This is a genomic window from uncultured Roseobacter sp., from assembly GCF_947493125.1.
In the GTDB taxonomy this organism is placed as follows: Bacteria; Pseudomonadota; Alphaproteobacteria; order Rhodobacterales; family Rhodobacteraceae; genus Roseobacter.
Genome location: NZ_CANLQB010000001.1, coordinates 497401 through 612743 on the forward strand (window position 1 = coordinate 497401; position 115343 = coordinate 612743).

Annotated in this window: 100 protein-coding genes, 3 tRNA genes, 1 other RNA gene and 1 pseudogene (2 of these 105 only partly in view); 54 read left to right on the forward strand and 51 right to left on the reverse strand. The window is 61.1% G+C overall.

Annotation, left to right across the window (positions count from 1 at the left end; all coding sequences use genetic code 11):
* The 8 genes from Q1A71_RS02510 to Q1A71_RS02545 all read left to right on the forward strand — a co-directional run.
* Nucleotides 1-336, forward strand: the end of a protein-coding gene (locus tag Q1A71_RS02510) for a sugar ABC transporter permease (RefSeq protein ID WP_299671386.1). 645 nt of this gene lie to the left of the window's left edge; only the last 336 of its 981 coding nucleotides appear in the window; its start codon lies off the left edge, out of view; its stop codon occupies nt 334-336.
* Entirely contained in the window at nt 336-1460 is a 1125-nt protein-coding gene (locus Q1A71_RS02515; RefSeq protein WP_299671389.1) for a carbohydrate ABC transporter permease, read from the forward strand. Before Q1A71_RS02510 ends, Q1A71_RS02515 begins: the two co-directional genes overlap by 1 nt.
* A 14-nt stretch (nt 1461-1474) precedes the next feature.
* Nucleotides 1475-3127, forward strand: coding sequence for an alpha-glucosidase (locus Q1A71_RS02520; protein ID WP_299671391.1), 1653 nt, complete (start codon nt 1475-1477; stop codon nt 3125-3127).
* A gap of 26 nt (nt 3128-3153) precedes the next feature.
* Nucleotides 3154-4260, forward strand: a complete 1107-nt coding sequence (gene ugpC, locus Q1A71_RS02525) for a sn-glycerol-3-phosphate ABC transporter ATP-binding protein UgpC (protein WP_299671394.1) — start codon at nt 3154-3156, stop codon at nt 4258-4260.
* 141 nt (nt 4261-4401) lie between these two features.
* The gene (locus Q1A71_RS02530) at nt 4402-4782 is read left to right on the forward strand and encodes a DUF3307 domain-containing protein (protein ID WP_299671397.1); all 381 of its coding nucleotides are present in this window, start codon (nt 4402-4404) and stop codon (nt 4780-4782) included.
* Between the two features lie 219 nt (nt 4783-5001).
* A complete protein-coding gene (locus tag Q1A71_RS02535) occupies nt 5002-6336 on the forward strand; it encodes a TolC family protein (RefSeq protein ID WP_299671398.1) in 1335 nt (444 codons plus the stop codon).
* Nucleotides 6333-8531: a type I secretion system permease/ATPase gene (locus Q1A71_RS02540; RefSeq protein WP_299671399.1), complete on the forward strand. Its 2199-nt coding sequence runs from the start codon at nt 6333-6335 to the stop codon at nt 8529-8531. Before Q1A71_RS02535 ends, Q1A71_RS02540 begins: the two co-directional genes overlap by 4 nt.
* A gap of 4 nt (nt 8532-8535) precedes the next feature.
* Nucleotides 8536-9858 (forward strand): HlyD family type I secretion periplasmic adaptor subunit, encoded by a 1323-nt coding sequence (locus Q1A71_RS02545; RefSeq protein ID WP_299671400.1) that lies wholly within the window; start codon nt 8536-8538, stop codon nt 9856-9858.
* Here the strand turns inward: Q1A71_RS02545 and Q1A71_RS02550 are convergent, their stop codons facing one another.
* A complete protein-coding gene (locus tag Q1A71_RS02550; RefSeq protein WP_299671401.1) occupies nt 9859-12123 on the reverse strand; it encodes an adenylate/guanylate cyclase domain-containing protein in 2265 nt (754 codons plus the stop codon).
* A 365-nt stretch (nt 12124-12488) separates the two neighbouring features.
* On the opposite strand from Q1A71_RS02550, the gene Q1A71_RS02555 reads away from it, so the two are divergent.
* Nucleotides 12489-16205 carry an Ig-like domain-containing protein gene (locus Q1A71_RS02555; protein ID WP_299671403.1) on the forward strand — a complete coding sequence of 1239 codons (3717 nt, stop codon included), beginning with the start codon at nt 12489-12491 and terminating at the stop codon, nt 16203-16205.
* Nucleotides 16206-16226: 21 nt separating this feature from the next.
* Here Q1A71_RS02555 and ggpS read toward each other — a convergent pair whose 3' ends face one another.
* The 3 genes from ggpS to Q1A71_RS02570 are packed head-to-tail and all read right to left on the reverse strand — an operon-like array spanning nt 16227 to nt 19590.
* The gene (gene ggpS, locus Q1A71_RS02560) at nt 16227-17723 is read right to left on the reverse strand and encodes a glucosylglycerol-phosphate synthase (protein ID WP_299671404.1); all 1497 of its coding nucleotides are present in this window, start codon (nt 17721-17723) and stop codon (nt 16227-16229) included.
* A gap of 2 nt (nt 17724-17725) precedes the next feature.
* Nucleotides 17726-18490, reverse strand: coding sequence for an HAD-IIB family hydrolase (locus tag Q1A71_RS02565; protein WP_299671405.1), 765 nt, complete (start codon nt 18488-18490; stop codon nt 17726-17728).
* Complete coding sequence (locus tag Q1A71_RS02570) at nt 18487-19590, reverse strand: NAD(P)H-dependent glycerol-3-phosphate dehydrogenase (RefSeq protein ID WP_299671407.1); 1104 nt, start codon at nt 19588-19590, stop codon at nt 18487-18489. The genes Q1A71_RS02565 and Q1A71_RS02570 overlap by 4 nt, the downstream gene beginning before the upstream one ends.
* A gap of 612 nt (nt 19591-20202) precedes the next feature.
* On the opposite strand from Q1A71_RS02570, the gene Q1A71_RS02575 reads away from it, so the two are divergent.
* Both Q1A71_RS02575 and Q1A71_RS02580 read left to right on the forward strand, forming a co-directional pair.
* Nucleotides 20203-22005 (forward strand): BamA/TamA family outer membrane protein, encoded by a 1803-nt coding sequence (locus Q1A71_RS02575; RefSeq protein WP_299671410.1) that lies wholly within the window; start codon nt 20203-20205, stop codon nt 22003-22005.
* On the forward strand, nt 22005-25616 hold the full coding sequence (locus Q1A71_RS02580) for a translocation/assembly module TamB domain-containing protein (RefSeq protein WP_299671412.1): 3612 nt from the start codon (nt 22005-22007) through the stop codon (nt 25614-25616). The genes Q1A71_RS02575 and Q1A71_RS02580 overlap by 1 nt, the downstream gene beginning before the upstream one ends.
* Nucleotides 25617-25625: 9 nt before the next feature.
* Here Q1A71_RS02580 and Q1A71_RS02585 read toward each other — a convergent pair whose 3' ends face one another.
* Nucleotides 25626-26138: a flavin reductase family protein gene (locus Q1A71_RS02585; protein ID WP_299671414.1), complete on the reverse strand. Its 513-nt coding sequence runs from the start codon at nt 26136-26138 to the stop codon at nt 25626-25628.
* A gap of 158 nt (nt 26139-26296) precedes the next feature.
* A complete protein-coding gene (acs, locus tag Q1A71_RS02590; RefSeq protein ID WP_299671417.1) occupies nt 26297-28261 on the reverse strand; it encodes an acetate--CoA ligase in 1965 nt (654 codons plus the stop codon).
* A gap of 241 nt (nt 28262-28502) precedes the next feature.
* Here acs and Q1A71_RS02595 point away from each other — a divergent pair, with 241 nt between their 5' ends.
* The 3 genes from Q1A71_RS02595 to Q1A71_RS02605 are packed head-to-tail and all read left to right on the forward strand — an operon-like array spanning nt 28503 to nt 31609.
* Complete coding sequence (locus tag Q1A71_RS02595; RefSeq protein WP_299671419.1) at nt 28503-29519, forward strand: C4-dicarboxylate TRAP transporter substrate-binding protein; 1017 nt, start codon at nt 28503-28505, stop codon at nt 29517-29519.
* A 60-nt stretch (nt 29520-29579) separates the two neighbouring features.
* Nucleotides 29580-30209 carry a TRAP transporter small permease gene (locus Q1A71_RS02600; RefSeq protein WP_299671421.1) on the forward strand — a complete coding sequence of 210 codons (630 nt, stop codon included), beginning with the start codon at nt 29580-29582 and terminating at the stop codon, nt 30207-30209.
* On the forward strand, nt 30209-31609 hold the full coding sequence (locus Q1A71_RS02605) for a TRAP transporter large permease (protein WP_299671423.1): 1401 nt from the start codon (nt 30209-30211) through the stop codon (nt 31607-31609). The genes Q1A71_RS02600 and Q1A71_RS02605 overlap by 1 nt, the downstream gene beginning before the upstream one ends.
* Here Q1A71_RS02605 and pobA read toward each other — a convergent pair.
* The 14 genes from pobA to Q1A71_RS02675 form a co-directional block, all read right to left on the reverse strand.
* On the reverse strand, nt 31606-32775 hold the full coding sequence (gene pobA, locus Q1A71_RS02610) for a 4-hydroxybenzoate 3-monooxygenase (RefSeq protein WP_299671425.1): 1170 nt from the start codon (nt 32773-32775) through the stop codon (nt 31606-31608). The genes Q1A71_RS02605 and pobA overlap by 4 nt on opposite strands.
* Before the next feature lie 77 nt (nt 32776-32852).
* On the reverse strand, nt 32853-34901 hold the full coding sequence (locus Q1A71_RS02615; RefSeq protein ID WP_299671427.1) for an EAL domain-containing protein: 2049 nt from the start codon (nt 34899-34901) through the stop codon (nt 32853-32855).
* 481 nt (nt 34902-35382) lie between these two features.
* Nucleotides 35383-36177, reverse strand: coding sequence for an ABC transporter permease (locus tag Q1A71_RS02620; protein WP_299671429.1), 795 nt, complete (start codon nt 36175-36177; stop codon nt 35383-35385).
* Nucleotides 36170-37108 (reverse strand): ABC transporter permease, encoded by a 939-nt coding sequence (locus tag Q1A71_RS02625; protein WP_299671431.1) that lies wholly within the window; start codon nt 37106-37108, stop codon nt 36170-36172. The genes Q1A71_RS02620 and Q1A71_RS02625 overlap by 8 nt, the downstream gene beginning before the upstream one ends.
* Nucleotides 37105-37830, reverse strand: coding sequence for an ATP-binding cassette domain-containing protein (locus Q1A71_RS02630; protein ID WP_299671433.1), 726 nt, complete (start codon nt 37828-37830; stop codon nt 37105-37107). Before Q1A71_RS02630 ends, Q1A71_RS02625 begins: the two co-directional genes overlap by 4 nt.
* Nucleotides 37824-38507, reverse strand: coding sequence for an ATP-binding cassette domain-containing protein (locus Q1A71_RS02635; RefSeq protein WP_299671435.1), 684 nt, complete (start codon nt 38505-38507; stop codon nt 37824-37826). The genes Q1A71_RS02630 and Q1A71_RS02635 overlap by 7 nt, the downstream gene beginning before the upstream one ends.
* Complete coding sequence (locus Q1A71_RS02640) at nt 38504-40027, reverse strand: ABC transporter substrate-binding protein (RefSeq protein WP_299671437.1); 1524 nt, start codon at nt 40025-40027, stop codon at nt 38504-38506. Before Q1A71_RS02640 ends, Q1A71_RS02635 begins: the two co-directional genes overlap by 4 nt.
* Nucleotides 40028-40037: 10 nt before the next feature.
* Complete coding sequence (locus Q1A71_RS02645) at nt 40038-40313, reverse strand: DUF6525 family protein (protein WP_299671439.1); 276 nt, start codon at nt 40311-40313, stop codon at nt 40038-40040.
* A gap of 1671 nt (nt 40314-41984) precedes the next feature.
* Nucleotides 41985-42995, reverse strand: coding sequence for an ABC transporter ATP-binding protein (locus Q1A71_RS02650; RefSeq protein WP_299671441.1), 1011 nt, complete (start codon nt 42993-42995; stop codon nt 41985-41987).
* Complete coding sequence (locus Q1A71_RS02655; protein WP_299671443.1) at nt 42992-44020, reverse strand: Gfo/Idh/MocA family oxidoreductase; 1029 nt, start codon at nt 44018-44020, stop codon at nt 42992-42994. The genes Q1A71_RS02650 and Q1A71_RS02655 overlap by 4 nt, the downstream gene beginning before the upstream one ends.
* A complete protein-coding gene (locus Q1A71_RS02660) occupies nt 44017-44856 on the reverse strand; it encodes a carbohydrate ABC transporter permease (RefSeq protein WP_299671446.1) in 840 nt (279 codons plus the stop codon). Before Q1A71_RS02660 ends, Q1A71_RS02655 begins: the two co-directional genes overlap by 4 nt.
* 11 nt (nt 44857-44867) lie before the next feature.
* Nucleotides 44868-45791 (reverse strand): sugar ABC transporter permease, encoded by a 924-nt coding sequence (locus Q1A71_RS02665; RefSeq protein WP_299671448.1) that lies wholly within the window; start codon nt 45789-45791, stop codon nt 44868-44870.
* 83 nt (nt 45792-45874) lie between these two features.
* The gene (locus Q1A71_RS02670) at nt 45875-47131 is read right to left on the reverse strand and encodes an ABC transporter substrate-binding protein (protein ID WP_299671451.1); all 1257 of its coding nucleotides are present in this window, start codon (nt 47129-47131) and stop codon (nt 45875-45877) included.
* A 26-nt stretch (nt 47132-47157) separates the two neighbouring features.
* The gene (locus Q1A71_RS02675; RefSeq protein WP_299671453.1) at nt 47158-48051 is read right to left on the reverse strand and encodes an N-acetylmuramic acid 6-phosphate etherase; all 894 of its coding nucleotides are present in this window, start codon (nt 48049-48051) and stop codon (nt 47158-47160) included.
* Nucleotides 48052-48213: 162 nt separating this feature from the next.
* Here Q1A71_RS02675 and Q1A71_RS02680 point away from each other — a divergent pair, with 162 nt between their 5' ends.
* The 4 genes from Q1A71_RS02680 to nagA are packed head-to-tail and all read left to right on the forward strand — an operon-like array spanning nt 48214 to nt 52020.
* On the forward strand, nt 48214-49107 hold the full coding sequence (locus Q1A71_RS02680; protein WP_299671456.1) for a BadF/BadG/BcrA/BcrD ATPase family protein: 894 nt from the start codon (nt 48214-48216) through the stop codon (nt 49105-49107).
* Nucleotides 49104-49862, forward strand: coding sequence for a GntR family transcriptional regulator (locus tag Q1A71_RS02685; RefSeq protein ID WP_299671458.1), 759 nt, complete (start codon nt 49104-49106; stop codon nt 49860-49862). Before Q1A71_RS02680 ends, Q1A71_RS02685 begins: the two co-directional genes overlap by 4 nt.
* A gap of 2 nt (nt 49863-49864) precedes the next feature.
* Nucleotides 49865-50893 (forward strand): SIS domain-containing protein, encoded by a 1029-nt coding sequence (locus Q1A71_RS02690; RefSeq protein ID WP_299671461.1) that lies wholly within the window; start codon nt 49865-49867, stop codon nt 50891-50893.
* A complete protein-coding gene (nagA, locus tag Q1A71_RS02695) occupies nt 50890-52020 on the forward strand; it encodes an N-acetylglucosamine-6-phosphate deacetylase (RefSeq protein ID WP_299671463.1) in 1131 nt (376 codons plus the stop codon). The genes Q1A71_RS02690 and nagA overlap by 4 nt, the downstream gene beginning before the upstream one ends.
* A 396-nt stretch (nt 52021-52416) precedes the next feature.
* Here the strand turns inward: nagA and Q1A71_RS02700 are convergent, their stop codons facing one another.
* The 7 genes from Q1A71_RS02700 to Q1A71_RS02730 are packed head-to-tail and all read right to left on the reverse strand — an operon-like array spanning nt 52417 to nt 59315.
* Nucleotides 52417-53910 (reverse strand): amidohydrolase family protein, encoded by a 1494-nt coding sequence (locus Q1A71_RS02700; protein WP_299671465.1) that lies wholly within the window; start codon nt 53908-53910, stop codon nt 52417-52419.
* Entirely contained in the window at nt 53907-54560 is a 654-nt protein-coding gene (locus Q1A71_RS02705) for an aspartate/glutamate racemase family protein (RefSeq protein WP_299671468.1), read from the reverse strand. The genes Q1A71_RS02700 and Q1A71_RS02705 overlap by 4 nt, the downstream gene beginning before the upstream one ends.
* Nucleotides 54557-55441 (reverse strand): polysaccharide deacetylase family protein, encoded by an 885-nt coding sequence (locus tag Q1A71_RS02710; protein WP_299671470.1) that lies wholly within the window; start codon nt 55439-55441, stop codon nt 54557-54559. Before Q1A71_RS02710 ends, Q1A71_RS02705 begins: the two co-directional genes overlap by 4 nt.
* Nucleotides 55438-56382, reverse strand: a complete 945-nt coding sequence (locus tag Q1A71_RS02715) for a polysaccharide deacetylase family protein (protein ID WP_299671473.1) — start codon at nt 56380-56382, stop codon at nt 55438-55440. Before Q1A71_RS02715 ends, Q1A71_RS02710 begins: the two co-directional genes overlap by 4 nt.
* On the reverse strand, nt 56379-57164 hold the full coding sequence (locus Q1A71_RS02720; protein ID WP_299671475.1) for a BtpA/SgcQ family protein: 786 nt from the start codon (nt 57162-57164) through the stop codon (nt 56379-56381). Before Q1A71_RS02720 ends, Q1A71_RS02715 begins: the two co-directional genes overlap by 4 nt.
* Nucleotides 57155-58177 (reverse strand): carbohydrate kinase family protein, encoded by a 1023-nt coding sequence (locus Q1A71_RS02725; RefSeq protein ID WP_299671477.1) that lies wholly within the window; start codon nt 58175-58177, stop codon nt 57155-57157. Before Q1A71_RS02725 ends, Q1A71_RS02720 begins: the two co-directional genes overlap by 10 nt.
* Nucleotide 58178: 1 nt before the next feature.
* A complete protein-coding gene (locus tag Q1A71_RS02730) occupies nt 58179-59315 on the reverse strand; it encodes an SIS domain-containing protein (protein WP_299671481.1) in 1137 nt (378 codons plus the stop codon).
* Between the two features lie 95 nt (nt 59316-59410).
* On the opposite strand from Q1A71_RS02730, the gene Q1A71_RS02735 reads away from it, so the two are divergent.
* The 9 genes from Q1A71_RS02735 (at nt 59411) to Q1A71_RS02775 (ending at nt 66469) form a co-directional block, all read left to right on the forward strand.
* Nucleotides 59411-60211, forward strand: a complete 801-nt coding sequence (locus Q1A71_RS02735; protein WP_299671483.1) for a DeoR/GlpR family DNA-binding transcription regulator — start codon at nt 59411-59413, stop codon at nt 60209-60211.
* Nucleotides 60212-60379: 168 nt separating this feature from the next.
* Nucleotides 60380-61426, forward strand: coding sequence for an extracellular solute-binding protein (locus Q1A71_RS02740; protein WP_299671486.1), 1047 nt, complete (start codon nt 60380-60382; stop codon nt 61424-61426).
* Complete coding sequence (locus tag Q1A71_RS02745; protein ID WP_299671488.1) at nt 61423-62505, forward strand: ABC transporter ATP-binding protein; 1083 nt, start codon at nt 61423-61425, stop codon at nt 62503-62505. The genes Q1A71_RS02740 and Q1A71_RS02745 overlap by 4 nt, the downstream gene beginning before the upstream one ends.
* A complete protein-coding gene (locus Q1A71_RS02750; RefSeq protein WP_299671490.1) occupies nt 62502-63434 on the forward strand; it encodes an ABC transporter permease in 933 nt (310 codons plus the stop codon). The genes Q1A71_RS02745 and Q1A71_RS02750 overlap by 4 nt, the downstream gene beginning before the upstream one ends.
* On the forward strand, nt 63431-64246 hold the full coding sequence (locus Q1A71_RS02755) for an ABC transporter permease (RefSeq protein WP_299671494.1): 816 nt from the start codon (nt 63431-63433) through the stop codon (nt 64244-64246). The genes Q1A71_RS02750 and Q1A71_RS02755 overlap by 4 nt, the downstream gene beginning before the upstream one ends.
* A 699-nt stretch (nt 64247-64945) precedes the next feature.
* A tRNA-Ser gene (locus tag Q1A71_RS02760) sits at nt 64946-65035 on the forward strand.
* 228 nt (nt 65036-65263) lie between these two features.
* Entirely contained in the window at nt 65264-65449 is a 186-nt protein-coding gene (locus Q1A71_RS02765) for a hypothetical protein (RefSeq protein ID WP_299671497.1), read from the forward strand.
* 12 nt (nt 65450-65461) lie between these two features.
* Nucleotides 65462-65920, forward strand: a complete 459-nt coding sequence (locus Q1A71_RS02770) for a hypothetical protein (protein ID WP_299671500.1) — start codon at nt 65462-65464, stop codon at nt 65918-65920.
* A 372-nt stretch (nt 65921-66292) separates the two neighbouring features.
* Nucleotides 66293-66469 (forward strand): hypothetical protein, encoded by a 177-nt coding sequence (locus tag Q1A71_RS02775; protein WP_299671502.1) that lies wholly within the window; start codon nt 66293-66295, stop codon nt 66467-66469.
* 96 nt (nt 66470-66565) lie between these two features.
* Here the strand turns inward: Q1A71_RS02775 and Q1A71_RS02780 are convergent.
* Nucleotides 66566-66640 (reverse strand) — tRNA-Asn (locus tag Q1A71_RS02780).
* An 81-nt stretch (nt 66641-66721) separates the two neighbouring features.
* Complete coding sequence (locus Q1A71_RS02785) at nt 66722-67633, reverse strand: MBL fold metallo-hydrolase (protein ID WP_299671504.1); 912 nt, start codon at nt 67631-67633, stop codon at nt 66722-66724.
* 48 nt (nt 67634-67681) lie between these two features.
* Between Q1A71_RS02785 and Q1A71_RS02790 the strand changes: the two genes are divergently transcribed.
* Nucleotides 67682-69007, forward strand: a complete 1326-nt coding sequence (locus Q1A71_RS02790) for an ATP-binding protein (RefSeq protein WP_299671507.1) — start codon at nt 67682-67684, stop codon at nt 69005-69007.
* Nucleotides 69008-69015: 8 nt separating this feature from the next.
* Here the strand turns inward: Q1A71_RS02790 and Q1A71_RS02795 are convergent, their stop codons facing one another.
* Nucleotides 69016-69753 carry a hypothetical protein gene (locus tag Q1A71_RS02795; RefSeq protein ID WP_299671510.1) on the reverse strand — a complete coding sequence of 246 codons (738 nt, stop codon included), beginning with the start codon at nt 69751-69753 and terminating at the stop codon, nt 69016-69018.
* A 317-nt stretch (nt 69754-70070) separates the two neighbouring features.
* Nucleotides 70071-70147: transfer RNA gene (locus Q1A71_RS02800), tRNA-Ile, on the reverse strand.
* Between the two features lie 130 nt (nt 70148-70277).
* Here Q1A71_RS02800 and purM point away from each other — a divergent pair.
* From purM to rnd, 3 genes are all read left to right on the forward strand, one after another.
* Nucleotides 70278-71324, forward strand: coding sequence for a phosphoribosylformylglycinamidine cyclo-ligase (gene purM / locus Q1A71_RS02805; RefSeq protein ID WP_299671512.1), 1047 nt, complete (start codon nt 70278-70280; stop codon nt 71322-71324).
* Nucleotides 71321-71914: a phosphoribosylglycinamide formyltransferase gene (gene purN, locus Q1A71_RS02810; RefSeq protein ID WP_299671514.1), complete on the forward strand. Its 594-nt coding sequence runs from the start codon at nt 71321-71323 to the stop codon at nt 71912-71914. The genes purM and purN overlap by 4 nt, the downstream gene beginning before the upstream one ends.
* A gap of 97 nt (nt 71915-72011) precedes the next feature.
* Nucleotides 72012-73172: a ribonuclease D gene (rnd, locus tag Q1A71_RS02815; RefSeq protein ID WP_299671517.1), complete on the forward strand. Its 1161-nt coding sequence runs from the start codon at nt 72012-72014 to the stop codon at nt 73170-73172.
* A 7-nt stretch (nt 73173-73179) separates the two neighbouring features.
* On the opposite strand, the gene Q1A71_RS02820 is transcribed toward rnd, so the two are convergent.
* The gene (locus Q1A71_RS02820) at nt 73180-73695 is read right to left on the reverse strand and encodes a hypothetical protein (RefSeq protein ID WP_299671519.1); all 516 of its coding nucleotides are present in this window, start codon (nt 73693-73695) and stop codon (nt 73180-73182) included.
* Nucleotides 73696-73819: 124 nt separating this feature from the next.
* Between Q1A71_RS02820 and Q1A71_RS02825 the strand changes: the two genes are divergently transcribed.
* Nucleotides 73820-74230 (forward strand): SufE family protein, encoded by a 411-nt coding sequence (locus tag Q1A71_RS02825; protein ID WP_299671522.1) that lies wholly within the window; start codon nt 73820-73822, stop codon nt 74228-74230.
* A gap of 75 nt (nt 74231-74305) precedes the next feature.
* On the opposite strand, the gene Q1A71_RS02830 is transcribed toward Q1A71_RS02825, so the two are convergent.
* From Q1A71_RS02830 to Q1A71_RS02845, 4 genes are all read right to left on the reverse strand, one after another.
* Nucleotides 74306-74944, reverse strand: a complete 639-nt coding sequence (locus Q1A71_RS02830; protein ID WP_299671524.1) for a DUF1638 domain-containing protein — start codon at nt 74942-74944, stop codon at nt 74306-74308.
* Between the two features lie 70 nt (nt 74945-75014).
* A complete protein-coding gene (locus Q1A71_RS02835) occupies nt 75015-75713 on the reverse strand; it encodes a B12-binding domain-containing protein (protein ID WP_299671527.1) in 699 nt (232 codons plus the stop codon).
* A 215-nt stretch (nt 75714-75928) separates the two neighbouring features.
* Nucleotides 75929-79069, reverse strand: coding sequence for an efflux RND transporter permease subunit (locus tag Q1A71_RS02840; RefSeq protein ID WP_299671530.1), 3141 nt, complete (start codon nt 79067-79069; stop codon nt 75929-75931).
* Nucleotides 79069-80175, reverse strand: a complete 1107-nt coding sequence (locus tag Q1A71_RS02845) for an efflux RND transporter periplasmic adaptor subunit (RefSeq protein ID WP_299671533.1) — start codon at nt 80173-80175, stop codon at nt 79069-79071. The genes Q1A71_RS02840 and Q1A71_RS02845 overlap by 1 nt, the downstream gene beginning before the upstream one ends.
* Before the next feature lie 135 nt (nt 80176-80310).
* Here Q1A71_RS02845 and Q1A71_RS02850 point away from each other — a divergent pair, with 135 nt between their 5' ends.
* A complete protein-coding gene (locus tag Q1A71_RS02850; RefSeq protein ID WP_299671536.1) occupies nt 80311-80940 on the forward strand; it encodes a TetR/AcrR family transcriptional regulator in 630 nt (209 codons plus the stop codon).
* 6 nt (nt 80941-80946) lie between these two features.
* Here Q1A71_RS02850 and bmt read toward each other — a convergent pair whose 3' ends face one another.
* On the reverse strand, nt 80947-81969 hold the full coding sequence (gene bmt / locus Q1A71_RS02855; protein ID WP_299671538.1) for a betaine--homocysteine S-methyltransferase: 1023 nt from the start codon (nt 81967-81969) through the stop codon (nt 80947-80949).
* 155 nt (nt 81970-82124) lie between these two features.
* On the reverse strand, nt 82125-82439 hold the full coding sequence (locus tag Q1A71_RS02860) for a DUF1476 domain-containing protein (RefSeq protein WP_299671541.1): 315 nt from the start codon (nt 82437-82439) through the stop codon (nt 82125-82127).
* 154 nt (nt 82440-82593) lie between these two features.
* Here Q1A71_RS02860 and purC point away from each other — a divergent pair, with 154 nt between their 5' ends.
* The 6 genes from purC (at nt 82594) to Q1A71_RS02890 (ending at nt 90496) form a co-directional block, all read left to right on the forward strand.
* Nucleotides 82594-83355 (forward strand): phosphoribosylaminoimidazolesuccinocarboxamide synthase, encoded by a 762-nt coding sequence (purC, locus tag Q1A71_RS02865; protein WP_299671544.1) that lies wholly within the window; start codon nt 82594-82596, stop codon nt 83353-83355.
* Between the two features lie 47 nt (nt 83356-83402).
* Complete coding sequence (gene purS / locus Q1A71_RS02870; RefSeq protein WP_299671547.1) at nt 83403-83633, forward strand: phosphoribosylformylglycinamidine synthase subunit PurS; 231 nt, start codon at nt 83403-83405, stop codon at nt 83631-83633.
* Complete coding sequence (gene purQ, locus Q1A71_RS02875) at nt 83633-84301, forward strand: phosphoribosylformylglycinamidine synthase subunit PurQ (RefSeq protein WP_299671549.1); 669 nt, start codon at nt 83633-83635, stop codon at nt 84299-84301. The genes purS and purQ overlap by 1 nt, the downstream gene beginning before the upstream one ends.
* A gap of 37 nt (nt 84302-84338) precedes the next feature.
* Nucleotides 84339-86099 carry an ATP-binding protein gene (locus tag Q1A71_RS02880; RefSeq protein WP_299671551.1) on the forward strand — a complete coding sequence of 587 codons (1761 nt, stop codon included), beginning with the start codon at nt 84339-84341 and terminating at the stop codon, nt 86097-86099.
* A 3-nt stretch (nt 86100-86102) separates the two neighbouring features.
* Complete coding sequence (locus Q1A71_RS02885) at nt 86103-87437, forward strand: sigma-54 dependent transcriptional regulator (protein WP_299671554.1); 1335 nt, start codon at nt 86103-86105, stop codon at nt 87435-87437.
* Between the two features lie 479 nt (nt 87438-87916).
* On the forward strand, nt 87917-90496 hold the full coding sequence (locus tag Q1A71_RS02890) for a ribonuclease E/G (RefSeq protein ID WP_299671556.1): 2580 nt from the start codon (nt 87917-87919) through the stop codon (nt 90494-90496).
* Nucleotides 90497-90548: 52 nt separating this feature from the next.
* Here Q1A71_RS02890 and Q1A71_RS02895 read toward each other — a convergent pair whose 3' ends face one another.
* Complete coding sequence (locus Q1A71_RS02895) at nt 90549-90779, reverse strand: sulfurtransferase TusA family protein (protein ID WP_299671558.1); 231 nt, start codon at nt 90777-90779, stop codon at nt 90549-90551.
* 92 nt (nt 90780-90871) lie between these two features.
* Here Q1A71_RS02895 and Q1A71_RS02900 point away from each other — a divergent pair, with 92 nt between their 5' ends.
* The 4 genes from Q1A71_RS02900 (at nt 90872) to Q1A71_RS02915 (ending at nt 95228) form a co-directional block, all read left to right on the forward strand.
* The gene (locus Q1A71_RS02900; protein WP_299671560.1) at nt 90872-91624 is read left to right on the forward strand and encodes a cytochrome c biogenesis protein CcdA; all 753 of its coding nucleotides are present in this window, start codon (nt 90872-90874) and stop codon (nt 91622-91624) included.
* A 56-nt stretch (nt 91625-91680) separates the two neighbouring features.
* Entirely contained in the window at nt 91681-92916 is a 1236-nt protein-coding gene (locus tag Q1A71_RS02905; RefSeq protein ID WP_299671562.1) for a hypothetical protein, read from the forward strand.
* Entirely contained in the window at nt 92916-94268 is a 1353-nt protein-coding gene (locus tag Q1A71_RS02910) for a cytochrome P450 (RefSeq protein ID WP_299671564.1), read from the forward strand. Before Q1A71_RS02905 ends, Q1A71_RS02910 begins: the two co-directional genes overlap by 1 nt.
* A 69-nt stretch (nt 94269-94337) precedes the next feature.
* Nucleotides 94338-95228, forward strand: coding sequence for a fructose bisphosphate aldolase (locus Q1A71_RS02915; RefSeq protein WP_299671566.1), 891 nt, complete (start codon nt 94338-94340; stop codon nt 95226-95228).
* Nucleotides 95229-95309: 81 nt separating this feature from the next.
* Here Q1A71_RS02915 and Q1A71_RS02920 read toward each other — a convergent pair whose 3' ends face one another.
* The 3 genes from Q1A71_RS02920 to fumC are packed head-to-tail and all read right to left on the reverse strand — an operon-like array spanning nt 95310 to nt 97127.
* On the reverse strand, nt 95310-95558 hold the full coding sequence (locus Q1A71_RS02920; protein ID WP_299671568.1) for a ribbon-helix-helix domain-containing protein: 249 nt from the start codon (nt 95556-95558) through the stop codon (nt 95310-95312).
* Nucleotides 95555-95731, reverse strand: a complete 177-nt coding sequence (locus Q1A71_RS02925) for a DUF4169 family protein (RefSeq protein WP_299671570.1) — start codon at nt 95729-95731, stop codon at nt 95555-95557. The genes Q1A71_RS02920 and Q1A71_RS02925 overlap by 4 nt, the downstream gene beginning before the upstream one ends.
* A 4-nt stretch (nt 95732-95735) precedes the next feature.
* Complete coding sequence (gene fumC / locus Q1A71_RS02930) at nt 95736-97127, reverse strand: class II fumarate hydratase (RefSeq protein ID WP_299671572.1); 1392 nt, start codon at nt 97125-97127, stop codon at nt 95736-95738.
* 227 nt (nt 97128-97354) lie between these two features.
* On the opposite strand from fumC, the gene Q1A71_RS02935 reads away from it, so the two are divergent.
* Nucleotides 97355-97909 carry a hypothetical protein gene (locus Q1A71_RS02935; protein WP_299671574.1) on the forward strand — a complete coding sequence of 185 codons (555 nt, stop codon included), beginning with the start codon at nt 97355-97357 and terminating at the stop codon, nt 97907-97909.
* Between the two features lie 3 nt (nt 97910-97912).
* Here the strand turns inward: Q1A71_RS02935 and Q1A71_RS02940 are convergent, their stop codons facing one another.
* The 8 genes from Q1A71_RS02940 to Q1A71_RS02975 all read right to left on the reverse strand — a co-directional run bounded on the left by Q1A71_RS02940 (nt 97913) and on the right by Q1A71_RS02975 (nt 103815).
* On the reverse strand, nt 97913-98425 hold the full coding sequence (locus Q1A71_RS02940; RefSeq protein WP_299671577.1) for a ClpXP protease specificity-enhancing factor SspB: 513 nt from the start codon (nt 98423-98425) through the stop codon (nt 97913-97915).
* 84 nt (nt 98426-98509) lie between these two features.
* The gene (chrA, locus tag Q1A71_RS02945) at nt 98510-99757 is read right to left on the reverse strand and encodes a chromate efflux transporter (RefSeq protein WP_299671580.1); all 1248 of its coding nucleotides are present in this window, start codon (nt 99755-99757) and stop codon (nt 98510-98512) included.
* A complete protein-coding gene (locus tag Q1A71_RS02950; RefSeq protein WP_299671582.1) occupies nt 99754-100500 on the reverse strand; it encodes a chromate resistance protein ChrB domain-containing protein in 747 nt (248 codons plus the stop codon). The genes chrA and Q1A71_RS02950 overlap by 4 nt, the downstream gene beginning before the upstream one ends.
* 124 nt (nt 100501-100624) lie before the next feature.
* A complete protein-coding gene (locus tag Q1A71_RS02955; protein WP_299671585.1) occupies nt 100625-101050 on the reverse strand; it encodes an ester cyclase in 426 nt (141 codons plus the stop codon).
* 81 nt (nt 101051-101131) lie between these two features.
* Nucleotides 101132-101481, reverse strand: a transfer-messenger RNA (tmRNA) gene (gene ssrA, locus Q1A71_RS02960).
* Between the two features lie 179 nt (nt 101482-101660).
* Entirely contained in the window at nt 101661-102014 is a 354-nt protein-coding gene (locus Q1A71_RS02965) for a DUF4345 family protein (protein WP_299671587.1), read from the reverse strand.
* 38 nt (nt 102015-102052) lie between these two features.
* A complete protein-coding gene (locus Q1A71_RS02970) occupies nt 102053-102787 on the reverse strand; it encodes a leishmanolysin-related zinc metalloendopeptidase (RefSeq protein ID WP_299671590.1) in 735 nt (244 codons plus the stop codon).
* A gap of 296 nt (nt 102788-103083) precedes the next feature.
* Nucleotides 103084-103815: an FCD domain-containing protein gene (locus Q1A71_RS02975; protein WP_299671592.1), complete on the reverse strand. Its 732-nt coding sequence runs from the start codon at nt 103813-103815 to the stop codon at nt 103084-103086.
* Nucleotides 103816-103886: 71 nt separating this feature from the next.
* Here Q1A71_RS02975 and Q1A71_RS02980 point away from each other — a divergent pair, with 71 nt between their 5' ends.
* From Q1A71_RS02980 to Q1A71_RS03005, 6 genes and pseudogenes are all read left to right on the forward strand, one after another.
* A complete protein-coding gene (locus tag Q1A71_RS02980; protein WP_299671595.1) occupies nt 103887-104660 on the forward strand; it encodes a DUF2182 domain-containing protein in 774 nt (257 codons plus the stop codon).
* A gap of 3 nt (nt 104661-104663) precedes the next feature.
* Entirely contained in the window at nt 104664-105371 is a 708-nt protein-coding gene (locus tag Q1A71_RS02985) for a DUF1326 domain-containing protein (RefSeq protein ID WP_299671597.1), read from the forward strand.
* The gene (locus Q1A71_RS02990; RefSeq protein WP_299671599.1) at nt 105368-105871 is read left to right on the forward strand and encodes a DinB family protein; all 504 of its coding nucleotides are present in this window, start codon (nt 105368-105370) and stop codon (nt 105869-105871) included. Before Q1A71_RS02985 ends, Q1A71_RS02990 begins: the two co-directional genes overlap by 4 nt.
* Before the next feature lies 1 nt (nt 105872).
* Nucleotides 105873-106976, forward strand: a complete 1104-nt coding sequence (locus tag Q1A71_RS02995) for a dimethylsulfoniopropionate demethylase (RefSeq protein ID WP_299671601.1) — start codon at nt 105873-105875, stop codon at nt 106974-106976.
* A 92-nt stretch (nt 106977-107068) separates the two neighbouring features.
* Nucleotides 107069-108061, forward strand: a complete 993-nt coding sequence (gene acuI, locus Q1A71_RS03000; RefSeq protein ID WP_299671603.1) for an acryloyl-CoA reductase — start codon at nt 107069-107071, stop codon at nt 108059-108061.
* Between the two features lie 5 nt (nt 108062-108066).
* A pseudogene (locus Q1A71_RS03005) lies at nt 108067-108840 on the forward strand (metallophosphoesterase family protein).
* 38 nt (nt 108841-108878) lie between these two features.
* Here the strand turns inward: Q1A71_RS03005 and Q1A71_RS03010 are convergent.
* A complete protein-coding gene (locus Q1A71_RS03010) occupies nt 108879-110732 on the reverse strand; it encodes a BCCT family transporter (protein ID WP_299671605.1) in 1854 nt (617 codons plus the stop codon).
* Nucleotides 110733-111011: 279 nt separating this feature from the next.
* Between Q1A71_RS03010 and Q1A71_RS03015 the strand changes: the two genes are divergently transcribed.
* The 4 genes from Q1A71_RS03015 to Q1A71_RS03030 all read left to right on the forward strand — a co-directional run.
* The gene (locus tag Q1A71_RS03015) at nt 111012-112235 is read left to right on the forward strand and encodes an aminotransferase class V-fold PLP-dependent enzyme (protein WP_299671607.1); all 1224 of its coding nucleotides are present in this window, start codon (nt 111012-111014) and stop codon (nt 112233-112235) included.
* Between the two features lie 68 nt (nt 112236-112303).
* Complete coding sequence (locus tag Q1A71_RS03020) at nt 112304-113722, forward strand: deoxyribodipyrimidine photo-lyase (protein ID WP_299671609.1); 1419 nt, start codon at nt 112304-112306, stop codon at nt 113720-113722.
* 75 nt (nt 113723-113797) lie between these two features.
* Nucleotides 113798-115009 (forward strand): cyclopropane-fatty-acyl-phospholipid synthase family protein, encoded by a 1212-nt coding sequence (locus tag Q1A71_RS03025; protein ID WP_299671611.1) that lies wholly within the window; start codon nt 113798-113800, stop codon nt 115007-115009.
* A gap of 27 nt (nt 115010-115036) precedes the next feature.
* A protein-coding gene (locus tag Q1A71_RS03030) for a TrgA family protein (protein ID WP_299671613.1) crosses the window boundary here: on the forward strand, nt 115037-115343 show its 5' portion. It continues 134 nt past the right edge of the window; 307 of the gene's 441 nt are visible here — the first part of the coding sequence; the start codon lies at nt 115037-115039; the stop codon falls past the right edge of the window.

A 115343-nucleotide genomic window follows, 5' to 3' on the forward strand; every position in this document is an offset into this window, starting at 1 on the left:
TCCGCCGCCCTGCGTGGCATCCCGGAAGAGACCATCGAGGCGGCCATCATCGACGGGGCGAACCCGTTCCAGGTCTTCTTCAAGATCAAGGTGCCGCAGATCATGGGCACCATCGTGGTGGTCTGGACGACCATCACCATCCTGGTGCTCAAGGTCTTTGACATCGTCTACACGATGACGGGCGGCAACTTCGGGACGGACATCCTGCCGAGCTACATGATGTCGTACATGTTCCGGGACGACGGGCGCGCCACGGCGGTTGCCTTTGTCATCATGATCGTGGTGCTTCCGGTGATGATCTGGAACATCCGGCAAGCCCGGGCGGAGATGAGATAATGGACAATATCGCAGGTACAAAGTCGTCGCTGAGCTGGGCCGTCAATCTCTCGGTCATCTTCCTCGTTGTGCTCTGGCTGATCCCGACCGTGGGATTGCTGGTGTCCTCCTTCCGGGATCGTGACCAGATCTCGGCCTCGGGCTGGTGGCTCTCGCCCTTCGCGGTGGAGCAGAACTTTCAAGCCAAGATCCCCGCTGGTGAAGTCCGGCAGGATGGTGAGTTCTTCGTGATCGAGGGCAACATTTTCTCGGGTGGCGAGGGCGAGGTGATCCGCTTTGGCGGCGCACGCTCCAACCCGACCGTGGCGGCTGCTGGGGAAACGGCCGAGCTGACCCGCGATCGGTCGCTGACCGTGCAGGCCAATGGCGATTTCGTCTATCGCTCGCCTGCGGAGATCAAGCGCGACCCGAGCGTCTATTATTCGACGGCCACACCGCCGGATTTCTCGCTCGACAATTATCAGACGATCCTCTTTTCAAACAACATGGACATCGCCTTCATCAACACGCTGACGGTGACGATTCCGGCAACAATTATCCCGATCCTGATCGCCGCCTTTGCCGCCTATGCGCTGGCCTGGATGGATTTCGCAGGGCGCGGTCTGTTGATCGCCATGGTCGTTGGGCTATTGGTCGTGCCGCTGCAGCTGGCGTTGGTGCCACTGCTGCAGTTCCACAATTCCATCGGAATCGGGCAAAGCTTTCTGGGCATCTGGATGGCACATACCGGGTTCGGGTTGCCGCTCGCGATCTACTTGTTGCGCAACTACATGGTTGGCCTGCCACGCGATATCATCGAAAGCGCGAAGGTGGATGGTGCCACGGACTTCCAGGTCTTCACCAAGATCGTCCTGCCGCTGAGTTTCCCTGCGCTCGCCAGTTTCGCGATCTTCCAATTCCTGTGGACCTGGAACGACCTTCTGGTCGCAAAAGTCTTCCTGCCTTCGAATGCGGAGAGCTGGGTGATGACAGTCAAGATCGCCGATGACCTGCTTGGCTCGCGCGGCGGCGACTGGGGTATTCTGGCCTCGGCGGCCTTCATCTCCATCGCGGTGCCGCTCATCGTCTTCTTCACAATGCAACGGTATCTGGTGCGCGGTCTGCTGGCCGGCTCGGTGAAATAGAAAGTCCGACAAGAATGACAAAGATGGAACACCATCTGCACCTGCCCGTCATCGACAAGGATTGGTGGCGGGGCGCAGTGATCTACCAGATCTATCCGCGCAGCTTTCAGGACAGCAATGGCGATGGCATAGGCGATCTGATCGGCATCTCGCAGCGTATGAGCTATATCGCCTCGTTGGGGGTCGATGCGATCTGGATCTCGCCGTTTTTCACGTCGCCGATGAAGGACTTTGGCTACGACGTGAGCGACTACTGCAACGTCGATCCGATGTTCGGCACGCTCGCCGATTTCGATGTGGTGGTCGAAGCCGCGCATCAGCACGGGCTCAAGGTGATGATCGACCTGGTGTTGAGCCACACGTCGGATCAGCACCCATGGTTTGTCGAAAGCCAGTCGAACCGCACCAACTCCAAGGCGGATTGGTACGTGTGGTCGGATCCCAAGCCCGATGGCACACCACCCAACAACTGGCTGTCGATCTTCGGCGGGCCTGCTTGGCAGTGGGATCCGGGGCGCGAGCAGTACTACCTGCACAACTTTCTGGTCGAGCAGCCCGACCTGAACTTCCACAATGAAGATGTGCAGAATGCAATCCTCTCGACCACGCGCTTCTGGCTGGACCGGGGCGTGGACGGGTTCCGGCTGGATACGATCAACTTCTACTTCGCGGACAGGGAGCTGCGGGACAATCCACCCCTGCCTCCGGAGAGACGCAATGCCAACATTGCACCATCGGTGAACCCCTATAACCACCAAGAGCATATCTACTCAAAGAACCAGCCAGAGAACCTGGAGTTCCTGAAGCGATTTCGCGCACTGCTTGATGAATACCCGGCAGTAACCTGTGTGGGCGAGGTGGGCGATGCACAGCGCGGCCTGGAGATTCTGGGGGAATATACGAGCGGCGGCGATAAGGTTCACATGTGCTATGCCTTCGAATTCCTGGCCAAGACAAAGCTCGATGCCACCCGCGTCGCGCGGGTTTTTGACGAATTGGGTCGCGTGGCCAAACATGGTTGGCCCTGCTGGGCATTCTCTAACCACGATGTGGAGCGACACAGCTCACGCTGGGATCTGCCGCCAGCGGCACAGCGCATGTTCGCGACGTTGATCATGTGCCTGCGTGGTTCGGTCTGTATCTATCAGGGCGAGGAGCTGGGCTTGCCGGAGGCGGACGTGGCTTTCGAAGATCTACAGGACCCCTACGGCAAGGAGTTCTGGCCCGAGTTCAAGGGTCGTGACGGTTGCCGGACCCCGATGGTATGGGAGGCATCCAACCAGAACGGTGGCTTTTCGGAGGGCTTTCCCTGGCTGCCGGTTAGCCATGACCACCTGAACCGTGCCGTTGGAATACAAGAGGACGACCCCACTGCGATCCTGCACCACTATCGTCGCGCGATTGCCTTTCGGAAGGATCACCCGTCGCTGATCAAGGGCGAGCACGGCGGTGTCTTTGCGTATGGAGACGTGCTGCAGTTCACCCGTGAGCACGAGGATGAAACATTGTTCTGCGCCTTCAACCTGTCGGACACGCCGTCGCTGCACGGCATGCCGCCAGGCGATTGGGTGACAATTGGACATGAGCTCGGCGGGGCGACCCCGTCACCAGACTTCAAACTGCACCTGGGGCCGTGGCAAGTCTGCCTCGCGCTGAAACAGGATTAGACTCACGTCTTGGGAGGGACAAAGATATGGCCAATCTGAAACTGACGGACGTGGGCAAGGCCTATGGCGGCAACGTCGAGGTGCTCAAACACATCAATCTGGATATCACGACCGGTGAACTGATCGTCTTCGTGGGGCCGTCGGGCTGTGGCAAGTCGACCCTGCTGCGGATGATCGCTGGGCTGGAAAAGATCACCTCCGGCGAGTTGCTGATCGACGGCGACCGCATGAACGATGTGCCGCCCGCGCAGCGTGGCATTGCGATGGTGTTTCAGTCTTACGCGCTCTATCCGCATATGACGGTGCGCGACAACATGGCGTTTGCGCTAAAACTGGCGAAGAAATCGCCGCAGGAGATCGACGAGGCGGTGAGCCGTGCCGCCAAGGTGCTGCAGCTCGATCAATACCTTGATCGCCTGCCCAAAGCGCTTTCGGGCGGGCAGCGGCAGCGGGTCGCCATCGGGCGCTCCATCGTGCGGGATCCGAAGGTCTATCTCTTTGACGAACCTCTGTCGAACCTGGATGCGAGCTTGCGCGTCGCAACGCGGATCGAGATCGCTCAGCTGAAGGAGAGCATGCCGAACTCGACGATGATTTATGTGACCCACGACCAGGTCGAGGCAATGACCCTGGCCAGCCGCATCGTGGTGCTGGCCAACAAGGGTATTGCGCAGGTCGGTACGCCGCTGGAGCTCTACGAGAAGCCAGAGAACGAATTTGTTGCGCAGTTCATTGGGTCACCCGCAATGAACTTGCTGGCCGGTGAGATCGTAGAAACGGGCGAGGTTACCACCGTGTCCTGCCCGGAAGGCGGCGGCACCTTCCAATCCAATGTGCCCACGCGTGAGTCTGAGAAGGGTATGAAAATCAACGTTGGTATTCGACCGGAAGACATGATCGCGACCGACGGTGACAACTATGCCTTTGCCGATGAGGTGACGATTGTCGAGGCTTTGGGAGAAGTGACGCAGCTCTATTTCGAAGCGCCGAGTTCTGCCAAAGACACAGATACGGTGATCGCGAAGCTGCCTGGTATCCATACGAACATGCGCGGGCAGACCTTGAAGCTGACGGCGGATCCGTCCAAGGTTCACCTGTTTGCGAATGGTAAATCGCTCTTGTACCGGGCATAACCGCCGGTCCGCATATTGCGGGACGGTACGTCTATTTTGAAAGAAACGCATACTGCCCGACGTTTTGGGCGAATACCTGATTTACACATGATCCCCTGTCGCTCTAGTGTTTGCGCTGGCGGGGGGTGAAAGGAAAGAGTTTTGGTAGCGAGTTACGGCACACTGTTGATCCTGTTGTGCTTATTGCAAGTCAAACACATGCTGGCCGACTATTTTCTCCAGACGCGGTGGATGCTGGATGGTCGGGGGCGCTATCTCCATATGGGGACCTTCGTCCATGCGGGAATCCATGCCGGTGGCTCTGTGCTGGCGTTCAGTCTGGTCGGTGCGTCGCTTGCGTTTGTACTGCCGGTTATACTGCTGGAATGGGCTGTGCATTTCCATATCGATTGGTGGAAAGGGCGACATACGTCGACTCAGGACCTGACACCGGCCGATCCAGGATACTGGCGTGCCTCAGGCATTGATCAAGCGCTGCACCAGCTGACCTATATTGGGATGATCTGGTTGTGGCTGCTTTGACAGGGGGCGTAGGTAGCCTTGAGCGAATGAGCACTCCAGCCGCTCTGCTCCTCTGATCCTGACGGGCCTAGCGTGAGCCGGCTATGTCCGGCGCCCGTCTCGTTGATTGCTTTTTTGGGCAATTGCGGTAACGTGAAGATGTTGTTTTTACGGGTTTTGTAGGCGGTTACGGGGGGCCCGATACTGAAACGCGTGCGCATATTGCTCTGTGCAGGTCTGATGTCCTTGGTGACAGGGGCGCTGCTCGCTGAGACACTCAGCGAGGCCGTTCGGGCTGCTGTCACTACAAACCCTGCAATCAAGGCGTCGCAAGCACAGATGCGCGCGTCCGCCTATGATCTTATCGAATTGCGGAGCGCATTCGAGCCGCGTGTCATTCTGTCAGGCGAAACGGGCTGGCAGCGGGTGGACGACGCCAATGCGCTGTCCGCTTCCGATAACGACAGCACCAAGCCGCGCCACCAACTGGCTGTGCGGGCCGAACTGGTCCTGTTCGATGGATTTCGGCGCTCCAATCTTGTCTATGCCAATGCGGCGCGGGTGGACGGTAGCATTTTCAGTCTGCTCGATGCGTCCGAGACGATGGCGCTGAACGCAACCGAAGCGTATATTGACGTGCACCGCCACCGCCAGCTGCTCGATGTGGCAAAGCGCAACGTCGCGAAACACGAAGAGATTGGTATGCAGGTGCGGGACCTGGTGCAGGGCGGGCGGTTGCCGCTGAGCGATGAGTTGACCATTGATGATCGCATCCGCTCGGCGAGGCTGGCCCAACTCGATGTCGAACGCGCTCTCCGCGATGCAGATGCCAGATACGAGAAGGTGGTGGGGCATTCGCCGAAGGGACCCATGCGCGTGCCTCTGGCGGAGACACCCCCATCACTGAACCAACTTACCCAGACTGCCGTTGCCAACAGCTACCGTGTCCAATTTGCGCGGACGCAAATCGACCAGACCCGCTTTCAGGCCGAGGTCACACTTGCCGATCGCTATCCGGAATTCACGCTGAATGCCGGTGTCGTCCGTGATATCAATCGCAACGGCGTATCGGGGACCCGGACGGATGAGACTGTCGGAGTCGGTCTGAGGTGGACGCTTTATCAAGGTGGGCGCGATGCTGAGCGACGCGCGCTAGCGGAACTCAACAGCCGCGCGTTGGCGGAGCAAGCTGTCGCCGTGCGAGATGTCCGTGAGTTGGCCGCGCGCGCCTGGAATGCTCATCGCACAAATGCGGATCGTGCCGTGCAGCTCAATGACCAACTGCGGATCAACCGTCTGATCGTGGAAGTCTATGGGGACGAATTTGTTGCTGCCAGGCGCACTCTTTTGGATCTTCTTGAAGTCGAACGTGCGCGGTTCAACGTCGAGTTCGAGGCGGTCGGCGCGCAGGCTGGCCTGGCATTCAGCACCTACAGGGCCTTGGCGGTTCAGAGTCGGTTGGCAAGTCATTTTGGTCTCGCCAAGAGTGATCTGGCCTTGGCCCCGGTTTTTCAGGAGCGTGTGCAGGACAACCCGCGGGCCATTTTCGACGTCACGATAGAACCCCTGCGATGACCTTCGACGCCCAATCAGACAGCACCATACTCGATGGAGAACGCCGCGGAGCGTCGGGGGATGCCGGAGCGGATCGAAGCCTCGGTGTTGTCGCCTGGATGGCCGAGGCGTTCGGCATGCCGTTTTCCGCAGAGGCGGTGCTGGCGCGCTTGCCGGAGGGGGCGGTCTTGTCGGACCCTCATCAGATGATGCGCGCGCTCGAGGCGATTGGTCTGTCATCTCGAGTGCTGCTTCGTGACATTGTCCGCGTGGACCCCGTTGCCTTGCCATTTGTTGTATGGCGCACGTCCGGCCTGCCGGTTGTCGTTCAGGGGTTTGCAGAAGATGGCGCGGTGGCGCAGGTGGTTGATCCCTCGCAGAGCAATCTCGTACAGCACATTCCGCTCAAGCATCTGCGCAAGGATATCCGTCCGGAGTTGATGCTGGTCACGCGAAGCGGTGATCGCGCGTCGGCGATGAGCGACCCTGATACTCGGAACGTGGTGTCGAATGACCGCTCTTGGTTCTGGGGGCCTGTGCGTGCCAACTGGGCCAATTGGCTTCAGGTGCTGATCGCAGCGCTTCTGCTGAACGTGATGTCACTGGCACTGCCGTTGTTCGTGATGAATGTCTACGACAAGGTCATCCCCAATCTGGCATATGTGACGCTGTGGACCCTGGCGGTCGGCGTTGGGATCGCGTTGTTGCTCGATTTGGTCATGCGGGTCATCCGAGCCAACGTGCTTGAGAACATTGGTCGGCGCGTCGATATGAAGGTGGCCGCAACACTCTTTCGCCAGGCGATGAATACCCAGCTCATGAACAGGCCCGGGGGGGCCGCAGGCATTGCCAGCACCATTCGTGACTTTGAGGTGGTGCGCGAGTTTTTTGCCTCCGCGACATTTGTTGCCATCATTGACGTGCTTTTCATCGGAATTTTCGTAGCGGCGCTCTTCTGGGTGGTCGGGCCCATCGCGATCATCCCGCTTTTGGCGGTCCCTGTCGTCTTGCTGATCGCCGTTGCGGCGCAGCTGCCGCTGGGGCGCAGTGCCGGACGCGCACAGCAGATGGCGACCAAGCGGCATGTGGTCTTGGTGGAGGCGCTGGGAGGGATCGAAACCATCAAGAGCCTGAACGCTGAACCCGTGATGCAGCGGGAATGGGAAGCGGCTGTGACGGCGTCCTCACAGATCAATGGTCGCACCCGGTTCTGGTCCAACGTGGCGACCAATGGGACCTTGCTGGTCCAACAGTCGGTTTCGGTCCTGATCATTGTCTGGGGCGTGTTCCTCGTCGCGGAGGGCACCATCACGGTGGGCGGTTTGATTGCGGCCAACATCCTTGCAGGTCGCGTTCTGGCGCCGCTCGGAATGGTCGCTCAGACGATTTTTCGCGCGCAATATGCGCTCAAATCACTGGCGGCGCTCAACCGCTTCATGGCTTTGCCGGTGGAGCAAGGTGCGTCGGTCAAGAGCGATGCGCGCGTAACGCAAGGTGCTCTGCGTTTGGAGGACGTGACGCTGAGCTATCCCGACGCTCCGCGGCCAGCGCTGAACGGTCTGAGCTTTGCAGTAGAGGCCGCAGAGCGCGTGGCGCTCCTGGGGCGCGTCGGATCTGGCAAGACGACCACCGGGAAACTTCTTGCAGGTTTGATAGCACCTCAGAGCGGATCGGTCCTCGTCGACGGCATTGCGCTGTCTCAGTATGAGCCCGCAGAACTGCGCTGGGGGATTGGATATCTGCCCCAAACGCCCGAGCTCTTCACCGGAACGCTGCGGGAGAACCTGATGATCGGTCAACGGACGGCAAGCGATGCGGACATTGCCGAGGCGCTCTATTATGCGGCGATGGATGAGTTCATGGCTGAAGCTCCCGAAGGGCTCGACATGTTCATTGGAGAGCAGGGCAAGCATCTTTCCGGTGGGCAGAAACAGGGGGTTGCGCTGGCGCGCCTGTTGCTGCGCCGCCCGAAGATGCTGTTCCTGGACGAGCCAACCAATGCAATGGACCAACGCATGCAGAGCCAGATTGTCGGGCGTCTTGCAGCGCTGAATGCAACCGGTGTGGGGTTGATTGTCTGCACGCACCGTCAGTCCCTCGCAGCCATGGCCGAGCGGCTCATCGTGATGGATCAGGGGCGAGCGGTTCTGGATGGGCCGCGTGCCGAGGTCTTGGCACAACTGCGGGGCATGGGCACCGCAAAGACAGAGAGCTGACGCGATGTTTGGCAATCGGGTTGAAGATGAATTCGCCAACACGATCACGGATGCCGGGGCTGCCGCTCATGGCCATGGACCATGGCGCTTGCTCTTGGCCATATTGGTTGGCCTTGTGGCATTTCTCGCCTGGGCCGCGACCTACGAAATCGAGGAAACCGCGCGTGCGACGGGCCGGGTCATTCCATCACAACAAGTGCAGATTGTGCAGAGCCTCGAGGGCGGGATCGTGCGTGATATTGCCGTGACCGAGGGGGATATCGTTGATGCAGGCGATGTCTTGATGCAGATCGACGACACGCGCTTTGCCGCGGAGCGGGGTGAGTTGCTGGAACGGGAAGCCGCGGTCCAGGCCGAAGCGACGCGGCTGCGCGCCGAGGCGCAGTTCGCCGAGGTTGTCGACTTCGAGGAGTTGCTGGAAGCGCGTGCCCCCCTGGCCGTGGCCGCCGAGCGCGAGGTCTTCCTCTCCCGGCGTGAGCAACTGACGCGCGAATTGCAGGTTCTGCAGGCGCAGCTGTTGCAGCGACGTGGTGAACTCGAAGAGATCAAGGCTCAGCGGGCCCGCACCTCTGGCATAATCGCACCTTTGCAGGCCGAGATCACCCTGACCGAAGACATGTTTGAGCGCGGCTTGGTTCCTCAGATCGAGCTGTTACGGCTGCAGTCCCGGTTGGCTGAGCTGAACGGGGATCTGGCGGTTGCGCGTGCCAGCGAGCCGCGGTTGCTGGCGGCGATTTCCGGGGCGGAAGACCAGATCAACGCTGCGCGGTCCGCCTATGCTCTTTCCGCACGCCAGCGCCTCGCTGCGTTGCAGTTGGAACTTGCCGTTATCCAAGAGACATTGCGCAGCGCCAATGATCGCGTGACACGGGCGCAGCTGCGCGCGCCGGTGCGTGGAACGATCAACCGGATCAACGCAACCACCATTGGAGCAGTGGTTCAGCCCGGCGCTCCGCTGGTAGAGATCGTGCCGATCGATGACAGTCTGCTCATCGAGGCGGATCTCGGTCCCCGGGATATTGCCTTTGTGCGTCCGGGCGAACCGGCCTCTGTCAAGATTTCTGCCTATGACTACCTGGTCTATGGCGCGCTCGAAGGTGAGGTCGTTCGCATAGGCGCAGACACCATTTCGCGTGAGGGCGGTGGGGAGTTCTTCCGTGTCATCGTCCGTACGGACAAATCCTATTTGGGTACCGCAGAGAGGCCGCTTCCGATCACGCCGGGTATGATCGCGTCCGTCGATATCCAGACCGGTGAACGAACGGTTCTGTCATATCTGGCCAAACCCATTCTGCGTGCGCAGGCCGAGGCATTGCGCGAGCGTTGATTACTTCTGCGTTGAAGCAAAGACACCGTCCCAGTTGTCTGGCGGCGGTATCCGGCGCAGTTCGAGGAGGCGCCTGGCGTAGAGGTCGAGGTAATCGTCGAGCGCGAGATCAAGCGCGTCAACGCTCTCTCGGAGCTCGGAAAGCAGGGTTTCCGCCCGATCCCAATTCTGCGCTCGATATGCGGCAAGCATCTCGGAGTTGCATAGCGTGGCCTGCCGAAAGCGCGCGTCGTTGCGCAGGGAGATGTCACCGAGCAGGGCAAAGATCGTCTCGGGCACCTCCTTGCCGACCACACGGACGCGATCAAGTTCGATCAGCGCAAAATGGTCCTTTACCTCCTCGGCCGTGGCATAACCGAGGATGATTGCCGCACCGTAATAGCGGGATTGTCCTTCAAGGCGAGACGCGACGTTCACCGGGTCCCCGAGGGCGGTATAGTCAAAACGGGTCTTGCTGCCCATGTTGCCCACGACACATTGGCCGGTGTTGATCCCGATGCCGACGTTGAGCCGATGCACCTTGACCCAGGGTTTGCGCGTGTCACTGGCCTGTCCGCGCTGCCCGACCCTCTTGCGTTTTTGTGCGCGGAGACGTGCATGGTTGAACTGCTCGACCTCAGCGATCATCTGCAGGGCCGCGCGGCACGCGGCCTGGGCGTGATCATCATGTCGCAGCGGCGCGTTCCAGAAGGCCATCACCGCATCTCCCATGAATTTATCGATTGTTCCCTTATGCTCCATGATCGCATTGGACAGGATGGTGAGGAACTGGTTCATGAGCCGTGTCAGCGCCTCAGGATCCTCTCGAAAGTCTTCGGCGATGGCGGTGAAGCCCCGCACGTCGCTGAAAAGCAGTGTCAACTGGCGCGACTCACCGCCCAAGGTCAGCTGGCTCTGATTTTCGCTGAGCTGATCCACAAGATCTGGCGACACATATTGACCGAAGGCACTGCGGATTTCGCGGCGCTGACGTTCTTCACGAAGGTAGTTCACCGTCGAGATCAGAATGATGGCGAGGGCTGTTGCGAGAATAGGAAACGACGGGTCGAGCAATATACGCTGACCGTGAAAGAGATAGTAGGAGATGGCGCCATAACCGGTCATCAGCACCAGGCTCGAGGCAATCATCGTGCGGGCGGCAAGGGACGGCGCTAAAACAATAACGAGGAGACACAGGATACCGGTTGTCACCAACTCGATCGCGATCGTGTAATTCGGGCGGATCAGGAGGCTCTCGGACATGATATTCTCGAGCACCTGAGCGTGGATTTCCACACCGGCCATCGGGACGCCCAGGGGCGTGGCGCGAAAATCCTCCAGCCCGATCGCTGAGGTCCCTACCAGAAGAAGATGGCCCAGCAGACGATCCTGGGGCAGGCGGTCATTCAGCAGATCGGTGGCCGACACGTATCGGCTTTGTGAAGACGGTGTCAGATAAGGCCAAACCGTCCCGTCTTGCGCTGTGGGGATGAGCTGTCGCGCCAGGACAACGCCCTCCACCCCGGCGTCATTGGTCCGCACGATGAACGGCTCACCGCCGGTGGCGACCCGCAAGAGCTCCGCTGCAAGGCCAAGGCGTATCTCACCTTGCACGCTCATCACAAGCGGGACCCTGCGGTAGATCCCATCGGGATCGGGGCGGGTGCTGAACATACCGCGTCCTGCTGCGCTGGCTTCAAGCTCTGGTAAGTTCTGGACGATATCGGGAAACGTCATCAGGTGGGGCCGCGGATCCGGACCGATCAGCGCATGGGCTGCATCGGCCATCGCCCGCTTCTCAATCCGATTACCTGCATATGTTCGGACAGTGGTTTGGCCGAGGATGACACGGGAGCGGGCAAAGGCTTCGGCGAGGATCTGGTCGTGGTCCTGCAGTGCTGCAAGTTGAGCGGCCAGGTCGTCGGGCATGTCTGGATTGTCGGCTGCAATCTGCGGGGGCGACAGTCGGTCAGGCTCTGCGAAGATGATATCGAAGCCAATTGCGACGGCGCCAAGAGCGGCGGCGTTGTCGACGAGGTCTGCGATCCGATTTCTCGGCCAAGGCCATTGGCCGATCTCTTCGATACTGCGGTCATCGACATCAAGGATTGCGACCGGCAGGGGTGTAAGATCACGAGGTTTGGACTGATGGTAGAGATCAAATGTCGCGTTGCGCAGTGCGGCTATGGGTGGGGGATCCGCGATGCGGATCATCAAGCCGCACAACAGGCCGAAGATGGCGATCACCCGGACCCAGCCGACCCATTTTGAGAACCATTGTCGCATTCGGGTGTTGAGCGGCCTCCAATCCGTGCCTCGTACCGATGCCGTGTAGGGCAGACAGATTCACCCCTCGGTCGGTCCATTCTGACCGAATCAAGCGCCGGATCAACCCAAACTCTCTACCTGCGATTGTTGGCAAGATGGAAATAATCAAGGATTTTTTTTTGACGTTGCCAGGAATATCGTATTTTTCCAGAGAATATTTTGCCAAAGGTGCATTGGATCACATACGAGTCCAGCGTTTTGGGTTAAGAACTTGTTAAGTCAGCACAGTGAGGACGGACTGGGTGTCGCGTAATTATGACGCGCAAAATGAGGACCCGGATGAAGTAGTTACCTTGTGGGGGGGCACTTCTGGGGCCGTCGCCGTGCCTGACAGCGAGTTGCTGTTCAACGGCGAATTTTTCCGGGTCGGCCCAGACCTCTATATCGTCAACAACGGTGCGGCGAACTTCCGCGTACTGGACTATTTTGCCAAGACAGAAGCAGCTGATTTGCGGGATCCGAATGGTGCGATCTTGAGAGGCGATCTGGTCGAGCGACTCGCCGGACCCGTTTCCCCGGCCCAATATGCACAGTCCGGACGTCCAGGCCTTGCAGACCCTTTAGGGCAGGTTGAGAGTGCCCAAGGCAATGCCTCTGTCCAAAGGGTGGATGGGACAGTCGAAACGCTTCAGGTCGGAACCACGATTTACCAGAACGATGTGGTCGCGACGGGTGACGGGGCCTCGGTCGCGCTGACGTTCTTGGATGGGACTATCTTCTCCCTGTCTGCCTCCTCCCGGATGGTGATTGATGAGTTGGTCTACGATCCCCAGTCGAATGAAAACTCCGGTGCATTCAGCCTGATCCAAGGCGGTTTTGTCTTCATCGCGGGACAGGTCGCCAAGACCGGTGGGATGGAGGTGGCGACGCCGTCATCGACAATGGGTATTCGCGGCACCACTGTGGTTGTGCAGGTCGCCACCGTAAATGGCGTCGATACCACCGAGGTTTCGCTGACCACCGACCCGGACGGCGGGCAGGGGCAGGTGGAACTGCGTGACCTCGATGGCAACCTCGTCGCGCTGATCAATCAAACTGACACGAAGTGGATTGTCTCTGCTGCGACCGGCGAGAGCCGCGAAGTAGACCGTAGCCTGCTTGACGACGTAGAGGACAACCTGCTGATTGCGGAAGCCTTTGCCGCCTATCGGTCCGCCGTGGCTCGTGTCGATGCCGGAGAGGCTTTAGTGGCGCCGCCGAACCCAGCGCCCCGTACGCCCGACCAGAGCCCGACTGAGTCGCCTGATCTTGGTCTCGACAGCAATGATGGTCCCGAGGCCGTCCAGCCCCCGGCTCCTGTTGATAGCGAAACGGACGAAGATCCGTCTTCCTTTGACGAAGGGTCGCTCAACCCGATTGTCGAAGAAGGGCCAGTGATTCGCATTAGTGGTCTTGAAGATGCGGGGGGCGCCGACGCGATCACCGGAGATGTCAGCCTCGTTGCAGGCGCCGCCGGAACTCTCTTCGCCGTGACGACGGGACCCACGAACGGGCGGGTGACGCTCACGGCTGATGGGCAATTCGACTACGTACCGGCGCCGGATTTCAATGGCACTGACAGCTTTACCTTCTCCGCCAGCTTGCCCAACGGCGAGAGCGTCGACGGGACCGTTTTTGTCGAGGTCTTGCCGGTCAATGACGCGCCCGTCGCGGATGAGAGCGCTGCAGCCGGTGCGGAGGACACGGTCATCACGGGCAGGATTTCGGCCGCAGATGTCGACGGCGACATATTGACCTTCACGATTGCTGACTTACCACAGAACGGAGAGGTGACGCTCTTTCCCGATGGGACGTTTGAATATCGACCGGACGGGAACTTCGCGGGCGCGGACAGCTTTGCGGTGTTGGTCACTGATCCGGCGGGTGAGACCGCGCGGGCGTCGGTGATGATCGATATCTCGCCGGTCAACGACAGCCCTGTCATCACTACGATCACGGGTGCCAATCTTGGATCGGTGGTCGAAGGGGCCGATCCAACCGAGGCCAGCGGTCAACTGAGCGCGTCCGACCCAGACCCGGACAGCACGATCACGTGGAGCGGGACGTCAACGGCGCTGTTCGGGACCTTCGCGATTACGGCTGCCGGCGCCTGGACTTATGTTCTGGACAACGCGAAGGCCGACCGGATCGCGGAGGGTGAGACCGTGGTCGAAACCTTTACCGCTGTCGCGACAGATGAGTTTGGGGCTTCGGTCACGCAGATCGTAGAGGTCACTCTGACGGGCACCAACGATGACCCGGTGGTCAGCGCGAATACCGTTTTTGAAGCGGATCAGAACGGCTCGGTTCAAGGGCAATTGGTTGCAGTGGATGAGGACAGCGACACACTGAGTTTTGCGCTGGGTGAAACGGTGCCAGCCAACGGCGCCGTTGTACTCGAACCAGATGGCCGCTTCAGCTACACACCGACGCCCGACTTTGTGGGACTTGATCAATTCAGCTATTCGGTGACGGATGGGCAGGGCGGCCTTTCAACCGGGCTCGTTACCGTCGCTGTGGAAAGCGACAGCGGTGGTTCCGGAGGGCAAGCGGTCTCGCTTTCGGTGACCGCGGACGCAACAGACGATGCACCTGCGGGCGCGGTCGCGATCGACATATCAGCACCTGATCCGCAATCTATCAATCTGGTCATCGCGATGGACAGCTCCGGTAGTATCGGCGAACAGAACTGGGCCGCGCAGCGCGAAGCCGTCAAGGACGCGGTGTTGCTGCTGGCAGATCGCTTCGAGGGTGCGGCGAACTCTTTCGATGTTCAGATTGTGAGCTATTCCAAGGCCGCCTCGACAATCGGCCCTTTCGCTCTTCAGGATCCCGAGCTGCCCACCGCGATACTGGACCTGCCGTTCCTTGGAGGCGCAACGCGTTGGGACCTGGCTCTGGATGAGGCCAATAGCTTTTTCTCGGCTCAGCCTGGTGAAGAGACGAACTATCTTTTGTTTATCACAGACGGCGCCCCGTCGAACACGCGCTGGCGCGACTCGCTGGAGGCTCTGACCAACCCGCCTGACAATGCCTTCGACGTCGATATCCAAGCATTCGGCATTGGCGATCGGTATGATCCAACCTTGCTGCAGGAGCTGGATGCCGATCCGACTACATTGACGTCTGCAAATGACCTTGCCGCCGCTCTGAGCGAAACCCCTGCGTTCCCACCAAGATTACTGTCGCTCGATGTGTCATTGGAGGCAGACGGAGAGGATCACGGGACGATTGCGACCCATCAGAGTGATGGGTTGATCGCCGACGGCGCTGACTATCAACTGCCACTTGCGAGCATAGAGAACATTGAAGCGATGTTGGGCGAGAGTAATAGGATCAGCGTCAGCGCGACCTTTGACACCGACGGTAATCGGAGCACGGCTGAGATCGAACTCTTTTCGAGCGATGTCATCGGCAAGGCGGATACTGCACAGACCAAAACCGGTCTCGATGGCTCCGATCTTCTGTTTGGGAGCGATGCTGGAGACGTGATTGACGGTGGGGATGGCCGCGATGTCCTGCTAGGTTTTGATGGTCCTGACACGCTGGATGGCGGCGCAGGTGCAGATGTCGTTCTGGGAGGGGCAGGGGACGATGTCCTGCGGATCGGGCAAGCTGCCGACAACGGAGTAGACGTGGTTGACGGTGGCGCGGGCCGTGATGTTCTAGAGATCGACATGGCCGGCGATCTCTCCGACGAGCTGATTCCAGTGCTGGACATTCGGGATATCGAGGCCATCGACATGGAAAACGGCAAAGCCAATGTTCTGGAGATCTCGCTTGCCGATGTGATTGATATGTCCTCCACAAGCGATGGCGAATTGGAGGCCCTGCTGGATCAAGCGCTGCCGGAAAGCGCGATCATTTATGGCGATGTATCGGACAGCCTCCTTTTGGTCGGCAGCGGTGACGGTGGGTTTCAGAAAGTGTCGGACGCACCCATCGACGATGGCAAGGGCAACACGTTGGATATCTACTCCTACGTCGAGGGCGGCAACGTCTTGGCGACCTTGGGGGTCGACACAGATATCGATGTGACCGGTGCGGTCGTTTCGTCCTGACGCAAATTCAGTGCAGAACGCTCAGGCGGTGTTGGATTTTCTCGAGATAGCCGCGTCGAATTGCCGTTGCTGTTCGTCACCCCATGCCTGAACGGAATATTTTTTGACCACTCGGCGCAATTCCCGCATGCGATCACGCCGCTCCTCCTCCGGCATGTCGAGTGCCTGCAGGATCGCCTGATCCATGGACCGGTGTGAAAAGGGATTGGTGATCACGGCAGAGTTCAATTCCACCGCTGCACCTGCAAACTCGGACAGGACGAGAACGCCATCACCGTCGGTCCGTGCGGCGAGGTACTCCTTACAAACCAGGTTCATTCCGTCGACAAGTGGAGTGATCCACGCGACGTCCGCGGCGAGGTAGTATTTGATCAGATCGTCGAATGGGATCGCCCGTGAGATCAGCGCAATGGGCTGCCACTGCAACGTTCCGAACCGTCCATTGATCCGTCCGGCGGTCTCCTCGATGCCGGTTTGAGTGCGGGCATAGGCCGACATGTTGCGGTCGGCGCTCACCGAAACATGCATCAGCTTGACCTTGCCGCGCAGCTTGGGGTTGTCGGCCAAAACCCTCTCAAAGCTCTCAAGCTGATCCACGCCGCCTTTGGTATAGTCGGTGCGGCCAACGGACAGGATCAAACGACTATCGCCCAAGCTTTCGCGGATTTTCTTGGCGTCGGCTCGGACGGTTTCGTCCGTGGCCCGCTCTTCGATGAAATCTACCGCGACCCCGACACTGGCGGAGCTGACGGCGATGTCCCGGCCTTCGAAGCTGAGCAGGGTGGGTGTCGATCTTTCACTGAGTGCGGTGCCATCCGAGACCAACTCGTCGGCGACGATTTCGCGTTTTTTGACCTCAACATCAAATAGGCTGCGAACGACCGAAACGAAGTTGGACGCATAGCGCGGCACATGAAAGCCGACAATATCGCAGTCCAGGAGGCTCTTTACGATTTCACGGCGCCAAGGCAGGACATTGAACATATCCGCTGCAGGAAACGGTGTGTGGTGAAAAAACGAAATCGTCACATCGGATCGCAATTGCCGCAAATATCCAGGCACCAGCCAAAGGTTGTAGTCGTGTATCCAGACCCGCGCGCCCTGTGCCGCTTCGCGCGCGGCGGCTTCGGCAAAGGCCCAATTCACCTCCCGAAAGGTTGGCCAGTCGACTGGGTCATAGTTAAATTTCTCTTTGAAGCTGTGCAGAATGGGCCAGAAAGCTTCCTTCGAGGAGACGTGATAGAAGCTGCTCACCTGCTCTTGGGTCAGCGGCAGGCGCGAGACTGAGTAGTCTCCATGTGCGTCGCTGATCTCGACCACCTTCTCGAAATCGGGGTTCGCAGGGTCGTCGGCAAGCTTCCAGGCGATCCATGCGGCATGCTCTGCCGTGCCGAAGAAACTCTTAAGTGTAGGTACTATGCCGTTGGGGCTCTTGTTCTCACGCAGAATGATTTTGCCGTCCTGCTCCACCTCCTCATAGGGTTGGCGGTGATAGACGATCACAAGATCGGAGGGCATGGTCAGACCTTTTCCGGCGTTGGATGCAAATCAAAATGTGCCACCGCCTCGAGAATACCAGCAGCACCGATGCCTTGGGCGCGATAGATGTGCGGCTTCTGTGGCAGGGCGTCCAGAAGCGGATCTTCGGAGCCACCCACTGCGACGGACGGCGTGCCCGCGACAAGCATGGAGAGATCATTCAACGTGTCGCCGGCAGACAGAACCCGGCCCTCGGGAACGTCCAGGTGCCCGAGAAGGCGCAGAAGAGACGGCCCTTTGCTCACACCCTTGGGCAGCACATCAAAATACCGATTGTCGGAAATCAGGACGTCGAGGCCCATCGCCTCGACAGTCTTTGAGACCTCCGGATTGAATTGCTCAGGATCATAATCATAGCTGACGCGGTAGCGAAACTCTGTTGGCTGAAGCGTCAGGCCGGGCGCCTTGTTCAAGGCGGATTTCACCGAACTCCCACTGTTGTTCCACCGCGCGGCAATCTCGTTCTCGAGCGCCTCGATGGGTTCGATCTGACGCTCAGGTGTCACATGCGCGATCGTCGTGCCCACATCTCCGATCACATACTCCGGCCAAGGCACCGTGCCGCTGCCGCAGAGTTGGTGAATAAACTCCGGATCGCGTCCACTGACGAAAACGAGCCCAACTGTCGCCCGATGCGCCTCTATCCAGCCGTAAAGAGCGGCGCGGTCCGTTTCTGTACCGCCCAGAAACGTGCCATCCAGGTCCGTGGCCAGAACAAATTTGCATTCCGAAAGATGTCTTTTCACTGCTGGCGACCCTGCAATTGACGCAGCTTGGGCTGCGCCGGGTTCCTCAAAGAGATATCGAGCGCTCTCGGCTCGGCTTCGATGGGGCGCGTCCAGAGATCGCCAAACGCGTGGCTCAGATCGGCGCCGCCATGCAGGATGGCGTGCACCGTCTCGCAGATTGGCATCGATACACCCACTCGGCGGGCGAGGTCTATGATGGATGCGGCATTGGCTTCACCTTCGACCACGACCGGCCGCCCATCAAAGCAGGCCCTCCGGGGTATGCCCTGGCCCAATTGTACACCGAGCGACATGTTGCGGGATGTCTGGCTCGAGCAGGTAAGCGTCAGATCGCCAGCGCCTGCCAAACCCGTGACCGTCTCGCGCCGCCCGCCGAGTGCTTCGGCCAGAGCTTTCATCTCGTCCATGCCCCGCGTAATGAGAGCAGCACGCGTGTTTTCAGCAAACCCCGCGCCGGTCATCATGCCGCACCCGATGGCAATGACGTTCTTGATCGCACCGCCGATTTCCACGCCGACGAGATCGTCGGAGATGTATGTTTTGAAATAGGCGGTGCTCATCGAAACTGCCAGTCGGGCGGCGGGGCTTTCATCTGGTGCAAGCCGGTCGGTGTGGCTGAAGTCAAACGCGACAGTTGCAGCCGTTGGGTGGCCGAGCGCTGTCTCACGCGCAAACGTCGGACCCGAAATAGTACCAACCGGGACATCGCCAAGTTCTTCAGCCGCCACTTGAGACATCAGAAGCCCCGTCGTCGGCTCGATGCCCTTTGTGCAGACCGCGACAGGCGTTGCGGGCGGCAGGAACGCCCTCAGATCCGCAGCCACGGGTCGCACCGCACCGGACGGAACAACCATCAGAACGGCATCCGCACCGGTCAGCGCCTCGGACAATTGATTGGTCGCCGTCAGGCTTTCCGGAAGCGGAACGCCCGAAAGATAGGCGGGGTTCTCATGTTGATTGTTGATGGCGCGCACCACATCACTGTCGCGCCCGAACAGCCGCACTTGCCGCCCGGCAGCGGCTGCGACGCTCGCCAACGCCGTGCCCCAGGCTCCTGCGCCCACCACTGCAATCCGGTCATATGGCTTGCTGTGCACTTCCCGGCTGTCCGAAGGAGAGTTTGAAACCATGGCTGCCTTTCGCCAATAAGCAAGTTCAGAAGGTAAAAGCCTTGCACAACGCTAAGCTTCGCGACGTCTCACATGAGGTAACCTGTCGGTGTGCGAGTTCAAGGCATGCGGTCTGTTTGCGACATTCGAGTTTTTAGTCGTCTGTGAGGGATGCCTGAGAAATAAGCGGTTTGTTAGCATCGTTATGGGTCGATTTTGTAGGTGTGATCGCCGCACCATACTGATGATCCAAGTGAGACATGGGTTTAAGGCACTATATACAAAAAGTTTATTGCCATTTTGTCGGGTATTCCACACTGACTAGTGGGTGCTGGTTTGCGTGGGAAGCCAAAAAGTGGTCGACGGCGATGCTCCTGTAGATGTCGTTTTCGGCCCATCTGTTTGGCTCGCTACACCGAGCCTATGCAGCCAGCCAAAGGCAAACCTCGGGGCAATCTTGCTGCTCCATGTTTGTCTGTTTGCAGCAGCACTACAGTTTCCGTAAGAAGAAGGATCAAGCTCCGGACGGAGCAAAGACCATTGCCAGTTGGTTTTTGCGATGTATGTCGCACAGCGGGGGAAGCAGAGCAGGTTATGATTATGAGCAACGGTTTGCTGATCCGGGGTGGGTTGGTCGCAGCTGTGCTGTCAGTTCTCTACAGCACGCCCAGTGATGCACTGGACGTTACGCTGCAAGGCGCGATGAGCGAGGACTTGCAAGCCGACATTGAAGGCGGGTCACTTCTGATTGAGCAGTCGCGGTCCGAGACGGAGGTGTCTGCTCAGGAGACCGTCGCACTCGCGCAGGCCGACTATCAGCGTTTGCTTGCTGTCCTCTACGACTACGGGTTTTACGGCGCGGTTATCCGGATCTCGCTCGACGGTCGTGAAGCATCGGCCATCAACTCGGTGTCTCCGCCGACGCGGGTCGATCAAGCTCGCATAACGGTCGAGCCCGGCCGCCCCTTTCGCTTTGACCGCGCAGAGGTTGGCCCGCTTGCGCCCAATACCGACCTGCCGGATGGCTTTCGGTCTGGAGAACCCGCGCGGCTGAGCCTGTTGCGGGATACGGTCAGCGCGGCGACCGAAGGCTGGCGTGCGGAAGGCCATGCAAAGGCCAGATTGCAGAGTCAGACAGTCACTGCGCGTCACTCCGACCAGACGCTCAACGTTGGCCTGCGCATGGATCCGGGTCCGCGGCTGCGGTTTGGAGAGCTAAACGTTGCAGGAAACGAGGCCGTACGCGCAGAACGTATTCTTGAGATCGCTGGTCTGCCGATGGGTTCGGTCTACTCACCTGAGGAACTTGAGCGGGCTGCCGCACGACTGAGGCGGACGGGGGCCTTTCGTTCGGTCGCGATGATCGAAGCAGACGAACCGACCGCCGATGGCGCGCTGCCGATCACCGCGCGCGTGAGTGAAGAAAGACCGCGTCGGTTTGGTTTTGGCGCAGAGGTCTCGACGGTCGAGGGTCTGTCCTTCAGCGCATTCTGGCTGCATCGCAATCTCTTCGGTGGTGCGGAACGTTTGCGGCTGGAAGCCGAGATCGAAGGCATCGGCGGCGAAACGGGTGGGACGGACTTCTTGGTTGGCGCGCTGTATCAGCGCCCAGCGACCTTCAATGAAGACACGGGCCTCTATATTCTTGGTGAAATCGAACAGCAGGATGAGGTGAATTTCTTCTCGCGTCAGGCCACGATTGGTGTGGGCATCGAGCGCATCGCGTCTGAAGAACGCAGCTATCGCCTCGGGATCGGCCTCCGGCGTGCGAACACGCGCGATGCTTTTGGCGACAACAATTACACGCTTTTTCTTGTCCCGCTGGGTGCCACCTTTGACTATCGTGACAAGACACTCGATGCGCGCCGCGGATATTTCCTCGACACCGAAGTCCAACCCTTCCTCGCTATCGACGGCGCCGATCACGGCGTCCTCACAAGCGTGGATCTGCGGACGTATCGGACGTTCGGGGATGAACGTCCGACAACCATCGCGCTCCGTGGGCAACTTGGATCTCTGATTGGCCCGGGCCTGTCTGTCGCGCCGGCCGACTTCCTCTTCTATTCGGGTGGCAGTGACACAGTGCGCGGTCATGAATACCAATCCTTGGGAGTAGATCTGGGCGGCGGTCGCATCGTCGGTGGGCGGTCCTTTTTGGGGCTTTCTGCCGAAGTGCGCATGCGCACAACGGGAAATCTCGGCTATGTCGGTTTCTTCGATGTGGGCTACATCGGAGAAGAGGTCTTTCCGGATGGGTCGGGTGAATGGCACAGTGGTGCAGGTGTGGGGTTGCGGTATGATACACCCATCGGTCCAATCCGGTTCGATGTCGGAGTGCCCACCTCCGGCGATGACGAAGGCTCCTCCGTTCAAGTGTATATCGGTATAGGACAGGCATTCTGATGTATTTGATCCGCATATTCTCCGCCGTTTTGGTGATGATGCTGACCGGTCCTGCGATGATCATGGCGCAAGAGGACGATGGCGGCTTTCTGACCCGAACAATCGAAGATCTGCTTTCGGGGGCTGGTCGCGAAGTGAATATCGAAGGGTTCGAAGGGGCTTTGAGTTCCGAGGCGTCTTTTGCACGCATGACCATCGCTGATGATCAGGGTATCTGGCTTACTCTGGAGGACGTTCGGTTGAATTGGAGCCGATTGGCGTTGCTGCGTGGGCGCTTGGAGGTGGACCGATTGAGTGCTGCTGTTCTTGATCTGTCACGCCTCCCCGAGGCGGAGGAGACGACCGAGATCCCTTCAGCAGAAGCGACTGAGTTTGCGTTGCCCGATCTGCCGGTCTCGGTGAACATCGCCCTCATTGAGCTTGAGCGTATCAGACTGGGCGAACCTATTCTTGGTACGGCTGCGGACCTGTCGGTCCAAGCCAGCGCAAGACTCGATGACGACGGGGCTGCTCTGGACTTGACCGCCAACCGCGTGGATCAGACCGAGGGCACCTACATCGTGAAGGGAAACTTCGCGCGGGACAGCTCGGAGATTTCAGTGCAAGTGGAGTTGGATGAAGCGGCCGGTGGTCTTGCCGGACGTCTTATGAACCTGCCTGGACAACCTTCGATGGATCTGACGGTTGCGGGCACTGGCCCGCTGGATGATTTCACCGCTGATATCACCTTGGCCACCGACGCCCAGGAGCGGTTGGCGGGGCGAGTTGTGCTCAGCGCGCTGCCTGTTGAAACAGAAGGTGCGGCACCTGACCGACGTATTCAAGCCAATCTCGGTGGCGATATCACTGCGCTGGTTGCGCCGGGCTCGCGTGATTTTTTTGGAGAAGATGTACGGCTGGACATCGACGCTCTGGTCCTGTCGGATGGTGGCATCAATGTTCAAGGTTTCGATCTCGATGCTCAGTCGGCCCAGCTTTCGGGGGCGGTCAGACTGAACGCAGACAACTGGCCGACGTTTATTGATGTCGGTGGACAAATCGCCCGCGTGGACACACAGCCTGTGGTGTTGCCCGGTGCAGACGTGCAAACGCGCGTGCAGGACGTGAAGTTGAATGTTCAATATGACGCTGCAGACGGCGATGCGTTTCGCGGTGTTTTCGATCTGACAGGCCTGGATCGCGAAGATCTGCGTCTCACCTCGGCCCGGCTGGCTCTCGATGGGACGTTGCAAGGCGATCTCGGGACGGTAGGCCGCTTCCTTGGTGATTTGCAACTTACAGCACAAGGGTTGGAATTGGCAGATCCCAATGCGTCCCAGGCGCTTGGGCAAGATATCACCGGCAGAGCGAATATCGACTATGTCGAGGATGAGCCGATCCGCATCACCGGGCTTGAGCTCAGCGGGGGCGACTATGGGTTGGTTGGCGACATCATTATCGACGGGCTGGAAGGCGGATTTCTGACAGAGCTTGATCTGACAGTCCGTGCCGAAGACTTGGCACGTTTTGCGGGTCTGGCTGGTCAGCCGATTGCCGGTGCGGCACAGCTCGCCGTTGCAGGTGATGTGACGCCGCTCAGCAGCATGTTCGATCTGAGAATTGAGGGGACAACGACCAATCTGGCGGTCGGGATCCCGCAAGCCGATGCTGTGCTCAATGGGCAGACCACCTTGGTTCTGGGTGCCCGACGGGATGCGTCCGGGACGTTTGTGGAGGGGCTCGATCTCAGCAATGACGCGCTGGATTTGACAGGGGATTTCGACCTGCGTACCGAAAACAGTGAAGTCTCTGCACAGGCAGCGCTGAGAGACATCGGATTGGTACTGCCCCAGTACGACGGCCCGGTGACGGTGGTTGCCGATGCCAATCAGGACAGCCTTGGATGGCAGGTCGATGTCAAGGCGGAGGCGCCTTACAACAGCCGTTTGACTGTGAACGGTCGTGCAACCGGACCCGAAACCGATGTCGAATTTACTTTGTCCGTGCCCGAGGTGCAGCCCCTGGCGGAAAGCTTGCGCGGCCCGCTGGACGCTGGTGGGCGCATCTGGCTGGGTGACAGGGGCTACAATGTGGATGTCAGTGCAGAGGGACCGTTCGGTTCCGATGTGAGCGTCGAGGGTTTGGCAACGGGACCAGATGCTGCCGTCTCTTTCACCGCTGCTCTGCCCGACATCAGCGTGTTTGTTCCGCAAATCCGGGGGCCGTTGTCGGTCATTGGCGATGCCGCGCGTGCTGAGAACGGGTGGCAGGTCGATACCGCGGCCCAAGGACCGGCGGGAACAGACGCCACCATCGTCGGACTGGTGCGAGAGGATGGCACCTTGGCTCTGGATGTAAACGGGAGTTTGCCGCTTGGGTTGTCAGAGCCGTTTTTGGCACCGCGCAGCCTGCAGGGTCAGGCGAGGTTCGACCTGACGGTGGACGGCGCGCCCGGGCTGGAGGCGGTATCAGGGCGGATCACGACCAGTGGCGCGACCTTTGCTGCCCCCAACCTGCGCCTGGCTCTCAGCGACCTTGACACGACGTTGGATCTGTCTGCTGGCCGTCTCCGAATAAATGCAGAGAGTGCGGTTGAAACCGGTGGGCGCATTGCGGCCTCTGGCACTCTGAACCTTGCAAGTCTTGCGGCGGATCTGGATGTTGCGTTGCAAAGCGTCGGTTTTGTCGATCCGCGGCTGTTTTCCACCGTGCTTGATGGTGCGATCTCCGTCGATGGGCCGTTGACCGGCGGCGCTCAGATCGCCGGCACAATTGATGTCGGCGAAACGCTCGTAACCGTGCCATCCTCGGGGCTGACAAGCATCGGCGAAATCCCTGACATCACCCATATCAATGCGCCGTCCGCGGTCACGGCGACACGCCGGCGTGCGGATGTCATTCCCGAGCCACAGACTGCTGGCTCGGGCAGCGCCGCGGCGGCATATGGTCTTCGTATCCGCGTGAATGCACCCCGCCGCATCTTTGTACGCGGGCGTGGTGTCGACGCAGAGCTGGGGGGCGCGCTGGACATACGCGGCACGACGGCGCGCGTGATCTCGATTGGGCAGTTCGACCTGGTGCGCGGACGTCTTGATATCCTCGGCAAGCGATTTGATCTTGTGGAAGGATCGATCCAGTTCCAGGGCGATCTGGTGCCCTATATACGCTTCGTCACCTCCACCAGCACCGAGGCAGGAACGGCGGGCGTTGTACTTGATGGACCAGCGACAGCTCCCGATGTCTCTTTCGTTTCGACACCGGATGCCCCGCAGGATCAAGTGCTGTCGCAGCTCCTGTTTGGCCGTGATATCGACGACATCTCAGCCTTTCAGGCCCTTCAGTTGGCCAACGCCGTCGCCGTTCTGGCTGGACGTGAGGGCGCCGGACTGATTGGCAGCTTGCGCGAAGGGTTCGGGCTCGATGACTTCGATGTCACCACCACTGACGATGGAGAAGCCGCGGTCCGTGCGGGCAAATACATCACCGAGAACATTTATACGGATGTGGTCACCGGAGGCGGAGAGACGGAACTGTCCATCAATCTCGACGTCACGGACTCTCTCACCGCACGCGGAACGCTTGAGCAGGACGGCAACACAGGCCTCGGCATTTTCTTTGAGCGGGATTACTAGCAGCCCCTACTACGGATCTGGCGCAAAACGACCAAAGCGTCCATGGTCAAACAGCAGCCCGGATGCGCCGCGTTCGCCTTCAATGACTTTCCGAACTTCGCCGAGGATCAGAGAATGGTCCCCGGCTGGATGGATTGCATAGGTGCTACAGTGAAATTCAGCGAGGCACCCCAGTAGCCGTGGCGCGCCAAGCGCACCGGGTGTCCACTCGAACTGCTCGAAACCGTCGCCGCTAGTTGCGAAATGGCGGGCCATGTCCAATTGCTGATCGCTGAGCACGTGGATGCAGAACTGCGTTGCATTGGCGAAGGCATCGTGACGCAGAGAGGACAACGCGGGGGACCAGAGTACCAGCGGCGGCGTCAACGACACCGACGAAAAGGAATTGGCGGTCATTCCCAGAGGGCCATTTTCGGTTTGCGTGGTGACAACTGTGACGCCAGTTCCAAAGCAGCCAAACGCCCGCCGTAAGTCAGCCGTGCGATCTGCGTTTGGTTCGAAGCCACGCGGTTCAGCCGACACACCGATCTCCCATGTCTAGAGCCTGCAAAACCGGGTGCAGCGATGCTCTTGTCTGCGACGCGATGTAAGCCTCCGTCCTTGCGTGACAAGCAGGGCCTCTCGGATCGTTGCGAAATCGAGTGAGCCTCGCCGCGCCGGCTCTGAGTGCCTTGAGCAATTCAGCCCTTGTTCATGCGGTTCACTATCAAATCATCGACGACCGACGGGTCCGCCAGCGTCGATGTATCCCCAAGCGAGCCGAAATCATCTTCGGCAATCTTACGCAGAATGCGCCGCATGATCTTGCCCGAGCGGGTTTTGGGCAGGCCCGGCGCCCATTGGATGAGGTCTGGGCTCGCGATAGGGCCGATTTCCGTTCGGACCCAAGTGCGCAGTTCCTTGCGTAAGTCTTCGGATGGCTCTTCGCCATTCATCAGCGTGACGTAGCAATAGATGCCCTGGCCCTTGATCTCATGCGGATAGCCCACCACAGCCGCCTCCGCGACCTTCGCATGTGCGACGAGGGCGCTTTCCACTTCTGCCGTGCCCATCCGATGGCCGGACACGTTGATCACATCGTCCACACGGCCGGTAATCCAATAGTCGCCATCTGCATCGCGCTTGCAGCCGTCGCCGGTGAAATAGTAGCCCTTGTAGTCCGCGAAGTAGGTCTTCTCAAAGCGGTCGTGATCGCCCCAAACGGTGCGCATCTGCCCGGGCCAGCTGTCGGCAATACAAAGGACACCTTCCACATCGTTGCCCTTGATCACGTCACCGGATGCTGGCTCCAGCACCACGGGTCTGATACCGAAGAACGGTTTCATGGCCGAGCCCGGTTTCATGGCATGAGCGCCGGGCAGGGGGGTCATCAGGTGCCCACCCGTCTCGGTCTGCCACCAGGTGTCGACGATCGGGCATCTTCCCTTGCCAACGACGTCATTGTACCAATTCCACGCTTCGGGGTTGATCGGTTCGCCTACAGTACCGAGCACCTTGAGCGTGCTGAGATCGCATTTCTCGACGAACTCCTTACCTTGGCCCATCAGCGCGCGGATGGCGGTGGGGGCGGTGTAGAATTGGTTTACTTTGTGCTTCTCACAGACCTGCCAGAACCGCGAGGCGTCGGGGTAGGTCGGCACGCCTTCGAACATCAGTGTCGTCGCGCCGTTGGCGAGAGGGCCGTAGACGATATAGCTGTGGCCCGTGACCCAACCCACATCCGCCGTGCACCAATAGATATCTCCGTCGTGGTAATCGAAAGTGATCTCGTGCGTTATCGCAGCGTAGACAAGATATCCTCCGGTCGTATGGACCACGCCCTTGGGCTGTCCGGTCGAGCCCGAGGTATACAAAATGAAGAGCGGATCCTCGGCACCGATTTCTTCTGGGGGGCACTCCGCCGAGGCCTCGGCTGCCAGTGCGTTGTAATCCTGATCGCGCCCATCGACCCAAGTCGTCTGGCCGCCTGTGCGCTTGACCACCAGCAGTTTCACGTCATCGGCAGTATGCAAAAGCGCTTGATCCGCGTTGGATTTCAACGGCGTGTTTCGTCCGCCACGTGGGGCTTCATCGGCCGTGATCACGACCTTTGCGTTTGATCCGTTGACACGGGCCCCCAGCGCGTCCGGGGAGAAACCCGCGAAGACAATGGAATGGATCGCCCCGATCCGCGCGCAGGCGAGCATGGCATAGGCCGCCTCCGGGATCATGGGCAGGTAGATGATGACCCGGTCGCCTTTGCGGACACCGAGGCCCTTGAGCACGTTTGCCATCTTGCAGACCGAGGTGTGCAAGTCGCGGTAGGTGATGTGCAGCGCGGGGTCTTCGGGGCTGTCCGGCTCCCAGATGATCGCCGTCTGGTCACCGCGCGTTTCCAGATGCCGGTCGATGCAATTGGCCGAGACGTTCAGGGTGCCATCGGCGAACCAGTTGATCGACACATTGCCGAGGGTGTAGTCAACATCCTTCACTTGGGTGAAAGGCTTCATCCAATCGACCCGCTCGGCCTCCGCGCGCCAAAAGCCCTCGGGATCACTAATCGACGCCTGATACATCTGTTCGTATCTGGCGGCGTCCACATGCGCAGCGGCAGTCATTTCCGCCGAAGGTGGATAGGTCTTTGCAGCGGTTGCAGTGTCGGACATGTAGGCTCCTCCCAAGGGTCGTGACAGTGGTGAGGAGCGGCGCGCCGCCGGACTCTGCGGTCCGATTTTGATCTCCTCCGTTGCTGATCATAACGCCTATCGGAAAGAAGGGAATAAGCCCAAAGGACAATACCGCGCCGCAGATCCTGCCAGTGCTTTCTGGGCTTGGCAGGCTCGACCCGCTTGGGTAGCTTTATGTCAAGCGCACCTGCATCAAGGCGCGTCATAAGGGAGAACTCACATGAACAAATACTTGTCCGGCGCCGCTGTCGCCGCCATCAGCTTTGCATTCGTTTCCGAAGCAGCTGCCACCGAGTGGAACGTGTCCGTTTGGGGCAAACGCCGCGCCTTTACCGAGCACGTCGAGAAGCTGGCCGAGCTTGTGTCCGAAAAGACCGGCGGCGAATTCACCATGAATATTAGCTATGGCGGCCTTTCGAAGAACCGCGAAAATCTCGACGGCATCTCGATCGGCGCCTTCGAAATGGCGCAGTTCTGCGCGGGCTATCACCCCGACAAGAATCGCGTGATCACGGTTTTGGAACTGCCGTTCCTCGGTGTCGAAAATCTGGAGCAGGAGGTGGCCGTGTCGTCGGCTGTCTACGCGCATCCGGCAGCCACCGAAGAGATGGCGCAGTGGAATGCCAAGCTGCTGATGACCTCGCCGATGCCGCAGTACAATCTCGTAGGCACCGGTGAACCACGTGATGAGCTCGCCGAGTTTGAAGGCATGCGCGTGCGTGCCACGGGCGGTCTGGGCGAAGCCTTCAAGGCCGTTGGCGGTGTGCCCACCTCGGTGACCGCCACCGAAGCCTATCAGGCTATGGAAGGCGGCGTTGTGGACACGGTGGCCTTCGCACAGCACGCGCACTTGAGCTTTGGCACTATCAACCAGGCAGACTGGTGGACGGCGAATCTCAACCCCGGAACGGTGAACTGTCCCGTGGTGGTGAACATCGACGCCTACGAGTCGCTCTCGGACGAGCATCGCGCAGCGCTCGACAGCTCTGTGCCCGAGGCCATTGATCACTACCTGGCCAACTACGCCGAGCTGCTCAAGCGCTGGGACGCGGTGCTGGAAGAGAAGGGCGTTAAGAAGGTCGAAATAGATCCGGCCGTGATTGACGAATTCCGCTCTGCAGCCGCTGATCCGGCCAAGGACGCATGGATTGCCGAGATGGAGGCGCAAGGTCTGCCGGGGCAAGAGCTCTATGACCTGGTCGTGACGACGCTCGAAGAGGCCAAAGGCGGCAGCTGACACCGACGGGCCGTGCCTGTCCGGGCGCGGCCCCACACATAAAACTGAAGGGGCAGGACGATGGCGGGATCCGCCGCAGTGCTTGAAGATTCCAGTCTGCTGAGCCGATTGGACCGTGCATTGCTGCCGGTCGAGCGGCTCTGTGCGCTATTGAGCGGATTGGCGATCTTTTCGCTGATGTTTCTGGCGGCCTATTCCGTCATCGGGCGAAAATTCTTTGGCTCACCGCTGGCGGGCTACGTCGATTACATCGAGGCGGCCATGCCTATCATCGCGATCATGGGCGTTTCCTACGTTCAGCGCGATGGCACCCATGTGCGCATGGACATGTTGGTCAGCGCGCTGCGCGGGCGGCTCCTGTGGTTCTTCGAGCTGGTCTCGGTGCTGCTGATCCTGCTGCTGATCCTAGCGCTGACCTGGGGCGCCTGGGATCATTTCGACCGCTCCTTCGACTGTGCCCGCCCCCTGTGCAGCCGTGACAGTTCCATCGACATCGGCCTGCCGGTCTGGCCCTCAAAACTCGTTGTGCCCGTTGCCTTTGCCGTGCTGGCGCTGCGACTTATGCTACAGGCCTGGGGCTACGGGCGCGCGCTGGTGCTTGGACTGGAGAGCCCGGTGGCCGTGCCGCTGAACCTCTCGGTGGCCGAGCAGGCCCGCCTGGAAGCCGAAGCGCTGGACGGGGCGGACTGATGGAACCTATTGAAATTGGGTTGTGGGTCAGCGGCGGCCTGCTGGTCTTTGTCGTGCTGGGGATGCGCGTGGCCTTTGCCGCCGGGCTTGCAGGCTTTGTCGGTCTGGTCTGGCTGCGCTGGAACGGGTTCGACTACGACCCCGATCGTTTCTGGAAGGCGGTTGAGATCAGCGTCAAGATCGCCGGTCTGACCCCGCATTCGAAGGTCTCGGCCCAGGTTCTGAGCCTGATCCCCGTCTTCATCCTGATTGGCTATCTGGCCTACTATGCCAAGCTGACCACCGCGCTCTTCGTGGCCGCCAAGCGCTGGATCGCCTGGGTGCCGGGCGGGCTCGCGGTCTCCACCGTGTTTGCGACCGCGGGGTTTGCTGCGGTCTCGGGGGCCTCTGTGGCAACCGCCGCCGTTTTTGCTCGCATTGCCATCCCCGAAATGCTCAAGATCGGCTACAACAAGCAGTTTGCCGCCGGGGTCGTTGCCGCCGGTGGCACGCTGGCCTCACTCATTCCCCCCTCGGCCATTCTGGTGATCTACGCGATCATCGTCGAACAGGACGTGGGCAAGTTGCTCTTGGCCGGCTTCCTGCCGGGGATGTTTTCGGCAGTGGTCTATGCCGGTCTGATCATCGGCATCGCGGTGGTCTTTAAGAGCGTCGGCCCACCCGTCGGCGGATTCTCCTGGCGCGAGCGGTTTGAAGCGCTGCCGCCCGCGCTGCCCATCGTTGCAGTCGTCGTGATTATCATCTTCTTTGTCTACAACCCTTTCGGTGAGGCCTGGGGTACGCCCACCGAGGGCGGGGCCATTGGCGCCTTCATCATCTTTCTGATGGCGCTTTATCGAGGCATGCGCTGGGGGCAGCTCAAGGACGCGTTGCTCGACACCGCCAAGCTGACGGTGATGATTTTCTCGATCATCTGGGGCGTGCTGATATACGTCCGCTTCCTGGGGTTCGCCGAACTGCCCGAAGCCTTCGCGGACTGGATCACTTCGCTCCAGATGTCGCCGATGCTGATCCTGATCTGCATCCTCCTGGCCTATGCCGTCTTGGGCATGTTCATGGATGCCATCGGCATGCTGCTGCTGACGCTGCCGGTGGTCTATCCGGCTGTGATGGCTCTCAACGGCGGCGAGTTCGTCAGCGCCGCTGACAGCGCCTTCGGCATGTCAGGGCCCATGTGCGCGATCTGGTTCGGCATTCTGGTGGTCAAGATGGCCGAGTTCTGTCTGATCACCCCGCCCATCGGATTGAACTGTTTCGTGGTTGCCGGGGTGCGCGAGGATCTCTCGGTGCAGGACGTGTTCAAGGGTGTGACGCCGTTCTTTGTGGCCGACGCCATCACTATCGCGCTGCTGGTGGCTTTTCCCGGTATCGTGCTCTTCCTGCCATCGCTTGCGGGCTAGTAGGGCAGGCCTACGTAATTTTCCGCCAGCGCCTTCTGCGCTGTATCGCTTGTGCGCAGAACGTCCAGCTCGGCGTGCTGCATCTTGAGGTCAAAGTCTGACTGATCTGGGAAGCGGTGCATGATCGAGGAGAACCACCAGCTGAAGCGTTCCGCTTTCCAAACCCTCGCCAGCGCCTTTTCCGAGTAGCGCGCAAGCCCTTTATCGTCCTTGTCGATATAATGACGCGTCAGGCCCTCAAAGAGGTAGTGGACGTCCGACGCTGCGGTGTTCAATCCCTTGGCACCGGTCGGCGGGACGATATGGGCCGCATCGCCACAGAGAAACAGCCGCCCCCACCGCATCGGTTCGGTCACGAAGGAGCGGAGCGGGGCGATGGATTTCTCGATGGACTGGCCGGTGACAAGCTGGTCCGCATGCTGGCAAGGGATGCGGCGCTTAAGCTCACTCCAGAAGGTGTCGTCGCTCCACGCCTCCGGTTTGTCGCGGATGCTGCACTGGATGTAGTAGCGTGAGAGCTGCGGGTTGCGCATCGAACAAAGCGCAAAGCCCCGATCCGAATTCGCATAGATCAGCTCTTCTGCCACCGGTGGCGTTTCACTGAGGACGCCCAACCAGCCGAAGGGGTAGATTTTCTCATACTCACGTCGGACCGTCTTTGGGATGGATGCCCGGCTGACACCATGGAACCCATCGCAACCTGCAATAAAATCGCAGTCTATGCGGCGCGCTTCGCCCCGAACGTGATAGGTGACGAAAGGTGCGTCGCGATCAACGTCATGGATCTCGACGCCATCCACCTCGAATTCGGTCAGACCGCCCCAAACAGTGCGGGCGTCATAAAGATCGCGGGTCACTTCCGTCTGACCATAGACCATGACGGGGGTGCCAGTGTGCTTGGTGAAATCAATGCGAAACAGAGTGTCGTTGTGAGCGAGTAGCGTGCCGTGATGCGGGATACCTTCGGACCTCATCCGAGCGTCAACACCCGCCTCTGCCATGAGGTTCATCATGCCCTGTTCGAGAACACCGGCGCGAATGCGACCGAGCACGTAGTCGCGTGTCTTTCGTTCCAAAACGATGCTGTCGATGCCGCGGGTATACAACAATTGCGACAACAGCAGGCCCGATGGCCCCCCACCTACAATGACGACTTGTGTGCGCATCTATGCCTCTTTTCCGACGAAGCAGGATACCCGGGAGGGCATCAAAGGCAATGCCGAAGCGAGCGTGGCCTCCCGATTTAGGAGGCCTTGTCGGCGCGATCATCGTCCTCGAAAACCCGTTGCAAATCCGCGCGCGACATTGGCCGGCCGAAGTAGAAACCTTGGACCGCATCGCACCGTTCGGTGCGCAGGAAGGCCAGTTCGTCTTCGACCTCCACACCTTCGGCAAGCACGGGGATATTGAGGGCCGCGCCCAACAGGAGCGTCGAGCGTACGATTGCGGCCCGTTGTTGGTCGAGATGCACGTTCTGAACAAAGCTGCGGTCGATTTTTATTTTGTCGAACGGAAAGGTCTGGAGTGTGGCCAGTGACGAATACCCCGTCCCAAAGTCATCCATCGCAATGCGAATCCCCATCTCCTTCAGGCGGTGCATCACACGGAGGGTATGAGCCTGATCGTCAATGATGCTGGCCTCCGTGACCTCAAGTTCCAACCGTTCGGGGGGCAACCGGCTCTCGAAAAGGATGTCGGAGACATGCTCGAGAAAGGAGGGTTGCACCAACTGCTGGGGCGCCACGTTTACGGCAATCTTGTAAGGCTTGGGCCAGGTCATTGCCTCGAAACACGCGGTGCGGAGCACCCAAAGGCCGATATCTCTGATCAAGCCGGACTCCTCGGCCGCTGGGATGAAATCGCTCGGTGGGATCCGACCTTTCGTCGGATGATTCCACCGCAACAGCACCTCGAACCCGACGGGCGCGAGGGATTGGATGTCGTTCTGGAGTTGATAGGCCAACTCAAACTCGTCATTGGCCACGGCCTGCCGCAGATCGCTTATCATGAGGATTTTGTCGCGACTTTGACGATCCATTTCCGCGTTATAGGGGCAAATGTGCCGCTCCGGCTCCATCTTGGCGCGATACATGGCGAGGTCGGACTTATGCAGCAGATCGTGCAGAACACGACCGTCATTGATCGTGGTGGCGGTCCCGATTGAGGCGCCCACAATCATCGAGACCTGGTCGATCTCGATGGGCTCCACGACCAAGGCGTGCAGACGTTCTGCGAAAGCGGTGACCTGGTCCTGCCTCCGGATGCCACGCTTGAGCGCCACGAACTCGTCTCCGCCAGCGCGCGCGACGAACTCGTCAGGCTCAAGCGCCTGCGCGATCCGCTTGCCGATGGTCGACAGAACAGCATCACCTGCCGCGTGCCCGTAAACGTCATTGATCTCCTTGAAGAGGTTGAGGTCGATGGTCAGGACAGCGGCGCGTTCGGTTTCGTCGGCATTCAGTCGCGCAGAAAGCTCCGTGAGCTTTTGGTTGAGATGCATCCTGTTTGGCAGACCCGTCAAGGGATCCTCCAGCGCGGCGCGTTGCAGCTTGGCCCGGGCTTCCTCTTCGATGCTGGTCTGAACGCTCACAGACGCAAAGCCGGCGAGCAGCACGACCCCCATAACGCCGATGATCAAGAGACCCATCGTCGCGTCTGAAACCACCTTTGGCGGCACCTGTTGCAGCGGGCTGAGCGCGATCTCAATGGCTGCCATTCCGGTGAAATGCATCGCACATATGGCAAGCACCATCGCAAGCGTTCCGCCCAGCCAGCAGAAGGGTGTGATGGGGAATGCGATCCGGTGATAGGCGATGGCACCAAAAGTCGCTCCCAGTGCAACGGATGCGATGACATAGCCTTGGTCCCAGACAATCTCACCGGGCAAGAGATAGGCAGACATGCCAATGTAGTGCATCGCCGATACGGTCAGACCGAAAATGGCACCGGCAACCAATGTATAAAAGCCCTTTGGCGCGAAGGACAGGATCACATTGGCGGCGAGAATACCTGCAATCGCAATGATGAGAGAAATACCTGTCGCCACCGGCTCATAGCCATGCTGATAGCCCGGCTCGTACGCCAGCATAGCGACGAAGTGCGTTGACCAGATCGTCGCGCCTGCAATCAGACTGGTGAGCATCAGTTGGACCCAACGACGCCTGCCATAAGACGACAGCAGCCGCATGCTGAGAAGAACCGAGAGACAACTTCCAATGATGCAGATCGCTGCAGCGAGCGCCACCATCCAGTGGTTGTGATCTTGGGTAAAGCACTCGATAACGCGATTCATAAAGATCCGGCAGACATACAAACACAGGTCGGCGCTGGATCACATGAAACGGGTAAACATATTGATATGCGCGCAAGGAATAAGACGCTGCATTTGTGTTAGATTTTGCCTATTTGGGAGCCTTTCGTCGTCTCCAACTGCAGCACTGTGAAAACGCATGAGCAGTTCTAGCCGAGAGCACAAAATGAACCAAAAATTGATTCAACTAAACCTCATTTCGCGTGCCCTTGGCAGCCGATCAGTAGGTTCTGCATCCACCGGCGATAAACGAGACGGAGTCGAAGAAACCTACCGAGATGCTCTGCATCCGCCGGTCTGATCGGTCGATTTCTTGGTCTGGAGAGATCATCCATCACGATACCGCACCTTGGATCAATAGACCTGCGGCCCGAGGCGAGTCGCCGTGGTCGAAACACTTGCGCCCGTCACAGGGACGAGGGTGAGACACCAGCGGATGCGGCCGCCCCGAGTGGTCCGGTGGTCATTGCGCGTGGTGCTGCCCCGCTAGGTCATCGCGCAAGGCGTCGCCTGCCAGATTGATAGCGAGGACGGAGCACACAACAGCTATACCCGGCCAGATCATCTGCAGGGGTGTCGACCGCATATGGATGCGCGCGTCGAGCAGCATGGTCCCCCATTCTGGAACAGGCGGCTGCACGCCAAAGCCGAGAAAGCCGAGTGCGGAGATGCCGAGGATCGCGCGGGCGAACATCCCGGTCCAGATGACAGTGAGGGACGGCAATAACGAGGGCAGGTAGTGCCAACGTGCGGTGGCAAGCGGTGATAGCCCGGCAAGCTGCGCTTGAATCACATAGCCGCGGCTTTTCACCGATAGGCCGATCCCCCTCGCAACACGCGCATAGCGCATCCACCCCGTGACTGTGAGCGCAAAGATAAGACTACCGGTACTCGCACCGAGCAGGCCGGCGACAACCACCGCTGCAACGAGATCAGGGAAGGCCAAAAACGTGTCTGTTGCACGCATGAGACCCCAATCGACGACCTTGCCACCTAACGCTGAGAGTAGTCCGAGAGCGGTTCCGACCAGTAATCCGGCGACCGAGATCAGGAACGCGAGGCCAATCGTCCAGCGCGCGCCGTGCAAAAGTCTCGATAAGATGTCGCGGCCCATTGCATCTGTGCCGAGCCAATGCTCCGGGTTCGGTGGGCCGAGACGGTTCGGGATGTCGATGGCCATCGGATCATTGGGCGCAATCAGCGGGCCGAGCACCGCGAGAGCGAGTAACGCGCCCGACAGCAGCATGATACTACGCATTGCGCTCTCCGATGCGTGGATCAAGCACCCGGTAGAGAAGGTCGATCAGAAGATTGACAGTGACAAATAGCGTGGCTGCCACGATTACCACCGCCTGCACCTTCGGGAAATCGCGTGCCTCGATGGCGCCGACGAGGAATGTGCCCAAACCGGGGCGGGCGAAGATCACCTCCACCATGACGGCACCTTCCAGCAAAAAGGCCAGTTCCAGACCAAAAACGGTGATAACCGGTATCGCCGCGTGAGGCGCGATGTGGTCGCGTTCCACGGCGTGGGCTCCGACCCCGCGACGGTGGAAAGCGGGTAGGAACGCCTGTCCGCGCGCCTCCAGAAGGCCCGAGCGCAAGATGCGTGTCAGCGAGGCCGCGACGCCGAGCCCCAAGGTCAGAGCAGGCAGGATGATATGGGCTGCGGTGCGTGCGCCCATCGCTGGCAGCCAGCCAAGCTGCACCGCAAAAAGCAAGATCAAAAGCAGACCCAACCAATAGCTTGGGATTGCAGCACCGATAGAGGCGAGCGCCACTGAAATCCGGTCCATCCACTGTCCTGGCCTTTTCGTGGCCACAAGTGCCAACGGGATCGAGATGGCGAGACCAATCAGCAGCCCGAGCAACGCAAGTGGCGTCGTATAGGACAGAGCGGTCAACAAATCGGGCCCGACATCCCGCCCGGTAACCGCCGACTGCCCGAAGTCTCCCCGCAGCATTGGGGCAAGCCAATGCACAAAGGCGGTCCAAAACCCGGTATCGAACCCCGCTTCCGCACGGATCTGATCGATCACCGCGTCCGGAACAACCGCCCGATACCGCGCGAGGGCAACGGCCAGAGCCGGGTCCCCGGGGGCGTGCCACAAGAGCGCAAAGGTCGCCAGTGCCGTCCCGGCCAGCACGACAGTGGCGCGTAAGAACAACCCAATGAAAAACCGAATCATGCGACCCGTTCCAACGCGCCAAGGGCAAAAGCGGCGTCCCGCAAGGTTCGCCCATAGGCGGTCTGCGGAGCGGCGACAAAAGCCTTGGCGGCACCTATCTCTTCGATCTTTCCCGCGCGCAGGACGGCGATGTCATCGGCATAAGCCGCCGCATAGCCCAGATCATGCGTCACGACGAGGGCCGCGAAACCCTCCTCTGCTTGCAGGTCGGCGATGAGGCGCGCCGTGTGCTTCTGTCTGACTGCATCGAGGGCAGACAGCGGCTCATCGAACAGAACCAGCGGTGGCGCAGCGATGAGGGCGCGCAGTATTCCAATTCTTTGCACCTGACCGATCGAGACTTCGAACGGGCGCCTGTCAAGCAGATCAGATGTGAGTTCGAGCCCATCGCACAGGCGCTCCAGTCTGCGTGTGTCTGGAGCGAGCCCCTGCGCCACGCACGGTTCCAGGACAGATCGGCGCAAAGAGAGCTGCGGATTGAAGGCGCTGCGCGGCTCTTGCATGACGAGAGACGGACGGGCGCTGCCGAGCGGTGCGCCCGACCAGGTGACGTGGCCGCGCGCGCAGGGAACAAGACCGAGGATTGCGGCGATAAGTGTCGACTTTCCAGCGCCGCTTTCACCGACGACGGCGAGCGTCCGGCGCGGTTCAAGGGAGAGTGAGATATCGCGCAGCACCAAAGCCTTGCCGCGTCGGACCGAGATGCGATCGACATTCAGCATGGCAGCTGCAACCAGTTGCGATGGGCACAGAGCGCCCTTGCAGCCTGGCTCTGAGGGTTCAACAGTATTCGGTGCGTCGCAGCATTCTCTACCAGGCGGCCTGCGTCCATGACCGCAAGGCGGGAGACGCGCCGTGCGGCAAGACCCAGATCATGTGTGATCAACAAAAGCGCTGTTTTGCGGTCCGCGAGATAGGTGTCGAGCAAATCCATGGTTGCCGCGGCAATCACGGGATCCAGTGCCGACGTCGGCTCATCCATCACCAATAATTCCGGCGTGCCAAGCAGTGCCATGGCGATGACAAAGCGCTGCTGCATGCCCCTGCTCCAACCCCAGGGACGTTTGCGCAGATCGCCTCCGTCGATGCCAAGGGCGCCAAATAGTGCATGCTGGCGCGACGTATCCGGCGCGAGGTTGAGTGCCTGTTCCGCTTCACGCCAGTGAAAGCGCAGTGACCTCAGCGGGTCGAGCGCCTCGCTTGGGCTCTGCGGCACATGGGCAACGCTACGACCACGCGCTCGCAAGTCGTCGACCAACGCATGTCCGAAGGTGGATTTGCCAGACCCTGACGCACCGACAAGCCCGACACGTTCGCCGGGCTCAATGATTATGTCGGTTCGATGAAGGATCGTACGGCCTGACCGAGTGGCGCTGAGGCCGCGCACCGTCAGCGTCATTCCCGTAGGGCCGTCTCGTGGGTGATCCAATATGTCTCCGTCGGGTGGACGGCGTAGCCGGTCAGACCCGCCCGCGCCACATTGACCTGTGACACGTGGAAAACAGGGATCAAGGCGGCATCCTCGACAATGATCTCCTGCGCGCGATCATAGATTGCCGCGCGCTTCTCCTGGTCGAAGGTCGTGCGTCCATCCGCCAGGAGTTGATCGAGTTCGGTGTTGCTGTAGCCACCCGTGTTGGAACCTCCTCCTGTCTGTAGAAGTGACTCCAGAACCGCACCGGGGTCGCCCTGGGGGGTCGTGACCCAGGCTTGCAGGAATAGATCGGCGTCTCCCGCGGCTATGGCCTCGTCGCTCGCTCCGTATTCGCCAATCCGTACGGTCGCTTTGATTCCGATGGCCTGCAGGAAGGCCTGGGTCAGTTCTGCAGTCAGCGGCAAAGCGGCGCGCGACGAGTACGTGACGATGTCCAATGCGAGCGGTTCACCATCGAGCGTCCACACACCGCCCTCCTTGATCGCACCAGCCTCGTATAACAGCTCCTCGGCGCGGGTGGGGTCGTGGAGCGGATTGATATCGGCGGCCCATCCCGTGCCAGCGGGATAAATGGTTCCCGCCGGCTCGCCCCCAACGCCGGAAAGTGCGGCGTCGACGATGCCTTGGCGGTCGATCACCGCGGACACGGCCCGTCGGATGAGTGGGTTGGACATCGGGCCGCTCCGCGCGTTGACGGTGTAGAAATAGAGCCGCGCGGTGGGTGCGGAGAAGCCTTGCGCCCCGGTTTCCTGAATGCGGGCAAAGTCGGTCTCGGGGTAGTTCATGACCATATCGACTTCGCCCGCTTCAAACGCGAGCGCCGCAGCCGCCGGATCCGGGATCACGACAACGCGGATTTCCTCCAGTCCGGGGGTGCCGAGGCGATAATCGGCATTCACCTCGACACGGTAGAGCTGCTCGGGGACGGCCTCGCGGAAGATGTAGGGGCCAGTCGCGTTGATCGGAAAAGCCTCCGATGGCGGACCAAGAACAGCGATACCGGGCTCGGACAAGGTCCAGGGGAAGGCCGCATTGGGGCTGCGTGTTTTGAAGATGATGACGCGGTCACCCTCTGCTTCAAGACCCGCGAGATCGAGCAGGTTGGAGATGCGTGCATTGTAGGCGGGGTTGCCCTCCTCGGAAATTGGGGCGATGGCGTCGACAACCGACTGCGCGGTCACAGATGTGCCATCGTGAAACATCAGGTCATCGCGCAGGGCAACGCGCCAGGTCGTCGGAGACGTCTGTTCGATGTTTTCAGCCAGGCGTGGGTAGAGGTTCAGCTCGTAGTCGATCCCCATGAGTGTCTCCGTGACACCCGTCTGGTTCGACATCCACCCATTGTAGTTAATGCGGGGATCGGGCACCTCCGCCGTTGGGCCGAAGCCGACCGAAATCGTGAGGCTGCCATCTTGCGCAACCGCGGGCAGCGCTATCGAGCAGGCGAGTGCCACAGCAATTGCGAGACGTTTCAAAAGTGACATGACGGGTCCTTCAGAATTGAGGGTTGGAATCGCGGGTAGGGGTGCGCCGGTCGCGTGCCAGAGTCTTTACTTCCGCTTGGCGCAGGAGATGCAGGGCGTCCTCCGTGCAAAGACCCTGGGCACAGGCTCGATCCCAGAGACGGCGTGCTGACGTTGGAGACCATGGAAGTGCTGCTTGTGACAGCCACCGCCGCAGTGGGGCGGGCAAGTTGTCGTACTGCCCCATGGGATCAACGGATCGGCGTTTTTTTCGGCGGAGCGTTGTGGCTCCGAGGTTGCGCCTCATTCCACGTCCTCCCAACCACGAATTGTATCGATTACAAGTATAGGCGAAACTTCAGATGTGAGCTTGACAGTCGGGAGCCGGTGCACCTGACCTGACGCGGGCTGTTCTGCCCGAAGCGCACTGTGCAAAGAGATCGGCACCGCCGCTGAAACGCAAAAAGCCGAAGCATGGGTGTGTCCGTCAGTTGAGAGACCTTGCTGTGTCACCCGTCTGCGACAGGCGTGCAAGAGACGTGTGGCGATCGCGTCGATATCCGCTGCAGACCTATTCATTATGGGAACGCGGACATCTATCATACGACTGCCTTGACGGCTTGTATCAAGTCGGCATTGACCAGTGGTTGGTAACAAAAAAGCTGCCCCTTTGCTTCATGGCCGAAAGCAGAGAGTGGCTCACGGGTGGGTCCGGAGAGCATGAAGGCGCCAAATCTGCCCGACGCGAGTGTTGTACGCATGGGGCCAACATGCGTTTGAGGGACGACTTCTATTCCGTCTGTTGCGTGGCTAAGGTTTCCGGCGGGCGGGGCGCGCAGGCTGATGTGGGTGGAAACTGACATCTCAGCAATAGCAGGGCCGTCGCTATCATCCGGAGCACCAGAAGCGGTCCTCTCCCCAGGTATTGGTTGCGCGATTTTGCACGGGGTCGTCGCGCGTTCCTCTCTACAGCCGCTATGTGATCGAAACATGCCCTCAAGACTGGTCAGCAAGATGATTCCCTTCCATCGCCAATTGCGCAGGATTGCGAGGTAGCGCTCGACTTGTGCGCAGGGGTAGGGACCGCGCGACTTTGCTCTGTGAGAGGGTGACTGAGGCAGCATTTCTTGGGTCAAGTCTGAAGACCGGCGACGTTGCTCCGTCCCTCGCCGATACGCAATCTGCCTTGGTCGGGTTTTGGTTGCGCGGATCGTATAAGTCGACTGCCGTCAAACCTATCGTCAAGCGGCGAACTGTCATGTCCGCCGTTCGCTGGGTAGAAATGCCATTGCCTGCTAAGTTGCTATGCATAAAAACGCCCTTCGAGTCGGACTGGTCACGACAAGTAACTATTGAAGTTACTAGATATTCGCAACTCCAATTGTTACCTGAAGATGCCAAGAAGCAGCTTGGACGATAGGCACAAAACCGTTTTTCACTTGGGCTTTACGCGCTGGCTCAGGTGGCATGCAAAACAGAAAACCTGCGCGCCTCAGCTGAGCATGCAGTGACGAAGTCCTTTGTATTAGAGTATGTTCTTGGGCGATTGCACGAGACTGACGTTTTGGACGATTGGCGGCATGACCAGGCCAGTGTCTGTCATTTTGAGCAGACACACCGATTGTCCCTCTTCGCTCAAACAGATGCGATTGGGAAAGGGGTACTCGCGCGGCAAGGTATCGCAGGTCGCGTTTGCCTGTCGCCAACTCGGAGATGGACTCCGCTGCTACAAATGTGCGGAGCGCATGCGCCCTTGTTCCTGCAACCGCATAGTGCGTTTGATCGGTGTTCTCTGGAACCTTGCCTATGCCTTGGTATTCGAGGAAATCAATGGCCGGCTGCGTTCATCACCCATGACTGGCGGGAATGAGAGCCTCTAAGTCCGGTTTTCAACACAAGAAGCGTCGCACTGCCCTTGGCACTTGTCCCTCGGGAAGGAGCGTGTCCTTTCTGCGGCCGCATGCGCCCGTCATAGAAGCTAGGCCGCGTTTTGGTAGACACGCTCTTCTGCGTCATTGAAGTAGAATGCATGAGCTGGGTCAAATGCCAGTCTGATCGCCGCACCGACGTTGGTTTGATCCTGACCGAAAAGACGGACCGTGAGCGTTTCATCGGCGTCTGTGACGACCAGCAGGTTCGTGTCACCTCCCAGCCGTTCCACATGGGTCACTTTGCCGTTGATTTGTCCGCCTTCCGAGAGGGTGAGATGTTCGGGGCGGATCCCAATTGTCTGCCCCGGCGCAAGACCTGGGACTGAGCTTTGAAGAAAGTTCATCGACGGCGACCCGAGAAAGCCGGCAACGAAGCGATTTGCTGGATTGTTGTAAAGCTCCATGGGCGAGCCGACCTGTTCGATGCGGCCATCCCGGAGCACCACAATCTTGTCGGCCAGCGTCATGGCTTCGATTTGGTCATGGGTGACGTAAATCATCGAGGCGGACAGCGTTCGGTGCAGTGCCGCAATCTCAACGCGCGTGTTCATGCGCAGCGCTGCATCGAGGTTCGACAGCGGTTCGTCGAACAGGAAAAGCTTTGGGTCGCGCACAATGGCCCGCCCAATCGCGACCCGCTGGCGCTGGCCTCCAGAGAGCTCCGCAGGGCGGCGGCTCAGGTAGCGGTCGAGGTCCAGCATTTTGCTGGCCTTAGCAACGCGGTCTTCAACGATGGATTTGGCCCGACCTTCCTGCTTCAATCCCAGCCCCATATTGTCCTTGACCGTGAGGTGGGGATAGAGCGCGTAGGACTGGAACACCATCGCAATGCCGCGCTTCGCGGGGGGCACGGTGTTCACGACGTCTCCGCCAATTTCGATAGTGCCGGAGCTCGCATCCACAAGACCCGCGATCACCCTCAGAAGTGTGGACTTCCCGCAGCCGGACGGCCCGACAAACACGACGAACTCGCCCTCTTCTACAGTTAGATTGATGTCCTTCAGGACGTGGACCGGTCCGAAGGATTTATTGACGTTTGTCAGCTTGAGCGCGGTCATGGCGTCCCTCCTAGCAAAATGGGGTTTCCGGTGCGGATGCTTTCATCCGCGGCGAGGCAGATGCGCAGCGACTGCTCTGCGTCTTGCATATGCCGGTCGAGATTGATGTCATTTTTAATAGCGTGGATCATCCAGGCCTGTTCTGCGTCACAGAGCGCCTGATGGCCGGGCTCATCTGGCAGGGCGATCAGCCGGTCACCGTCCGGACGGTGCACAAGGAGGCCGCCGACCCTGGTGTGCCCGTCGATATCGTCGGAGGCGCCCGTGTTGCCGTCGGTGATCGACACCGCGCCTTTTGGGCTGACGACGTCTTTGACGAAGAACGCTGTTTCCGACATCATCGGACCCCAACCAGCCTCGTACCAGCCGACCGAGCCATCCTCGAACACGACCTGGAACTGGCCGTAGTTGTACATCTCCGGCGGGATCTCATCGCTGAGACGAAGGCCGATCCCGTGCACGCGGAGAGGCCTCGCGTCTGTGATCTGGCACATGACGTCGACATAGTGCACCCCGCAATCGACGATGGGCGAGGTCGTCTCCATCAGCGCCTTGTGTGTCTCCCATGTGGGCCCGTCCGACTGCTGGTTGAGGTTGAGCCGAAAGACGTAGGGGCCGCCCAAGTCTCGCGCCTCGGCAATCAGCCTTTGCCAGCTGGGATGGTGCCGAAGAATGTAGCCAACCCCAAGCTTACGCTTTTTCTGGCGCGCGGTTCGCGTGACGCGAGCCGCATCTTCAGCCGTCATCGCAAGCGGTTTTTCAACGAAAACATGTGCGCCTGCCTCCATCGCCGCGATGGCATAATCCGCGTGCGTGTCGGTGTAGGTGGCGACCACCACGAGCTCGGGTTGCGTCTCTCGCAGCGCGTCATGGAAATCGCGGTGCATTGGGTAGGCGTCCAGCGACTCGGGCACCGCGACCTCGGAGCGGTTCACCAGCCCCACGATCTCGGCATCCGGATGGACATGGTATGCAAGCGCATGGCTGCGGCCCATGTTGCCCAAACCCGCAATCAGCACTCTCATTTGACTGCACCCGAGGTGATGCCGCGGATGAGTTGTCGTGAGAAGATCACGTAGAGGATCATCACCGGCAGGATTGCCATCGATAGTGCAGAGAGAACGGCGTTCCAGTCGGTCACAAACTGCCCGATAAAGACCTGGGAGCCGAGTGTCAGCGTCTTGACCTCCTCCGCCGGCGCCAGGATCAGCGGGAACCAAAGATCGTTCCAGATCGGGATCATGTTGAAGACCGCAACCGTTGCCATCGCAGGTCGCACCAGAGGCAGGACCAGGCGGAAGAAAATTTTATATTCCGACAACCCATCTATCCGACCGGCATTCTTGAGATCATCGGAGACGCCTTTCATGAATTCGCTGAGGATGAACACCGCCAGTGGCAGGCCCTGCGCGGTATAGACAAGGATCAACGCTGTCAGCGTGTTCACAAGGCCGGTGGAGACCATCATTTCCAGGATTGCTACGGTGCCGATCCGGATCGGGATCATGATGCCGAGCGCCAGATAGAGCCCCATGAGGGTGTTGCCCCTGAAACCGTACTCGGCCAGCGCGAAGGCGGCCATGGCTCCGAAGAGCAGGATCAAAAAAAGCGAGACCACGGTGACGATCATCGAGTTTTGGAAATAGAGGAAGAAATCACCTTGCTTCAGTACGGTCTCGTATCCGATGAGCGAAAAGGTCTCCGCGTTGGGCAGCCCCAGGGGGTCTCGAAAAATCGCGCGGCGATCCTTGAAACTGTTGATCAGGATGACGAAGACAGGAAACAGCGCGATGATCGTGTAGAGGATCAGAACAGCATGGGCTGCGACAGTGGTTCCGGAGGTGCGGCGTGCAGTGTTCATGGGCCTTCTCCTCAGAATTGGTAGTTGCGCAGGCGACGCTGGATGCCGAAGAGGTAGAGGCAGACCCCGATCAGGATGATCACGAACATGGCGGAGGCGATGGTCGAACCCATATGCGGGTCGCCGAGTTGAAGCTGGAAGCCGAAGAACGTGCGATACATGAAGGTTCCGAGAATATCAGTGGAAAAGTCGGGCCCGGCGAGCGCGCCTTGGGCGGCATAGATCAGGTCGAAGGCATTGAAATTCGCGACGAAGGTCAAAATCGAGATGATGCCGATGGACGGCAGGATAAGCGGCAGTTTGATCTTCCAGAAGGCGGCCATACCGGTGATCCCGTCACATTCCCCCGCTTCCAGGATATCGTCCGGGATCGACAGGAGTGCTGCGTAGATCAACATCATTGGAATGCCGACATATTGCCAGACGGACACCAGGCTGAGTGTGGTCAGCGCATATTCCTCTTTCCCAAGCCAGGGCTGGTAGAGGAACTTGAGGCCGATAGCGTCCAGCAGACCCGGTGCGATCCCCCAGATGGGCGAGAGGATCAGCTTCCAGGCGAAGCCGACAATGACGAAGCTGAGGATCGTTGGAATGAAGATGGCCGAGCGGTAGAAGGCCGAAAAGCGCAGCCGCGGACTGGAGAGGATCGCCGCCAGGGCAATCCCTATCGGATTCTGCACCAGCATATGGATGAGGAAGAACCAGGCGTTGTTTGCAAGTGCGTTCCAGAATTGCTCGGACCAGATGGCATCGCCGAACAGCGTGCGGAAATTCTGCAAACCGACCCATAGGCGGTTCTGATCGACTTCCGAATAGAACGACAGACGCAGTGTGGCGAAAAGCGGGTAGATCATCACCGCGGTATAGACAAGGACCGCGGGCGCGAGGAAAACAACGATATGCCAGCGGATCCCGGCTTTGGTAGGCGAGGTCATCTCGGCTCTCCTGCGTTTTCAGATGAATTCAAAGGGTTGTGCCCCGGGCAAGTGGGATCGCCCGAGGCTGAGCGCGCGGCCGCCTATTGCTGAGGTGCGTACCAGCTGGAGAGGCCGTCCTGCAGGCGCTGACCGGCTTCTTCAGGTGTCTCGTCGCCCTTGATGACCGCCACGGAGGCGTTCCAGGTCTCGTTTTCGAGATTCGGAGTGCCGCGCGACAGGATCTGATATGTGGACCGGATCGTGCTCTGGCACGTGTCACGCCAGGAGATGAATTCCTGAGCGAGCGGGTCCTGAAGCTCGACATCTGCATTTGAGAACGGGAAGAACCCGGGGAGCGCGTTGGCGAAAATGGTCGAGAACTCCGATGACGCAACCCAATTGAGGAATGTCTTGGCGGCCTCAGGGTTGTCGGTGGCGGTGTTCATGCCAATGCCGATGTCGGTATGGTCAGAGATATAGCAGGTGTCGCCTGCATTCTGCACCGGTGGCTTGAACGCCCCCATGTCGAAGAGCGCCTGGCTGTTGAAGCCCGAGATCTCCCATGAACCCGCCGGATAGATAGCTGCCCGACCAAGCGTGAAGATGTTCTGGCTGTCGGGGTAGGTTTGGGCCTCGAAGCCATCGCCCAGGTAGTCACCCCATTTGGCCAGCTGCCGGAAGGGTGCGATCCAGGCCTCGTCAGTTAGCTTTTGATCGCCGGACAGCAAAGCGGAGCGCCCATCTTCGCCTTTCCAGTAATTCGGTCCGATGTTGTTGTAACCCATCGTTGCGGCTTCCCACTGGTCGTTGGTGCCCATCGCCATCGGGATGTAGCTGCCATCTTCCTTGAACGCCTCCAGGACGGCGAAGAAGTCTTCTTCGGTTTCAGGGATGTCCAAGCCGAGCTCGTCAAAGGCTTCCTTGTTGTAGATAAATCCGTGAATGACCGAGGCCATCGGCACGCAATAGGTGGCCGAGCTGTCATCGGTGGACCAACCGGCCTTGGCCACATCCGAGAAGTTTTTCATGCCATCAAGACCGCTCAGATCTGCCAGATGGCCCGCCTCGTACAGTGCCAGCGACGCATCGAAGGGGCGGCACGTGATAATGTCGCCAGCGCTTCCCGCGTCGAGCTTGGAATTCAAGACAGCGTTGTATTCGGCGGGGGCCGACGGCGTGAATTTCACCTTGATATCGGGGTGCTGCGCCTCGAAGGCGGGGATGATCTTGTCTTGCCAGATGGCCAGGTCGTCGTTGCGCCAGCTCTCGATTATGAGCTCGGCATCCTGCGCCGTCGCTCCTGAGGCGATAAGTAGCGTCGTGGCCAGCAATGATCCTTGGACTGTTATGCGTTTCATGTGGGGTCTCCCTTTGGTTTCTTTGGTCAGGATTGGTTCTCGGTTTCCGCGTCGCAGACCGCGAGGCATGCGCTCAGAAATCCTTTGTGTTGGTCGAGCAACGCCAAGGCGCGGTCGACGGTCAGCCCGCGTGCCACCAGCGTTGCCGCCTTGGTATCGTAGCCGGTCGCCTCAAGCGCGCGTTCCGCGACCAGACGGCTTGCGCCGGAAATGCGCTGGACGATATCCCCGGCGCGTCTGCGCAGCTTGATGTTGTCCGGTTTGAGATTAACCATCAAGCCGTTGTGCACATGGCCTAGCAGGATACCCATCTGTGTCGACATCATGTTCAGCGCCACTTTTTGCGCTGTACCCGCACTCAGCCTCGTGGACCCTTCGACATACTCCGGGCCCGTTGGCAGGGTGATTGGGATATGGGCCAGTTTGGACAGGGCCGTGCCCGCGACGTTCGCGAGCGCGATCACCCGCCCGTATCGCGCCCTAGCCGTTTCGGCGAAAGCCAGGGCATACGGCGTTGTGCCACTGGCGCTCAGGACAATGACGACATCTCCCGCCTCAACGGTAATGGCAGCCAGGCGTGCCGCCTCTGCATTGTCTTCTGTGTGTCCGGGCATGACGCCATTCAAAGGTGCGCCACCGGCCATGTGAACGATGATCTGGTTTTGAGCGATCCCGAAGGTTCCGGGCAGCTCCGACGCGTCCGCAAGTGCCATCAAACCGGAACTTCCTGCGGCGGCGTAATGCAACCGTGCGCCACGCCGAATGCCTTCCGCCATCTCGGTGGCCCCTTCAGCAATGGCCGCAAGCGCGTCGCCGGCAATGCGGACAGCCTCTAGCTGAGCCGCCAGCATCTCAGACAATGTGCCCTCCACGGCTTGCCCGTCGGGCGAGTCGGCTGATGTGGGGGGTGATGCAGGCATGTGGAGGCTCCAAAGGATTCTCAATAACAATACCTAAACAATACCTTTTGTCTACCAATTTCTTAATAGTCAACAAGTTCGGTTGGCTATACTTTGATTTCAACGACTTATGGCATTAAATTGGTCATTGTAATCTTCAATAGGTATGATATAGGTAGCTTCATGAGCGATGTATCCTCATATCTTTTTGTAGGCGTCGATGGTGGCGGTACGGGCTGTCGTGTCGCCATTGAGGGGGCGACCGGCACACGTCTGGCGGAGGCTGCTGGCGGGCCAGCGAATTATACAACCGATCCTTGTCGGGCCACTCAGTCAGTCCGCGAGGCTCTGCGGGCAGCGGCAGCGGATGCTGGGCTTTCTTCTGGCTGGAGTGAGAGGTGTATTGCCCATGTTGGACTTGCAGGGGTTATGTCGCCCGAAGAGGGGGACGCTCTGGCCCGGGAGCTATACTTTGCGCGGGTGACTGTCACCGATGATCGCGTCACCTCTGTGGCAGGTGCCCTTGGCGATCGCGATGGTATGCTTGCGGCGATTGGGACGGGGACAATTGTTGCTGGCCGTACGGACGAGACAACGCGGTTTGTCGGCGGTTGGGGGCACGATTTGGCGGATCAGGCCTCGGGAGGTTGGCTGGGTCGCAAAGCGCTGCGGCGCATGATGTTGGCGCATGACGGGGTAGCCGCCCACACGGACCTCACCCGGGCGTTGTTGGCGGGTTTCGGCGGCGATCCGAAGGCGATCATGGCTTTCACAAACGATGCGGGACCGGGCGATTTCGCCAGGTTGGCACGCCAGATCATCGACGCTGCCAGAGCGGGAGATCCTATGGGCACCGCTCTCATGCAGGAGGGCGCGGGGTTTTTGCACGACTGCGCGGATAGTATCGGCCTCGAGGGCGATGCCGTTCTCTGCCTCGCCGGGGGCGTGGGCCCGTCCTATGCGGATTATCTCAATTCCGCCTGCCGTGCGCGCCTCAGACCGTCGCATGGCACGGCGCTCGATGGCGCACTCCGCCTCGCACGAGAAGCTTTCGAAAAACGAAAGGCGCCTTCATGAGAGTGGCCGAGTTTCTTGAGCCCAAGGACTGGTTTCGTGCTGGTGCGGGACCGCGTTACGTGCAGTTGCGGCAACGTCTGACCGACGGCGTCGCGCAAGGGGTATTGCCGCCCGGCAGTCCTTTGCCGCCCGAACGGGAGATCGCTTCCATCACCGATTTCTCGAGGGTGACTGTGCGCAAGGCCATGCAGGCGTTGGCCGAGGAGGGCACCATCGTGCAGCGGCAGGGCTCGGGTTCTTTCATCGCGTCGAAGACGGAGCAGATCGAGCAGCGCCTCACCCGGCTGACATCCTTTTCCGAAGATATGGAACGGCGTGGCAAAAGCTCCACCACGCGCTGGTTGGAGCGTGGACTTTACATGCCGTCGCCGGAAGAAATGAAGGCGCTTGGGCTGTCGTCGGAAGATTCGGTCGCCCGCATCGTACGCCTGCGCCTGGCCGATGAAGCGCCCATCGCGATTGAGCGGGCCTCATTGCCGGTTGATATCCTGCCCAATCCGCTGATCGTGGAACGATCACTCTATGAGGTTTTGGAGGAGACCGGTGTGCGTCCTGTCCGCGCGTTGCAGAAGATCTCGGCGGTTAATCTTTCCGAGGCCAATGCAGCACTCCTGGCGGTCGCACCGGGAGATGCAGGGCTCAGCATCGAGCGCACCTCCTATACAGATTGCGACCGTATCGTGGAGTTCACCCAATCAATCTATCGCGGTGACGCCTACAATTTTGTCGCCGAACTCAGGCTTGCAAAGGAATGACCATGTCTACGCAAACCCAGATGCGGAGCGAAATCCTTGAGATCCCCGCCGCTATTGACGCGCTTCTGTCGAATGGCGCCGGGGATATGCAAAAAGCGGCAGATGCCCTGCGCGAGACAAACCCCGCCTTCTTCATTTCGGTTGCGCGCGGATCTTCGGATCACGCAGCCACCTACTTCAAATACGCCAGTGAACTGATCGCGGGGGTCCCCGTCGCCTCGGTTGGTCCATCTATCGCTTCCATCTATGACCGAAGGCTGAAGCTTTCTCTCGCGGCGAGTCTTGCGATCTCCCAGTCAGGCAAAAGCCCCGATATCGTGCGGATGGCGGAGATGGCGCGCGCCGCAGGTGCACTAAGTCTCGCGTTGACCAATCACCGGGACAGCGACCTCGCCCAGGTCAGCCAACACACGCTGGAGCTTCACGCCGGTGTTGAGCAAAGTGTGGCGGCCACGAAGACGTTCGTGACCTCGGTGGTCTCGGCCGTGTGGCTGTTGGCGGAATGGCAGCAAGACGCCGACCTGCTGAAAGCGCTGCGGGCTCTTCCGGCGGTGCTCGAGACGGCAACACAGCAGAATTGGGGTGCTCTTGTGGAGGACCTCACCGATGCGCAGTCGCTCTTCTGCCTCGGTCGCGGACCGGCATTTGCGCTGTCGAATGAAGCGGCTCTGAAGTTCAAGGAAACCTGTCGGCTTCACGCGGAGTCCTACTCCTCGGCTGAAGTGTTGCATGGGCCGGTGTCCATCGTGGGACGGGGCTTTCCGGTCCTCATCCTCTCGGCGAGGGATGCGGCCGAGGCCTCGGTCGCAGAGGTCGCAGACCGGATTGCGGGGAAGGGGGCCAACGTGTTTGTTACCTCCGATCACGCGGTGACAGCAAACCGCTTGCCGGCGGTGCGGACCGATCACCCGCTGACTGATCCCATCGCGCTGATCGTCTCGTTCTACGCGATGGTCGAGCAGGTCGCCCGCGCGCGCGGCATCAACCCGGACGCGCCGCGGCATCTCAAAAAAGTCACGGAAACAGTATGACCCGACGCGCGCATGTCGGCGCCGAGATCTTCGATGGAGACGTGCTCCATGACGGCAAGGCGCTGCTGATCGACGACGGAACTGTGCGCGGTATATGCTCTGTCTCGGACCTGCCCGAAGGGTACAAGGTCAACGAGCACGATGGTGGCACCTTGATGCCGGGTTTCGTCGATCTCCAGGTCAATGGCGGTGGTGGGGTGATGTTCAATGACGAAACGTCTCTGGACGGGCTTTCGGCAATAGCCGAGGCCCACGCCAGCACCGGGACGCGGGCGCTCTTGCCAACGCTGATCACGGATAAGGCGGATCGCACGCGGCTCGCCGTAGATGCGGTCGAGCAGGCAATCGCGGCTAGTGTTCCAGGCATCATCGGTCTTCATCTGGAAGGCCCACATCTGTCGCTAGAGCGCAAAGGTGCCCATGATCCGGCCCTGATCCGCAAGATGGAGACGGAGGACGAAGACTTCCTCATCTCGGCGGCGGCTCGCCTGCCAAATCTGATGGTGACGGTTGCCCCAGAAAGTGTCACCATAGACCAGATCGCACGCATGGCGCACGCCGGTGTGATTGTTTCACTTGGTCATACAGACTGTCGCATGGATACGGCGGTCGCCGCTTTTGATGCCGGGGCACGCTGCGTCACGCATCTCTTCAACGCTATGAGTCAGATCGGTAATCGCGAACCGGGGCTTGTCGGGGCGACGTTGAGCGCAGGCGGGGTCTTCGCTGGCCTGGTTGCCGACGATATTCATGTTCATGCGGAGACAATGAGAGTGGCGCTGTCTGCCAAGAAGGGTCCGGGTGAGATTTTCCTTGTCACTGACGCCATGTCCACGGTGGGCTCCCGCATTGCGGAGTTTGAGCTCAATGGCCGTCGTGTTTTGCGACGGGACGGACGGCTCACGCTTGAAGACGGGACACTTGCGGGGGCCGATCTGGAGATGATCCGCGCCCTGCGGGTTGTTGTCGGACGGGTTGGGGTGTCGAAAGCGCAGGCGTTGCGCATGGCCACTGGCGCTGCCGCTAAATGCCTTAGAAATCCGCTTTGCGCAGGGCATCTCCTTGGCGGTCCGGTGTCAAATGTCGTCCATCTTCATAGTGACATGGCGCGCGCCGAAGCGTTATGACCACGTTCCTGCCACCGATAGGGACAATAAGATACCGTTCAGAGAGCACAGGGGCATTGTTGGTCGCTCACCACAAGCTAATGTTCAAGACCGCTTGGGGACGTCAAAGGCGAAACAGATATTCGATTGCCATTCGGGCAATGAAGCGCGTGCCTTGATGCTTGTGTGCACCTCCTCCGATATTCCGCTCACGGTGTTCCAAGTCGGGGCACTGGTGCGAATAGATCTGACAGGGGCGTGGCAGATCGTTGAGCGCACCTTGCATCGGAGAGCGCAAAGCAGGTTTTGCGTCTTTTCGACCCCCAAATACGCGCCTTATCCCAATGGGATGCCAGCGTGATCAAAGCCTGACGACCGATCTGACTGCAACCATGTAGCGAAGAGCCGCGAGACCGATCAGAGCCAATCGTTGTAGAAATCGCGCACTGGATCCAGAAGAGCGTATCCAAGGTTCCGCTGTTCCACTTCCGCTGGCGCCTTTTGCCTCCGAAGATGTTGAGACAATTGATCAAGCACGGCTGCTTTATCAACGGCGGGAAAGGTGCCCTGATGATACACGATCGCTCCGCCGACGAGGACGGTTTCGACCGAAGCAGGCTTGGCGCGCCGTAAAATCACATCGACCAAGGGAATCGCGGGATCTTGATAGGGGTATGTGAGTGCGTTCCAATTCAGGAGGACGACATCAGCAAAGCGGCCGCGCGCGATTTTTCCAATGCTCTGCCCAAACGGAGTTGTGGCGGCGCCGTGTTCCGTTGCCATTCGGAAGATGTCCGACGCGCTGGGGAAAGGAGCGTCGTGCCCCGCTGGCCGATGGAGTGTCATTGCCAACCGCATTTCCTGAAGCATGTCCCGGTCATCATTGAGACCTGCCTCATCGATCCCCAGTGCAACGGGCACGCCGCTGGACAAAAACCCGTTCAGATCAGCGCGTCCGCTTTTCAATCGCAAATTCGAGGAACAGTTGTGGCAAAGACAGACACCGCGATCAGCGACCAGTTCCAGGTCATCATCGGTCATCCAGACCCCGTGCCCGACAGTAAGATCCGGACCTAACAGTCCAAAGCTGTCCACATGGGCGAGAGCGGAGCCTCCGGTGCGGCGCCGTGCATATTCCGCTTGGTAAGGTGTTTCGAGCAGGTGCATGTGCATCGGCGCACCGCTCTCGTCGGCCAGGCGCGCGGCGCTTTCGAGCGCTTTGTCGGAGAGCCAATGCAGGTTTGACGGGGCCAACTGGATACCGATAAGATCTTGGTCCGCCCAGCGATCTTGCAGGCTGTGGAACACCGCGATTTGTTCCTCAAGCGGTAGGCCAAAGCTGGACAAATAGGTCCAGACTGGCCCCCGCAGTTCGGCGGGCAATGTCGCAATAAAGTCCTCGTCGGCGGCATACACCATGCGGCATTGATCGCGAAACGCAAAGGAATAGGACGCGCGCATACCCAGGTCTGTATAGGCGCCGATGATCGCGTCTGCGCGAGACAGCACGGCCTCTGTGTCGCCCGGCGCTCGACTGTGCAGATGCTGAACGGTGGTCACACCGGAGGCGAGCATCTCGAAGGCAGAATAGAGCGTGTCGAGACGGGGGTCGACATCGCGCATGGCCAGTCGCTCCGGGAACCAGAGCTCCAGCGGCTGATCTCTTGCCCCCAGCTGAAAAGGCGTCAGCCCGACGTGATGGTGCGCGTTGATCAAACCGGGCATTGCGACCCGCCCACGTCCCCCTATTTCCTCCGCGCCCGAGTACGCGCGCCGCATGTCGGCGGTAGGGCCGATCTCTGAAATCCGGCTGCCTTCCACGAGAATGGCCGTGTCGTCCATGATCGCGGGTGATCCGTCGGCATTGATCCCGGTGATGATGTGGTCAGCAATGATCAGCTTCTGGGTCACTGATCCGCTCCTTCGCGTATCCGAGAAAGCGACAAGCGTACCGCAGCGGGCACAGGCTCAATCAAAGGGACAGGAGACGTGTTCACCAAGGCTCGTGCTGCAACGGCGAGAGGCCCTCCGCCGATCACCACCGCGTCCACCTGTGCGTCGCGGACGGCGGCAAGGATGGCTTCCATCAGAGCGGATGTCGCGGCGTCCGGATCGGTCGTTACCGCGACGGGATCGCCTGTCGTCGTCCATGTTCCAGCAAAACCGTGATGCCCAAATTTGCGCGCTGTCTCAGATATCCTTGACACCAAATCCGGCGTTGTTGTTGCGACGGCAAAGCGTCGACCGACTGCGGCAGCTTCAGCCATGGCCGCTTCTGCAATGCCGGTGACAGGTACGTCCATAACAGAACGCAGTTGCGATAGTCCCGGATCGCCGAACGCCGCGACGATGACTGCGTCTGCTCGGCTCAGTTCGGGCGCGAGAGCCACAACCGCCTCCGCCGCATGGTCAAGCGCGTCTGGTCCAGTGATGAGTGGAGCGCCAAACGGGGCCGTGAATCCCTCGATATGCACATCGGCACCGGCTTCTTGTGCCGCGATGTCGACCATCACTGCCGTCGTCGTGGTCGACGTATTCGGATTGACGAGCGCCAGCGTCATGTCACGGCCTCGGCAAAGGCACGTGCGATATCTGCCCGCCGCGCAATCCAAAGATGATCACGCCTCTGGGAAAGCTCCGCCAAAACACCATCGAACGCCTTGAACCGCCCCGGGCGCCCGACAATGCGCAAATGGAAGCCGATGTTCAGAAGCCGTGGCGGACCTTTCTCCGTCTCGGCTCCGAGAACGTCCAGCGCATCAGTAACATAGTCCACCATGTCGGTCGCGCGGACGAACCCGTTGGGGTGAAAGAACTTCATATCATTCGTATCGAGCGCGTAGGGCACGACAATCAGCCCGGACCTATCACGATACGGCAGATCATCGTCAAAGCCGTTCGACGTGTAAAGGTATCCCCGGGCCGCCAGTAGAGAGCGGGTCCAGGGGCTCTCGGCGCCGCGACAGAAAAACCCCACGGGCCGTGCGCCGGTCGCAGCGGCAATTGCCTCGCCGGCGCGGTCGAGGTCGGCAGCTTCCGCTTTTGCATGGTCGTAGTCGGCATGAGGGCGCCAGAGCCACCCGTGATTGGCCACTTCATGGCCGTCTGCCGCCAAGTGATTGAGTGCCGGCGCGGCTCTCTCTGCGGCCCGACCGCAGGCAAAAATCGTGGCATGTATGCGACGGTGTCGCAGCGCGTCGGCCATGCGCCATACACCCGCGCGCATACCATAGGCGAAGATCTGGGCTTGTCCGGCATCTGGTTTTCCGTCCGGCACCACAGAGAGCACTTCACCAATCCGTTCGCTGGTCGGATCGCCGTCCAGCACTTGTTGCTCCGCACCTTCTTCGAAGTTGACTACGACCGACACTGCAAGCCGCGCCCCATTGGGCCAAGTGAAGTCCGGCGCCTGACCGCCATATCCGATCAAGTCACGGGTCAAGAAGGCGGTCCTTCGGCAAAATCCGGTGGGCATGGGCGCGGTTTCCAGTCAGGCAGCCCTAGGCCCAGGCGCCATGCGGTCGCTATGTCGGCGCGGGTCGCAAACCAAACATCGTCATGCGCGAGCGCGTGGTCCAGGAAGGCCTCCAACCCTTCGATCCGGGCGGGCCGTCCGATGATCCGGGTATGCAGACCGACCGACAGCATGCGCGGTGCGGTTGCACCTTCGGCGTAAAGCCTGTCGAACGCATCGATGCAGTAGCGGGCGAAATCGTCGCCAAAAACGAAGCCTCCTCCATTGTAGAACCGCATGTCATTGGTATCGAAGGCATATGGTAACACCACATGCGGCCCCATGTCCGTCTCTACGGTGTAGGGAAGGTCGTCGTTGTAGGCATTGCTGTCATAAAGAAAGCCTCCATGCTCGACGAGCAAGTTGCGGGTCTCTGGTGAGGTCGCCGACCTCGTGTGCCATCCTCGCGGTGGTGTCCCGGTTGCCCCCGTGAGAACGTCCACGGTACGCGCGATGGCTTGGCGCTCTTCAATATTCTCCATGTAGGCGTGCCGTTCCCAACGCCAGCCGTGCGCCGCCACCTCATGGCCGTCGGCAACCGCTTCCGCGGCGATCCATGGCGTCATCTCAATTGCCCGCCCGCAGGCGTTGAGGGTGGCTTGCAGGGCGCGGCTGCGCAGAACATCGCGAATGCGAGGCCAGCCGGCGCGAGGGCCATATTCGAAATGGCTCTCCATGCAGAGGTCGCGCGTGCCTACAACCTCCTCGACCGCTTCATAGATATGCTCGTTGCGTTCATCGCCGGCACCAAGCGTCAATTCGGCACCTTCCTCAATATTGACAACCAAAGAGACCGCAAGCCGTGCATCCCCGGGCCAGCGGACTTGAGGCGGTGTGTTCGCGTAGCCTTTGAAGTCGCGACCGGTCATCGCTTCCTCGCGGCGTCCATGAACTTCTGGCAAAGATCGGCGTCCCATTTCACCAGATCGTCTTCGTCGGTTGATTGGCGCATCAAGGCGCTCGAGACAATCACACCCTCCGCTGCACTCAAGGCCTGTCCGACGTTGTCGGCCGTTACGCCGCCTCCGATCAGGACCGGACGGTTGGATACGACTGGTCGTATGGCTGCAATCCGGTCCAGAGTGTCCTGAAAGCTCACTCCGGCAATCACCAATCCATCGGCGCCAACCTTTGCCGCCCAATTTGCCGCGAAGGGCTGCGGCTCATCAGACAGAGGGCGCACAGTTCTGTCGTGAACATCGGCGAGTATTGCTACGTCGTCAGCCCCGAGCGATGCGCGGTACGCAACGGCTTCGGCGCCGAGCGCGTGTCGTGGTCCCTCGGATGTCATGGCACCGCCAACGAATATCTTGAGGCGTACAAAATCAGCGCCGCTTGCCTGCGCAATCGACAGGGAGGCCAAGGGGTCATGCGCTTCGACGATGATGCCCAACCCGAGTTTCGGAAATTCCGCGCGTAGCAGCCGGGAGAGGGCCGCCATACGTGTCAACGTCTCCGGTGTTGCAGCCATACTCGTCCGGGTCTGATCCTGCAGCTTGATGAAGGGGATGCCCGCATCCGCAAAGACTTTTGCATTCGCCATGGCGTAGTCCTCGAACCATGCTGTCGACAGATGCCGCGATAGATCGAAGCTGGGAAGGTGGAGCGCCGCAATCACCAGCGGTCGATTTGTGAACAGTTTCAGCGACATTCCATAGCCGCTTTCTGCGAAAGAGCGCTCGCGCCGTCCGGATGGGCCAGCAGGGCGCCATCGGCGCCGAAATGGGCCACAATGCGAGAGGCCGACATAGAACCGAAGCGCGCTGCCTGCACGGCGTCACCGGTCTCCAAAAGTCCAACAAGAAATCCGCCGCAAAAGCTGTCGCCAGCTCCGGTTGGATCTACCGTCTCGGTTGCCTCTGCGGGGACGCTGGCTGGTGTATCTGTCACGCGGTTCCAGACAAGTGAGCCCTTGGCACCGAGCTTTACCGCAAGCGCACCGGGGCAATAGTCGGAGAGAACCCGCAAGGCGTGCTCGAGATCCGCACCCGGGACAAGCGCTCTCAGTTCGACCTCGCTGGGCAAGAAAGCGTCAAGTTTCGAGAGCAACGGCGCGAGTTGGTCCAACTTGTGCTCGGCCAGCTGCCAGCCAGGATCTGCGATCACGACGGCGCCGCCCGGTTTGAAGAAATCCAGCATCTCGTGCATCACATCTGGTTGGCTGGGCGCGAGCAGGACCGCCCGCGTATCTTTCCATGCAGGCGGAATCTGGCGTTGCGACAGTGGGTGACGATTTCTGAATTCTGAATAGCTGATCTCGTTTGTCGTGGAGCGGGCACGCAATATCTCCCGCCATTGAGACGTTTGGCTTGGCGACAACCGGTCGGTCGGAAAACCCGCCTCGGCCAAGGCTCCGGGGGGACTGCTCAATCCTTCTTCTCTCCGCCCCTCCGCATCATAGATGAACCAGTTGGACGAGGTGAGTTCCTCATCGCGCCACACAACGCCACCCAGATCAAGACCGCCAGATTCCAATCGCCGGATCGTCTCTCGGGGGTAGCTGGCCACCGCCGCGCTGACCAACCCGACGGCGGGCCGCCACATCAATGCCCCGACCGCGGAGTAGGCACCGTTGCCGCCCGCTTTTGCGAGCCCAACCGTGCCGTCCGCGGCCACCACATTGTCGACGGTCAGCCCCCCGACCGTGACAAGATCGGGGATCATATCAAGCGCCAAGCTTTGGAGCGCCGAGGCCCAAGGCGTCGCGTTCCACCGCAGCATGGTAGCCGAACAGGTGCAAGGGCACGGAGTATAGGATGGGTGCGGTCTCCCAAGCGACCGGCGGTAAGTGCCATACGACATCAGCAATTTGTGCGATCTCGGCTTCGCCTTCGGGCAGCAGGGCGATACAGAAGCCTTCGCAACCGCGGCTCATAATCGCGGTTTCGGCTGCTCTGGCATGGCTCGCATCATCGGCTGCTACGAGGAATATCGGATCACCCGACTTTTGCGTCCTGTAGTGATGATATTCTTCTAGCGGGAACGCATAAGAATGAATCGGTGCCAGTTCCTTCAACTTTGCGGATCCGAAGGCTGCGGCCGCATAGAATGGACCCGCGCCGGTCAGCAGAACGAGGTCGGCTCTTGCCAAGCTGCGCGCCACGTCCCGGGCGGGCTCGTAGAATGATTGCGAGACGGCGTCCACCTGTTCGGGCAAAGCTGCGAGTGCTGCGCGTAGCGATGCCGCGTCTCCACCTTTCGCTTCGAGTATGGATGCGGTGAGAGCGAGCTTGAGCGCCATGGCCGCCGTACTCGATTGCGTCGGCCATCCGCCCCGTGTCGCTCGAATGTGCAAAGCGCCAGGAAACTCCACCATGAGCGGCGAGCCCATAGTGTTTGACAGGCCAATCGTATAGGCACCAAGTTTCGCAGAACCTTTCAGGCCGTCGATCACCGGCTCAGTTTTCCCACTCGAACTCAATCCGATTACGATAGTTTCGTTGTCGATGACATCGATGCCGTAGGTGGCGAAGTCGAACGCCTCGTAGGGTTCAGCCACGGCGCCGAGCATCTTCTCCATTACCTGACGAACGCCGTGGCCGGAAATCCAGCTGTCACCACATCCGACCATCACGATGCGTCGAATATTTCGATCCGCCAGATCCGCCGCAATGGATGCAAGGGGCGCTTCATTTGCTTCAAGTGTTGCGCGAATGGCCTCGCCCTGAGACATCATCTCTGTCTCTGTCAGCGCGACACGGCGAAAACGTTCGGGGTCGCCGGCTGCATCGGATGAAGATTCTCGTCTAATTTCTTGCAAACGTTGCTCAAAGCTCACGCCGGTGTCCTCCATACGGGTCATTGCAAAAACTGGCGACAGAATAACTGGATTTGCCACATGTCTTTCGATATGTGTCATTTATACAAGAAACGCAAGTCGTCACCGAAAGTTTGGAAATGAAAGACACAGCTTCCCAAGGGTACATCAGCCCGCGCCACGAAAAAATACTCGAGATGTTGTCGCGGGAACGGATTGTTGAGGTCGCACAGCTTGCGTCTGAGTTCGGGGTATCGGCGGTCACAATCCGGTCGGATCTTGAGGCGCTTGACCAGCGCCAGTTGCTACGACGGATTCGCGGTGGCGCCATGTCAATCCAGCCAGCGCGGTTCGAGCGGCCCCTTGAGCTTCCAAGTCAAAGTTTCGGCGCACAGAAGGAGCGCATCGGCGCGCTTGCTGCGCGCATGGTTCGCAATGGCGAGACGATTATACTGGACGCTGGGACGACGGCGCTCGCGATGGCGACCGCCATGCCTGAGGACTTGCGCAATGTCGTGGTTATTACGAGTGCGCTTGATATCGCAATTTCCCTTGAGAATCATCAAGGTGTGACCGTGATGGTGACTGGTGGAACGGTTAAGAAAACCGGACGCAACCGGCACGCGCGGTCGTTGATTTCACCGTTCGCCAGCCTTCTGCTCGCCCAGGTCAACGTGGATTGCGCTTATTTGTGCTGTGCCGGAATTGATGTGGAGCGGGGGTTTACCAATGCGCATTTCGAAGAGGTTGAGGTCAAGCGCGCCATGCTTTCAGCGACCCGCCGCGCCGTCATGCTGGGGGATCATGGCAAGCTGGGACATGTCGCGGGTGCGCGAATCGCGGGTCTTGAAGAGATTTCGAGATTGGTGACGGACAAAGGTGCGGAGCCTGCACACGTCCATGCGCTGCAGGCCGCTGGCCTCGATGTTGTGCTGGCGTGATATGTCCCGCGCCTAATTTTTGGAGATTTTTGCCTTTGTTTTAGTCAGTTTGGCGGGGCTCTGTTCTGCGAGGCGAAGGATTTGCGAAAACTTTCGAAATTTATTGATACGAAATTTTGTGCGGCTAAGATGTCTAGATAACTCGAACAACACCGAAGGGAGTACGCAATGAATTTGAGTAGACGCTCTGTGCTTGGCGGGCTGGCGGCCGCAACGGCGCTTTCCTCTCCAGCAGTCCTGCGGGCCGCGACGCGCGAACTGGTCATGGTCGGATATGGCAATGCCTCCGATGCCCCACTGATCGCGGCGGGCGAAGAACTCGGACGCCGCAACGCCGGCGTCTCCTTGCGCATCATTGGCGGTCTCTCGGCGGAGGCCCTGGCACAGATCAAGGCCGCCAGAGGCAATTCCCCTTATGATTTGGCGGTCATGGGCTCTCCGGCGATTGTCAATGCGCTGGCCGAGGACGTTCTTGTTCCTCTCGATTTCTCGAAGATCCCCAATGCGCAGAATGTCAATGCAAAGTTCCAACCTTACGGATATGATGTGGGCCAGCCGATCTGGTTCGAGGGTATCGGCATTGCATATGACACCACGAAGGTCCCCGAGCCGCCCAAGACCTGGAAGGAGCTTTGGAGTGGCGACTATACAGGACGGATAGGCATGTGTCGGCCGCAGTCCAACCTCGGTCTCGGTGTGCTTGCTGCAACATCTGAGGCCTTTGGCATGCCGCAGGATGATATGTCTTTTGCTCTCAAGAAATGGCAGGAATTGGATCCGCTCGTCGGTCGTAGCCCGCCGTTGCTGCAGCAAATGATTGAGCGGGGCGAGGTGGATCTTGCGCCACTCTGGCATGTGAACACGTCGCTGGCCGCTTCATCCGGCCTGCCGATTGCCTATGCTAAGATCACCGGCCCAGGCCCGCTCATGCTGCCGACCAACATCGTGCACTTCGTAAACACCGCCGACGGCACGGCGGACTTGGTGCATGAGTTCGCGGACATCCTGCTTCAGCCAGATATCCAGACTATGGCTGGAAGCGCGCCGATCACCTTTGGCACTGTGGTCAATGGCATTCCGGTGCCTTCAGAAGCTGCTCCCTATGTTCCGTCGACGGAGGAAGAACTGGCCAGTACGACATCGCTCGATTGGCAATCCTTCGCGCCGCTTCGAGGCGAGACGGTTGAAAACTTCGATCGGATGTTTGCCGCATGATGCACCAGCATCCGCGCACAGCGTCCAAGGTTGCCTCATCGGTCCCAGTGCTTCGCATTGGGGCCGTTGGCAAGCAATTTGGCGCGACCAAGGTTTTGGAGAAGTGCTCGCTTGACGTCGATGAGGGCGAGATTGTGACATTGCTCGGACCTTCGGGATGCGGCAAGACCACGCTTTTGCGCTGCATCGCGGGCTTTCTCGATGCGGATCAGGGAGATGTCCGGATCGACGGCCAGGATATGGGGCCGATCCCGGTCAATCGTCGGCCCGTCGGTGTGGTATTTCAGAGCTATGCCTTGTTTCCGCACATGACTGTTGCGCGCAACGTAGCTTACGCGTTGAAAATGCAAGGTATACGCGGCGCCGAGGCTGACAGGCGCGTGGCCGGAGCGCTGGCTACAGTGTCTCTTCAGGACTTTGGTGATCGATATCCGTCGCAGCTCTCAGGTGGGCAGCAACAGCGCGTTGCGATCGCACGTGTCTTGGTCATGGAGCCCCGGGTGCTTCTGCTTGACGAGCCGTTCAACGCGCTGGATGCAAAACTCAGAAGCTCTATGCAAGTAGAGTTGCGCCAACTGATCAAACGCCTTGGGCTTACGGCCATCTTTGTGACCCATGATCAGGAAGAAGCTCTGACAATGAGTGACCGGATCGCCATTATGCGTGCAGGTCGCATTGAACAGGCTGCACCACCTGATGAGATTTTTGATTATCCGGCGACGGCATATGTGGCCGATTTCATCGGTACGTCCAATTTCTGGAAGGCAAGCGCTGCAGGAGGCACAGTGCCTCTTCCTGATGGTCAGCGGCGACAGACTGAGCACAGCGGAGATGTTCAGATCATGGCACGCCCACACAACCTCAAGCTCGCCGAACCTGAAGCAGGTGAATGGCGCGGTCACGTCCAGTTCCACCGCACAATAGGTGCATTGATTGAATATCATGTCGAAACGTCGGACGGTGTGCTCTTGCAGGTCGCAACGATGCGTCAGGAGCGCGCGGCACCATTTGATGATGGCGCCGCAGTGAGTCTGCACATCATCGATCCAACATATTGCGCCGTGTATCCTGCATCATGACCGACGCAGCAGTCCCACAACAAATCTCCGGGCGTGGGCTTGGCGAGCGGCTCATAGATGCCCTGCTGTCAGGCCGGGGCATCTGGCCCGCTGTGCCGGCGATCATTGTTCTGATGGTCGTGGCTGTCGTGCCCTTCGTCATCCTTTTGTCACTGGGGTTTTCGAATATCGTCGTCTCTCGTGGTGAGATCGTTTCTCAAACATTTTCGTTGGCGCATCTGACGAACGCGCTGACCGATCCTCTCTATTGGACGACGTTCCAGCGCTCTCTGAATTTGGCGTTGACGACGACGCTGTTGTGTCTCGTCTTTGGCTACCCTGTTGCGTACCTATTCCTTGTCGGTGGCAAGTGGACGAAGCGCGCAATCCTCATTCTGACGATTGCTCCCTTGCTGACCAGTGGCATTGTGCGGACATATGCTTGGTTGGTCATTCTTGGTGGCCGTGGTGTGGTCAACTCAACCTTGATGAACCTTGGCCTGATCGATCAGCCGCTCAGAATCATGAATACGCATTGGGCAGTTCTGATTGGAATGGTACAAATCCATCTGCCGGTGATGATCCTGCCCTTGATCGCGGTCATGAGCCGGCACGACAGCCGCTTGGTAGAAGCATCGGCCAATCTTGGCGCATCTCGGTTGGCAACCTTGCGGACAATAGTCCTGCCGCTCAGCGTGCCCGGAATCGGCACCGGAGCCGCTCTTGTCTTTACGTTGAGCTATACGACTTTCGTGGTGCCGCAACTTTTGGGGGGCGGCAACTACCTGAACGCCGCGACGATGATCTACGAACAGGTCGTATTTTCTCTGGAATGGAGCAAGGGGTCTGTCAGTTCGCTGATCCTGATGGTCACATGTTTGATCGTACTCGTGGCAATAGCGCTTGTAACCAATCATTTCACGCGCTGGACAAAGGGGAGGGACGCATGACCGCACTCAGGAAATACTCGCTCGGCGACATTTTCGGTGTTGGGCTCATTTTTGCTGTAGGCTTGTTTACCCTTCTGCTGTTGGTTGCGCCATCTATCATTGTTGTCATCATTTCGTTCGACACCCGGGCCTTTGTCAGTTTCCCGCCGGAAGGTTTTACGCTGCGCTGGTATGCCGAGGTCTTCCAGCAAGGCGAGTTGGTGGAGGCAATGGCGAACTCGCTTCAGGTCGGCCTGACTGTGACGGTGCTGTGTATATTGCTGGGTGTTCCCACGGCGCTGGCCTGTGCACGCGGTCGGTTCAAGGGGACGACTGCTCTGTCAGTGTTCGTCCTCGTGCCACACATGGTGCCCGGGATCGTTCTTGGTGTCGCTGTTCTTTTTGCTGGAGCATTGGTGGGTGTTTCACCATCAATTTGGCTGCAGTCGATCTCCATTACGGTGTTCATTCTCGCGGTTATGGTCCGGACCGTGCAGAGCCGTCTCGTACGACTTGATCCGGCGCTTGAGGAGGCCGCCGCCAATCTCAGGGCAACGCCATTCCAAAGTCTGCGCACCGTAACCTTTCCACTGTTGATGCCTGCCATCCTCGCCGGGGCCGTTTTCACCTTTGTGGAAGGGTTTGACAACTTGTCAGTTGCGATATTCACGCACGGGTTCCGCGACCGGCCTTTGCCAGTGGAGCTTCTCGCTTTGGTCCAATATACGAGCTCCCCGCTTGTGGCGGCGGTCTCAGGAGTCCAGATCGTTCTCGCAATAGCAGCGCTGATCGCAGTGTCTTTGAGTATTGGTCTCGACAACGTGAATGAATAGGTTCCTGCCGCGCGCGGTGTCCATGTATCTTGGAGGTGATCTCGCCACCCGACTGGTGTGGCGTTTCGTGTTTTCGAACGCTGGGATAGATCAGACTTTAAGCGGTTTCAGCGCCACCCATGCAAGTACGAAACCCTCGGGCGATCTCAGGAACAGTTTTTTGCTTTGGTCACACTCTGGGGGTCGAAAGTGGCTGTGGCCCTATGCTCTTCGAACAGCGCCGGAACGCTGCATTCCACCCATAACACCGAACTCCGACCATCTGCAGCTCATGCATTCCCGCCCATTGGTCATGACGCAGACTTGTGTCGGATTGAGGACGCAAGAGCAAAAATGGCGGACTGGCGCAGAGACCACAACAAAGCCCGACCCATAGCGCAATCGGGGCCAAACAACCTATCTCGCTCGTCAACGATTCAGGAGCCAACGAACCGCCCTGAACTCAGCTATCCGGAAAATCTTCAACCCGTTGGTCCGACAAGGGGGAGCAGTGCAATGGGTGATGGACCTTCCCAAAGGCCGGAGGGAAGTCATGTTCCGGTCACTCGTTCGCGCCTCTGTCAGCACTTGCCTTTGTTCTCGGACGGATGGTGAACGACGACTGGTCGTTTGTGTCCGATCTTGGCGATTGATGTGGAATTTCGAATACAGCCAATTTCGCCTTGTAACTCCGACGAGTGCGAGGCTATACCCCTCGGCGGAGACGTGGCCGAGTGGTCGAAGGCGCTCCCCTGCTAAGGGAGTAGGCGGGAAACCGTCTCGAGGGTTCGAATCCCTTCGTCTCCGCCATTTTCCCATTTTGGCTAAAACTCTGAAAAAACCTAAATGGTTCAGATGCTTGAGGGGTTCGAACGCCCTCTTTTCGGGAATGGGCCAAACCTTCCAAGAAAGACGAGACGCAAGACTACCAGCACCCGCCAGCCGATGGCTTCGAGCTCTTGCCGGGTTTCGCTGTCCCGCTCGACGCTTCGGGCGAGCTTGGGCTTCCAGTAATGGGCGCTTCAACCCATCGCTTCCATGATCGCGCAGGAGGCAAGCGAGAAGCTGGGACAGACCGTCTCTCTGGACTGCATGCGCCCCCTGCAGGCCTTCGCAGGCGGACGGGCCCGGGCGCTGACAGCCATTGTCGCGGCGCTGGCAGCTGCGAAGGAGGCTGGGGTGGATTCTGCTCAGGCGTTCAAACTGGTGGATTGGGACGAGTGAGGGGGATCTGCGATGACCGTTTCCTCGACGTTCACCAGGCGGCGGCGGATGAATATGGCCGGCGAGGTCGCCAAGGTGATACGGTTGGCGTTCGCCGCCGGCCGGATCACTACGCTGTTCGGCCTTGAGGGTGCTCTGCAAGCTGCTCTGCGCGCAGACCTCTGCCTGCGCGGCTGGCATTGGGTCGATGCTCATCAGGCGGCAACTGACATTGTTGAGGGTGCTCATAGCCTGCTTGGTGCCGACCGTCCTGACTGGTACGAGGGCCAGCCAGAGTACGTGATAGCTGGGGGCGTGCTTATCGCGCGGACGCGCTGCAAACGGTGTCACAAGAAACTCCCTGAAGGGCGCCTGAAATTCTGTAGCGGGCTATGCAGTTCGAGTGAAAAACAAGCTCTGGCCAAACTGCGGCTGGCATCCAGTGATAGAGCCGCAGACTTGGCCGTTCATATGGTCAGGAGGGTGCAATGATCGATATGCGACATACCTGCATCGGTTGTGGAGCAGAACTGCCAGATGACAGATACGCCGTACAGCGCGACTGGTGCGGCAAGAAATGCTACCTTCGAGACTACCACCGGCTTCGGAGCGAAGGCCACGCGGAGCGCCGACGCAACAGACCACCATGCCCCGAGTGCGGGGCGGAAATAACCGTAGAGCGCAGAGCGGGTACGATTTACTGCGGAAGTGCTTGCAGGAAACGCGCGTTCAGAAAGCGCATAAAGAAATCGACGGCTAGCTGCGCCAATATCTAAATGGCGGAAAATTGCCAATCGCTATTTGCGACTAGGGCGGCATGCCGGGCCGGCATACTTTCGAGGCGTCAAACGAAAGGAACCTGACATGACAAATCTGACGATCGATGCCCTGGACGAAATGAACCGCGCCCGCTCGCTGATCGAATTGGCCAAGATGGCCTGCCGATCAGACGATGAAGAACTGGAAGCGATTGCGAGCGGGCTCGCGGTTGCGGGTGATCATCTGGAGCGGGCAACGGCAAAGTTGCAATCCGCGACCTAAGGGGGACTTGTTCCCCTGGTGTTCCCCTGAGGGCCGCATGCCAAACACCTTCAAGACAGCGCGGCGCTGTAAGTTATTGCATTATCTTGAGGTTTTTGGCTCCGGCGGTAGGGATCGAACCTACGACCAATTGATTAACAGTCAACTGCTCTACCGCTGAGCTACGCCGGACCAATTCCGGCGATATAGCAGTGGCACTTTCTGTCGTCCAGTGGGTATTGTAGGAATTCGTGGATTTTGGAGATCGGGTCGCTATACCAAGTGGAAGAGTGTTTCCGCGCGCAGGGGGTCTTTCGGGGCTATCTTGTTTTTTCCTACCAAATCAATCAGATGCGCCAAGACGTTTCGCGTCGCAGCGGAGATCAGACCGGCGGGTGTATCACCATAGATCATCTGTGTGAGGCCGTGAGCATCGCGCGGACCCGCTGCGAGAGCATCCAGGATCGCGGCTTCGCGGGCGAGCCGATGCGAGATGAGCCAGTCCAACCGCCCCTGCGGATCCGGTACCACGTCACCGTGTCCGGGGTAAAAACATTGCCAATGGTGCCTTCTCAAGCGCCGACAGGAGCGCATGAAATCAGTCAAGTCACCGTCCGGTGGTGACACGAGGGAGCTGGCCCAGCCCATGACGTGATCTGCGGTAAAGCAAAGATTATCCCATGCCAGGCAGATGTGATTGCCGATATGGCCTGGTGTGTGCAACACCCGCAACCGCCATCCCGCGCCTTCTATCAAATCGCCGTCCGCGACTGTACAATCGGGATCGAACGCGTGGTCGACCCCTTCGCCACCACCCATGAGCCCGCTCTCGGCCAGCCGTTGCATGACCGCGGAGCGGCCTTTTTCGGCGGGGCCGAAACCGTAGATCGGTGCGCCGCAGGCCTCCTGCAGCGCCGCCGATAGGGGCGCATGATCGAGATGCGCGTGGCTGACGATGATATGGCTGATCCGTTGCGCAGGCCCCAAGGCGTCGAGGATGGCATCGAGATGCGCGGTGTCCAAGGGGCCCGGATCAATCACCGCAATATCACTGTCACCGACGAGGTAGGTGTTGGTGCCGCGATAGGTCATCGGCGACGGATTCGGGGCGAGAATGCGCCGCAGACCCGGCGCGAGAACTTCAGGGCGGCCCACGGGTGGATCGAAGTTGTCCAATGACAGCATGGCCATTCGCTCTTTCTAAAGGGCAGGGGCGCAGATAGGGTCTAGCGCATGTCTTTCCTCTGGCTCAAACACTATATGCCGCGCAGCCTGTATGCGCGCGCGGTCCTGATCCTTCTGTTGCCTGTTGTCGTCCTCCAATTGGTGGTCACAGTCTTGTTCCTAACGCGTCACTTCGAAGATGTGACACAGCAAATGACCACCACCGTGGCGCGGGAGTTGCGGCTGGTCCTCGATGTCGTCGATGCTGCGCCCGATCGAGCAACGGTTGGCCCATTTGTAGCCGAAGCGTTGTCTGAGCTTGCCATGACGGTGGAGCCGGTGTCTCCCACCGACGTTCCGTCGGCCAATCTGCGGGGTTTCATGGATTTTTCCGGTCGCGTCATCCTTGCGGTTCTGCCGGCGCAGGTACAGCAGCTTTCGCGGATCGACCTGACCGAGAACCGCCGTGTACATGTCTATGCCGAGAGCGAGAACGGACCTGTCCGGGTCAGCTTCGACCGGCGCCGCATCTCGGCGTCCAATCCGCACCAGCTCTTCGTGAACATGATCTTCTTCGGCGGCCTCGTGACCGTGATTGCGATCCTCTACCTACGCAACCAACTGCGCCCGATCAAGCGGCTCGCCAGCGCGGCGGAAGCATTCGGGCGGGGGCGGCACGAGCCGTATAGCCCGGCGGGTGCCCTCGAGGTGCGAGCTGCCGGCAATGCGTTTCTCGACATGCGCAACCGGATAGAGCGGCAGATCGAGCAGCGCACGTTGATGCTGTCAGGGGTCAGCCATGATTTGCGCACGCCGCTGACACGGATGCGGCTCAGCCTGTCGATGCTGGATGAGGAAGAGCGCGCCGCACTCGAGCAGGACGTGGATGACATGCAGGGGATGCTCGACGCCTTCCTCAATTTCGTGAAAGGAGCAGGGGAAGGGGATCCGGAGCCGATCGAACCCCATTCCTTTGTCGCCGGCATAGTCGAGGATGCGCGCCGGGCGGGCCGCGACGTGACCCTGATGCCGCCGGAGGGAGACGGCGAGGGCACGGTGCAGCTCAATGGACTGGCGATGCGACGTGCGTTGGACAACCTGATTTCCAATGCGGTGCGCTATGGGGCGATGGCTGAAGTGTCGGTCATGTTGACCGAGAAAACCCTGCGAGTGCGGGTGGAGGACGATGGTCCGGGCATTCCCGAACACCGGCGCGCGGAGGCGACGCGGCCCTTCACGCGGCTGGATGCTTCACGCAATCAGGACCGGGGCGGTGGGGTCGGTTTGGGGCTGGCAATCGCCACCGACATAGCGCGCGCGCATGGTGGTGTTTTGCGGTTGAGCACGTCGGATCGGCTGGGCGGGTTGCGCGCGGATATCGTGATTGCGCGCTGAGCTTCGCGTCAGCGGTCTCGCTTGCGGACGAGGGCAAGTCCGCCGAGCGCGCTGAGCAGCATCCACGCCGTGAGCGGTAGGGGCACCGGGCTAAGGGCAGGAGTATCCGGATCGGGCTCTGTGCCTCTGGACCCGGTGTCGGGGCCCAACCCCGTGCCAGCGGGATCGCCATCGCCTGGAGGGCCGAAGGTGGTCGGCACAAGTCGATCACCGCCTTCGCTGGAACCGCCGCTGCTGTCACCGCTAGATCCGCCTGAGCCGGAACCACCGGAGCCGGAGAAGAACGGACCTTGCGGTGCAGTTGTGCGCAACGCCCAGTCGAGCGGACCGGCCAGGCCGGCCGGCTGTGCAGGCGAGCGCCCGCCGGAGACCTGACTACCCAGGATCGGGGCCCAGAACTCCGTCCGTGATGTCGGACCAGGGTCAGAGATCTCATCTTCGAAACTGACGATCTCTTTCCGGCAAACGTCGGCGTAGCGCGAGAAGTATTGCTCCCACTCCTCGGGGCTGGCAGGGCGGCCAATCAATTCGGCTAGGCGGAAGGGCGTAAGCGCCTCATCGCAGGGCTCGGGCAAGCAGGTGCGGGGGAGCCGCAGTCCCTTGCCGGCCGCAAAGAAGGCAAGATCGATATCGTCCTCGGCAATGCAGTCGCCACCCAAGGGGTCCTCACGCAACAATTCTGCGAGGGAGAACCCCCCCAGCCGATCACTTTCGATATCAGGAAGATCGCTTATAGTGCGCGCCACAGAATGGGCCGGGGCCAAGGCCGTACAAGCCAGCGCCATTGCAGTTAACAGTTTTACTCGCACACCAAACACGGGCATTGCCCCACAGAAACCAGAGAAATTGTTACTCAACAGATGCTTCGGCCATAACACGTGTCGAAGCGGCCTCATTTCTAACACAAATTGTTCCGAATGTGTCCGAATTATGAAGAATTGGTAAAGATATGTTTTGTTTATAATCAGAGTGTTGCCTGGGTTCCCGCCCAGGTTGGGTCATAATCTGGGCCTGCCATGCCACAGAAAAACCCGATTCGTCCGGAGGTCTTGTGAAGGGGGGATGGTAGGCCCGGCAGGACTTGAACCCGCAACCAAAGCGTTATGAGCGCTCTGCTCTAACCAATTGAGCTACAGGCCCGCCACAGATGCTGGGTACGGTGCGCTGCTGTCCGCGTCAAGAGGTGCCGGGTGCGTGTGCTAGTCATTGCAAGCGGTCGGTGAATGCTCTAACCCGCGGGCATCCGACCAGCGGCGCGAAGGACCCTGCCATGACATTGCCCAAGAACGGGATCACCTATGCGGATGCGGGTGTCGATATTGATGCGGGCAATGCGCTGGTTGACCGGATCAAGCCAGCGGCGCAGCGGACCAAAAGGCCGGGTGTTATGGCGGGCCTGGGTGGTTTCGGCGCGCTCTTCGACCTCAAGGGTGCGGGGTATTCCGATCCGATCCTCGTCGCGGCCACGGATGGCGTGGGCACCAAGCTGCGCATAGCAATCGACACCGGCCATGTGGATGGCGTCGGCATCGACCTGGTGGCGATGTGCGTGAATGATCTGGTGTGCCAGGGGGCGGAGCCGCTATTCTTTCTGGATTATTTCGCCACCGGAGCGCTTGACACCGACAAAGCGGCGCGGATCATCGAAGGGATTGCCGCGGGCTGTGAAGGTGCAGGATGTGCGTTGATCGGCGGGGAGACCGCCGAGATGCCGGGCATGTATCCTGAGGGAGATTTCGACCTCGCGGGTTTTGCCGTGGGGGCCATGGAGCGCGGGGCGGATCTGCCTGCGGGTGTGGCCGAAGGTGATGTGTTGCTGGGGCTCGCATCGAATGGTGTGCATTCCAACGGCTACAGCCTGGTGCGAAAGCTGGTCGACATCTCCCGTCTGGAATGGGAAGACCCGTGCCCCTGGTCCGACCAGTCGCTGGGTGCCGACCTTCTGACACCGACGCGGCTTTATGTGCAGCCCGCGCTGGCGGCGATCCGGGCGGGGGGGGTGCATGCGCTCGCCCACATCACGGGCGGAGGTCTGACCGAGAACCTGCCGCGGGTTCTGCCCGACCATCTGGGCGCCGAGATTGATCTCGACCGCTGGGCACTGCCGGAGGTGTTTCGCTGGATGGCGCAAGCTGGCGGTATCGCGCAGCCGGAGTTGCTGAAGACCTTCAACTGCGGCATCGGCATGATCTTGGTGGTGGCTGCGGAGGCGGCGAAGGCTCTGACCGACCAGATGATCGAGGCGGGCGAGACCGTCTACCGCATCGGTGCGGTCACGAAGGAGCCGGGCGTGCGCTACCAGGGCCACCTGCTTTGACCAAACGCGTGGCGATTTTCATTTCCGGCGGTGGGTCGAACATGGTCAAGCTGCTCGAGAGTATGACCGCGGATCACCCCGCACGCCCCTGCGTCGTTCTTTCGAACAATCCGCGGGCGGCAGGGCTGGAACGGGCCGAGGCACGCGGCGTACCGACCGAGGTGGTTCGGCACCAGCCGTTCGGCAAAGACCGGGACGCCTTCGAACATGCGATCACCGGCGCGATTTCGGAGCATGCGCCCGATATCATCTGCCTCGCCGGGTTCATGCGCAAGCTGACGGCGGGTTTCGTCGACCCCTGGCGCGGGCGCATGCTGAACATCCATCCCTCCTTGCTGCCGAAGTACAAGGGATTGCACACGCATCGCCGGGTGCTCGATGCGGGCGATGCCTTGCACGGCTGTACCGTGCATGAAGTGACGCCTGCGCTCGATGATGGGCCGATCCTTGGACAGGCGCAGGTGCTGGTGCTGCCCGATGACACCGAGGATAGCCTGGCGGCCCGCGTTTTGGTGCAGGAGCACCGTCTTTACCCCACGGTTCTAGAGCGCTTCGTGCGCGGGGACCGGCGCCAGGTTCTGCTCACATGACCCGTGCGGATGGGGTTCTGGCCAAAGCAACAGACCTCGTGTAACAGTCCGTGCACGGGATATGACTGATATACGCGAAGAAAAAAGAAACGCCCGCATGAAAACACTCACAACGACCGCGGAGTTGGCCGCCTTCTGTACAGAGGCAGCCACGCATGACTACGTGACGGTCGATACAGAGTTCCTGCGGGAGCGCACGTATTATTCCAAGCTCTGCCTGATTCAGCTGGCGATGCCGGGGGACGACGACAGCACCGCGGTGCTGGTCGACCCGCTGGTCGACGGCATCTCCCTGGAACCGCTCTACGATCTCTTCCGCGATACCTCGGTCGTGAAGGTGTTTCATGCCGCCCGGCAGGATCTGGAGATCTTCTATGTCGATGCCAAGGTCTTTCCCGAACCGCTCTTTGACACGCAGGTGGCGGCCATGGTCTGCGGCTTTGGCGAGCAGGTGGGTTATGAGACGCTGGTGCGGCGGATCGCAAAGAAGTCGCTCGACAAGACATCGCGGTTCACCGATTGGTCCAGGCGTCCGCTGACAGCCGCGCAGAAGAGTTATGCGTTGGCCGATGTCACCCATCTGCGCGAGATCTATGAGTTTCTTGCGCGCAAACTGGAAGAAACCGGGCGCAGCCGCTGGGTGCGCGAAGAGCTGACGGTTCTGACGAGGCCGGACACTTATGTGGTGCGTCCCGAAGAGGCTTGGCGGAGGGTCAAGACCCGCACGAACTCGCCCAAGTTTCTGGCGATCGTGCGTGAGCTGGCCGCCTTCCGCGAAACCTTCGCCCAAGAGCGGAACATTCCGCGCAATCGGGTCTTCAAGGACGATGCACTGGTCGAGCTGGCCTCCAACAAACCAAAGACGGCGGAAGAACTGGGCCGCTCGCGGCTGCTGCTGCGCGAAGCGCGGCGCGGTGACATCTCCGAGGGTATTCTCTCCGCGGTCGCGCGCGGCGTGAACTGCCCGCAGGAGGAGATGCCGAAGCCGGACCGTTCGCGTGACAAGCTGCAGGTCAACCCCGCGCTGGCCGATCTGCTGCGCGTGCTGCTGAAGGCCAAAACCGAGAGCGCCGGGGTTGCCGCGAAACTCATCGCGCCAGCGTCGGATCTGGATGCAATCGCCGCGGGTCTGCGAGACGTCTCGGCGCTACAGGGGTGGCGCAAGGAGGTCTTCGGTGCGGATGCGCTGCGGCTGTGCGATGGCAAGATCGCGCTGGCCGCCGACGGATCGGACGTGCGGATCGTCGCGCTGGATTGAACTCTGTTTAGCGCCGCGTCTGCAGGGCGTTACGCTCCGCTTCGACGCGGATGGTACGGGCGCCGGCGAGGGTCTGGTCGGTGACCTTGCGCGCCACGATCACCTCTCGGGTTGCAGGTGCTCCCTGCGGTGTCCCGACGCGCGGGACGCCTTCCAGCCGGTAGGACAGAACCCCATCCACCGCAGTCTCCTGATCCGAGACCGGCGTGAGCCGGACGTCATAAATGCCCTGGACGGAGGCCACGCCGGTGGCGCGGATGATGGCCCCTCCCGGGACGCGTTCAATCACGAGATCGCTGACCGTATCAATCGGCTGACCGAAATAGGCGTCTCGGTTCCGGTTGGAACTGAACAGGCCTGTGCGGGTCGGGATCAGCGGATTGGTCTCTTCATTGGCGAGTGTAACCGGCGCGGGCTCGGCGCGGCCAAACCAGTTGAAGGGGTTGACGCGGCTGTCGCGGAACCCCCCGCAGGCCGACAGCACCAGGGTCGAAACCAGAAGAGCGGAAACTGTCTTGCGCATGGAGCCTGCCATCAAGTCTTGTTTCTGTTGGAGTATCCCATCTGAGCCGCCTTGAAAAGCGCCAAGGTGGGCTGGACCTTTCACACCCCGCAGCTTACCTCAGCTTCAAAGAATGAGGGATGCAATGGCGCAGGCAGAGTTTGAGGAACTGGTCGAGGATTTCGAATTCCTGGAGGATTGGGAAGATCGCTACAGGCTGGTGATCGAAGAAGGCAAGGCCATGGCGCCGCTAGATGCAGCGCTGAAGGTGCCCGCGACCAAGGTGGAGGGGTGCGCCAGCCAGGTGTGGCTGCACGCCGTCACGGAAGGTGGCACCCTGCACTTCGATGGTGAGAGCGATGCAATGATCGTGAACGGGCTGATCGCGGTGTTGCGCAAGCTCTACAACGGTCTTCCGATGTCGGAGGTCCTGGCCGTGGATGCACGCGCCGAGATGGCACGGCTGGGCCTGAACGATCATCTGTCGGCACAGCGGTCGAACGGATTGCGTGCGATGATCGAGCGGATCCGGTCGATCGCTGCTGCCGAAGCGTGATCCGGCGGAGGCGCCTGCGGCGCCACGCTACTCTGGGCAAAGTCCGGTGGGACTTTGCGGATCCGTCCGACCCTCTCAGAGTTTGGCGAGCGTGGTGGCGAGATCGCCGTATCCCGTGAACCGGCGCTCGAAGGCGAGGCCCAGGAGATCCGCGCAGGCTTGGGCTTTGGCCGTCAGGTCGGGGTCGTCGGTCTGCGCCTGATAGACCAGCTTTTCATAATTGCCGAAGTACATGTCGCGCAGTTCCGGATGGCGATCGAGTCCCATGGGTTTGATCACGAAAGCCTCGAATTGGCGCACGAGGAAGTCGGTGAGGTAGAAGGTGGTGAATTCGGTTTCGCTTTGCGCGGCGAAGCGGTCATTGCCTTCGAAGAAGGAATAGCAGTGCGGGCCCGCGACCATTTCGACGCCCAACTCCTTGCAGGCTGCCTCCAGCAACCCGCCGGTGCCGCAATCGGCATAGACCACGAAGATCTGATCGTAGGCATCGCGATGCTTGGAGACCGCTTCGCGGACGCTTTCGGTGATTTTTTCTGGGTAGAGATGGTACTTGGCGGGCAGGCAGGTCAGATCGAGGTGGCTCCAACCATTCGCAGTTTTGAGGTCGAGGATTTCCCGCGCCAAAGCACCACAGGCAATCAGCAACACCTGCCCGCGCGGGGTGTCGATTGGCAGCCCGGTTTCGGTCAAGGCGGTGTCACTTACTTCCCGCATAACGCCCTCTCAGAAGCAGAAGCCTCAACCCAGGCGCCGGAGCAGGCTTTCAACGCCGTGCGCGCTGGGGTCAGGCGCTTTTCTGGTTATGCTTGCGACCGACCCATTCCTTGGCGGTTTCCACCGCAACGGCCGCATCCCGGCAATAGGCATCGGCACCGATGGCCCTGCCGAATTCCTCGTTCAAAGGTGCCCCACCGACGAGTACGATGTAGTCATCCCGGACACCCTGCTCGACCATCGTGTCGATCACAACTTTCATATAGGGCATCGTGGTCGTCAGCAGGGCGGACATACCGAGGATATCAGGCGCTTCAGTTTCTAGCGCCTCCATGTATTTCTCAACCGCGTTGTTGATGCCCAGATCCACGACCTCGAAACCTGCGCCTTCCATCATCATACCGACGAGGTTCTTGCCGATGTCGTGGATGTCTCCCTTCACGGTGCCGATCACCATCTTGCCCACACGCGGCGCACCGGTTTCGACCAGCAGTGGTTTCAGGATGGCCATGCCGCCCTTCATCGCATTGGCCGCCAGCAGCACCTCGGGCACAAAGAGGATCCCGTCACGGAAGTCATGGCCCACAATGGTCATTCCGCCCACAAGCGCCTTGGTCAGGATGTCATAGGGTTGCCACCCGCGTTCGAGCAGGATATTGACGCCTTCCTCGATCTCTTCCTTGAGACCGTCGTAGAGGTCGTCAAACATCTGCTGGACAAGTTCATCGTCGTCCAACTCCGACAGGATGATTTCGTCTTCGTCCGACATAGGGGCAATCCTTTATCGCTGCCCCGGCGCGCGGGGTGTGGCCTTTCGTCCGTTTTGACAGATCGCGTGTAATGCACTGTCCAAATAGCGACACGACGCTAACGCCGTGCGACCATCTGACGCGAATTTTATCGCGCTGGAAGAGCACTCTACAAGGGGTTGCGCGCCAGAGCCGTCCGAAATCTTTTCATAAAGATATAGAGGTTAAGCGCAGGTTACTCCGCCGCCTGGACGAGATTGAGGAGCGGCTGCGGCTTGTGTCGGCGCGTCTTCGCGGGCGTCCGCTTGTTGGCATAGAGCAGCGCAAACATCGGTGGCGTGAAGTAAAACGAGACCACCGTCGAGAGCAGCACGCCACCCGCGACCGACATCGCAAATGGGGGCCAGAAGCCACCGCCCGCGAGGATGAGGGGCAGGAACCCCCCGAAGGTCGTGATCGTCGTGCTGATGATGTGACGACTGGATCCCATCAGCACGGCCACCATCGCATTCGCGTCGCCTGCGCGCGCCTCGGGATCGTCCCGCAGGCCCGTCATGATGATGATAGCGGCGTTGATCGAGACCCCGATAGAGCCGATCACGCCGATGATGGCATTGATGCCGAAGGGATACTGGAAGACCGCCAGCGCGAGGAGACTGAGCCCGGCGGAGAGCACGCTGACCACCAGGGCGATCGCCGAGAGCCGGAAGGAATTGAAGGTCATCACGATAGCGGCAATGGACAGCGTGACAATCAGGCCAAGCGAGGCCAGCAGATTGCCCATGGTTTCGGCGCGCGCGTCACTGTCGCCGCCGATCTCGAGCCGGTAGCCCGCGGGCAGGACGAACCCTTCCGCCGCGAGGGCGGCCTGCACATCGACCAGCGCCTCTTCGGGCAGCACGTCACGCAGGATGAACGCCTGGATCGTGTTCACACGCTCGGCGTTGCGGCGGGTGATGATGGGCTCGCTCGGCATGAGGGTGAGATCCGCGATGGCCGAGAGAGGCACGCCAGGAAAGCTGCCCTCGGCAGAGAGTGCGGCGGCGCCCGGAGGCAGCAGGATCATATCGGCGATGGCCGTTAGATCGCTGCGGGTCGCATCGCCGTAGCGCACCCGCACGGGCAGCTCTTCGGGACCTTCGAGCAGCGAGCCGCCCGCCACCCCTTCGAGACCTGCCTCGAGCTGTCGGGAGATGTTGGCGAGGTCCAGCCCCAGCTGGCGGGCCTTCGCTTCGTCGATGTCGATGCTGACCTCCGGCGCACCGGTCGTGACGGTGCCGCGGGCGAGAGTCACCATGTCCACATCCGTCACGATGCGGCGCACCTCGGCCCCGATGTCGCGCAGGGTGGCGAGGTCGGGCCCGACGATGCGCAGTTCGACCGGTGCGTCCACCGGGGGCCCCTGAACCAGCCCACGCACCAGCACCTGCGCTTCCGGAGCGACGCCGTCGATCTCGCGCTCGAGCTGGGCGATAAGTGTCTCGGTCGCCTCCGGCGAGACCGTCGTGATGAGGCCTTCGGCAAAGCGGGCGGCGTTGTCGCGGCCGCCGGCCATGTTGTAGTAGAAGGCGGGTGCCGATTTGCCGATGACCCAGGAACTCTGTTGCGTCTCGGGTGCATCACGCAGCAGCGTATCAAGCCGGGCAACCACATCAGCGGTCTGGCCAATGGCCGCGCCGGGGCGCAGGTCGACCTCGATGTGGAACTGGTCCCGGTCAACGCCGGGGAAGAACTGCGCCGTCAGCAGTGGCATGGACATGAAACCCAGCACCGGCAGCACCAGCGCAAAGGCCACCGAGCGGACCGGGTTTTGCACCGCCCACCGCAGGCTGGCCGCAAAAGCGCGCGACAGCGCAGGTAGTCTTAGGCCCGAGGTCAGAATGCCGCTCTTGCCCGACGCCGGCATCAGCCAGCCCGCGATGGCCGGCGTGAGTGTGACGGCGACCACGAACGACCACATCAGCATGGTGACGACGGCAATCGCGATGGAGCCGACGAAGTCACCAGCTGGACCAGGCAGCAGGATCATCGGCGTGAATGAAAGCGCTGTTGTGACGGTGGAGGCGAAGAGCGGTGCAAGCAGCCTGCGCACCGCACCGCGGACGGCGGAGAGACGGGCCTCTCCGCGCGCGATCCGTTGCCCCACTTCGTCGGTCATCACAATGCCCGCATCGACAAGCAGGCCAAGCGCCACGATGAGACCGGTGACCGACATCTGGTGAATCGCAAGGCCAATGATGTTCATCGTGGCCAGCGTCGCCAGCGATACGATCGGCAGGATCAGGGCGACGATCAGCGCGGCGCGGACACCCATGGTGATGAGCAGCACGCCCACCACGAGCGCCACACCAATGGCCATATTGCCGCCGACCTCGGCCAACCGTTCGGCGGTGTAGCGACTTTGATCGAAGATGAGGGCGGCCGTCATGCTGTCCGGAACGACCGTCTGGAACGCGTCAAGTTCGGCCACGATCCGCTCCATCCAGACATCGACCTGCAGCCCGTCTTCCAGCTTGGCGGCCACCAGAACCGCGGGCGCGCCGTTGTGCAGCGCCTGTTCTGCGAGGGGCAGGCGTGGCCCGCGGCTGATCTCGGCGATGTCGGAGACCCGGGTGACCTGACCGTCGGGGCCTTCGCGCAGGATCATGTCGCGCACACGGCCAAGCGCGGTGATGTCGCCCGAAATGTCGAGGATCAGCTCGGTGTCGCTACTGCGGAGCCGCCCGGCCTGGCCCTTGCTGTCGGCACGGGCGATGGCCGCGGAGACGTCGTCCGCCGTCAGCCCCAGAGCGGTGGACTTGATCGGATCGAGCGTGACCAGCACCTCTTCCTCCGGGGCGCCGAAGATATCCACTTGTTTGGTACCGGACGTGCTGCGCAGGGCATCGGCAAGGGTTTCGGCATACCGCCCCATGATCGAGAGCGGCACATCGGCATGATCGGCAGACAGAGCGATGATCGCGCCAAAGGTGCCTGCGCCGTCCGAGGAAAACTCAGGTGTCAGCGCGCCTGGCGGAAAATTGGCCTCGGCATCGCCAAGGGCGTCGCGGATTTCCGACCAGACCTGTTCGATCCGGTCATCCGGCAGCGTGTCCAGCAGGTCGACCTGCACAATGGAAACACCGGTGGCCGAGGTGGAGTTGATCTCGTCGACCTCCGGGATCTCGCGCAGCTCATCTTCGATCTCGGCCGTGACCAGTGTTTCAACCCGCGCCGGATCGGCACCGAGGTAGGGGGTGGTGATGGTGGCAAACAGATTGGTGATCGTGGGGTCTTCCTGCCGCCCAATGGCCAGCAGGGCCGAGAGGCCCGCCGCGATGACAACCAGCAGCGCAAGAGCGACGATGCGGGGCTCGCGGAAGGTGAGCGTTTCCATCAGCTCGCTCCGCTTGCCAGAGCGACCGTCTGACCAGAGACAACGCGATGGGGCCCGTCGGGGATGAAACGCATGCCGTCGCTAAAGGTGCCCCGGACATAGGCGCGCGCGCCATCAGAGAAGAGCACCTCGACCGCCTCTGTCCCAACCGTCAGATCCTCGGCCTTCTCCGGAAGGGTCAGGAGCTGCCAGAGGCCGCGTGGGGCATCCTGCAGCGCTGAGACCGGCACCCAGGCCCCGCGCTCAGCCACATATTGATCCAGCACCAATGTGCCGATGTCGCGCAGCGGCGGCAGATCACCGTCTTCGAAGTCCAGAAGCACCGTGCGGGTGCGGGTCGCGCCGTCAAGTTCGGGCAGGACGGAATGAAGCGTCAGCGGATAGCTCTGTCCGGCAAAGCGCGCCTCGAATGCGGCTGTACCGGACAGGGTCTGCACGACATCCGGCGTTAATCCGACACGGAACTGCTGTCCGCCCGATTCGACCAGCGAGAGGACCGCTTGGCCGGCCCCCACAGCGCTGCCTGTATCGACCTCGCGGCTGGCGATCATCGCATCGAAGGGCGCGCGCAGCTCGGATTTTTCCAGCTGCAGCGCGACGGAGACAAGGCTGGCGTCTATTTCAGAAATCCGGGCCTCCAGCTCTGCTAGGCGCAGGGCCACGTCATCCACGGCCTGATTGGAGGCAAAGCCGCGCTCGCGCAGCTCCGCCTGACGATCTGTGGTCCGGCGGGCGAGCTCAGCCTGTGCTTCCAGCGCGCGCCGGGAGGCAAGGAGGCGGGTTTGATCCGCTTCGATCAGCCGGGTGTCGAGCCGCGCGACCAATGCGCCTTGTGTGACCGTGTCGCCTTCATCCACGGCGAGGGTTGCAACGGTGCCGCCTTGCTCAAAGGCCATGGTGGTGCGCTGTGCCGCCTGGATCTGGCCGGGGAAGTGGCGTGTGATGCGGTAGCCGTCTTCTACCGTCAGCCGCGCGGTGGACACGGTCATGGGCGCCGTGGCGGCTGGCGTGTCGACGTCTGCCGCGCGGTCAGCCAGGACCATTTGCCCAAGGATCATCAGGCCAATGGCCAAAGCGATCGCCAAAAGGGTGAAGACTAAGGTCATTCCCTGTCGTAGGATGCGATGCCAGAACGGTTTTTGCGGGGTTGCCGGAGCGGTCATGCGGAGCCTCACTTGCGAAGTAAGTATCACTTACATATGTTATAGGCTCTAACTTTATCAAGCGAAAAGGAGTGCTTTTTGTCTGAATCCGAAGCGACACTGCCAGACCGACGCTCAACCTATCACCATGGAGACCTGCGCGAGCGCCTTCTGGAGGTGGTGCGTGATCTGGTGGAAACCCATGGTCCGGAGGGCTTTTCCGTGGCGGAGGCCGCACGTCGGGCCGGGGTCAGCACGGCCGCGCCCTACAAGCATTTCAAGGATCGGACGGATCTGCTGAACGCGCTGGTCTCGGATGCCATGGATCGTCTGGCCGGGCAAATGGCGGCTGAGCGTGATCGGTATCCCATCGGGACCTATGAGGCGGTCGCGGGAATCGGTCAGGCTTACATTGATTTCGCGAAGACGGAGCCAGGGATCTTCCGGTTGATGTTCGGCCTCACGGAAGGGCATGAAGATGAAGATGCGCTGCAGCAGAAGGGTAACCTTTGTCGGGAGATCGTCGAAACGGCCTGTGGTGCTTGCATCGGCGCCGAAGCGACGGACCAGGCGGCGGTTTTGTCAGCCTATATTCTGTGGACCAGCGTGCATGGCCACGCGTTTCTCAGCATCGACAAGAAAAACAAGGCCGAGGCCGACGGGCTCAAAGACTGGCACTTCCTGATGACGGTCACCCGTGCGGTGCTGGACGCTTCGGCGCGACGTTGAGCCCGCTCAGCTGGCGATGCGCCGGCGGCGCGAGCTGCGCCGTGTCGGTATTGCGTCCTCCCCGGTGCCATCACTTTGCGACGAGAATGCGCCCAGGCGGTCGACGATTTCCTCCAGCGTTGGCGGATGCTCGAGCGTGCGGGTGTCGAGTGCCTCGCGCATGTGGCGCAGGTGTTCGGGCATGGTGCCGCAACAGCCGCCGATGATGCTGGCCCCGCAGGCCCGCGCCATGACCGCGTAGTCCGCCATGAGCTCAGGCGTACCGTCATAGTGAATATGACCGTCCACATACTTGGGGATACCCGCGTTGCCCTTAGCGATGACCGGGCGGTCCGGGCCCTGCGCGGCGAAGCCGAGGATGGTCCGCAACAGGTCCGATGCGCCGGTGCCGCAGTTGGCTCCGAAAGCCAACGGAGCGGTGTCGCCCAGATCACCGACAAGCTTGACCATGTCGGCGCTTGTCAGGCCCATCATTGTCCGGCCCGCGGTGTCGAAGCTCATGGTTCCGGCCCAGTCGAGGCCGGCCAGCGCAAAACCTTCGGCGGCGGCGCGATACTCTTCCGGTGCGCTGATCGTCTCGAGCCAGCCGATGTCGGCGCCGCCGGATTTCAGCCCGTCGGCAGCCTCATGAAACATCTCGACCGCGAGGCTGTGGCTGAGCGTGCCCACAGGTTCCATAATCTCACCTGTTGGGCCAACCGAGCCTGCGACGATCACAGGGCGCCCGGCGGTATCGGCGATGTCGCGCCCGATCTCGGCTGAGACGCGGGCGAGCTCATGCACACGTTTCTCGGCGCCGTGCAGCGTGAGCCGTGCGGCATTGGCGCCAAAGGAATTGGTCAGGAAGAGATCGCTGCCCGCATCGACCGCGCCGGCATAAAGTGTCTTGATCTTCGCGGGTTCGTCAGTGTTCCAAAGCTCCGGCGCGTCGCCGGACATCAGCCCCATGTTGAAGAGGTTCGTGCCGGTTGCCCCATCGGCGAGCAGGGTGCCCTTTTCGGCCAGCAGGGAGATCATCGGGTTTCTCATGGCGCGCCTTCAACATCAAGGAGACCCTGCGCATGTCACAAACCCCGTTTCAAATCAAATTCATAAAACTCATCTTGGTTATGAATTTGACAACATCGGTGGTCGTGCGCTGGCCCGCGTGTCCGTGCGGGCTGACGCCAAGTTCTTGAGCAGGATCAGTTTTCCTGCATCAACTGAGCTTTGGCTTCGGCCATAAGCTCGATCATTTTTGTACGAATTGTCGTCTCATCCGCGCGCGCGCCCAAGTCGCCCGAGACCTTGCGATACACATCCTCGTCGCCCGCTTCTTCGAAATCGGACTTCACCACTTCCTTTGCGTAGTCGGCAGCGTCATCACCGGATTTGCCCAGAAGCTCCGCCGCCCAGAGGCCCAGCAGCTTGTTGCGCCGCGCTTCGGCCCTGAACTGCATTTCGGCATCATGCGCGTATTTGTTTTCAAAGGCGTTTTCGCGGTCGTCGAATGTGGTCATGGGCTGGTCTCCTGATGAAGGGGTTCGTGTTACACCAGATATGCGAGCTTGGTTCGATTTGCGCAAGTGGCGCTGGCTTGCAGCAACGCAGACCTTCCACTAAGAGGGGCGCTACGTGGCCGCGCTTTTTGCGGTCCGAGGGGAAAGGACGCCTATGGCGCGGCGCAAGAAAATCTACGAAGGCAAAGCGAAAATTCTCTACGAAGGGCCGGAGCCGGGCACGATTGTCCAATACTTCAAAGATGATGCCACCGCCTTCAACGCCGAGAAGAAAGCCGTGATCGAGGGCAAGGGCGTGTTGAACAACCGCCTCAGCGAGTTCTTCATGACCGGGCTCGGCCAGATCGGTGTACCCAACCATTTCATCAAGCGCCTGAACATGCGCGAGCAGCTGGTGCGCAGCGTCGAGATCATTCCGCTGGAGATCATCGTGCGCAACTATGCGGCCGGCACCATGTCCAAACGGCTTGGGATTGAGGAGGGCACACAGCTGCCGCGCCCGATCGTGGAGTATTGCTATAAGGACGACTCCCTGGGCGACCCGTTGGTCACGGAAGAGCACATCGCGGCCTTTGGCTGGGCCAGCCAGCAGGACATGGATGACATCTTGAGCCTTGCGTTGCGGGTCAACGATTTCCTATCTGGCGTGATGATGGCGGTTGGTATTCGGTTGGTGGACTTCAAGATCGAGGTCGGGCGCGTCTTCGACGGTGATTTCCAGCGGCTGATCGTGGCGGATGAGATCAGTCCCGACAGCTGCCGGCTGTGGGACATCGAGACCGGCCAGAAGCTGGACAAGGACGTGTTTCGGCGCGATCTCGGCGATCTGAAGGACGCTTATACCGAAGTTGCCAAGCGGCTTGGGGTGATGCCCAAGACGGCGGCGCCGATCACCAAGCCCACGCTTATCAACTGAGGGCCGCGGCGGGAATTGAGTATTTTTGGAAGGATGAAGGACAGGGCATGAAAGCGCGAGTGCATGTGATGCTTAAAAACGGCGTGCTGGATCCGCAGGGCGAGGCGGTGCGTCATGCGCTGGGGGCGCTGGGGTTCGACGGCGTGAAAGGTGTGCGGCAGGGCAAGGTGATCGAGCTCGATCTCGACGCAGGCGCCACGGAAGCCGATGTCAACGCGATGTGCGAGAAGCTGCTCGCCAATACGGTGATCGAATCCTATTCGGTGGAGATGAGCTGATGCACGCGGCGGTTGTGGTTTTCCCTGGGTCGAACTGTGACCGCGATCTTGCCGTCGCATTCGAGGCTGCGGGCGCCAAGGTCTCGATGGTGTGGCACAAAGACAGCAGCCTGCCGCGCGACGTCGATGTTGTCGGCGTGCCGGGCGGGTTTTCATTCGGCGACTACCTGCGGTGCGGCGCGATTGCGGCCAATTCTCCAATCTGCCGCTCGGTGGCGGATCACGCGCGGCGCGGCGGCTATGTGCTGGGGATTTGCAACGGGTTCCAGGTGTTGACGGAAACAGGCTTGTTGCCGGGGGCTTTGCTGCGCAATGCCGGGTTGAAGTACATCTGCCAGACTGTTGGTTTGAAAGTGGAAACTTCGCAGTCCGCATATACGGAAGGCTATAATGCCGGCGATGTGATCGACATCCCGATCGCGCATCATGACGGCAATTACTTTGTTGATGACGACACCCTCACGCGTTTGAAGGGGGAGGATCGGATTGCGTTCACCTATACCGACAATCCGAATGGCGCACGGGCTGATATCGCGGGCATCCTGTCGGAGAACCGCCGCGTGTTGGGGATGATGCCGCACCCTGAGCGCGCAGCAGACCGCGTCCATGGGGGAACGGACGGACAGGCGCTCTTCCGCGCATTGACGGGCGCGCTGGTCAAAGCGTGACTTGAGCGCTGCGCGCGCTTTCGCGTACTGTCGCCGCATGACGAACGCTGCCGATCCTGATCCTCAGACCCGTGCCATCAACTGGCGTGTGCGGGTGGCGCTGGCGGTGTTGCTTCTGCTCGCTGTGGTTGTGGTCGCTGTCACCAACAAACTGTTGACGGATCGCTTTACCGAAAGCACGCGCAACCGGGCCGAGCTGCGCTTGGCGCTTTACAGCGGGAATTTACTGTCAGAGTTGCGCCAGAACGCCATCGTGCCGCAGCTTCTTGCACGGGACGCGGAGCTGATCGGGGCGCTGAACTCCGCCGACTATACCGCCTCGACCCGGCGGCTGATCTCCTTCGTCGAGGAAATCGGCGCGGCCTCGCTGATGCTGCTGGACATTGACGGGCGCACGGTTGCTGCGACAGACCGCAACCGTCTGGGCTCGAGCCACCGCGCGGATCCCTATTTCGTGGACGCGATCCGCGCCAATGCCACCATCTTTACCGTCGCCGAACGCGAGGCGGGAGGCTACGGCTTCTTTTACTCCCGACGGGTGCAGTCCGGGTCCGATGTGCTCGGGGTGATCGCCGTCGAGGTCGATTTGCAAAAATTCGGTCGCGCCTGGGCGGGCATCTCCGATGCGGTGATTGTGACCGACAGCACCGGCACGATTATTCTGACCACAGAGCCGCGCTGGCTGGGGCGGACGGAGCAGGAGGCCCTGGCGCGGCAGACGCCGCAGAACGCGATCCAGCGGGCCATCCAGGCGACCGCCGATTGGACGGCGCAGCCAACGGACTCCTATCTCGAAGGAGAGGCGGTGATGCGGTTGGAAAACCGTATTCCGTTCCGTGGATGGCGCATGGCGAGCTTCACCACCTATGCCTCCGTGCGAGAGCGGGTGAACGGCGTTTTGGCTCTGGAAATCATGGGCTTCGCGATTCTGCTGGCGCTGAGCTTCTATGCGCTCAGCCGCCGCACAGCGCTGCGCATGGCCTTGTTTCAGCGGGAATCTGCCGAGTTGCGGACGCTGAACGCGGCGCTGCAGCGGGAAATCGCCGAGCGGAAACGGGTGCAGGAAACGTTGGCGGTGGCCGAGCAGACGTTGGAGCAATCGAGCAAGCTGGCGGCCTTGGGCGAGATGTCGGCGGCGGTCAGCCACGAGCTCAATCAACCGCTTGCAGCGATGAAGACCTACCTCGCCGGCGCGCGGTTGCTGCTGCGTCGGAACCGCCAGGATGAGGCGCTCTCCTCCTTTGGCCGGATTGACGATCTGATCGAGCGGATGGGGGGGATCACGCGGCAGTTGAAGTCCTATGCACGCAAAGGCCAGGAGGCGTTTTCTCCAGTGGATATGGGCGATGCGCTGGCTTCGGCCCTTTCGATGATGGAGCCGCAGCTGCGCCAGCAACACGTACAGATCAGCCGGATCGTGCCGGACAAACCGGTCGAGGTGATGGGAGACCGGTTGCGTATCGAGCAGGTCATGGTGAACCTGCTGCGCAACGCCATCGACGCCACCAAATCGGAAGCTGATCCGAAGGTCGAGATCCTGCTGACGGCGGGCGAGACGGCGACCTTGACGGTACGGGACAACGGACCGGGCATCGAGGATCTCGATCAGCTCTTCGAGCCGTTTTACACGACGAAGCAGCCGGGAGATGGCGTGGGGCTGGGCCTCGCCATCTCATCTGGTATCGTGAATGACCTAGGGGGGCGCCTGACGGCGCGCAACGGACAGACCGGGGGCGCGGTCTTCGAGATGCAATTGCCAATTATGGGCAATGAGCACAGTACACAAGCGGCGGAGTAAGCCATGACACAAGCAATGAAAATCGCGATTGTAGATGACGAGCAGGACATGCGGCAATCGATCAGCCAATGGCTTGCCCTGTCTGGCTACGATACGGAAACCTTTGGCAGCGCGGAGGATGCGCTCAAGGTGCTCGGCCCGGACTATCCCGGGATCGTCATTTCCGACATCAAGATGCCCGGCATGGACGGTATGCAGTTTCTCAAGAAATTGATGGGCAATGACAGCGCTCTGCCGGTCATCATGATCACCGGTCACGGCGATGTGCCCATGGCTGTGGAAGCCATGCGCGTGGGCGCCTTCGATTTTCTGGAAAAGCCGTTCAACCCGGACCGGATGAACGAGCTGGCCAAGAAAGCGACCGGTGCCCGGCGTCTGGTGATGGACAACCGTGCGCTGCGCCGCGAGCTCAGCGATGGTGGCCAACTGATGAAGAAGCTGATCGGTCAGAGCCCGGTCATGGAGCGGCTGCGCGAAGATATTCTCGACCTCGGTCAGGCCGATGGCCATGTGCTGATCGACGGTGAGACCGGCACCGGCAAGACGTTGGTGGCGCACGCGTTGCACGCTGTTGGCTCGCGTGCCGGCAAAAAGTTCGTGCTGGTCAGCTGCGGCGCCTATGAGGAAGAGGCGCTGAGCAAACGCCTTTTTGGCCCGATGAACCCCGAGGATGCGCAACTGCCAGCCATCGAAGAGGCACGCGGCGGGACGCTGGTGCTGGAAGACATCGAGGCGCTGACCGAGACGTTGCAGGCGCGGCTGCTCAGTGTGATCAACGAGCAGGGCGCACCGGCGGAGACGCGGATCGTCGCGATTTCCAACCTCCAGGAGGCAGGCAGGACCTGCGAGGACGCGCTGCGCGCGGATCTCTTCTATCGCCTGGCCGCCTTGCGGATTACCGTGCCTCCGCTGCGTCAGCGCGGTGAAGACATTCTGACGCTCTTCACCCGTCTCAGCGAGCAGTTCTCCGATGAGTATGGTTGTGATGCGCCGCAGGTCTCCGCGCAGGAGGCCGCGCAACTGCTGCAGGCCCCTTGGCCCGGCAATGTGCGCCAGCTGATCAATGTGGCGGAACGGGCTGTGCTGCAGTCGCGGCGCGGCTCGGGCACCATCGCGTCGCTGCTGATGAACGATCACGAAGACATGCAGCCGGTGATGACCACCGAAGGCAAACCGCTGAAAGAATATGTGGAAGCCTTTGAACGCATGCTGATCGACAATACCATGCGGCGGCACCGCGGCTCCATCGCGAGCGTGATGGAAGAGCTTTGCTTGCCACGACGCACGCTAAACGAGAAAATGGCGAAATACGGCCTGCAGCGCTCCGATTACCTCTGAGCGCCGCGGGTTTTCGCCTACCTTGCGAAAAACCGCGTAAAATCTGAGGGCTAGGTGCGTTTTGCTGCCCGGCCCTCACATTCCCCATTGTGTTTTATTCCACAACAGCATTATTTAGAGAGATGATGGTGCGCATCACGCAATGCACAACCGTCGGATGAGATTCGCTGCGATGGATGTTTGTGTGACCATTCACACCTCCGCCGCAGACCGATTGGGCCGGAGACGGCCGACGAACCGCTGACGTGACGAGGACCCCAAGGCCCGAACACACGCAGTATAGAATGGACGCGAGGCTTCAGGCCCCTGAACTCGTGTCGGAGAAGAACCGCGATGACGCGCGCCAATGCAGTGAGCAGTTCCGCCATGATCCCTTCGGGTCAGGCGCTGTGCGCGTCTCTGATCGCCCTGACAAGACACATCCCATACCTCGCCGATCCACCAGGGTTCGCGCGGTCATGGCTGTGCAAACTGGTAATATGGCTAAGAAAATGCTTATCGACGCCACCCACGCGGAGGAAACCCGCGTCGTGGTGGTGGACGGCAACAAGGTCGAGGAGTTCGACTTTGAATCCGAAAACCGCCGGCAGCTCGCCGGAAACATCTATCTTGCAAAGGTAACACGGGTCGAGCCGTCGCTGCAGGCGGCCTTTGTCGACTACGGCGGCAATCGCCACGGCTTCCTCGCGTTCTCGGAGATCCATCCGGATTACTATCAGATCCCGGTCGCGGACCGTCAGGCGCTGATGGAAGAAGAACGCGCCTATGCCGAAGCGCAGAAGGCCAAGGAAGACGAGGACGAAAAGCCCAAGCGCCGCTCGCGCAGTCGCAGCCGGTCCAAGGCCAAGGCGGAGACGGCGAGCCCGGATGACGCGGTGGCCACCAAGGAGATGGATGCGGACCAAATCGACGGGATGCAGACCATCGACCTCGATGACGAGGAAGGCTCGTCGCCGATGGAACGGGTGGCGGAGACGCCAGTCGAAGAGCCCGACGATACCCCCGATGAGACCGCGGCAGAGGCTGTCGCTGATGGTGACGCGGAGGGTGCTGAGCACAGCGATGGCGAGGAGGATGATGCGCCCAAGCGCAAATCCGACGCGTCGGCGAAGGACGACAGCATCGAATCCGTCGCCGATGATGATGATCAGGAAGATATCCGCCCGGCGCGCAAGCCGCGCCCGCGGCGCTACAAGATCCAGGAGGTCATCAAGGTCCGTCAGATCCTTCTGGTGCAGGTCGTCAAGGAAGAGCGCGGCAACAAGGGCGCCGCGCTGACCACTTACCTCAGCCTCGCGGGCCGCTATTGCGTGCTGATGCCGAACACCGCCCGGGGCGGTGGCATTTCGCGCAAGATCACCAATGCCGCAGACCGCAAGAAGCTGAAGGAAATCGCCAATGAGATCGAGGTGCCGGATGGTGCCGGGCTCATCGTGCGCACGGCCGGCGCCAAGCGGACCAAGGCCGAGATCAAGCGCGACTATGAGTATCTGCAGCGGCTCTGGGAGCAGATCCGTGAGCTCACGCTGAAATCCATTGCGCCTGCGAAAATCTATGAGGAAGGCGATCTGATCAAACGCTCGATCCGCGATCTCTATAATCGCGATATCGACGAGGTGTTTGTCGAGGGCGAGCGAGGGTACCGCATCGCCAAGGACTTTATGAAGATGATCATGCCGTCCCACGCCAAGAACGTGAAGCTCTATACCGAGAGCCTGCCGCTCTTTGCGCGCTATCAGGTGGAAAGCTATCTGGCGGGCATGTTCAATCCGACGGTTCAGCTGCCCTCGGGCGGCTATATCGTGATCGGGGTGACCGAGGCGCTGGTGGCCATCGACGTGAACTCCGGCCGCGCGACGAAGGAAGGCTCCATCGAGCAGACCGCGACCAAGACCAATCTGGAGGCTGCTGATGAGGTGGCGCGCCAGCTGCGTCTGCGCGACCTTGCCGGGTTGATCGTCATTGACTTCATCGACATGGACGAGCGCAAGAACAACGCGGCGGTCGAGAAGCGCGTGAAGGAGAAGCTCAAGACCGACCGCGCGCGCATTCAGGTGGGGCGCATCTCGGGCTTTGGCCTGATGGAGATGTCGCGCCAGCGTCTGCGTCCCGGCATGATCGAGGCGACGACGCAGCCGTGCCAGGCCTGCCACGGCACCGGGCTCATTCGCTCGGACGACAACCTGGCGCTGTCGATCCTGCGGCAGATCGAGGAGGAAGGCACGCGCAAGCGCTCGCGTGAGGTGCTGGTGCGTGCGCCGGTGGGCATCGCCAACTTCCTGATGAACCAAAAGCGCGAGCACATTGCGCAGATCGAAGGCCGCTATGGTCTCTCCGTCCGGATCGAAGGCGACCCGACGCTGGTCAGCCCGGATTTCGATCTGCAGAAGTTCAAGACGGCGACCCGTGTTGTGACCGCGGCGACGGATCAGGTGGTCTCGGTCGATACGTCGATCATGGATCAGGTCGATGCCGATGACGACAGCGAGACAGAGGCCGATGAGGCGCCGCAGGCCGATCAGGGGCGGCCAGATGAGGGGGATGGCGACGGCAAGCCCAAACGCCGCCGCCGTCGTCGGCGCCGCAGCCGCAACAAATCCAACGGAGCGGACACCCAGGGCAATGAAACGCAAGAGGCTCAGGAGGATGCGCCGGTGAAAAACGGCGCCGATACTTCCGAGACCCCTGCAGAGGCTGAGGCCGAGGCGCCAGCAGACACAGAGGACGCCAAGCCGAAGCGACGGTCTCGCAAGTCCAAGGCCAAGGAAGAAGCCGAAGCGGTTGCGACGGAGGACGCCAAGACCAGCGAACCGGTGCCCGACGAGGTGGCCGAGAAACCGAAGCGCAAGCGCGCGAGCCGCGCCAAGAAACCGAAGGCTGAGGAGGCCTCTCCGGCGGTTGCAGAGCCAGCTGCGACAGAACCCGCCGCGGCGGAGCCAGAGGCGGCACCGCCGGAACCTGTTGCAGCGGACCCGGCGCCGGAGCCTGCTGCAGAGGCAGCACCCGAACCGGCACCATCCAAGCCGAAGCGCAAGGGATGGTGGTCGCTCGGCGGATAAATCGAAATCAGTTCCGCGGAAGGGCGTGCCGGGTGGCGCGCCCTTTCAGCTTTCAGGTTTTGCGAATGACATAGACCTGTACAGGCCCCTCTATGTCTGATGACACAAGCTCGTGGCCTGCTTCTGCACAAAAATGAGGCACATCGACCACGGCAGCAGGATCGTCGGCGCGCATTGTCAGCGTCTCGCCGGCCTTGAGGGACAGCAGCCGCTTGCGGGCCTTCAGGACGGGCAGGGGGCAAAGCAGCCCGGTCGCATCGAGGTCTGTGGTCGTTTGGCTCATGCTCCCCACATAGGGGCGATGTTTCAACCTGTCCACAAGGTTGTGACTGTGCCCTGCGTGACCTCTTAACGCTTATCCGATAGGGGTGAGGCATGTTTGGAATCGAAATCATCGACGCCAGCCTGCTGCCGGCCATGATGGTCGCGCTGCTGGCGGGGATCATCAGCTTTCTCAGCCCTTGCGTGCTGCCCATCGTACCGCCCTATCTCGCCTATATGAGCGGGGTCTCTATCGGGGAGATGAGTGGCGAGGCGGTGGCGCGTCGCCGTGCGATCATCTCGGCCCTGTTCTTTGTGCTGGGGCTGAGTACGGTCTTCATCATCCTGGGCTTCACGGCCTCGGCCTTTGGGGCGTTTTTCCTGCAAAATCAGGTACTTTTCGCGCAGGTCTCAGGTGTCGTGGTGATCGTCTTCGGGCTGCATTTCCTCGGCCTCTTTCGCATTCCGTTCCTCGATCAGGAGGCGCGGCTGGATGCGGGTGATCAGGGCGGATCGAGCTTCGGCGCCTACATCCTCGGCCTCGCCTTCGCGTTCGGCTGGACGCCCTGCATCGGCCCGCAGCTGGGTGCGATCCTGTCGCTTGCGGCCTCGGAGGCCTCGGTCAGCCGGGGCACGCTGCTGCTGGGGATCTATGCCGCCGGGCTCGGCATTCCATTCCTGTTGGCGGCCATGTTCATGACCCGCGCCGTGGGTCTGATGAACCGCCTCAAACGGCACATGAAGATGATCGAGCGCGTCATGGGCGGCTTGCTGATCTTCGTGGGTCTTGCCATGGTCACTGGCGCCTTCACCACCTTCTCCTACTGGCTGCTGGAGCAATTCCCGGCCTTGGCTTTGCTGGGCTGATCCCCTTAAGGTAGAGCGGACCCCTGCGATGCTGCCGGGATGAGTAAGGTCTGGCCATGGGCAGCACGTCTGCGACACAGGTGAAGCGCCGCAGGGTGTTCTATATTCCGGGGTATGATCCGTTCCCGGCACGTCGCTATCGGGAGCTTTATCGCAAGGAAGGTGCCGCGCAGGCGGCGATTTCAGGCTATCAGCTGGACATGCTGGGCAGCGCCGCGGGAGAGCGGTTTGGCTGGCGTGTGCGCGGTGATATAGATGAGCAGAGCACCGAGGCGGAGATCGAGGTGCTGGTCTGGTCCGATATCGTGCAGCAGAGTTTTCATGCCTCCATCACGCGGACCTATCTGGCCATGCTGCGCACCGCATGGATTTACATATCGACCGGTGCGCTGTGGCGGTTGATGCAGCTGCGCAAAGGGCCGGTGATTGCCGCGCTTTATCCGGTGGTGATGCTGACCTGGCAGTTTGTGTTTGCCGTGGCGCTGGGATGGGGTGTGGGACGGATCGTTCAGGTCGTCCTGGCGATGACGCCCATGGGCCCCGGGTTTCAGATCGTCCTGGCGGCGGTGGTCGCAGCCCTCGCCTTTGGCGGGTGCCTGCGCGTGTTCCAGATGATCGACGGGAAGGTCTATGCCTACTACCTGATGCATGATTTCGCGCACAGCGCCTCACGGCGCGGAGCCTATCCGGCGGAGATTCACGCGCGATTGCAGCACTTTGGCACCGCAATCGAGGCCGCATTGGCCGAGGAGGTGGATGAGGTGCTGGTCGTCGGGCACTCGTCGGGCGCGCATCTGGCGGTGACGGTGCTCGCCGATCTGCTGCGGCGGGGGGCCGTGTCCGGGGACGGGCCGGCGCTTGGCTTTTTGTCACTGGGCCATGTGGTGCCGATGATCTCCTTCCTGCCTGACGCCGGGGACATGCGCCGTGATCTGCGATTTCTCTCGACACAAGTGACCATCCCTTGGGTTGACGTGACCGCCCCCGGCGATGGCTGCTCTTTCGCGCTCTGTGATCCGGTTGCGGTCTCTGGACAAGAGACGCCTGAGAAGCGTTGGCCGCTGGTGTTCTCGGCGGCTTTTACCCAAAGCCTCAGTCCGGCGCGGTGGCAGGCGTTGCGTTGGCGCTTTTTTCGGCTTCATTTCCAATACTTATGTGCCTTTGATCGACCCAAGGACTATGACTATTTCCAGATCACCGCGGGGCCCTTGACGCTCGGTGCGCGCTACGCTGGGCGCGCGGCCTCGGCCTCGCGGATCACCCGGGCGGTCAGCAAGTATACGTCGATCTGATGATCCAGCCGCCGAAACCGAAGGCCCGCGCCGACAAGGTAAGCCTCTGGCAGTACATGCGGCTCTTTCGGCGCGATATTCTCTCGGCCCAGCCCGAGCGCCTCTATCGCGCGTGGATGGCCGAGTTTCGCACGCCGTTTTTTCGCAGCTATATGGTCAACGACGCGGAGGTGATCCGTGCCGTGCTGAAGGAGCGGCCACAGGCCTTTCCCAAGTCGGGCCGCGTGGGGTCGGGCCTGCGCCCGCTCTTGGGCAATTCGGTCTTCCTGACCAATGGCGCGACATGGGAGCGGCAGCGGCGCATCATCGACCCGGCCTTTGAGGGCGGGCGGCTGCGCGAGACCTTCCCGTCGATCTGCCGGGCGGCGCAGGATGCGGCGGCGCGCTTTGCCGGACATGCGGGGCGGGAGATCGACATCGAGCCCGAGACGAGCCATGCGGCGGCGGATGTGATCTTTCGCACGCTGTTTTCCATTCCCATTGATCACGCGGTGGCCCGCGATGTGTTCGAGGCCTTCCAGACCTACCAGCGCAGCCAGCCGATCCTGAACCTTGCCGCCTTCGTGCCCGTGCCATCCTGGGTGCCGCGTGGCTACCGGCGCGAGACGCGGGCGAGTGCGCGCCGGATCCGGCGGCTGATCCACCAGTTGACGGTGAACCGGCAGGCCGAGATTGATGCGGGCAGCGCCCCGCAGGATCTCGCCACAAAGATCATGACCACGCCGGACCCGAAGACGGGCGAGCGCTTCGATGTGGAGGAGATGGTCGACCAGGTGGCGATTTTCTTCCTCGCCGGGCATGAGACGAGCGCCTCGGCGCTGGCCTGGGCGCTTTATCTGCTGGCGCTGTTTCCCGACTGGCAGGATAGGGTGGCGGAAGAGGCGCACGGCGCTGATCTTGCTGACTTTTCGCAGATGTCAAAGCTGAAGATCACGCGCGATGTCTTTCGCGAGACGCTGCGGCTCTACCCGCCGGTGCCGATGATGGTGCGCGAGACGACGCAAGCAGAGACCTTCCGCAAACGCGCGATCAGACCGGGCGCGCAGGTGGTGATCAGCCAGTGGCATCTGCACCGGCAGAACCGCATGTGGGAGCGCCCGGATGACTTCGACCCGACCCGCTGGGAGACGGAGAATGGGCAGGCTTGCGCGCGCGACGCCTATCTGCCCTTCAGCGCGGGCCCGAGGGTCTGCCCCGGGGCCGGCTTCGCGATGATCGAAGGGGTGATGATGCTCGCCTCTATCCTGCGCGATCTGAGGGTGGTGCTGGGCAGCGCGCCGCCACCGGTCCCGGTGGCGCATCTGACCGTGCGGTCGCAGAGCGGCATCGCCCTGCGCATTGTCCGGCGCTAACATGTACCATCCCGCGCGCGTCTGTTTTATGGAGAGGCCAAGGGGCGAAATCAGAAGGAATTTTCGATCATGTCAGACCAAAACGTGATGCGCGAGCAGATGAAATCCGGCGCAGGGTTTATCGCCGCCCTTGATCAATCGGGTGGCTCGACGCCCAAGGCGCTGAGCCTCTATGGCGTTGAGCCTTCGGATTATTCGGGCGACGAAGAGATGTTCCGCGCGATGCATGACATGCGCGCGCGGATCATTCTCGCGGATGATTTCACCAAGGACAAAGTGATCGGCGCGATTCTTTTCGAACGGACGATGCATGATACCATCAATGACACCCCCGTTGCCGAATTGCTCTGGTCAGAGCGCGGTGTGGTGCCGTTTCTGAAGATCGACAAGGGGCTGGAAGAGCAGGCAGACGGCGTGCAGCTGCTCAAGCCGATGCCGGGGCTTGAGGAGACGCTGCAGGTGGCGAAGTCCAAGGGGGTCTTTGGCACCAAGGAGCGCTCGGTCATCCATGAGGCCAATGAGACGGGTATCGCGGACAACGTGGCGCAGCAGTTTGAGGTGGCGCGTACGGTGATTGCCGCCGGTCTGGTGCCGATCCTGGAGCCGGAGGTGAACATCCATTCGGAGACCAAGGGTGAGGCCGAGGTTCTGCTGGAGGCCGAGATCGCCAAGCATCTGGACACGCTGGACGAGGGCGTGGATGTGATGCTGAAGCTGACGCTGCCGGATGAACCTTGGCGCTATGACAAGCTGGCGGCCCATCCGCGGGTGCTGCGCGTGGTGGCGCTGTCGGGCGGGTATTCAACCGATGAGGCCTGCTACAGGCTCACGCAGGCGACCAGCATGATCGCGAGCTTCAGCCGGGCGCTGACCGAGGGGCTGAACGTGAAGATGTCGGACGCGGAGTTCAACGCAGCCCTTGGCAGCAACATCGACAAGATTTACCGCGCGTCGATCTAGGACCCTGGTGGGGGGACGCGTCCTCACCCCCATTGAGGGGGGTCGGACGCGGCCCGGCGTTCCGCCGGGCGGGGCCCCAGGTCAGGTGGTCTTTTTAGGGGCGTTCGTGGTGATTTGTGCCTGCAGGTCTCGCAGCACGTAGACCCGGATCGCAGAGGCCAGGCCCATACCGGTGCCGCGCGCGACGTCAATTTCGGCCACGAGCGCGTTGATCGGCTTGTCCTGTCGCGCGGCGATGGCGCGCAGGGCCTGCCAGAAGTCCTCTTCCAGTGAGATCGACGTGCGGTGCCCTTTCAGCGTCACCGAATGCTTCGCCGGGCGCCCGTTCATGTCTCGCGCTTGTGACCGTCGAGATCGCGGGTCGCCTTCGCGGCCTGCGCCTTGTTTGCCTCTTTCTCGGCCTTGGTCCGGCCGAAGCGCACCGTGTTCTCATCAGCCTGCGCCTTTTTGGCGGCCTTGGCCCGCGCCTTGCGGTGCTTGTTGAGATTGATCGGGGCGCTCATTGGATCATTTCGGGCCGACCATGTTTTCGGGTCGCACCACCTCGTTGAAGCGCTCCTCGGTCACGAAGCCAAGGTTCACGGCTTCTTCGATCAGCGTGGTGCCGTTCTTGTGGGCGGTCTTGGCAACTTTCGTGGCGTTGTCATAGCCGATCTCGGGGGCCAGTGCGGTGACCAGCATCAGGCTTTCGCGCATCAGCTTTTCGATCCGGTCTGCATCGGCCTCGAGACCCACCACCAGATTGTCGGTGAAGGCCGAGGCTGCGTCACCCAGCAGCTGCATCGACTGGAGCACATTGTACGCCATCATCGGCTTGTAGACGTTGAGCTCGAAGTGGCCTTGCGAGCCCGCAAACCCCACGGCGGCATCGTTGCCGAAGACGTGGGCACAGACCTGGGTCAGCGCTTCGCATTGCGTGGGGTTCACCTTGCCCGGCATGATCGAGGAGCCGGGCTCGTTCTCGGGCAACACCAGCTCACCCAACCCGCAGCGGGGACCGGAGCCGAGAAGGCGGATGTCATTGGCGATCTTGAAGAGGCTGGCGGCGACGGTTTTCAAAGCGCCGGACATCTCGACCATGGCGTCATGGGCGGCGAGCGCTTCGAACTTGTTGGGCGCGGTGACGAAGGGCAGGCCGGTGATCTCGGCCATGTTCTTCGCGACCATCACATCCCAGCCTTTCGGCGTGTTGAGCCCGGTGCCGACGGCGGTGCCCCCCTGCGCCAGCTCATAGATCCGCCCCAACGCGTCCTTGACGCGCTGAATGCCCATGGCGACCTGATGGGTGTAGCCCGAGAACTCCTGGCTCAGCGTCAAGGGTGTGGCGTCCTGGGTATGGGTGCGCCCGATCTTGATGATACCCTCGAATTCCTCGACCTTGGCCTGGAGCGCGCCGCGCAGCTTCTCCAGCCCCGGCAGCAGCACATCGCGCGCCATCATGGCGGTCGCGATATGCATGGCCGTGGGGAAGGTGTCGTTCGACGATTGCCCCATGTTGCAGTGATCGTTCGGATGCACCGGGTCCTTGGAACCGATCTCGCCCCCCAGGATTTCGATGGCGCGGTTGGCGATGACCTCATTGGCGTTCATGTTCGACTGCGTGCCTGAGCCGGTCTGCCAGACCACCAGCGGGAAGTTATCGTCAAACTTGCCCGCAACAACCTCGGAGGCCGCCTGCACGATGGCATTGCCGCGCTCCGCATCGAGCTTGCCCAACTCCAGGTTGGCCTGCGCACAGGCCTGTTTGATGACGCCAAGCGCCCGCACGACCGCGACAGGCTGTTTCTCCCAGCCGATGGGGAAGTTCATGATCGAGCGTTGCGTCTGCGCGCCCCAGTACTTGTCGGACGGCACCTCGAGAGGGCCAAAGCTGTCGGTTTCCGTGCGGGTCTGCGCCATGATCTCTTCCCTGAAATTGCGGTATCTGCGGTGTAGCCTTGCCAGCCCAGCGGTGCAACGGGCAGATCGTCGGAGCCTCTTTGCGGGCACAATAATTCGTGATCGCTGCCCTCTGCCGCGTCAGGTGCGGGCCGTTGAATGGGCGCGCGGAAATGCTATCTTTGAGTGTAGGGAGGAGCGCGGTCGGCCGCGTGCTCCGTCAGTGCGATGACAGAAGGACCGTCTGGATGAGAGTGAGCCGCCAACTGACGTCGGGGTGCGCCGTGGCACTTACGGCGGCGTTTCTCGTGGTGTGGGCGGCGCAGGCCATGGCCGGAGATATCGCCCGCTTTGTCGGCAGCTACGCGGGCTCCGCCGAGGTCAGCTCTGCCGATGGCAGCAGCCAGAAGCGCGATATGAGCGTGAAGATTTCCAAGACGAAACAAGGCTTTGAGGTCTATTGGAAGACCAGCACCTACCGTCCTGACGGCTCTACCAAGGAGAAGGCCTATACCGTGGAGTTCGTGCCCTCCGACCGCGGCGATGTCTTTTCATCAGCGATGAAGCGCAATGTCTTTGGCCATGACGTGCAACTGGATCCGATGAAGGGCGAGCCCTATGTCTGGAGCCGGATTGATGGGGATACGCTGAGCGTCTATTCGCTGTTCGTCACCGAGGATGGTGGCTACGAGATCCAGCAGTTCAACCGGACGCTGACCGAGGGCGGGCTTGATCTCGATTACAAGAGCGTGCGCAACGGCGAGGTGCAGCGGACCGTGTCGACATTTCTGAAGGCGCAGTAAGCTCTATTTGCGGAAACTGTCGAGCGAGACGATCTCCGCATCCTGCGGTTTTTTCTCACCCTCGTCCTGGTCTGCGCTGGCCGGCAGCTTTTCCTCAGGCTTGATCGCGGGCAGGGTGGTGCCTGAGGTGGGTGTCTGATCTGCGCTGCCTGTCTCGTCGTCGTCCTGCGTCTCGAACCGGAGACCGAACTCGACAGAAGGGTCGACGAAGGTCTTGATCGCATCATAGGGGATGTAGAGCGGTTCGGGCGCGTCACCGAAATTGAGCGTGACCGAGAAGCCGTCCTCGCCGACGTCGAGATTGTCGTACCAGTGCTGCATCACCACTGTCATCTCACCCGGGTAGCGGTCTGACAGCCAATCGGCGAGCTCGGCGTCCGGGTGACTGGTGTCGAAGGTGATGAAGAAATGGTGTGCGCCGGGCAAGCCCCTCTCGGCGACATCGTCCAGCACCTTGCGAATGAGGCCGCGCATGGCCTCATGCATCAGGTTGCCGTAATCAATGCTGCGCCCCATGACGGTCCTCAAATGGAATGTCTGTGGAAAGCATAGCCGATTCCCGCGCGGAGGAAAGAGGGCGTGTCTTGGATTTGTGGCGGATCAGACCGCGCTGAGCAGGAGGCCGGCGGCGGCCATCACGCCCAGCGTTTCGACCATGCCGCGTTTGAGGCCCAGCAAGAGCATAGCGGCGAGCACGGTCAGGCCCACCGCCGAGACGTCGACCGAGGCCAGATCGGGCACGGGCGCTGCATGCCACGGGGCGCCGTGGATCTCGGTGAAGAGCACATGCACCGCGAACCAGACCGCAAGGTTCAGGATCACACCGACCACCGCCGCCGTGATCGCACGCAGCGCCGCCGCGATGCGCGGTTTTGCAGAGATGCGCTCGAGGTAGGGGCCGGCCAGGAAAATCCATAAAAAACAGGGGATGAAGGTGACCCAGAGGGCCAGCGCACCGGCTGCGAAGGCGAGACCCGGGCCGCCCTGTGCAAACCCCGCGAGCAGAGCCACGAACTGCGTCACCAGGATGAGCGGCCCCGGGGTGGTTTCCGCCAGTCCGAGCGCGTCGATCATCTGGGCCGTGGTGATCCAGCCGTAGTCCTGCACCACCGTCTGGGTCATATAGGCCAGCACCGCATAGGCCCCGCCGAAGGTGACGATGGCGAGCTTGGAAAAGAAGAGGGCCACCTGCAGGAGAAACGTGTGATCGACGAGCCAGACGGTTGCCACGGGCACGATCCAAAGGATGCCCCAAAGCGCGATGGTTTGAGCGGGGTGGGGCGCCGCGGCGGGCGAGGCCGGGGCCTCGCCCGCCGCGGCGCCCGCGCCCAGCCCCCCATAGAGGGCGGCGGCTGCGATGATGAGGGGGAAGGGGAGGCCAACGGCAAAGAGAGCCACGAAGGCCGCGCCTGCAAGAAGATACGCCTCTGTCGTCGTCAAGGCTTTGCGGGCGACCTTGAGCAGGGCCTGCAGCACGATGATGATCACCGCGGCCTTGATGCCGGCAAAAGCAGCCTGGACCAGAGGCACCTGGCCGTAAAGCGCGTAGCCGAGGGCCAGCAGCAGGATCACCAGGGCGCCCGGCAGCACGAAGAGCAGCCCCGCGATCAGCCCGCCCAGGGTGCCGCGCAGCCGCCAACCAGCGTAGGTGGCAAGCTGCATCGCTTCCGGACCGGGCAGGAGCATGCAGAGCGACAGCGCGCGCAGGAAGACCTCCTCGCTCAACCAGGAGCGCTCTTCGACCAGTTCGCGGTGCATCAGGGCGATCTGGGCCGCTGGACCGCCGAAGGACAAAAGCCCGATGCGGCCAAAGACACGGACCAACTCGGCCTGGCTTGGCGCCGTCATGCGGCCACCTGGTCCGTCTCGTCCGCGCAGGCCCAGAGATAGAGCGCATCGCAGAGTGTCAGGGCGGCGTCGCTTCGGGCGTGGTCATCCTGTTCGCCGCACTGAAGCCCGGCGAAGACCGCGTTCAGCCCTGCTGTTTCTGGCGCATCCGGGCCGAGTGCCCGCGCCATGCGTTGCAGGGCGGGCGTTTCCAGCCCGTAGCGGCGCAGCATGGCGGAAAAGCGCGGGCTGTCCCCATCGGCGAAAGGGAGTGCGGTGAACCGCGTTGCCACCTCGGCAATGTCGGACCGGGGGACAAAGAGGCAGGTGGCCCTGCGGCTGATGAATCGCCGGATCAGCCAGGCACAGGCGAGCGCATCTCGGCTGGGACCCTGTGCAGTGACCCAGAGGTCGGGGGCGCCGGGTCCGGGCAGCAGATCGAGCGGGACGCGCGGCAGGCCCGCGGCCCGCCAGGCCATTACGCCGCCGTCCAGCACCTGCGCGCGGACCCCTTCGGCGCGCAGCAGGGCGGCGGCGCCCTGGCTGAGCTTGCGGCCTTTCTGGCAGGCGATCACCAGATTTTCCTTTTTGATATCAGAAGGAAGAGCGCTTATGTTGAAGTGATCCCATCGCTGCGCCGTCGGGATCAGAAATGGATCGGCCTGCACGTCTTCATCAATGCAAACGTCAATGATAACAGGCGCTTGCGCGGTTCCAAGCTGGCGCATCAGCGCGATGGGAGAGAGGGTGTCGGCTTGGGTCATGGTCAGCATCCTTGTGGCACGTCAACAGGATGCGATACTTGGGCCAAGGCCTCACGGGGCGATCGCGAACTCCCCTTGCGAAAAGGGGTGCCACAGATCGGCGCGTCAGGTCAATGCCGACGTCTCAGCGCAACACGGTGCCGCCCAACAGCAGCGCATGAGTGTGTTCGGGCAGCTGGCCCAACTGTTCGAAGAAGCGGATGAAGTCGAAGGCCGGATAGCTTTCCGCCTTCTTGTCGCCGTCAAAGCGCAGCATGATCTGCTGGTGGACCTTCATCGGCGCGCCGGTGGCCGCGTTGCGGCAGGTGATTTCCAGCATGGCGCTGATCCAGTCGCCCTCCTCGATCGAATGCAGGATGGTCACGTGGATGTCGGTCACGAAGCTGCGCAGGACGGACACCCATTCGCGGATCTCGGAGGGCTCTATCCCGAAGCCCTGTGCGATGTGTTGAGTGTGCGTGGTGTCGAGAAAGTAGTCCTCGATCACCTCCAGCCGACCCTCTTCCCAGACGGCGGTGTACCACTCTCTCAGAATGTCGGTTTTGGTCACAGCGCAGGCCTGCTCTATCTCTGCCTAAAGATTAACACAGGCGGATTGAGGAAGGTTTAACGGTGCGGGTGGGGGAGGCGAAGTGCAGGCTTCTGTTGCCAGGTGCCTGCGAACCCCGCCTAGTGCTGCAAGGCGCTAGGGCTTAAGATTTCGGAAGCTCCGACTGCTTACGCAGCCATTGCCGCCGGTGCACGATTGTCATTTGCAATTGTACGTTTTGAACCGATAACGGTGGTATCTCACCGAAACAAAGCTAACCCCTTTAGACGTTCGTCGATCCTGTTTCGGCCCCATGATCCCCAAATGAAGGATGTGTGGTGGAGCCGCCGGGTACCGCCCCCGGGTCCGATCCGCTTATTACGAGCGCGTTTATGTCCATAGTTCCGAAGAACACTCGACATATAAGGCGATGGGCGGGAAATCTCAAGGGGAATGCGGCGTACGGTGGTTTTGAGCACAGCGCAACAGGGAAATTCGAATCGCCATATAGATCAAGGGTTAACGAGGCTTTTTTGACGTAAATCCAACGTCGGTATAACGTCGGTATTCTGTCGGTATCGCGTCGGTGGACTGTCGGTGTGCGCCCGGGGTTAACAGCGCGCGCGCTGTCTCAGGTGAGGTTCGCGCCGAGGAAGGCCGCGGCGAGGGCCGCCTCGATGCCGCCGAAGATCAGCACCTTTCGGCGGGGCGGATCGTCGAAGAGCAACGACAGGGCGCGCCCCAGCGCCGCGCCGACAAAGGCAAAACCGATCATCGCATAGGCCAGCGGTTCGTCGAGCCAGAGCGCCGCCGCTCCCGCCACCACGAACAAGCCCCCCACCGACGCACGCATTTCGCTGAGACCCATCGTGCTCTCGGTCGGTGCGAGATCCAGCGCCGCCGCGGTGTACCGCGGGGCGAGAAAGCCGAAGAGCCCAAAGCCGATGGTCAGAAGGCTTGCGGAGAGGTTAAGAACGTCCACCATGTCGGCGGACCTAGGTTGTGCCGGGCGGCTGGCAAGCCTTAGTTCAGCACCACCGGTTCAGGCCGGCCCATGCGGCAGAGATCGCAGATGCGCACCGCTTCGGTGATCCCCATTTCCGCCAGCGCCCGGAAGTCGGGCAGGGCGTAGGCATCGGCGGCGCTCAGATCCACCTCATAGCCGAGGTCCTGAAAGGAGGCGATGGAGAGGCGGCTGATCGGACGTGCGGCCCCCGACAGAAAGCCGGTGAGGAGTTCGTCGCCGAAGATGAGTTCGCGCCAGTGCCCCTCGCGCGTGCCCGCGCCGCCGGTGTTGGCGATGGGGACGGCCGCACCGGTGCCACCCAGAGCGCGGTATTCGCGGGTCGACCCCGGCCCGGTGAAGCGGGGATCATTGGTCCCACTAGCCTGGATCAGCCCCGCGCGCGCCCAGAGCGTGCCGAAGCCCAGCACATGGGCCATCTCGTGCAGCACCACATCTTCGAAACTGGCGTTGGCCTCGAGCCGTTCGACGTCAGCGGTGTCGAACTGCATGATGCCCGCAACCGGCAGTTCGGAGCCGGGCCGCAGGGCGGTGGGGCCGGCCTGGCCCAGCACGCCCTCCGGACCGTCGATCGGGGCGATGGAGACCTCGATGAGTACACCGTCGAGGCGGCGCCCTTCGAAGGTCACCGGCGCGAAGGCGGTCTCGATGATCGCATCCCAGCGATCCGCTGCGCGGGCGAAGGCGCCCCGGCGGGCGTCGGAAATCGGGGTGGTGAAGTCGAGTGTGATCATGGTGGGCCTCATGCCTGGGTTTGACCGGGAACCGCCCGATTGACGTCTTGCGCAAGCGGCGCAGCAGGTGCCCCCGACGGGAACCGTCGGGCAGCGACCGCCCCCCTTCGACAGGGGGAAGGTCGCTTCGCGCCCATCCTCGGACAGGGGGCTGACACCGGAGCGCAACCATACCATCGGCGGTTTGCGGTCATCTTGCCTATAGACATGGGCGTCCGGGTGTCCGGGGAAAACACACGGGCGCGCCAGCGGCACATTTCTGCGAGAAGACAGACCTGAGAACGGCAGGTTCCGGCCTAGCGGCGGGCGGCGCGCGCGGCGAAAACGCTCTGGGCCAGCGTCTGGGTTTCCTGCTCCAGCGCCGTCAGCGCCTCCGCCGTGGCTATAGCATCCTGTGCTTCGATGGCGTCGGCGATGCCTTCGTGCAGCGCGATGATGCGGGCGCGGTCGCGGGCGGTGAAGGTGATCATGTTCATCAGCGGCTGCATGGCCTCGACGGCGCCCGCCAATTGATAGGACAGCACCGGGTTTCCGGCCCCGTCGACCAGCGCGCGGTGAAAGGCCACATCGGAGGCGCAGAAGGCCTCATCGGTCAGCCCCGGCTGGCCCTGGCGGTGGATCTCGGCGCGCATGGTGGCCAGGTGATCGGGGGAGCGGCGCGCCGCCGAGAGCGGGGCACAGGCGCGTTCCAGCGCGTAGCGCGCCTCGCAGGCGGTCTCGAAGCTCACCGCGTTCATGCTGAGCAGCAGCGTCGAGGTGGTGATCTGCTGCGGCTGCGCGGCCTCGAAGCTGAGCCGGTTCACGAAGGCCCCGCCGGTGGCCCCGCGCTGGGTGCGGATCAATGACTGCGCGGCGAGCCGTTTCAGCGCCTCGCGCACCGTGGGACGGGAGACGTCGAAATGATCGGCCAGCTCGGCCTCGGAGGGCAGGCGTTCATCGACGATGAGGCTGCCGGAGATGATCGCATCGCGGATGGCCCCCGCAATCTGAGCAGAGAGGTCGGCGGGTTTCGAGGGGTCGATTTTCATATGTCTTACATTTAGTGTTTGCCCGTTTTCTAAATGTCTGGCATTTGGATCGCAAGGACAAGGGAGGATTCATGCACGGCACCCTGCGCACCACGCTCTGGCTGGGCTTTTTCGCCGCCATTCTGGCGTCGTGGTGGGTGATGTATGTGATGAGCGTCGATATGGACCTCGATCTGCTGGGCCGTCCGGGGCCACAGGGGCAGATGATGGCGGCGATGGACCCGCGCATGCCCATGTATATGCCGATGGCCAATTTCGGGCCGCTCTTCTGGATGTGGGCGATCATGATGGCGGCGATGATGGGGCCGACGCTGGTGCCGACCCTGCGGGCCTACGAAGACCTGATGGTCAGTGCGAACGGCACGCGCGCGGGATGGCTGGGCGTGCTGTTGGGGTATTTTATTGTCTGGGTGGGGTTCGCCGCGGTGATCACCGGCGCGCAGCTGGCGCTGCTCTTTGGTGGTGTGGTGGACATGCTGGGCATTGCGCACAGCCCGTGGGTCGCCGGCGGATTGCTGCTGGCTGTGGGGGCGTTCCAGTTCACGCGGGCCAAGGAAATCTGCCATGGTGTCTGCCATGCGCCCGCGATGTACTTTCTGGGGCATTGGCGCACCGGCTTTGCGGGCGGGCTGCGCATGGGGCTGGGCCTGGGTGCCTTCTGTGTCGGCTGCTGCTGGGGGTTCATGTCTCTGGGGTTTGTGGGCGGCGTGATGAACCTCGCGTGGATGGGTCTTGCGACGCTCTTCATGGTGATCGAGAAGCTGCCTCAGGTGGGGCATTACGTGACAAAACCCATGGGCGTGCTGCTCTGCGCGGCGGGGCTCTATGTGATGATCGGAGGATAGGATATGGCCAAGAACAGACGCAGCGACGCGGATCGCTTGCCGATTTCGCAGCGCATCGACCAGCGGATGCCGAACCCCAAGCGGCGCGACATGAGCCCGACGGAATGGGCGATCAAAGGCGAGCTGTTTCTGAATTGCTCCTGCACCGTATTCTGCCCCTGCGTGGTCAGTCTCGGGGCGCATCCTCCGACGGAGGGGCATTGCCACGCCTGGATGGCGATTGCCATTGACGAGGGGCACTACGAGGGGGAAGACCTGGGTGGTCTGAACATCGGGCTGCTCGTCGACATACCGGGGCGTATGGGCGAGGGGAACTGGAAGGTCGCCGCCTACGTGGATGAGCGCGCGACGGGCAAGGCCTACAACGGGATTCTGCAGATTTTTAGCGGTGCTGCGGGCGGGACCACGGGGCTGTTCACCATGTTGGTCTCCGAGATCATCGGGGCGGAGCGCGCGCCGGTCGAGATCGTGCGCGAGGGCAACCGGCGGTCGATCATGATCGGGCGCAAGATTCAGGGCGAGATCGAGATGCTGGCGGGCAGCGATCCTGCGCATCCGGTCATGGTGAGCAATTCGAAGTATTGGATGGGCCCGGACATCATCGCGGCCACAGGGCTAAAGAGCCGGGTGCGCGACTACGGCCGCGTCTGGGATTTTGGTGGGAAATCGGCCGAGATCTGCCCGATTGACTGGAAAGGCCCCAAGCCGTGATCGATCCGGCCTATGCGCAGATGATGGCGCGCTACAATGCCTGGCAGAACGATTGGCTTTTTGCAGCGGTCGATGGGCTGGACGAGGCGGCGCGCGAGGCCGACCGGGGCCTGTTCTGGGGCTCGATCCGCGCCACGCTGAGCCATCTGATGTGGGGGGATCTGATGTGGATGTCCCGCTTTGACGGCGGTGAGCGGCCCGCACGGCCACTGAATGAGACCGGCGATGCCTATGGCTGGCCCGAGCTGCGGGCGGAGCGCCCTGTTGCGGACGCGCGCATCACGCGCTGGGCTGCGGGTCTCGCAGAGGGTGCCTTTGGCGCCGATCTGAGCTGGTGGTCCGGCGCGGCAGGGCGGGAGATGTCCGAGCCTTACGCGCTGTGCGTGGTGCATTTTTTCAACCACCAGACCCATCATCGCGGGCAGGTGCACGCAGCCCTGACGGCGCTTGGGGTCAAAACCCAGGACACCGATATTCCCTTCCTGCCAGAGGATGCCTGAGATGGCGCTGATTTCTCCGTCGCGGCGGTTGCGCCGCACGCCGTTCTCCGCAGGCGTCGAGGCGGCGGGCGTGAAAGCCTACACGATCTACAATCACATGCTGTTGCCCACGGTGTTCGAGAGCATTGAGGCGGACTATCATCACCTGAAAAAGCATGTGCAGGTCTGGGATGTCGCCGCCGAGCGACAGGTGGAGTTGCGGGGTCCGGATGCGGCGCGGCTGATGCAGATGCTGACCCCGCGCGATCTGCGCGGCATGCTGCCGGGGCGGTGCTTCTATGTGCCTATCGTCGATGAGACGGGCGGGATGCTGAACGATCCGGTGGCTGTGAAGCTGGCCGAGGACCGCTGGTGGATTTCCATTGCAGATTCGGACCTGCTGCTCTGGGTGAAGGGCATCGCCAATGGCTGGCGGCTGGACGTTTTGATCGACGAGCCGGATGTCTCGCCGCTGGCCGTGCAGGGACCCAAGGCGGAGGACCTGATGGCGCGGGTCTTCGGCGACGGTATTCGCGATGTGCGCTTTTTCCGCTTCGGGTTGTTCGAGTTCGAGGGGCGGGATCTGGCGGTGGCGCGCTCGGGTTATTCCAAGCAGGGCGGGTTCGAGATTTATGTCGAAGGCAGTGATCTGGGCATGCCGCTGTGGAATGCGCTTTTCAAAGCCGGTGAGGATCTGAACGTGCGCGCGGGCTGCCCGAACGCCATCGAGCGGATCGAGGGCGGGCTCCTGAGCTATGGCAACGACATGACCGATGACAACACGCCGCATGAATGCGGGCTGGGGCGGTTCTGCGACACGCAGACGGCCATCGGCTGTATCGGGCGCGATGCGCTCTTGCGCGTGGCCAAGGAGGGGCCTGTGCAGCAGGTGCAGGCGATTGCGATTGATGGGGATCCGGTGCCGGGCTGCGACCGGGTCTGGCCGCTCTATGGTGGGGGCCGCCGGGTGGGCCAGGTGACCTCGGCCGCCTGGAGCCCGGATTTCGAGACCAATGTGGCCATCGGCATGGTGCGCATGACACATTGGGACAGCGGCACCGAGCTGGAGGTGGAGACGCCCCTGGGCATGCGCCGGGCGGTGGTGCAGCCTGGGTTCTGGGCGTGAGCCAGGCAGCGACGGCTGCGCTATTGAGTATTTTTGGAAGGGTGAAGCGGGGGCGGACTGCGCCTCGCGGCCCGAAAAACAGGAGATGAGCGATGTTCAAGGCACTTGTGGTGAGCAAGGATGAAGAGAGCGGCAAGACCTCTGCGGCTGTCGAGGAGATCGACGTGGACCGCCTGCCCGCGGGGGATGTGACTGTTGCGGTGGAGTATTCCACGGTGAACTACAAGGATGGCTTGTGCATCGGGCCGGGTGGCGGGTTGGTCCGGCAGTATCCGCATGTGCCGGGCATTGATTTTGCGGGCACGGTGGAGGCGTCGGACGATGATCGTTATGCGCCTGGCGACAAGGTGGTGCTGACCGGCTGGCGCGTGGGTGAGGTGCATTGGGGCGGCTATGCGCAGAAGGCGCGGGTCAGGGCCGACTGGTTGGTGCCGCTGCCCGAGGGCTTGGACACGCGTCAGGCGATGGCGGTGGGGACCGCCGGGTTCACCGCGATGCTGGCGGTGATGGCGTTGGAAGATCACGGGCTGAAGGCCGGTGACGGGCCGGTGCTGGTGACCGGGGCTGCGGGCGGCGTGGGCTCGGTGGCGACGGCGATACTTGCGCATCTGGGCCATGAGGTGGCGGGTGTCACCGGGCGGCCCGACACGGCGGAGTATTTGAAGAGCCTTGGCGCCAGCCAGGTCGTGGCGCGGGAGCAGATCAACGAGACGGTGAAGCGCCCGCTGGAGGCGGAGACCTGGGCTGCTTGCGTCGATGCCGTGGGCGGCGCGATGCTGGCGCGGGTGCTGGGGCAGATGAAGTATGGCGGTTCAGTTGCGGCGGTGGGTCTTGCCGGGGGCGCGGGGCTGCCTGCGACGGTCATTCCCTTCCTGCTGCGCGGCGTGAACCTGCTGGGCATCGACAGCGTGATGCAGCCCTATGACAACCGGGTGCGGGCGTGGAGCCGGATCGCCAGCGATCTGCCGATGGACAAGCTGGAGGCGATGGTTCAGCCCGCGACGCTCTCCGATCTGCCGCAGCTGGGTGCGGACATTCTGAAAGGTCAGGTCAAGGGGCGTGTGGTTGTCGATGTGAATGGCTGAACCCGGTGCGCGGGATCGGGTCGGACGAAGCGCCCATCGCTGTCATTGCGGATGTACATGGTAACAGCGATGCGTTGCGTGCTGTGCTGGCTGATATTGACGCGCAGGGCATCGGCCCGATCCTGAACCTTGGCGATCATTTCAGTGGGCCGCTGGCGGCGGCGGAGACGGCGGCTCTGATGGCCGCACGCGAGATGATCTGTATTCGTGGCAATCATGATCGCTGGCTCGTCGAATAGGCACCGGAGGACATGGGGCCTTCGGATCGGGTTGCTTACGCGCAGCTGCAGCCGTCGCATCTGGACTGGCTGCGCGGATTGCCTGCGACCCGGCGAGTGGGGGAGGCCATCTTTATGTGCCATGGGACGCCCACCAGTGACACCACCTATTGGCTGGACCGCGTCGCGCCAACGGGTGAAGTGCAGTTTCGCCCACGCGACGAGATCGAGCAGGCCGCGGAGGGGACGGACGCACCGGTCCTGCTCTGTGGGCATACCCATCGCCCGCGGCTGGTGCGGCTGCGCGATGGTCGCATCATCCTGAACCCCGGCAGCGTGGGCCTGCCTGCCTATGATGACGATCATCCCGTCTTTCACGTGATGGAAACCGGGACACCTGCGGCGTCCTACGCTGTGCTGTGCAAACGGGGCGGCGGCTGGGACGTGAGCTTTCGCGCCGTGCCTTACGACACCGCCCGTATGGCGGAGATGGCAGATGCGGCGGGGCGGGCCGACTGGGCGCGGGCTGTCGCCACGGGGTGGTTTTCGCCCGACAGATAACCGTGAGCGCCGGGGTCGGCGCTCACGGTCTTTGGCGCTTATTCTGCCGGCTGCGCGTCGGGGTCGCCCACGGTCATGCCCGCTTTCTCGCGGCGGCTGTCATTGAAGAGCGCCTTGATCAGCGCGAAGACCATCAGCACCATGACCATGGTGAAGGGCAGGGCACCGACGATCATCGCGTCCTGCAGGGGCGCCAGCGCGTCGGCGTTATTGGGATCGATCGCTCCTGCCACGATCAGGCTGCCGATCACGAAGGTGAGGATCAGGCCCCAGATGATACGGTGCTTGATACCCGTTTCTTGATCGCCGCCCGACATGATGGTGTTCATCACCAGGATGCCTGAGTCCGCCGAGGTGACCAGGAAGGTCATGATCAGCACCACGCACATGATGATCACCGCACCTTGCAGCCATTCCGGCACGATCATCTGCAGCGAGACGAAGAGCTTGTTGGTGTTGGAGGCGGCGATGATCGCGCCGTCGGCCACGCCCTGCAGTTCGTTGTTGATGGCGGTGCCGCCCAGGATGGTGAGCCAGGCAAAGCAGACCAGCGCCGGGGCAATGACGCAGCCGAAGATGAACTCGCGTACCGTGCGGCCCTTGGAGATGCGGGCGAGGAACAGGCCCACGAAGGGTGAAAACGCGATCCACCAGGCCCAGTAGAAGGTGGTCCAGCCCGATTGCCAGCCAAAGAGGCGGCCTTGGGTGCCCGCCTCGTAAGCGGCGGCCTGGGCGGCGGGTGCGAGGGCTGCAGCGTCGCCTTCGAGGCCGGAGACAAAGCCGTCGAAGCTGCCCCAGGCGTTGGTGGCACCGCTGTAGAGGCTGCCTGCGACGGGCTGCGCCTCGGCGGGCAGGGCGGCGGTGTAGGTGGCCTCGGAGAGCGGGCTGTAGGCCTCGAAGCTCAGCGGGATGAAGTTCCAGATGTAATCCGCCAGCGCTGTGCCATAGGTCGTCAGCGAGAAGAGGAACGAGCCGAAGACGATGAAGGTGAGCAGCAGCAAAAGCGACAGCACCAGGTTGAGGTTCGACAGGTATTTGATGCCGCGCCCGACGCCGGAGACGGCGGAGAGGATCGACATGCCCATGATGATCGCCAGCGCCGTGATCAGGCCCACGGTGGACGGTTTTGCGGCCTCGCCTTCGGCGGCAGCGCCCATCAGCCACTCCATGCCGGTGGCATTGTAGACACCATCGACAAACTGGCTGACCCCGTAGCCGATGGTGACGGCAACGCCGAGGATCGTGGCGACCACGCCGAGCACGTCCACGATATGGCCCAGGACCCCGTTGGCCAGGCGCCCCAGAAGCGGGGTCAGGGCCGAGCGGATGGTGAGCGGCATGTCACGGGTATAGGCGTAATAGGCGAGGCTGAGCCCTGTGACCACATAGATGGCCCAGGCGTGAAAGCCGAAGTGCAGCAGGGAATAGCGGAAGGCCGATTGCACGGCCTCGGCGGAGTTGGGCTCAGCCCCCTGTGCCACGATCACCGGGTTGGAGCCCCAGAGGCCCACTGGCTCTGCGGTGGCGAACACCATGAGCCCCACGCCAAGACCGGCGCCGAACATCATGGCGAACCACGAAAAGGTGGTGAATTCGGTCTGGGTATCGGGCCCGCCGAGCTTGCGCTTGCCGACCGGCAGGATCGCCACGATGAACAGAAAGAAGGCAAAGAAGCCCACGGAGATGATGTAGAAGGCGTTGAAGTCCTGCAGGGTGGCCCAGTTCCACGCATCGAGCGTTTGCGTGGCTCCGATGGGGAACAGGATGGCCCAGAGCACCAGCGCCACCATCACCGATTTTGAAATCAGCGCGATGGGCAGGCTGTAGCCTTCGTAAAAGCCGGAGTCCTGGGTGTTGATGTCCAGCTCCGTAAACGGCGGTTTGACTGACATGTGTTTTCTCTCTGTTGCGATCCGACCGTCTTGTTGGGTCGGTATCGGGGGCGGACCGGTGGAGTGAAACGCGCAAGCGATCTGACGGCGCGCGCTTCCTGGCCATTCTGACACGCGATCTGTCACGTGATGACCGAGTCTGGCAAATGATTCGCGTTTGGGTTGTCGATTCCGCGACACGTTCGGCACCAAAACGACGAAAAATGAGACTCGCTGGAGAGCGGGCCAGCGGGCAATTCGCATCTTGACCTGCGCCCGGGCGCGAAGGACGGTGCGGCCATGACACTTGATACAGATTTCGTCCGCCGCCAGTTTCCCGCTTTTGACGTGCCCCAGCTTCAGGGGCAGGCGTTCTTCGAGAATGCCGGCGGCTCCTATACCTGCCGTCCGGTGATCGACCGGCTGACGCGGTTCTATACCGAGCGGAAGGTGCAGCCCTATGTGCCCTATGAGGCGAGCCGACTTGCGGGAGAGGAGATGGACGAGGCGCGCCGCCGCCTCTCGGCGATCCTTGGGGTGGAGGGCGATGAGCTGAGCTTTGGGCCGTCGACCACGCAGAACACGTACGTGCTCGCACAGGCCTTTGCCGAGATGATGCAGCCGGGTGAGGCCATCGTGGTCACCAATCAGGATCACGAGGCGAATTCGGGGCCGTGGCGGCGGCTCGCGGCGCGCGGCATCGAGATCCGGGAATGGCAGCTGGACCCGGAGACGGGGCATCTGGACCCGGCGGATCTGGAAGAGCTGCTCGATGACAGCGTGCGGCTGGTGTGTTTTCCGCATTGCTCGAACGTGGTGGGCGAGATCAACCCGGTGACGGAGATCACCGCGCTGGCCCATGCGGCGGGGGCCTTCACCTGTGTGGACGGGGTGTCCTATGCGCCGCACGGGCTGCCCGATGTGGGCAGCCTGGGGCCGGATATTTATCTCTTCTCGGCTTATAAGACCTATGGGCCGCATCAGGGGCTGATGGTGATCCGCCGCACTCTGGGGCAGCTGTTGCCCAACCAGGGGCACCATTTCAACGGGGATGTGCTGTACAAGCGGTTCACGCCGGCAGGGCCGGATCATGCCCAGGTGGCCGCCTGTGCGGGCATGGCGGACTATGTCGATGCGCTCTTTGAGCATCATGTGGGTGGGGCAGCGGAGCCGGTCGAGAAGGGCCGTGCGGTGCATGATCTGATGCGCGCGCATGAAATCGCATTGCTTGCGCCGCTTTTGGAGGCGGTGAAGGCGCGCAATTCTGTGCGCCTGATTGGGCCTTCCGAGGCGGAGGGGCGTGCGCCGACCGTGGCGCTGGCGCTGGAGCGCCCGGGTGAAGAGGTGGCGGCAGCGCTGGCCGCGCAGGGCGTCATGGCGGGTGGCGGGGACTTCTACGCCGGCCGCCCGCTCGATGCGATGGGGGTGGATGCGGAAAAAGGCGTGCTGCGTCTGAGCTTTACCCATTACACGACGCAGAGAGACATCGACCAGCTGCTCACAGCGCTTGACGATGTTTTGTAGGCCGGCGGGTTGATCCAAAGCAATTTGGCTTACGTAGCATTTGAAACGAATTGCAAAGGCTGTGCTGTGTGAGCGTGTCTCCTGTTCTTGTGTGGTTTCGCCGTGATCTGCGGCTGAGCGACCATCCGGCCATGTCCGCGGCCTGCGACAGCGGGCGCCCCGTGATCCCGGTCTTCATACATGACGGTGGCGTTGCGGCGCTGGGCGCGGCGCCGAAATGGCGGTTGGGGCTGGGGCTGGAGTGCTTCGATGCGGCGCTGCGCGAGAAGGGCAGCCGGCTGATCCTGCGCCGGGGCGATGCGCTGGAGATGCTGCAGGCGCTGATCGCAGAGACGGGTGCGGAGGCGGTCTACTGGTCGCGGCTCTATGATCCCGAGGCGGTGAAACGCGATACGGGTGTGAAATCGGCTCTGAAAGAGGCGGGAGTGGAGGCCAAGTCCTTCGGCGGGCATCTGATGTTTGAGCCCTGGACGGTCGAGACCAAGACCGGCGGGTTTTACAAGGTCTACACGCCCTTCTGGAACATGGTGAAGACGCGCGAGGTGGAGGCACCGCTGTCTGCGCCCTCGGATATTCCCGCGCCGGAGTCCTGGCCCGAGAGCGACGCCCTGGCCGATTGGCGCCTGGAGGCTTCGATGGATCGCGGAGCGGCGGTGGTGCGCCCCCATGTGCGGCTGGGTGAACAGGCGGCGCAGTCCCGGCTCGGGGCCTTTATCGCGCAGATTGTCGCGCGCTACGACACGACGCGCGACCTGCCCAGCGTCGATGGCACCTCCGGGCTGTCGGAAAACCTGAGCCTGGGTGAGATCAGCCCGCATCAATGCTGGCATGCCGGGATGCGGGCGCGCGAAGACGGCAAACCGGGGGCGGAGACCTTCCTGAAAGAGCTGGTCTGGCGTGAGTTTGCCTATCATCTGATGCACCACACGCCGCAGCTGCTGACGGGCAACTGGAAGGAAGACTGGGATGCCTTCCCCTGGAATCAGGACGAGCGCCGCGCCGAGGTGCAGCGCTGGAAACAGGGGCGCACCGGCATCCAGTTTGTCGATGCGGCGCTGCGCGAGATGTATGTGACCGGGCGGATGCACAATCGGGGGCGCATGATCGTGGCGAGCTATCTGACCAAGCACCTGCTGTGTCACTGGAAGATCGGGCTGAAGTGGTTCGAGGACTGCCTGATCGACTGGGACCCGGCCAGCAACGCCATGGGCTGGCAGTGGTCCGCAGGCTCGGGCCCGGATGCCACGCCGTATTTCCGGGTGTTCAATCCTGTGACCCAGCTCGACAAGTTCGACAAGGACCGCACCTATGTGCGCCGCTGGATCGCAGAGGGGCGCAAGACCCCGTCCGAGGAGGCGTTGGCCTACTTCGATGCGGTGCCGCGCAGCTGGGGGCTCGACCCCGGGAATGCCTATCCGGAACCGGTCGTTGCGGCGGATGAGGGCAGGCAACGGGCACTCGCGGCCTATGAGAACCGTGGATTTTAGAAAGTGAAGCAATATCAACTTGCTATGAGGGGTGTGTCAGCCTAGCCTGACAGCGATGCGAAACGGGGAGCGCAGATGATTTTGACGACCACACAGGGGCAGGCGGGGCTGCCGCGGTACTTTGCCCATGTCTTTGCCATGGCACAGCAGATGCAGAACGGACGGGCGGAGTTTGTCCTGCCGGACGGGCGCAGGTTTCGGGCCGAGGGCAAGAACCCCGGTCCGGTGGCCGAGCTGCACATTCACAACGACGACCTCTTTGCCCGGCTGATCCGCGAAGGCGATCTGGGGTTCTGTGACGCCTATCTCGATGCCTGGTGGTCGACGCCGGACCTGCAGGCCTTCATGGACCTCGTGCATGAGCAGGACAACGAGCACCTTTATGACGGGTTTCCGGGCATGATCGTGCTGCGGAACTTCGAGAAGTTCCGCTATTGGATGCAGCGCAATCACAAGAAACAGGCGCGGCGCAACATCAGCTTTCACTATGACTTGGGCAACGAGTTTTACGGGCTCTGGCTCGATGACACGATGACCTACTCCTCCGCTCTCTTTGACAGCGGGCAGGAGAGCACGGAGAAGGCGCAGATTGCCAAGTACAAATCCATGGTCGATGAGATGGGCGCGCAGCCGGGGGACCACATTCTAGAGATCGGCTGTGGCTGGGGCGGCTTTGCGGAATATGCCGCAAAGGAGCGCGGGCTGAAGGTCACCGGGCTGACGATCTCGGAAGAGCAGTTCAAGTATGCTCAGCAACGCATTGAAAGAGCAGGACTATCAGATCTTGTTGATTTCAAGTTGCAGGATTATCGCGATGAAAAGGGCATCTATGACGGGATCGCCAGCATCGAGATGTTCGAGGCTGTGGGCGAGCGCTATTGGCCGGCCTACTTCAGCGTCGTGCGTGACCGGTTGAAACCCGGCAAGGCCGCCACATTGCAGATCATCACCGTCGCCGACCGGCGCTGGACGGTCTACAAGCGCGGGGTGGACTTCATCCAGAAGTACATCTTCCCGGGAGGCATGCTGCCGAGCCCGTCCGTCCTGCGCGAGCAGATCGGCAAAGCGGGGCTGGCGGTGGAGCGCTCCATCGAGTTCGGGCAGAGTTATTCCGTGACGCTGCGGCGGTGGCACGAGAGCTTCAACGAGAAATGGGATCAGGTCAGCGGGCTGGGGTTCGATGACCGCTTCCGGCGGTTGTGGAATTTTTACCTGACCTCTTGTGCTGCGACCTTCGAAAGTGCCAATTGTGACGTGACGCAGATCACCGTGAAGCGGCCGGGATAGGGTCGCACCACCCTGAAGGACGCCCAAATGCCCGACGCCGCCCGCCTCGTTGCTGCCATTTGCATCGGCATTGTGGGCTACATCGTGTCGCTGCAGATCATCCCGCTGATGCCGGAGAGCACAGATTTTGGGTACTTTGTCTATGTGAATGCGGTGCTGGGCATCTTTGTGGGCTGGACGGTCATGGGCAAGAGGGCCGGGCGCGGCCTGGCCGCTGGTATCACCAATGGCTTTGGCGGCGTGCTGATGCTGGTGCTCTGGGGGCTCTTCATCCACTCCTGTGCGCAGATGTTCGACCGGGCCATGGCGAATTGGTACAACGACGCGTTCCAGG

Excerpts from the sequence above, each read along its gene's own strand:
- Q1A71_RS02580 (WP_299671412.1), top strand. The coding sequence starts at position 22,005 with ATGTATTTGATCCGCATATTCTCCGCCGTTTTGGTGATGATGCTGACC.
- Q1A71_RS02835 (WP_299671527.1), bottom strand. The coding sequence starts at position 75,713 with ATGTCGGACGAAGACGAAATCATCCTGTCGGAGTTGGACGACGATGAA.
- Q1A71_RS02655 (WP_299671443.1), bottom strand. The coding sequence starts at position 44,020 with ATGAGAGTGCTGATTGCGGGTTTGGGCAACATGGGCCGCAGCCATGCG.
- Q1A71_RS02670 (WP_299671451.1), bottom strand. The coding sequence starts at position 47,131 with ATGAAACGCATAACAGTCCAAGGATCATTGCTGGCCACGACGCTACTT.
- Q1A71_RS02925 (WP_299671570.1), bottom strand. The coding sequence starts at position 95,731 with ATGAGCGCCCCGATCAATCTCAACAAGCACCGCAAGGCGCGGGCCAAG.
- Q1A71_RS03015 (WP_299671607.1), top strand. The coding sequence starts at position 111,012 with ATGACACTTGATACAGATTTCGTCCGCCGCCAGTTTCCCGCTTTTGAC.
- rnd (WP_299671517.1), top strand. The coding sequence starts at position 72,012 with ATGAAAACACTCACAACGACCGCGGAGTTGGCCGCCTTCTGTACAGAG.
- Q1A71_RS02595 (WP_299671419.1), top strand. The coding sequence starts at position 28,503 with ATGAACAAATACTTGTCCGGCGCCGCTGTCGCCGCCATCAGCTTTGCA.
- Q1A71_RS02910 (WP_299671564.1), top strand. The coding sequence starts at position 92,916 with ATGATCCAGCCGCCGAAACCGAAGGCCCGCGCCGACAAGGTAAGCCTC.
- Q1A71_RS02745 (WP_299671488.1), top strand. The coding sequence starts at position 61,423 with ATGATGCACCAGCATCCGCGCACAGCGTCCAAGGTTGCCTCATCGGTC.
- Q1A71_RS02920 (WP_299671568.1), bottom strand. The coding sequence starts at position 95,558 with ATGAACGGGCGCCCGGCGAAGCATTCGGTGACGCTGAAAGGGCACCGC.
- purC (WP_299671544.1), top strand. The coding sequence starts at position 82,594 with ATGGCGCGGCGCAAGAAAATCTACGAAGGCAAAGCGAAAATTCTCTAC.
- Q1A71_RS02890 (WP_299671556.1), top strand. The coding sequence starts at position 87,917 with ATGGCTAAGAAAATGCTTATCGACGCCACCCACGCGGAGGAAACCCGC.
- Q1A71_RS02940 (WP_299671577.1), bottom strand. The coding sequence starts at position 98,425 with ATGGGGCGCAGCATTGATTACGGCAACCTGATGCATGAGGCCATGCGC.
- Q1A71_RS02880 (WP_299671551.1), top strand. The coding sequence starts at position 84,339 with ATGACGAACGCTGCCGATCCTGATCCTCAGACCCGTGCCATCAACTGG.
- ggpS (WP_299671404.1), bottom strand. The coding sequence starts at position 17,723 with ATGCCCTCCGATCTTGTGATCGTCTATCACCGCCAACCCTATGAGGAG.
- Q1A71_RS02665 (WP_299671448.1), bottom strand. The coding sequence starts at position 45,791 with ATGACCTCGCCTACCAAAGCCGGGATCCGCTGGCATATCGTTGTTTTC.
- Q1A71_RS02905 (WP_299671562.1), top strand. The coding sequence starts at position 91,681 with ATGGGCAGCACGTCTGCGACACAGGTGAAGCGCCGCAGGGTGTTCTAT.
- ugpC (WP_299671394.1), top strand. The coding sequence starts at position 3,154 with ATGGCCAATCTGAAACTGACGGACGTGGGCAAGGCCTATGGCGGCAAC.
- Q1A71_RS02630 (WP_299671433.1), bottom strand. The coding sequence starts at position 37,830 with ATGCTGAATGTCGATCGCATCTCGGTCCGACGCGGCAAGGCTTTGGTG.
- bmt (WP_299671538.1), bottom strand. The coding sequence starts at position 81,969 with ATGAGAAACCCGATGATCTCCCTGCTGGCCGAAAAGGGCACCCTGCTC.
- Q1A71_RS02550 (WP_299671401.1), bottom strand. The coding sequence starts at position 12,123 with ATGCGACAATGGTTCTCAAAATGGGTCGGCTGGGTCCGGGTGATCGCC.
- Q1A71_RS02860 (WP_299671541.1), bottom strand. The coding sequence starts at position 82,439 with ATGACCACATTCGACGACCGCGAAAACGCCTTTGAAAACAAATACGCG.
- Q1A71_RS02970 (WP_299671590.1), bottom strand. The coding sequence starts at position 102,787 with ATGATCACACTCGACTTCACCACCCCGATTTCCGACGCCCGCCGGGGC.
- Q1A71_RS02625 (WP_299671431.1), bottom strand. The coding sequence starts at position 37,108 with ATGATTCGGTTTTTCATTGGGTTGTTCTTACGCGCCACTGTCGTGCTG.
- Q1A71_RS02790 (WP_299671507.1), top strand. The coding sequence starts at position 67,682 with ATGTCTTTCCTCTGGCTCAAACACTATATGCCGCGCAGCCTGTATGCG.
- Q1A71_RS02705 (WP_299671468.1), bottom strand. The coding sequence starts at position 54,560 with ATGACGCTGGCGCTCGTCAATCCGAATACGTCGACCACGACGACGGCA.
- Q1A71_RS02985 (WP_299671597.1), top strand. The coding sequence starts at position 104,664 with ATGGCCAAGAACAGACGCAGCGACGCGGATCGCTTGCCGATTTCGCAG.
- Q1A71_RS02515 (WP_299671389.1), top strand. The coding sequence starts at position 336 with ATGGACAATATCGCAGGTACAAAGTCGTCGCTGAGCTGGGCCGTCAAT.
- Q1A71_RS02975 (WP_299671592.1), bottom strand. The coding sequence starts at position 103,815 with ATGAAAATCGACCCCTCGAAACCCGCCGACCTCTCTGCTCAGATTGCG.
- Q1A71_RS02545 (WP_299671400.1), top strand. The coding sequence starts at position 8,536 with ATGTTTGGCAATCGGGTTGAAGATGAATTCGCCAACACGATCACGGAT.
- Q1A71_RS02640 (WP_299671437.1), bottom strand. The coding sequence starts at position 40,027 with ATGTCACTTTTGAAACGTCTCGCAATTGCTGTGGCACTCGCCTGCTCG.
- Q1A71_RS02660 (WP_299671446.1), bottom strand. The coding sequence starts at position 44,856 with ATGAACACTGCACGCCGCACCTCCGGAACCACTGTCGCAGCCCATGCT.
- Q1A71_RS02650 (WP_299671441.1), bottom strand. The coding sequence starts at position 42,995 with ATGACCGCGCTCAAGCTGACAAACGTCAATAAATCCTTCGGACCGGTC.
- Q1A71_RS02600 (WP_299671421.1), top strand. The coding sequence starts at position 29,580 with ATGGCGGGATCCGCCGCAGTGCTTGAAGATTCCAGTCTGCTGAGCCGA.
- fumC (WP_299671572.1), bottom strand. The coding sequence starts at position 97,127 with ATGGCGCAGACCCGCACGGAAACCGACAGCTTTGGCCCTCTCGAGGTG.
- Q1A71_RS02535 (WP_299671398.1), top strand. The coding sequence starts at position 5,002 with ATGTCCTTGGTGACAGGGGCGCTGCTCGCTGAGACACTCAGCGAGGCC.
- Q1A71_RS02715 (WP_299671473.1), bottom strand. The coding sequence starts at position 56,382 with ATGACCGGTCGCGACTTCAAAGGCTACGCGAACACACCGCCTCAAGTC.
- Q1A71_RS02540 (WP_299671399.1), top strand. The coding sequence starts at position 6,333 with ATGACCTTCGACGCCCAATCAGACAGCACCATACTCGATGGAGAACGC.
- Q1A71_RS02740 (WP_299671486.1), top strand. The coding sequence starts at position 60,380 with ATGAATTTGAGTAGACGCTCTGTGCTTGGCGGGCTGGCGGCCGCAACG.
- Q1A71_RS02720 (WP_299671475.1), bottom strand. The coding sequence starts at position 57,164 with ATGTCGCTGAAACTGTTCACAAATCGACCGCTGGTGATTGCGGCGCTC.
- Q1A71_RS02825 (WP_299671522.1), top strand. The coding sequence starts at position 73,820 with ATGGCGCAGGCAGAGTTTGAGGAACTGGTCGAGGATTTCGAATTCCTG.
- Q1A71_RS02980 (WP_299671595.1), top strand. The coding sequence starts at position 103,887 with ATGCACGGCACCCTGCGCACCACGCTCTGGCTGGGCTTTTTCGCCGCC.
- Q1A71_RS02965 (WP_299671587.1), bottom strand. The coding sequence starts at position 102,014 with ATGGTGGACGTTCTTAACCTCTCCGCAAGCCTTCTGACCATCGGCTTT.
- Q1A71_RS02915 (WP_299671566.1), top strand. The coding sequence starts at position 94,338 with ATGTCAGACCAAAACGTGATGCGCGAGCAGATGAAATCCGGCGCAGGG.
- Q1A71_RS02900 (WP_299671560.1), top strand. The coding sequence starts at position 90,872 with ATGTTTGGAATCGAAATCATCGACGCCAGCCTGCTGCCGGCCATGATG.
- Q1A71_RS02765 (WP_299671497.1), top strand. The coding sequence starts at position 65,264 with ATGATCGCGCAGGAGGCAAGCGAGAAGCTGGGACAGACCGTCTCTCTG.
- Q1A71_RS02775 (WP_299671502.1), top strand. The coding sequence starts at position 66,293 with ATGACAAATCTGACGATCGATGCCCTGGACGAAATGAACCGCGCCCGC.
- Q1A71_RS02735 (WP_299671483.1), top strand. The coding sequence starts at position 59,411 with ATGAAAGACACAGCTTCCCAAGGGTACATCAGCCCGCGCCACGAAAAA.
- nagA (WP_299671463.1), top strand. The coding sequence starts at position 50,890 with ATGACCCGACGCGCGCATGTCGGCGCCGAGATCTTCGATGGAGACGTG.
- Q1A71_RS02620 (WP_299671429.1), bottom strand. The coding sequence starts at position 36,177 with ATGCGTAGTATCATGCTGCTGTCGGGCGCGTTACTCGCTCTCGCGGTG.
- purM (WP_299671512.1), top strand. The coding sequence starts at position 70,278 with ATGACATTGCCCAAGAACGGGATCACCTATGCGGATGCGGGTGTCGAT.
- Q1A71_RS02690 (WP_299671461.1), top strand. The coding sequence starts at position 49,865 with ATGTCTACGCAAACCCAGATGCGGAGCGAAATCCTTGAGATCCCCGCC.
- Q1A71_RS02845 (WP_299671533.1), bottom strand. The coding sequence starts at position 80,175 with ATGACCTTAGTCTTCACCCTTTTGGCGATCGCTTTGGCCATTGGCCTG.
- Q1A71_RS02615 (WP_299671427.1), bottom strand. The coding sequence starts at position 34,901 with ATGAATCGCGTTATCGAGTGCTTTACCCAAGATCACAACCACTGGATG.
- purS (WP_299671547.1), top strand. The coding sequence starts at position 83,403 with ATGAAAGCGCGAGTGCATGTGATGCTTAAAAACGGCGTGCTGGATCCG.
- Q1A71_RS02680 (WP_299671456.1), top strand. The coding sequence starts at position 48,214 with ATGAGCGATGTATCCTCATATCTTTTTGTAGGCGTCGATGGTGGCGGT.
- purQ (WP_299671549.1), top strand. The coding sequence starts at position 83,633 with ATGCACGCGGCGGTTGTGGTTTTCCCTGGGTCGAACTGTGACCGCGAT.
- acs (WP_299671417.1), bottom strand. The coding sequence starts at position 28,261 with ATGTCCGACACTGCAACCGCTGCAAAGACCTATCCACCTTCGGCGGAA.
- Q1A71_RS02995 (WP_299671601.1), top strand. The coding sequence starts at position 105,873 with ATGGCGCTGATTTCTCCGTCGCGGCGGTTGCGCCGCACGCCGTTCTCC.
- Q1A71_RS02935 (WP_299671574.1), top strand. The coding sequence starts at position 97,355 with ATGAGAGTGAGCCGCCAACTGACGTCGGGGTGCGCCGTGGCACTTACG.
- Q1A71_RS03025 (WP_299671611.1), top strand. The coding sequence starts at position 113,798 with ATGATTTTGACGACCACACAGGGGCAGGCGGGGCTGCCGCGGTACTTT.
- acuI (WP_299671603.1), top strand. The coding sequence starts at position 107,069 with ATGTTCAAGGCACTTGTGGTGAGCAAGGATGAAGAGAGCGGCAAGACC.
- Q1A71_RS02830 (WP_299671524.1), bottom strand. The coding sequence starts at position 74,944 with ATGCGGGAAGTAAGTGACACCGCCTTGACCGAAACCGGGCTGCCAATC.
- Q1A71_RS02575 (WP_299671410.1), top strand. The coding sequence starts at position 20,203 with ATGAGCAACGGTTTGCTGATCCGGGGTGGGTTGGTCGCAGCTGTGCTG.
- Q1A71_RS02730 (WP_299671481.1), bottom strand. The coding sequence starts at position 59,315 with ATGACCCGTATGGAGGACACCGGCGTGAGCTTTGAGCAACGTTTGCAA.
- Q1A71_RS02750 (WP_299671490.1), top strand. The coding sequence starts at position 62,502 with ATGACCGACGCAGCAGTCCCACAACAAATCTCCGGGCGTGGGCTTGGC.
- Q1A71_RS02950 (WP_299671582.1), bottom strand. The coding sequence starts at position 100,500 with ATGACCCAAGCCGACACCCTCTCTCCCATCGCGCTGATGCGCCAGCTT.
- Q1A71_RS02685 (WP_299671458.1), top strand. The coding sequence starts at position 49,104 with ATGAGAGTGGCCGAGTTTCTTGAGCCCAAGGACTGGTTTCGTGCTGGT.
- Q1A71_RS02840 (WP_299671530.1), bottom strand. The coding sequence starts at position 79,069 with ATGGAAACGCTCACCTTCCGCGAGCCCCGCATCGTCGCTCTTGCGCTG.
- Q1A71_RS02645 (WP_299671439.1), bottom strand. The coding sequence starts at position 40,313 with ATGAGGCGCAACCTCGGAGCCACAACGCTCCGCCGAAAAAAACGCCGA.
- Q1A71_RS02895 (WP_299671558.1), bottom strand. The coding sequence starts at position 90,779 with ATGAGCCAAACGACCACAGACCTCGATGCGACCGGGCTGCTTTGCCCC.
- Q1A71_RS02725 (WP_299671477.1), bottom strand. The coding sequence starts at position 58,177 with ATGATCCCCGATCTTGTCACGGTCGGGGGGCTGACCGTCGACAATGTG.
- Q1A71_RS02755 (WP_299671494.1), top strand. The coding sequence starts at position 63,431 with ATGACCGCACTCAGGAAATACTCGCTCGGCGACATTTTCGGTGTTGGG.
- Q1A71_RS02605 (WP_299671423.1), top strand. The coding sequence starts at position 30,209 with ATGGAACCTATTGAAATTGGGTTGTGGGTCAGCGGCGGCCTGCTGGTC.
- Q1A71_RS02820 (WP_299671519.1), bottom strand. The coding sequence starts at position 73,695 with ATGCGCAAGACAGTTTCCGCTCTTCTGGTTTCGACCCTGGTGCTGTCG.
- Q1A71_RS02785 (WP_299671504.1), bottom strand. The coding sequence starts at position 67,633 with ATGCTGTCATTGGACAACTTCGATCCACCCGTGGGCCGCCCTGAAGTT.
- Q1A71_RS02885 (WP_299671554.1), top strand. The coding sequence starts at position 86,103 with ATGACACAAGCAATGAAAATCGCGATTGTAGATGACGAGCAGGACATG.
- pobA (WP_299671425.1), bottom strand. The coding sequence starts at position 32,775 with ATGCGCACACAAGTCGTCATTGTAGGTGGGGGGCCATCGGGCCTGCTG.
- Q1A71_RS03010 (WP_299671605.1), bottom strand. The coding sequence starts at position 110,732 with ATGTCAGTCAAACCGCCGTTTACGGAGCTGGACATCAACACCCAGGAC.
- chrA (WP_299671580.1), bottom strand. The coding sequence starts at position 99,757 with ATGACGGCGCCAAGCCAGGCCGAGTTGGTCCGTGTCTTTGGCCGCATC.
- Q1A71_RS02635 (WP_299671435.1), bottom strand. The coding sequence starts at position 38,507 with ATGACGCTGACGGTGCGCGGCCTCAGCGCCACTCGGTCAGGCCGTACG.
- Q1A71_RS02770 (WP_299671500.1), top strand. The coding sequence starts at position 65,462 with ATGACCGTTTCCTCGACGTTCACCAGGCGGCGGCGGATGAATATGGCC.
- Q1A71_RS02675 (WP_299671453.1), bottom strand. The coding sequence starts at position 48,051 with ATGCCTGCATCACCCCCCACATCAGCCGACTCGCCCGACGGGCAAGCC.
- Q1A71_RS02520 (WP_299671391.1), top strand. The coding sequence starts at position 1,475 with ATGACAAAGATGGAACACCATCTGCACCTGCCCGTCATCGACAAGGAT.